The organism is Streptomyces sp. NPDC004051, from assembly GCF_053604275.1.
In genome coordinates, this window is the sequence record NZ_JBSGHG010000009.1 from 1 (window position 1) to 115,343 (window position 115,343).

Sequence of the window (115,343 nt, forward strand, 5' to 3'; positions counted from 1 at the left end):
CCTGCCCACAGCCTGACATCCGCAAGGTCCCCACCCATGACCACACCAACGACCGATCTGGTCAGCAGTCACGCCAAACACCGTTGCAGTACTAGAACTCCGGACAGAACGGGCGCCCGGCCCGTGTGGCCTCCGGGCCGGGGCCCGCTCCCTCAGCACTCGATGATGTTGACCGCCAGCCCGCCCCGGGCCGTCTCCTTGTACTTGACGGACATGTCCGCGCCGGTCTCCTTCATCGTCTTGATGACCTTGTCGAGGGACACCTTGTGCGAGCCGTCGCCGCGCAGGGCCATGCGCGCGGCGGTGACCGCCTTCACCGCGGCCATGCCGTTGCGCTCGATGCACGGGATCTGGACGAGGCCGCCGACCGGGTCGCAGGTCAGGCCGAGGTTGTGCTCCATGCCGATCTCCGCGGCGTTCTCGACCTGTTCCGGCGAGCCGCCCATCACCTCGGCGAGGGCGCCCGCCGCCATCGAGCAGGCGGAGCCGACCTCGCCCTGGCAGCCGACCTCGGCCCCGGAGATGGAGGCGTTCTCCTTGAAGAGCATGCCGATCGCGCCGGCCGCGAGCAGGAAGCGGACCACGCCCTCCTCGTCGGCGCCGGGGACGAAGTTCATGTAGTAGTGCAGGACGGCGGGGATGATGCCGGCCGCGCCGTTGGTCGGGGCGGTGACGACGCGGCCGCCTGCGGCGTTCTCCTCGTTCACGGCCATGGCGTAGAGCGTGATCCACTCCATGGCGAGGGCCTTCGGGTCGCCCTCGGAGCGCAGCTTGCGCGCCGTGTTCGCGGCGCGGCGGCGCACCTTCAGCCCGCCCGGCAGGATGCCCTCGCGGGACATGCCGCGCGCCACGCACGCCTGCATCACCCGCCAGATCTCCAGCAGGTCCCGGCGGACCTCCTCCTCGGTCCGCCAGGAGCACTCGTTCTCCAGCATCAGCGCGGAGATGGACAGACCCGTCTCCCGGGTCAGGCGCAGCAGCTCGTCGCCGGTGCGGAAGGGGTACTTCAGGACCGTGTCGTTGAGCTTGATGCGGTCCGCGCCCACCGCCTCCTCGTCGACGACGAAGCCGCCGCCCACCGAGTAGTACGTCTTCGACAGCACCTCGGCGCCGGCCGCGTCGAAGGCCTGGAGGGTCATGCCGTTCGCGTGGTAGGGGAGTGCCTCGCGGCGGTGCAGCACCAGGTCGTCGTCGAAGGAGAACGCGATCTCGTGCTCGTCGAGCAGCCGCAGGCGGCCCGACTCCCTGATCCTCTCCACCCGCTCGTCGGCCGTCTCCACGTCCACCGTGCGGGGCGAGTCGCCCTCCAGGCCGAGCAGCACCGCCTTGGGGGTGCCGTGGCCGTGGCCGGTGGCCCCCAGCGAGCCGTACAGCTCCGCCCGGACCGAGGCGACCGACTCCAGCAGGTCCTCGTTGACCAGCCGCCGGGCGAACATGCGGGCGGCCCGCATCGGGCCGACCGTGTGCGAGCTGGACGGGCCGATGCCGATCGAGAAGAGGTCGAAGACCGAGAGGGCCACGGGAGGACTCCTAGGGGTTGACGGACGCCGCTGTCCGCCGGCGGGGGTGGTTCGGGAGAGGGCCGCCACGACACGGGGCATCGCGCTCACTTCCCAGTGTGCGCGATGCCCCGTACGGTCGTGCGACGCAAGGCGTGCGAAATTACTTCAGACCGGGGTACAGGGGGTGCTTCCCGGCGAGCGCCGTCACCCGGGCCCGGAGCGCGTCGGCGTCGGCGGCCTCGAAGGGGGAGGACGCCTTCAGCGTCTCGGCGATCACGTCCGCCACCTCGGCGAAGTCCTCGGCCGTGAAGCCGCGGGTGGCCAGGGCGGGCGTGCCGATCCGCAGCCCCGAGGTGACCATCGGAGGACGCGGGTCGTTCGGGATCGCGTTGCGGTTGACGGTGATGCCGACCTCGTGGAGACGGTCCTCGGCCTGCTGCCCGTCGAGCTCGGAGTCGCGCAGGTCGACCAGGACCAGGTGCACGTCCGTGCCGCCGGACAGCACGTCCACGCCCACGGCCTTGACGTCGTCCTCGACCAGGCGCTCGGCCAGGATGCGGGCGCCCTCCAGGGTGCGGCGCTGCCGGTCCCTGAAGTCCTCGGACGCGGCGACCTTGAAGGCGACCGCCTTGGCCGCGATCACGTGCTCCAGCGGGCCGCCCTGCTGGCCGGGGAAGACCGCAGAATTGATCTTCTTGGCCAGCTCGGCCGTGGAGAGGATCACCCCGCCGCGCGGACCGCCGAGGGTCTTGTGCGTGGTCGTGGTGACGACGTGGGCGTGCGGGACCGGGTTCGGGTGCAGGCCCGCCGCGACCAGACCGGCGAAGTGCGCCATGTCGACCATGAGGTACGCGCCGACCTCGTCCGCGATCCGGCGGAACGCGGCGAAGTCCAGCTGACGCGGGTACGCCGACCAGCCGGCGACGATCAGCTTCGGCTTCCTCTCCTTGGCCAGCCGCTCGACCTCGGCCATGTCGACCTGGCCGTCGTCGCCGACGTGGTAGGCGACCACGTCGTAGAGCTTGCCGGAGAAGTTGATCTTCATGCCGTGGGTCAGGTGCCCGCCGTGCGCGAGGTTCAGGCCCATGATCGTGTCGCCGGGCTTGAGCAGCGCGAACATCGCGGCGGCGTTGGCCTGCGCGCCCGAGTGCGGCTGCACGTTGGCGTGCTCGGCGCCGAAGAGTTCCTTGACCCGGTCGATGGCGATCTGCTCGATCACGTCGACGTGCTCGCAGCCGCCGTAGTAGCGGCGGCCGGGGTAGCCCTCGGCGTACTTGTTGGTGAGGACCGTGCCCTGGGCCTCCATGACCGCGACCGGGGCGAAGTTCTCCGAGGCGATCATCTCGAGGGTGGACTGCTGGCGGTGCAGCTCGGCGTCGACCGCCGCCGCGACGGCCGGGTCGAGCTCGTGCAGCGGGATGTTCAGGAGCGACATGGGGTGACGGCCTCCTCAGCCCTGGACGAAGGCGTCGTACTCGGCGGCCGAGAGCAGGTCGGCCGGCTCGTCGCTCACCCGCACCTTGAACAGCCAGCCGCCCTCGAAGGGGGCCGAGTTCACCAGCGACGGGTCGTTCACCACGTCCTCGTTGACCTCGGTGACCTCGCCGGTGACCGGGCAGTACAGGTCGCTGACCGACTTGGTCGACTCCAGCTCGCCGCAGGTCTCGCCCGCGGTCACGGTGTCGCCGACGTCCGGGAGCTGGACGAACACGATGTCGCCGAGCGCGTTGGCCGCGTGCTCCGTGATGCCGATCGTCGACACGCCGTCCTCGGCGGCCGTCAGCCACTCGTGTTCCTTGCTGTAACGCAGCTGCTGGGGGTTGCTCATGATCTGGATCCTCCTGTGTGCGAGGGACCGCCGGGGTCGACGGCGGAGAAAGGGGACGAAAGGGGTGGATGGAGCCGAAGGGAGGGGTGGGGGGGCGGAGGTCACGGCCCCGACCGGCGCGGTCGCGTACGCGGCCCACGTCCTACGGCGGTGTCACTTCTGCCGCTGGTAGAACGGCAGCGCCACGACCTCGTACGGCTCGTGGCTGCCGCGGATGTCCACGCCCACGCCCGGGGTACCCGGCGCCGAGTGCGCCACGTCGACGTACGCCATCGCGATCGGCTTGCCCAGCGTCGGCGCGGGCGCCCCGGAGGTGACCTCGCCGATCACCTCGCCGCCGGCCACCACCGGGTACCCGGCGCGCGGGACCCGGCGGCCCTCGGCGACCAGGCCCACCAGGGCGCGGGGCGGGGTCCGCTCGGCGCGGGCGGCGGCCTCGGTCAGGGCGGCACGGCCCACGAAGTCGCCCTCCTTCTCGAACTTCACGACCCGGCCGAACCCGGCGTCGAACGGCGTCAGCGAGGCGCTCAGCTCATTGCCGTACAGCGGCATGCCGGCCTCCAGGCGCAGCGTGTCCCGGCAGGCCAGCCCGCACGGGGTCACCCCCACGCCCTCGCCCGCCTCGGTCAGCGCCTGCCACACCCCGACCGCGTGCTCCGGCGCGACGAACAGCTCGAAGCCGTCCTCACCGGTGTAGCCGGTCCGGGCGATGAGCGCGGGGACGCCGGCGACCGTGCCGGGCAGGCCGGCGTAGTACTTCAGGCCGTCCAGGTCCGAATCGGTCAGGCTCTTGAGGATGCCGGCGGCCTCGGGGCCCTGCACCGCGATCAGCGCGTAGGCGTCGCGGTCGTCGCGGACCTCGGCGTCGAAGCCCGCCGACCGCTCCACGAGGGCGTCCAGCACCACCTGGGCGTTGGAGGCGTTGGCGACGACCAGGTACTCGGGGGCTTCGACCGCACCGAGCCGGTAGACGATCAGGTCGTCCAGGATGCCGCCGTCCTCGTTGCAGATCATGGTGTAGCGGGCGCGGCCGGGCTTGACGGTCCCGATGTTGCCGATCAGGGCGTAGTCCAGGAACCGCGCCGCCTGCGGGCCGGTGACGGTGATCTCGCCCATGTGCGAGAGGTCGAAGAGGCCCGCCTTCGTGCGCACGGCGTTGTGCTCGTCGCGCTCGGAGCCGTAGCGCAGGGGCATGTCCCAGCCGGCGAAGTCGGTCATCGTGGCGCCGAGCGAACGATGCAGGGCGTCGAGCGCTGTCCGGCGGAGTTCGGTACTGCTCATCGGTCGGTCTCCCAGGGCGATGGGGTCCCCCGTCGGCCGGGGCCGGGCACGGGGAGGGCGAGGACGTTCCTCCCCATCTGTCATCGGAACCTGAGAGGTTCGCCATGACCGTCCGCGCAGGGGACGTCACGGCTTGCACCTTGGGTGGAGCCACCGGAAACTCGCGCGGCGGCCCGCTTTTCAGATGTGCCTGGCCCGCGCGGTAACGGTGCCTGAGAGATTCAAGGGAGGGACTTGCTCCTTCGGCGCCCCGGCGAAACGTGCCAGGGACTCTCCCGCGCGGATTCAAACGGCCGGTATGCAGTTGGCGCGCTCATCATTGCACGCATCGTGAGGCTTCGGCAGGGGGACCTTTCCCTCGTGAGCACAGGGTGCTCAGGTCTGTACGGAGGGCTGTGACAGGTCTGTATCGAGAAACGGACGGAATGAAGAGGCGTCCGCCGTTACCGTCTCTTTACACTCGGCGGGGAGGGTGCTCCGGCACTTGCCCCAGGGGAGGACTCACGGTGAACAGGACCACGGCGTACGCCACGACGGGTGTCGCGCCGCCCGGGCAGCAGGCCCCCTCGTCCGGGGAGGCCCACGGCGCGCGGCCGGCGCCCGTCGTCCGCGACCTGCGCGCGTGCGCCGGCCGCGGTCCGCACGCCCTGGTCTTCGGCCCCCGCGACCTCGTCGTGGTCACCGGACTGCCCGGCAGCGGCAAGTCCACGCTGATGCGGCGCGCGGTGCGCGGCACCCGGATCGACTCCCAGGACACCCGCGACCGCTGGGACCGCCGCATGCCGCGCCTCCTGCCGTACGCGGTGTACCGGCCCCTGGTCCGCCTCGACCACTACGCCGGGCTGCGCCGAGCCCTGCGCACCGGCGAGGGGGTCGTCGTGCACGACTGCGGTACCCACGCCTGGGTGCGCCGCTGGCTGGCCCGCGAGGCCCGCCGCCGGGGCGCGGGGCTGCACCTGCTGCTGCTGGCCGTCCCCCCGGAGCAGGCACTGGACGGTCAGCGTGAGCGCGGCCGCGGTGTCTCCCGGTACGCCTTCCTGCGGCACCGCACCGCCGTCGACCGGCTGCTGCGGTCCGTGGAGCGCGGCGACCTGCCCGCGGGCTGCGGAACGGCGGTCCTGGTCGACCGGGACGCGGCGGACACGCTGCGCCGCATCGACTTCACGGGCTGACGACCGCACGGGCGGGCGTGGCACGGGCGGGCGGGTGCACGGGCGGGCGGGTGCACGGGCTGCCGGCTGCGGAGCGGCAGCGGTTAGCCTTTTCAGCCACAGCAGTGGTTCCAGGCAGGCGGTAGGCAGATGGACTTCCCGGCGGGCTTCTCCGCGGACTTCCCGGCACAGACTCACCCCCATCCGCACGGAGGATGGCCCGGCAACGAGTTGGAGGAGGTGCTCTCCGCCTCCCTCGGCGTCCCCGCGGCGGACGGCCGGATCATCGAGGTACTGGGCAGGAGCCCCGTCTGGGTTCCGCTGCCGAACGGCGGCGGCCCGCACAGCGGCCCGCTGGACCTGCCCACCCTGGAGATCGAGGGGCAGGCGTACGTCCCGGTCTTCAGTTCCGAGGAACAGTTCCGCCAGGTCGTCGGCTCCCACATGTCGTTCACCGTCGCGCCCGCGGTGGAGTTCGCGCGGGGTCTGCCGCCGCAGGCCGGGATCGCGGTGAACCCCGGCGGAGTGGTCGGCGTCCCGCTGCCGCCGCCCGCCGTGGCCGAACTGTGCCGCGCCGGACGCGGCCCGCTGGACGATCCGGCGGGCGGCGGCCGGGTCAAGCTGTTCGAGCCCGACTGGCAGGAGGATCCGGTGGACTTCCTCGCCGCCGCGGGCGCGGAGTTCGAGTCGACCGGTGTCGTCAGCACCGCCCGCCGCTGCCTCGCCGAGATCGAGACCGCGGACCCGGTGCTGTTCATCGGGGTCGAACTCTCCCGGTGGGAGGGCGATCTGCGGAGCCTCCCCGGCGACGCCCTGGGCCGCGCGCTGGGCCTCCGGCCGGTGAAGTGGCCCGTCAACCTGGTTCTGCTGGACGTGGCCCAGGACCCGGTCGGCGAGTGGATGCGCGACCGCGTCCGCCCCTTCTACCAGCGCGAGGGCTGACCCGCCCGGCGGAGCCGCGGGCGGCCGCCCGCCCCTCGGCCCGCCGGCGCCCGCCGGACGGGCGGAGCCCCCGGGCCGCGGGCGGCTTAAGCTAGGTTCATTGGCTGGGGCGAGGGTGTTGTACGGAGGGGCGATACAAAGTGAGCGCTGGCACCGCGGCGGCCGGGCAGGTCGAGCACATGCTGCGCCAGGTGACCCCCGGGCGTTACGACGCCTATGAGGCGTTGCTTCGTGCGCTCGCGACCCCCTCCTCCGGTCATGTCTGGATGCTGCTGTGGCACGGTCAGGCCGGTTCCCCGGACGCCCAGTACGCGAACATGGAGGTCGACGGCTTCGGCTACGCGCCCTGTGTGACCTCCGCCCAGGAGCTGTCCGCCAGCGGCTGGAACCGGTCGTACGAGGTCGTCGACGGCCTCGAGGCGGCCCGCGCCCTCTACCCCGACCACTACGGTCTCTGGCTCAACCCGCACGCCCCCGGCGGCGGCCTCGGCATCCCGTGGCTCGATCTGCGCCGGCTCGCCACCGGCCTCGACCGGCAGCCCGCCGGGCCGCTGCGGCTGTCCGAACCCGCCATCGAGATCCCCCAGTTCTACGCCCTGCTCACGCAGAACGCGCACCGCACGCCCGCGGTCCGCGCGCTGCGCCGCGCCTGGGTGCAGCCGGCGCTGGGCGCGCCGTACCTCGCCATCGGGCTGGACGTGTACGACACCTCGCCGCCGGCCGTCGACGCGGTGCGCGCGATGATGCAGCAGTCCATCGGCGCCGTCCCGGACGGGCTCCCGGTGTCGACCGTCGCGATGACCGACGAGCACGACCCGGTCGCCATGTGGCTGCGGGCCAACGCCCGCCCGTTCTACGACCGTGAGGCCCACGGGGCCCTCCCGCCCCCCGCCGGCTCCGGCTACCCGCCCGCGCACCAGCGCTGACCGGGCCGTATCCGGGAGGGGCCGGGCCGACCGGGGCCGTCGTGCCCGCCGTTCCTGACTCAGCGTGACGATGTCCAGATGGTGGACACCATGGCCGACGGTGGACGTCCGTGCCGCCGACGAGACTGATGTCACGTCAGTTTTCAGGTCATGCGCGCTCAGCTATGGCCGGTTGACCGCCTGTCACCTGCGGTTTCACCCGTTCTTCATGCTGTTCGGCACTTCTCGGGCGGCCGCTGGGGAGGTTCCGGATGTCTCAGGATGGTCACTTCCCGACGGAGGGGCGCCGGAAGCGTCCCTTATGTCAACTGTTCAGATCTCAGGTAGGTATCACCGGTATCCGGACTGTTCTCGACTCGCTGTGAACATCTGTAGTGTTCGGCCGGTCAAGATGCATCCACATAGCGGACCCGGAGTGGCCCCAATATGCGCATAACCAAGTCCCGAGCGGCTCGGGCGATCACGGCCGCGGTGGCGGTCGCTCTGATCGCCACGGGCTGCTCCAGCGACCGGGACAGTGACAACAAGAGCGACGGCAAGAAGGACACCTTCGTCTTCGCCGGCGCCGGTGACCCTGGCTCCCTGGACCCTTCCCTCGCCAGTGACGGTGAAACCTTCCGTGTGACGCGGCAGGCGTTCGAGGCTCTCATCGAGCACGAGTCCGGCGGCAGCGAGATGGTCGGCGGTCTCGCCGAGGACTGGTCCAGCAACGACAAGGGCACCGTCTGGACCTTCAACCTCCGCAAGAACGTGAAGTTCCACGACGGTGAGGCGTTCAACGCCGAGGCCGTCTGCGCCAACTACGACCACTGGTTCAACTGGACGGGCACCTACCAGTCCAGCGCGGTCTCCTACTACTGGCAGACCATCATGGGCGGCTTCGCGAAGAACGAGGACAAGGAGACGCCCGAGGCGAACTACAAGTCCTGCACCGCGAAGGACGAGAACACCGCCGTCATCGAGGTCAAGAAGCCCTCCGCCAACCTCCCCGGCGGCTTCTCCCTCAACGCCCTGGCGATCCACTCGCCGAAGGCGATCGAGGAGTACAAGAAGCAGGACGCCTCCTCCAAGGGCGACGCCATCACGTACCCCAAGTACAGCCAGGAGGCCGGCACGGTCGCCGGTACCGGCCCGTACAAGATCACGAAGTGGAACAAGGGCAACAAGGAAGTCGCCCTCGAGCGCTTCGACGACTACTGGGGTGAGAAGGCCAAGGTCAAGAACCTGGTCTTCCGTACCATCGACACCGAGGAGGGCCGCCGCCAGGCGCTCCAGGCCGGTGACATCGACGGCTACGACCTCGTCGCCCCGGCCGACGTCAAGACCCTCGAGGACCAGGGCTACGTCGTCCCGACCCGTGGCGTCTTCAACCTCTTCTACGTGGGCATGAGCCAGGAGGCCAACCCCGCGCTGAAGAAGAAGGAAGTCCGCCAGGCGATCGCGCAGTCGATCGACAAGGAGAACCTGGTCAAGACCCAGCTGCCCGAGGGCGGCAAGGTCGCCGACCAGTTCATGCCCGACACGATCGAGGGCTACTCCAAGAGCGTCAAGCAGTACCCCTTCGACACGGACGCCGCCAAGAAGCTCCTGAAGAAGGCCGGTCAGGAGAAGCTGAAGGTCGACTTCTGCTACCCGACCGAGGTCACCCGCCCGTACATGCCTGCCCCGCAGGACCTGTTCGAGCTGATGAAGGCCGACCTGGAGAAGTCCGGCATCACCGTCACGCCGAAGGCGATGAAGTGGGCCCCGGACTACCTGGACGCCACCGAGTCGGGCTCCTGCGACCTGCACATGCTCGGCTGGACCGGTGACTTCAACGACGGCTACAACTTCATCGGCACCTGGTTCTCCGGGTACGACAAGCAGTGGGGCTTCAAGGACAAGAAGGTCTTCGACGCCGTGAACGCCGGCTCCAAGCTCGGCAAGCACGACGAGCGCATCGCCGCGTACACGAAGGCCAACGAGGTCGTCATGGACTACCTGCCGGGCGTCCCGATCTCCTCCTCCCCGCCGGCCATCGCCTTCGCCAAGAACGTGAACCCGCCGAACGTCTCCCCGCTGACGCAGGAAGTCTTCTCCGAGGTCTCGTTCAAGTAAGCGAGCAGTAGGCAGGAAACGAAGAAACGAAAAACGGGGGGTCCGCCCGGCCGTCGGAACTCGGCGGCCGGGCGGGTCCATTCATGTAAGACATCACGCAAGAAAGGGGCATGCGGGGTGCTGCGTCTCGTCGTACGAAGACTGCTCCAGCTCATACCCACGCTGCTCGGCCTGTCGGTACTGCTCTTCCTGTGGCTCGACCGGCTGCCCGGCGGACCCGCCTCAGCGATCCTGGGGGAAAAGGCCACCGAGGCCGAAGTAATCCGCATCAACCGCGCGCTCGGGCTGGACCAGCCCGTGTACGTCCAGTACTGGCGCTTCCTCAAGCGCATCGCCGAACTCGACCTGGGCACCAGCACCCAGACCGGACAGCCGGTGTGGGACGAGTTCGTCCTGCGCTTCCCCGCCACCGTGGAGCTGTCCCTCCTCGGGATCATGATCGCCGTGGCCGTCGGCATCCCGCTCGGCTACCTCGCCGCCCGCCACCGCGGCGGCTGGCTCGACGTCACCGCGGTCTCCGGATCGCTCGTCGGCATCTGCATCCCGGTCTTCTTCCTGGCTCTGATCCTCAAGCAGGTCTTCGCCGTCGAGCTCGGGATCTTCCCCAGCTACGGACGCCAGGAAACCGGCATCGACGCCACCAGCGTGACCGGCCTCGCCGTCCTGGACGGCGTCCTCACCGGGGAGTTCGACGCGGCCTGGGACGCGATCATGCACTTGGTCCTGCCCGCCCTCGCCCTGTCCTCCATCCCGCTCGCGGTCATCGTGCGCATGACCCGCGCCAGCGTCCTCGAGGTGCAGGACGAGGACTACGTCCGCACCGCCGAGGCCAAGGGCCTCAAGCGGAGCGTCGTCCGCGGCCGGCACGTGCTGCGCAACGCGATGCTCCCCGTGGTGACCGCGGTCGGCCTGCTCACCGGCTCCCTGCTGTCAGGGGCGGTGCTGACCGAGTCCGTGTTCGCCTTCGGCGGCATCGGCTCCTTCATCCGGCAGGCGATCGACGGTCGTGACTACCCCGTCCTCGTCGGGTTCATCATGTTCATCGCGATGGTGTACGTCCTGATCAACCTGCTGGTGGACGTGGCGTACAGCCTCATCGACCCGAGAGTGCGGGTGCACTGACATGAGTGTCGCCACCAAGACCGAGAAGATCCAGCGGCTCGCGGAACTGACCGCGACCAAGGAGACCAGCACCGGCGCCAGCCTGTGGAAGGAAGCCTTCCGCCGCCTCCGGCACAGCAAGATGGCGATCATCGGCGCGATCATCATCGCCCTGTTCGTCGTCCTCGCGGTCGTCGGCCCCTACCTCGCGCCCTACGGGCCGACCGCCCAGACCTGGCGCGGCGAGGTCTTCCCCAACCGGGGCGAGTTCGTCGGCCCGCGCGGCGGCAACTGGTTCGGGCTCGACAACCTCGGCCGGGACATGTTCTCCCGCATGCTGGTCGGCGCCCGGCAGACGCTGCTCGTCGGTGTCGTCGCCACGCTCATCGGCCTGACCGTCGGCTTCCTGATCGGCGGCGTCTCCGGAGCGGCCGCCACCCTCGGCGGTGACGCCGGAAAGCGCGTCGACTCCGTCATCATGCGCTTCATCGACATGATGCTGGCGATGCCCTCGCTGCTGCTGGCCGTGTCCATCGCGGCCGTGATGGGCCAGTCGCTGACCACCGTGATGATCGCCGTGGGTGTGGTCCAGATCCCGGTCTTCGCCCGGCTGCTGCGCGGCTCCATGCTGGTGCAGGGCGGCACGGAATACGTGCTCGCGGCCCAGTCCCTCGGTGTGCGCAAGCGGCGCATCGTCCTCTCGCAGATCATCCCCAACTCGCTCAGCCCGGTGATCGTGCAGGCCACGCTCTCCCTGGCCACCGCGATCATCGAGGCGGCCGCCCTGTCCTACCTGGGCCTGGGCAACCCCGACCCGGCCGTCCCCGAGTGGGGCGTCATGCTCGCCCAGGCGCAGCGCTTCTTCGACAACGCGCCGATGATGGCGGTCTACCCCGCCGTCGGCATCATCATCACCGCCCTCGGCTTCACCCTCCTCGGTGAGGCCATGCGGGAAGCCCTCGACCCGAAGCTGAGGGGCTGAACCACCATGTCTCTGCTCACTGTCGACGAACTGACCGTCACCTTCAGCGGCCGAGGCCGCAAGGAGTCCCGGGTGGTCGACGGCGTCTCCTTCGAGGTCGACCAGGGCCAGGTCGTGGGCCTGGTCGGTGAGTCCGGCTGCGGGAAGTCCGTCACCTCCCTGGCCCTGATGGGCCTGCTTCCCACCAAGGGCCTCACCATCGGCGGCCGCGCCGAATTCGACGGCACGGACCTGTTCACCATGAACCCGTCCGCCCGTCGCAACCTGCGCGGCAGCGACATGGCGATGATCTTCCAGGACCCGCTGTCCTCGCTCAACCCGGTCGTCCCGGTCGGCGTGCAGGTCACCGAGATCCTGGAGCGCCACCGCGGGATGAAGGGGGAGGCCGCCCGCAAGGAGGCCGCCCACCTGCTGGACCGGGTCGGCATCCCCGACCCGACCCGGCGGCTCAAGGAGTACCCGCACCAGCTCTCCGGCGGTATGCGCCAGCGCGCGCTGATCGCCATGGCGGTGGCCTGCGCCCCGCGCATGCTCATCGCCGACGAGCCCACCACGGCCCTCGACGTGACCATCCAGGCGCAGATCCTGGAACTGCTCAAGGAACTCGTGGACCAGGAGGGCACCGCCCTGCTGATGATCACCCACGACCTCGGAGTGGTCGCCGGCCTCTGCGACCAGGTCAACGTGCTCTACGCGGGCAAGGTCGTGGAGTCCGCCGGGCGCCGCGAGCTGTTCGCCCACCCCACCCACCCCTACGCGCACGGACTGCTGGGCTCCATCCCCCGTCTGGACTCGCCCCGGGGCGAGTCCCTCAAGCCCATCCGCGGCTCCATCAACGACCGCATCGCCTGGGCCGACGGCTGCGCCTTCGCGCCCCGCTGCGACCGGTACGAGATGGGCTGCCTGACCGGCACCCCGCAGCTCACCGAGCCCCGCACCGCCGGTCACCAGGCGCGCTGCGTCAACCCCGTGCTCGACGACGCGAAGGCCGAGGAGGTCCCCGCATGAGCCTGCTCGAACTGGACGGCGTCAAGGTCCACTTCCCCATCAAGAAGGGCGTGCTGTTCGACCGTACGGTCGGCCACGTCTACGCCGTGGACGGGGTGTCCCTGAAGGTCGAGGCCGGCGAGACCTACGGCCTGGTCGGCGAGTCCGGCTGCGGCAAGACCACCCTCGGGCGGTCGGTGCTGCGGCTGGTGGACATCACCGAGGGGTCCGTCGTCCTCGACGGCACCGACCTGGCGAAGCTGCCGAGCGAGGAGATGCGCCGCTTCCGGCGCCGGCTCCAGATGGTCTTCCAGGACCCGCTGGGCTCGCTCAACCCCCGGCAGAACATCGAGTCGATCCTGTCCGAGGGCATGGTCGCCCACGGCATCGGCAAGAACCAGGAGGAGCGCCGGGAGAAGATCAAGTCGATCCTGGACAAGGTCGGCCTGCCCTCCAACGCGCTCGCCCGCTACCCGCACGAGTTCTCCGGCGGTCAGCGCCAGCGCATCGGCATCGCCCGCGCCCTCGTCCTCGAACCCGACGTGATCATCTGCGACGAGCCGGTCTCCGCGCTCGACGTGTCGGTCCAGGCCCAGGTCATCAACCTGCTGGAGGAACTCCAGGAGGAACTCGGCCTGACCTACCTGGTCATCGCCCACGACCTCGCGGTGGTCCGGCACATCTCCGACACGATCGGCGTGATGTACCTGGGTTCGCTGGTCGAGGAGGCGCCGAGCGACACGCTGTACGCCGAGCCCCAGCACCCGTACACCAAGGCCCTGATGTCGGCCGTGCCGGTGCCGGACCCGGAGGTGGAGGACAAGCGCGAGCGCATCCTGCTCACCGGCGACCTGCCCTCCCCGGCCAACCCGCCCAGCGGCTGCCGCTTCCACACCCGCTGCCCCTGGGCGCAGGCCGAGAAGTGCGCCACCGAACGGCCGGAGCTGAAGGACATCGGGGGCGGCCACCGGGTGGCCTGCCACTACACCGCCGAGATCGCGTCGGGAGAGCTGGAGCCGACCCGGCCGACGGGCATCGAGGCCGTCACGGAGACCGAGGCCACCGAGGACGCGGCGGTGGAGCGGACCGAGGGCGCGGCGGAGGTCCCCGCCGCGCTCCTGCCGGCCGACTCGACGACCAAGCCGGACGCCGCGGTGGTCAAGGAGAAGACCCCCGCAGCGGTCGAGGTCCCGAGCGACCCGACGGCCGACGCCATCGCGAAGGACCAGGACGCCGCGGCGCCGGACGCGTCCGGCACGGATCCGGCCAAGACCGACTGACGGACCGCCGCACCCCTCGGATTCCGGGGGCGCCGGACGGAGCTGAACCGTTCGGCGCCCCCGGAACTTCCCGGACCACACGTCTGTGCCACCCCTCGCCTTGCTTTACAAGGCGAGGGGTTCCTGCTGAGTGAGAATGTGAAAGTGCTCCAGCAACTCTTCAGCCCGTCCCTCCTGCACGCGCTCGACCTGATCGGCATCTTCGTCTTCGCGCTCTCGGGTGCCCTGCTGGCCGTCCGCAAGAACCTCGACGTCTTCGGCATGGCGGTCCTCGCGGAAGCCACCGCCCTCGGCGGCGGACTCTTCCGTGACGTGGTCATCGGCGCCGTGCCGCCCGCCGCCTTCACGGACCTGGGCTACTTCGTCACCCCGCTGCTCGCCGTGGTGCTGGTGTTCTTCCTGCACCCGCACGTGGAGCGCATCCAGAACGCCGTCAACTTCTTCGACGCCGCCGGGCTCGGTCTGTTCTGCGTCGTCGGCACCGCCAAGGCGTACGACTACGGGCTCAGCGTGACCTCCTCCGCCTGCCTCGGCCTGGTCACCGCGGTGGGCGGCGGCGTGGTGCGGGACGTGCTCGCCAACGAGGTGCCCTCGCTGCTGCGCTGGGACCGCGATCTCTACGCGGTGCCGGCCATGGTCGGCGCGACCATGGCGGCGCTGTGCATCCGCTTCGACGCGCTGAACGCGTTCACCAGCACCCTCGCCGTGCTCACCGCCTTCACGCTGCGGCTGCTGGCGTTGCGGTACCACTGGCGGGCGCCCCGCGCGTGGCAGCGGCGCTCGACGGCCCGCGAGGAGGAGTAGGGCGGGCTGGGGGATGGGGAGCCGGGAGAGGGAAGGGGAATTCAGCAAAGCTACCGCTTAGTAGCAACTTCTTGTACCCTTCATCCATGCCAGAAGCAGCCTCCGCCCAGGTCGCGACCCGGGCCACCGTCGGCGACAGCGAGTTCGACCGCGACACCGCGGTGACGCTCCGCGCGCCGGGCATCTACGACATCGGCCTCTCCGCCGGCTGGACGATCATCAACGCCGTCAACGGCGGCTATCTGCTGGCCGTCCTGGGCCGTGCCCTCGCCGACACCCTGCCGCACCCGGACCCGTTCACCATCTCCGCGCACTACCTGACCGCCTCCCGGCCGGGTCCGGCGGTCGTCCGCACCGAGACCGTGCGCACCGGGCGCACCCTGTCGACCGGTCAGGCGTCCCTCCTCCAGTACGACGACGAGGGCCGCGAGGTCGAACGCATCCGCGTCCTGGCCTCCTACGGCGACCTGGACACCCTCCCCGACGACGTCCGCACGACGGCCCGCCCGCCCGCGCTGCCGCCCATGGAGCAGTGCTTCGGCCCCGAGGACGGTCCGACCCCCGTCGACGGCAGCTCCGCCATCACCGAGCGGCTGATGCTCAAGCTCGACCCGTCGACCCTCGGCTGGGCCCTCGGGCAGCCCTCCGGCAAGGGGGAGATGCGGGCCTGGTTCGGGCTCGCCGACGGCCGGGACGCCGACCCGTTCTCCCTGCTGCTCGCCGTGGACGCGCTGCCGCCCACCGCCTTCGAGATCGGTCTCACCGGCTGGGTCCCCACGGTCGAGCTGACGGCGCACGTCCGCTCCCGCCCGGCGCCCGGCCCGCTGCGGGTGTCGATCACCACCCGCAACCTCGCCGGCGGCTTCCTGGAGGAGGACGCCGAGGTCTGGGACAGCGCGGACCGGCTGGTGGCCCAGTCCCGCCAGCTCGCCCGGGTGCGGCTGCCCTGAGAGGCCGGCAGGCGCCGTGCCGGGGCCGCTTGTCCTCGATCCGGCCCTCGGCCTCGGCAGCGTGGGACCGCCGGCCCGGCCGGCGTTCCCGCAGGTGAGCGACGCCGTTCGGGGGAGCCTCTGGGCCGGGGCGCTCGAACCGGCGTCGTTTTCCGGCCGACCGCGCCCCCGGGCCCGTTGGACGGGGCCCGTAGAATCGGGCTCACCATGGCATACCTCGACCACGCCGCGACCACCCCGATGCTTCCCGAGGCAGTCGAGGCACTCACCGCGCACCTGGGCGTCACCGGCAACGCCTCCTCCCTGCACGCGGCCGGCCGGCGCGCCCGCCGGAGCGTCGAGGAGGCCCGCGAAACCCTCGCCGAAGCCCTCGGCGCCCGCCCCAGCGAGGTGGTCCTCACCGCAGGCGGGACCGAGGCCGACAACCTCGCGGTGAAGGGCCTGTACTGGGCCCGCCGGGGCGCGGAACCGGCCCGCACCCGGGTCCTCGCGAGCCCCGTCGAGCACCACGCCGTCCTCGACGCCGTGCACTGGCTCGGCGAGCACGAGGGCGCCACCGTCGAGTACCTGCCCGTCGACTCCTACGGCCGGGTCCACCCGGACGCGCTGCGCGAGGCGATCGCCCGCGACCCCGACGACGTGGCCCTGGCCACCGTGATGTGGGCGAACAACGAGATCGGCACACTGCTGCCGGTCCGTGAACTCGCCGAGGTCGCCGCCGAGTTCGGCGTTCCACTGCACTCCGACGCGGTCCAGGCCTTCGGCCAGGTGCCCGTGGACTTCGCCTCCTCGGGGCTCGCCGCGATGACCGTCTCCGGCCACAAGATCGGCGGCCCGTACGGCATCGGGGCGCTGGTGCTGGGCCGCGAGCACACCCCCGTGCCGGTGCTGCACGGCGGCGGCCAGGAACGCCATGTGCGCTCCGGCACGCTCGACGTGCCCGCGGTCGCCTCCTTCGCGGTGGCCGGCCGGCTGGCCGTCGAGCGGCAGGAGTGGTTCGCCCGTGAGATCGGAGCCCTCCGCGACGACCTGGTCGCCGCGGTCCGCGAGGCCGTCCCGGACGCCGTCCTCGGCGGCGACCCCGCGCCCGGGGGGCGGCTTCCGGCCAACGCCCACTTCACGTTCCCCGGCTGCGAGGGCGACTCCCTGCTGCTCCTGCTCGACGCCCAGGGCATCGAGTGCTCCACCGGTTCCGCCTGCACGGCGGGCATCGCCCAGCCCAGTCACGTCCTCCTGGCCACCGGCGCCGATCCGGACCTGGCCCGCGGCACCCTGCGCTTCTCCCTCGGCCACACCTCCACCCGGGCCGACGTCGAAGCCCTGGCCAAGGCCATCGGCCCGGCGGTGGAACGGGCCCGGGTGGCGGGGCTCAGCTAGCACCCGTCCGGGCACGACAACGACCTACGAGGCGGGTTCCCTTCGCCGGTATGACCCGGATCAGGTGACTAGGGGTCGCCTTCCGGTCCAACTGCTACCTTCCGGCCTCTCAGCCCGACCGTCGATGTCGGCACCAGCGGAAGCCGCAACCTCACGCTGAAGTCGGCTACTCCGGTCGAACTCCCTCACTCGTCTCGTAGGCCTGTTCCCAGGCTAGAACGCCCTCACGAGAAGGGGAAGGGGGGTATGGAGGTTTTTGTCCTCTTTTTCGAGGTTTCCGGGCGGCGGGGTCAGGCCGTCGCCGTGCGCGCCTGACGTACGAGCTTCATGTAGCGGTCCCAGTCCCAGTGCGGGCCCGGGTCGGTGTGGTCCGTCCCCGGCACCTCGATGTGGCCGATGATGTGCTTCCGGTCGACGGGTATGTCGTAGCGCGCGCAGATCCGGGCCGTGAGCCGGGCCGAGGCCTCGTACATCTCGTCCGTGAGGTCCTGCGGCCGGTCCACGAACGCCTCGTGCTCGATGCCGATGCTGCGCTCGTTGTAGTCGCGGTTCCCCGCGTGGTACGCCACGTCAAGCTCGCGGATCATCTGGGCGATCCGCCCGTCCTGCCCGACGATGTAGTGCGTGGCCGCCCGGTGCCCGGGGTCCTGGAACGCCCGCACCGCGCTGTCGAAGCTGCCCTGGGTGACATGGACGATCACCATCTCGATGCCGTAGTCGTCGGGCCGGTCCGCGCGCCGCCAGTTGGCGTCCGAGGCCGCGACCCAGCGGGCGTCCGAGAAGTCGACCGCGCCCGGCTCGCGCGGTTTCTCGATCCCGGGCACACGCCACCACAGGCGGCCCAGCTCGTCCCGCGCCAGCACGGCGGTGCCCGCGGCGGCCGCCACCCCGCCGACGATCAGGGCGCGCCGCCCGATGCGCCGGTCGCCGTCCTTGGAAGCTCTTCTCTCCCCCATGCCCACATCAACGGATGTCCGGTGGCTCCGGTTCCCGTGCCCCGTACCCTGGAGGGGTTATGACTGAAATCCCGCAGCCCTCCCGCCCCCGCCCGCTCCGGGTGCTGGCCGCCATGTCCGGCGGAGTCGACTCCGCGGTGGCCGCCGCCCGTGCCGCCGAGGCGGGACACGACGTGACCGGCGTCCACCTCGCGCTCTCCGCGAACCCCCAGTCCTTCCGCACGGGCGCGCGGGGCTGTTGCACCATCGAGGACTCGCGCGACGCCCGCCGCGCCGCCGACGTCATCGGCATCCCGTTCTACGTGTGGGACCTCGCCGACCGCTTCCGCGAGGACGTGGTGGAGGACTTCGTCGCCGAGTACGAGGCGGGCCGCACCCCCAACCCGTGCCTGCGCTGCAACGAGAAGATCAAGTTCGCGGCGCTGCTGGACAAGGCGCTGGCCCTCGGCTTCGATGCCGTGGCCACCGGTCACTACGCGCGCGTGGTCACCCTGGCCGACGGCACGCGCGAGCTGCACCGCGCCTCCGACATGGCCAAGGACCAGTCGTACGTCCTGGGCGTGCTGGACGACCGGCAGCTCGCCCACGCGATGTTCCCGCTCGGCGACACGGTCACCACCAAGGAGGAGATCCGCGCGGAGGCCGAGCGGCGTGGACTCGCGGTCGCCAAGAAGCCCGACTCGCACGACATCTGCTTCATCGCCGACGGCGACACCCAGGGCTTCCTCGCGAACCGCCTGGGCCGGGCCGAGGGCGACATCGTCGACGAGTCCGGCAGCAAGGTCGGCACGCACGAGGGCGCGTACGGCTTCACCATCGGCCAGCGCAAGGGCCTGCGCATCGGCACCCCCGCCCCCGACGGCAAGCCCCGCTACGTCCTCGACATCTCCCCGGTGACCAACACCGTCACCGTCGGCCCCGCGGACGCCCTCGACGTCGGCGCCCTCACCGCGATCAACCCCCGCTGGTGCGGCACCGCCCCGACCGGCCCCGGCACCTACACCGCCCAGCTCCGCGCCCACGGCGACGAGACCGAGGTCACCGCCGAACTCGTCGACGGCACCCTGGAGGTGTCGTTCGCGAGGCCGGTCCGCGGCGTCGCCCCCGGCCAGGCGATCGTCCTGTACGACGGCACCCGCGTGGTCGGCTCGGCGACGATCGCCGCCACGACCCGCGCGGCGAAGACGCACACGGCCGTCTGACCCCGGGCGCGGGTCCCCGCCCGGCGGACGTGACCGTCCGGCGGACGGCTGACGCGCCGACGCCCGCGTGAGCGCCGGTCCGGCCCCACGGACATGAGGCCGGACCCCGTGGCGGTCGTCCCCGCGATCCGTCCGGCGCAGTCCGGCGCCGGCTCCGGCGGTACGGCGACCGGCGCCGTGCGCCCTCCACCCGCGGTTCCTCCACCCGGGTGAACGCTCGGCGCACATCGCCCCGCACCCGTGTCCCGGGCGCCCGCTCCGGCGATCACCGGGTGTGACTCATCGGATCCCCGGCCTCTCGCGCCGCACCCGCACCGTGGCCGCCACCGGCCTCAGTGCCCTGGCACTGCTGTCCTCCCCGACGGTTCTGCCCGCCGCCCACGCCGACCCGCACGCGTCCGCTCCGGCCCGGACGACGGCACCACCGCCACGCCCGGCGACCGCCACCGAGGCGGACACGGCCGCCCGGCTGGACGCGATCCGCGACGACCCGCGCCTGACCGAGGACTTCTTCCGCCGGCTGCCCAAGGGCGGCGACCTGCACAACCACCTCTCCGGCGCGGTCTCCACCGAGTACCTCGTCGAACTGGCCGCCGAGGACGGGCTGTGCGTCGACACCTCGACGCTGACCGCCGTCGCACCGCCGTGCGGCGCGGGCACCCGACCCGCCGCGGACGCCCGCACCGACCGCGCTTTCCACGACGCGATCGTGCGCGCCTGGTCCATGCAGGACTTCCCGGCCGACGGCAACGGCCACGACCACTTCTTCGACACCTTCGGCAAGTTCGGCGAGGTGACGTGGCGCCACCGTGGGAAACTGCTCGCCGAGGTCGCGAACGACGTCGCCGCGCAGAACCAGTTCTACCTGGAGACCATGGTCACCCCGGCCTCCGACGGGGCGAAGGACCTCGCGGCGGAGGTCGGCTGGGACGCGGACCTGGCCCGGCTGCACGAGAAGCTGACGGCCGGGGGCGGGCTGGACCGGCTGGTCACCGAGGCCCGGAAGGAATCCGACGACGCCGACGCCGAGTTCCGTACCGCCGCCGGCTGCGACACCGGCGACCCCCAGCCCGCCTGCCGTCTCCCGGTGCGCTGGATCTCCCAGGTCTCGCGCGGCAGTTCACCGGAGCGGGTCTTCACACAGATGGCCCTCGGCATGCGCCTGGCCGAGCGCGATCCACGGTTCGTCGCGGTCAACCTGGTCCAGCCCGAGGACTCGGAGGGCGCACTGCGTGACTACAGCCTGCAGATGCGCATGGTGCAGTACCTCCGCGGTGTCTACCCCGCAGCGCACGTCACCCTGCACGCGGGTGAGTTGTGGCCCGGCCTGGTCAAGCCCGCCGACCTCGCGTTCCACATCAAGGAGGCCGTGGACGTCGCCCGCGCCGACCGCATCGGCCACGGAGTCGACCTCGTCCACGAGGACGACTGGCAGCGCACCGCACGCACCATGGCCGCCCGCGAGACGGCCGTCGAGGTCCCCTTCACCAGTAACGCCCAGATCCTCGGTGTGCGCGGCGACGACCACCCCTTCGAGACCTACCGCGCCCACGGCGTGCCCGTCGTGCTGGCCACGGACGACCCCGGGGTCAGCCGCATCGACATCAGCCACGAGTACCGGTACGCCGCAGACACCTACGGCCTGTCCTACCCGGAGCTGAAGGACCTCGCCCGCGCCTCCCTGGAGTACGCCTTCCTCCCGGGCGCGAGCCTCTGGCAGGGCAACCCCACCCGTGACGGCTACCGTCCGGTCGCCGCCTGCCAGGACGTCGACCTCGGTGCCGCCGGCCCCGGCGCGGACTGCCGGGACCTGCTGGAGGCCAGCCCGAAGGCCGCCGCGCAGTGGAAGCAGGAAGGGGCCTTCCACCGCTTCGAGTCGAGCTCCCGCACCCACCGCTGATCCCGCGCCCCCTCGTTTTCCCAGGTGCCGTGGAGTTGCGTGAGCACGTCCGCGCTCACGGAACTCCACGGGGCTCCACGGCACGATCGCGGCCGGCAACAGTCGGGGGCTGTGCGGCCGACGGTGCCGGGCCCCGGCCGCCCGGTCCGCCCGTGCTTGCCGCCTGACAGCAGTGCCGTCGACTGTCGTCCGGTACACGCCATGGTGGAGGACCGGAACCAGGTGGGTGGCACGGCTTCGTTCAGGGCCTCAACGGGTGAAGAACTCCGTCAACACCGGGGCCAGGACGTCCGGTTCGACCAGGTGGGTCTGGCCGGCCAGGGTGCGGCAGGTGCCCCGGGGGACGGCGTCCGCGATGGCCCGGGCGGCCTCGCGCATCCAGGCCGGGCTCGCGTCGCCCGCGATGGACAGCACCGGTACGGGGATCGACGCCAGCAGCTTCACGGGGACACCGCCGTCGCCCATGACGGCGTCGTCGTGGGCGAGGCTCGGCGCCATCGACTCCATACCGGCCCACAAGGGGGACTGCCGGGCGCTTTGGATCACCGCCTCGCCGAGCCCGGTGAGGCGGAGGAAGAGCTCCACCGCGTCCCCGCGGCGCCCCTCGGCGAGTGCCTGCGTCAGGTGCTCGGTGTACTGCGCGCGCTCGCGCAGGTCCTCCTCGGACATCGCGTACGGCGTCTCGTACACGGCGACATGGCGCACCGGCAGCCCGCTCGCCGCCGCGCGCAGCGCCAGCGCGCCGCCCGAGGAGACGCCGTACAGCGAGGCCTCCCCGCCCATCGCCGCGATCAGCGCCGCCAGGTCCTCGACCTCGCGTTCCACCGCGTACGGCGGGGTGTTCCCGCTCGCCCCGCGGCCCCGGCGGTCGTAGACGACGACCCGGAACCGCTCCGAGAGCGGCGCGGCCAGCGGCGCCACCGTGGCGCCCGTCGACATCGCGCCGCTGACGAGGACGACCACGGAACCCCGTCCGGCGCTCTCGTGGGCGATGAGGGTGCCGTCACGCGAAACGATGTTCTTGTCCATGTCTCCGCAGACTGCCGCACCGCGGCCCGTTCATGGGTGAGGCGGGCCGCGCGTCCGCCGATCGCAACCCTTCTATCCGATCATCGGACTTCCACGTCGTAGAAACACAGGTGGTCCTTGATCTCGCCGACGGCGGGCTTCGGATCCGGGTAGGCCCAGACGAGATCGGCCGCGTCCGGGCGGGACCAGTAGGACGCGGTGCCCTTGAAGGGGCAGTGGGTGTGGCTCTCGGACGGGGTCAGCAGGTCGAGCCGTACGTCCTCGGGCGGGATGTAGTACCGCGCGGGACAGCCCGTCTCGCGCAGCACCAGCGCCCGGTCGCTCTCGGCCAGGAGCTCCCCGCCGTGCACCACGCGCACGGGCCGCTCGCTCCGCTCGACGGTGATGCGGTGTCCTCGGGGTTCTCGGGGTTCTCGGTGTCCTTGAGGGTCTCGGTGTCCTTGAGGGTCTAGGGGTTCTCGGGTCACGGTCGTTCCTCCTCGGCCTCCCGCCTGTTGCCGGTACAGCGCACACCGGCCCCGGGTTCTTCCCCCCTCCCCGGGGGCTCGGCCGGGGCGCCGGGCCGGGCCCGTACTGTGGGCCCGTGAACATCTGTGTCTTCCTCTCCGCGGCCGACCTCGACGAGCGCTACACGGGCCCCGCGCGGGAGTTCGCCCGACTGCTGGGCAAGGGCGGCCACACCCTGGTGTGGGGCGGTTCCGACGTCGGCCTGATGAAGGTCGTCGCCGACGGGGTGCAGGAGGCGGGCGGGCGGCTCCTCGGCGTCTCGGTGGAGTTCCTGGCGGCGACGGCGCGCCGGGACGCCGACGAGATGGTGATCGCCCCCGACCTGGCGGAGCGCAAACGCCTGCTCCTGGAGAAGGCCGACGCGGTGGTGATCATGGTGGGCGGCACCGGCACCCTGGACGAGGCCACCGAGATCCTGGAGCTGAAGAAGCACGGGCGCACGGACAAACCGGTGGTCCTGCTGAACACCGCGGGCTTCTACGACGGCCTCAAGACGCAGTTCCGGCGGATGGAGGACGAGGGCTTCCTGCCCCGCGCCCTCACCGACCTGGTCTTCTTCGCCGAGGAGCCCGTAGGGGCCCTGGCGTACCTGGAGGAGAGCCAGGGGATCTAGGGCCTGGCTCGGGTTCTCCCGTGGCGTCGCGACGCCCGGCACGCACTCTCGCCGCACCGGCCGTCCTCCGACGTGGCTCCGCCACGACGAAAGCCGTCCGGCACCGAGAGCACGCACCGAACGCCGCTCCCTCCTCCACGGGAGAACCCGAGCCAGGCCCTGAGCCGCCGGTGATGCGAGCATGGCGGCATGGCTACACATGTGATCACCGGAGCGGGCTCCGGCATCGGCGCGGCCGTCGCCCGCAGGCTGCACGCGCGCGGCGACGAACTCGTGCTGCACGCGCGCGAGGCGGGGCGGGCGAAGGAGCTGGCGGCCGCGTTCCCCGGGGCGCGGACCCTCGTCGGCGACCTGGCGGACCCCGAGAGGCTCAGCTGGGCCTTCTCCCACCAGTCGCTCCCGGACCGGGTGGACTCCCTGCTGCACATCGCCGGCGTCGTCGACCTCGGCACGGTCGGCGAGCTGACCCCGAAGACCTGGCGCCACCAGCTCGACGTCAACCTCGTCGCCCCCGCCGAACTCACCCGCCACTTCCTGCCCCAGCTCCGCGCGAGCCGGGGCCACGTGGTCTTCGTCAACTCCGGCGCCGGGCTGAACGCCCACGCCCAGTGGTCCGCCTACGCGGCCTCCAAGCACGGCCTGAAGGCGCTCGCCGACTCGCTGCGCGGGGAGGAGCACGAGAACGGCGTCCGCGTCACCTCGGTCTACCCCGGCCGCACCGCCAGCCCCATGCAGGCCAAGGTCCACCAGCAGGAGGGCAAGGAGTACGACCCCGGCCGGTGGATCGACCCCGAGTCGGTCGCCACGACCGTCCTGATGGCCCTCGACCTGCCGAGGGACGCGGAGGTCAACGACCTGACGGTACGGCCGGGACGCTGACCCCACGGACGTGTCGACCCCACGGACGTGCCGACCCCACGGGCGTACGGACCGGGACGCGGGACGCCCGGACCGTTCCGTACGCTTCTCCGGTGAGCGATAACAGTCAGTTCAGGTTCGGGGCCGCGACCGGGATCGGGTCGATGCCGGGCGGGGACGCCCGCGAGGCCGCCAAGACCGTCACCGGAAGCTTCGAGGACTTCCCGTTCCTGCCCGAACTGCCCGCCCGGGGGCCCGGCGCGGACATGATCGGACGGACCGCCGGGATGCTCGTCGAGCTGTACGCGCGCGTGGAGCCCAGCGGCTGGCGGATCGGGGACCGGCCGGGGCGGGACACCAGGCGGGCCCGCTCCTGGCTCGGCGAGGACCTCGACGCGCTGGAGGAGTTCACCCAGGGGTACCAGGGCCCGCTGAAGGTGCAGGCCGTGGGCCCGTGGACGCTCGCCGCCCAGTTGGAGCTGAGGAACGGGGAGGCCGCCCTCTCCGACCCCGGCGCCTGCCGTGACCTCACCGCCTCGCTCGCCGAGGGACTGCGTCTGCACCTCGACGAGATGCGGCGCCGGGTGCCCGGCGCGCGGCTCGTCCTCCAGCTCGACGAGCCGTCCCTCACCGACGTCCTGCGCGGCCGGGTGCGCAGCGCCAGCGGCTACCGCACCCACCGCGCGGTGGACCGGCAGCTGGTCGAGGCCGCGCTCCGGGACGTGGTCGGGGTGCACCACGAGGGGCCCGTCGTGGTGCACTCGTGCGCGCCGGACGTGCCGTTCGCCCTGCTGCGCCGGGCGGGCGCGCAGGCGATCTCCTTCGACTTCTCGCTCCTCACCGAGCGTGACGACGAGACGATCGGGGAGGCGGTGGAGAGCGGCACCCGGCTGTTCACCGGCGTCGTGCCGGGCACGGACGGCCCGTTGTCAGACCCTGCCGGTAGCGTCATGGGTGTCAGAACGCTGTGGCGCAGGCTGGGGCTGCGGCCGGGCCTCCTCCCGGAGGCGGTCACGGTCACTCCGGCGTGCGGACTCGCGGGGGCCTCCCCGGAGTACGCGCGCAGGGCCTACGCGCACTGCGTCCGGGCGGCGAGATCCCTGGCGGACAACCCAGAGTAACGGGAGGACACACGGTGGCGGGTGACAAGCAGGCGGAGACGACGAACGTGCCGGCCGAGGCACGGGAGCGGCACGCCAAGCTCGCTGAGCAGATCGAGGAGCACCGCTTCCGGTACTACGTGAACGACGCGCCCGTCATCAGCGACGCCGAGTTCGACCGGCTGCTGCGGGAGTTGGAGGAACTGGAGGGGGAGTATCCGGAGCTGCGCACGCCCGACTCGCCGACCCAGAAGGTCGCCGGGGCGTACGAGACGGAGTTCACCTCCGTGCAGCACGTCTCGCGCATGCTCTCCCTCGACAACACCTTCAACGACGACGACCTCGCGGCCTGGGTCGAGCGCATCCACAAGGAGCTGGGCGAGCAGAAGTTCCACTTCCTGTGCGAGCTGAAGGTCGACGGCCTCGCCGTCAACCTCACCTACGAGCGGGGCCGACTGGTCCGCGCGGCGACCCGGGGCGACGGCCGCACCGGCGAGGACATCACGCCCAACGTCCGTACCATCGCCGAGATCCCGGACCGGCTGAAGGGCGACGAGGTGCCCGACCTCGTGGAGATCCGCGGCGAGGTCTTCTTCCCGATGGAGAAGTTCCAGGGGCTCAACGCCCGTCTGGTGGAGGCCGGTGACAAGCCCTTCGCCAACCCCCGCAACGCGGCGGCCGGTTCGCTGCGCCAGAAGGACCCGCGGGTCACCGCCGGCCGCCCGCTGCACATGGTGGTCCACGGCATCGGCGTCCTGGAGGGCTACCAGGGCATGACCCGCCTCTCCCAGGGCTACGACCTGCTGAAGACCTGGGGCCTGCCCACCTCCCCGCACAACAGGGTCGTCGACGACCTCGCCGGCGTACGGGAGTTCATCGCGTACTACGGCGAGAACCGGCACTCCGTGGCGCACGAGATCGACGGAGTGGTGGTCAAGCTCGACGAGATCCCGCTCCAGGGCCGTCTCGGCTCCACCTCGCGCGCCCCGCGCTGGGCCATCGCGTACAAGTACGCGCCCGAGGAGGTCAACACCAAGCTGGTCAACATCCGCGTGGGCGTGGGCCGTACGGGCAGGGTCACGCCGTACGCGCAGGTCGAGCCGGTCACCGTAGCCGGTTCCGAGGTGGAGTTCGCCACGCTGCACAACCAGGACGTGGTCAAGGCCAAGGGCGTCCTCATCGGTGACACGGTGGTGCTGCGCAAGGCCGGTGACGTCATCCCGGAGATCCTCGGCCCGGTCGCCGACCTGCGGGACGGCAGCGAGCGTGAGTTCGTGATGCCGGCCGAGTGCCCGGAGTGCGGCACGCCGCTGCGCGCGATGAAGGAGGGCGACGTCGACCTGCGCTGCCCCAACGCCCGGGCCTGCCCTGCCCAGTTGAGGGAGCGGCTGTTCTACCTCGCGGGCCGCAGGGCGCTGGACATCGAGCACTTCGGCTATGTCGCCGCGGCGGCGCTCACCAGGCCGCTGGAGCCCGAGGACCCGCCGCTGAGGGACGAGGGCGACCTGTTCGACCTCACCGTCGAGCAGTTGCTGCCCATCAAGGCGTACGTCCTCGACCAGGACAGCGGTCTGCCCAAGCGGGACCCGAAGACGGGCGAGGAGAAGATCGCCACGGTCTTCGCCAACCAGGAGGGCGAGCCGAAGAAGAACGCGGTCGCGATGCTGGCGAACATCGAGGCGGCCAAGGAACGCCCGCTCGCACGCGTCCTCACCAGCCTGTCCATCCGGCACGTCGGCCCGGTCGCGGCCGAGGCGCTGGCCCGGGAGTTCCGGTCCATCGACCGGATCGAGCAGGCCACCGAGGAGGAGCTGGCCGCTACCGAGGGCGTCGGCGGCATCATCGCGGCCTCCCTCAAGCAGTGGTTCGCCGAGGACTGGCACCGCGAGATCATCCGCAAGTGGCGGGCGGCCGGTGTCCGCATGGAGGACGAGGGGTCCGGCGAGGACGAGGGCCCGCGTCCACTGGCGGGACTGACGGTCGTGGTGACCGGCACCCTGGAGCAGTACACCCGGGACGGCGCGAAGGAGGCGCTGCAGGCCCGGGGAGCGAAGGTGACCGGTTCGGTCTCGAAGAAGACGTCCTTCGTCGTCGTGGGAGACAACCCCGGGTCGAAACACGACAAGGCGATGCAGCTCAAGGTGCCGGTTCTGAACGAGGAGGGCTTCGCCGTCCTTCTCGAGGAGGGACCGGAAGCAGCCTCCGACATGGCACTTCAGGCCGAGGAGTAGCGGTGGGAGGCCACCCGATCGGTGCATATCAGATGCATACGGGTGGCTGGGGCGCATTCGGGCAACCGTCGGCGACCGGTGCCCCTGGAAGCCTTCTGCGGCCTAGTGTTGGGATGTGCGCCTGCCGTGCCCAGCTGCGGTCGGGGCACACCTGTGTTCATGACGGGGCCGTGGAAGGGCTTTCTGCCACGGAGCCGCTGAGGATGGTCGGGCATCGAGCCGTGTGGCGTGGGCACCGCCGGCTGTGAGAGGGACGGGAATGGAACCCACCGAGAGGGCCGCCCCGGGCTCACGGCTGCGCCTGGGCCTGCGCCGCATGGTGGCCGCAGGGCGACGCAGACGTGGGGACGGGAAGTCCGGGGGGCGCCCGGGCGTCCCGGGGCGCCCGGTGGCGTACACCGTGGACGCGCGCGGCGCCGGACCGCCGGCCGTGGGGCAGCCGGCAGCCGGGCAGCCGGCTGTCGGGCATTCGGCCGTCGGACGGCCCGGGGCCGGACACACCCCCGGGCGGTCCCCGCGCGGTGCGGCACGGTCCCCGCGCGGTCCCCGGGTGTCCTCGCCGGGCACCGGGCTGCCCCCGCACCGCACCGGACTGTCCGGAGCGGAGGCCGAACGCCATCCGTTCCGGCCCGCGTTGCCCACCGTGGTCGTCGCGTCGGCCGCGTTCGTCCTGGGCGTCGGCTTCCTGCGGGCGTTCACCGGCGGTCACGCGCTCTTCCCGTCCGGCCGGGTCGGCTGGTCGCTGGCCGTGCTGACCGGGATCATCGTCGGTCACCTGGTGATGCTGGGCCGCTCTCGCTGGTGGGGCGGCACCGGCTCGGGCAGCGCCCTCACCCTCGCGGTGCTGCTGCTCTACGGCTGGGTCCCGGCCGGCCTGGTCAGCCTCACCGTGGTCGTGCTGGTCGGCATCGCCAGGCGGGGCCGTTGGCGCCAGGGCGTCCTGCACGGCGCGGTGGACCTGCTCGGCATCAGCGCCGGTGCGCTGGTACCGGCCCTCTTCGGGTCCGTACCGTCTGTCGAGTCCCCCTCGACCCCGGACACCTGGGGCCTGCACACCGCCGCCGAGGTGGTGCTGGCCGCCGCCGCGTACCTCGTGGTCACCCGCACCCTCCTGTGGTACCTGCACACCCCGCGCGCCGGACTGCCCACCGCCGCCCGCACCGCCCTGGTCGGACAGGGCCTGGTCGCGGTCGCGCTGCTCGGCATAGCGCCGCTGATCTGCGTGGTCGCGTACGCCCGGCCGATCCTGCTGCCGCTGTTCGCCATCCCGCTGATCGCGCTCGACTCCGCCCTGTGGATAGCCAGGGCCCGGGCGGAGGAGCAGTTGCGCGATCCGCTGACCGGGCTGCCCAACCGCCAGTGGCTGCTGGAACGTATCTGGACCGCCCTGGACGACGCCGAGCGCGGCGGCGCCCGCGCCGCCCTGATGCTGATCGACCTCGACCGTTTCCGATCGGTCAATGACACTCTCGGTCACCTCGCCGGTGACCGGCTGCTGCTGCAGATCGCCGACCGGCTGAGGCTGGCCCTGCCGCGCGGGGCGGAGGCCGCGCGGCTCGGCGGCGACGAGTTCGCCGTGTTACTGCCGGTCGCCGACTCCACGACGTCCGCGACCCGGGTCGCCCGCGGTCTGGTCTCCGCGCTCAGCTCGCCGCTCGACCTGGACGGGCTCACCCTCGTGCTGGAGGCCAGTGCGGGTGTCGCCGTCTTCCCCGACCACGCCCTCGACGCCGAGGGACTGCTGCGGCGGGCGGACGTGGCGATGTACCAGGCCAAACGGGGCCGTACCGGCGTCGAGGTCTACGAGTCCAAACGGGACTCCAACACCCCCGACCGGCTGGGCCTCCTGGGCGACCTGCGCCGGGCCCTGGACGCCCACGAGGTCCAGCTCCACTACCAGCCCAAGGTCCGTTTCGACGGACAGGTGGCGGGCCTGGAGGCACTGGTCCGCTGGGTGCACCCGGAGCGCGGCCGGGTCCCGCCGGACGAGTTCATAGCGATCGCCGAGTCCTCCGGTCTGATGCCGCACCTCACCGAGTACGTGCTGGAGACCGCCCTCGGGCAGGTCGCCCGGTGGCGTTCCCAGGGCCTGTTCGTGCCGGTCGCGGTCAACGTCTCCCCGCGCGACGTCCACAGCCCCGGCTTCGCCGGCTCCGTCGCGGCGCGGCTGGCCCGGCACGGTGTGCCGGCGGGGGCGCTCCAGCTCGAGATCACCGAGCACGTCCTCCTGGAGGACCCGCAGCGCGCCGCCGACACCCTCAACGCGCTGACCGGCCACGGCGTGAAGATGTCCCTGGACGACTTCGGCACCGGCTACTCCTCCCTCGTGCACCTGCGGCGGCTGCCCGTCAGCGAACTGAAGATCGACCGCTCCTTCGTGGCCCGGCTGGCCGTCGACACCGAGGACGCCGAGATCGTCCGCTGCACCGTCGACCTCGCCCACTCGCTCGGCCTGCTCGTCGTCGCCGAGGGCGTCGAGGACGACGAGACCTGGGAACGCCTGCGCGACCTCGGCTGCGACGCCGTCCAGGGCTGGCTGGTCGCGGCCGCGATGCCGCCCGAGGAGACCACGGCCTGGCTGTTCGCCCGCGGCTCCCGGGGCTGGCAGCGCCCGGCGGCGGCCCTCCCGGTGGCGGCCTCCGACGACTCGACCCGCCCGGCCTGACAACCGTCCCGTACCGGCCGTGCGGGTGCGGCCGAGGACGGCGTCGGGGGCGGTGCCGGGGGCGGTCTCGGCCCGGGTTCCGGCGTTCCGGTCACGGCACCGGCGCGCCGTGATCACGGGGGCGCGGGAAACCGTTTCACGGGTACGGGGCGGCGCCCCATAGGATTGGGCCCTGCCGTCATCTTCCCGCCCGCCGCTCCACGCCTGGCCCGGATCGCGACGGCCCTAGCCCCGAACCGCACACTCACCCCAGAGGATCGCTGCATGCCTGGCATTACGCGCGAGGAGGTCGCCCACCTCGCCCGGCTGGCGCGTCTGGAGCTGAAGCCCGAAGAACTCGACCACTTCGCAGGCCAGCTCGACGACATCATCGGCGCGGTGGCCCGCGTCAGCGAGGTCGCCGACCAAGACGTACCACCGACCTCGCACCCGCTGCCGCTGACGAACGTCATGCGTCCGGACGAGGTCCGTCCCTCGCTCACCCCCGAGCAGGCGCTCTCCGGCGCCCCGGCCCAGGAGCAGCAGCGTTTCAAGGTGCCGCAGATCCTGGGGGAGGACTGAAACCCATGACGGACATCATCAAGCTCACGGCCGCCGACACCGCCGCGAAGATCGCCTCCGGCGAGCTCACGGCCGTCCAGGTCACCGAGGCGCACCTGGCCCGGATCGAGGCCGTCGACGAGAAGGTGCACGCCTTCCTGTACGTCGACCGCGAGGGCGCCCTCGCCCAGGCCCGCGCCGTCGACGAGAAGCGCGCCAGGGGAGAGAAGCTCGGCCCGCTGGCCGGCGTGCCCCTCGCGCTCAAGGACATCTTCACCACCGAGGGCATCCCGACCACCGTCGGCTCCAAGCTCCTCGAGGGCTGGATCCCGCCGTACGACGCGACGCTCACCCGGCGGCTCAAGGCCGCCGACGTGGTCATCCTCGGCAAGACCAACATGGACGAGTTCGCCATGGGGTCGTCGACCGAGAACAGCGCCTACGGCCCGACCGGCAACCCCTGGGACCTCACCAAGATCCCCGGTGGCTCCGGCGGCGGCTCGAGCGCCGCGCTCGCCTCCTTCCAGGCCCCCCTGGCCATCGGCACCGACACCGGCGGCTCCATCCGCCAGCCGGCCGCCGTCACCGGGACGGTCGGTGTGAAGCCGACCTACGGCACCGTCTCCCGCTACGGCATGGTGGCGTTCTCCTCCTCCCTCGACCAGGGCGGCCCCTGTGCCCGCACGGTCCTGGACGCGGCCCTGCTGCACGAGGTGATCGCCGGACACGACCCGCTCGACTCCACCTCCATCGACGCCCCGGTCCCGCCGGTCGTCGAGGCCGCCCGCAACGGCTCGGTCCAGGGCATGCGCGTCGGCGTGGTCAAGCAGTTCCGCGGCGAGGGCTACCAGGCCGGCGTCATCCAGCGGTTCGACGAGTCCGTCGAACTGCTCAAGGGACTGGGCGCCGAGATCGTCGAGCTGGACTGCCCGTCCTTCGACCTCGCCCTGTCGGCGTACTACCTGATCGCCCCGTCCGAGTGCTCCTCCAACCTCGCCCGTTTCGACGGCCTGCGCTACGGCCTGCGGACCGGCGACGACGGTACGCACTCCGCCGAGGAGGTCACCTCGCTGACCCGCGAGGCGGGCTTCGGCCCGGAGGTCAAGCGCCGCATCATGCTCGGCACCTACGCCCTGTCGAGCGGCTACTACGACGCGTACTACGGCAGCGCCCAGAAGGTCCGTACGCTCATCAAGCAGGACTTCGACAAGGCGTTCGAGCAGGTCGACGTGATCGTCTCGCCGACGACCCCCACCACCGCCTTCGCGATCGGTGAGCGCGCCGACGACCCGATGGCGATGTACCTGGCCGACCTGTGCACCATCCCGACCAACCTGGCGGGCAACGCGGCCATGTCGCTGCCCTGCGGCCTCGCGCCCGAGGACAACCTGCCGGTGGGACTGCAGATCATCGCCCCGGTCATGAAGGACGACCGCCTCTACAAGGTGGGTGCTGCCGTCGAGGCCGCCTTCGTGGAAAAGTGGGGCCACCCGCTGATCGAGGAGGCTCCGTCGCTGTGAGCGCACTGTCCAAGGCCAAGGGCTTCAAGAAGTCCAAGTCGGGTCTGTACGTCTCGATGGCCACCTCGGCGTTCGGCGCCGTGGGTGTCTACAAGCAGATCAAGAAGGCGCGTGGCGAGGACGACACGCTGCGGCTGGTCGACGCCGTCGTCACCGCCGCCGCGGTCGTCACCAACCTCGCCATCCTCTACCGCGAGCTGAAGCGCCTCGGCGACGACGACGTCCTGCTGGGCTGAGAGGGAAGTTTCACCGTGACCACCACGACCGACCTGGTGTCGTACGAGGACGCGCTGGCGTCGTACGACCCCGTCATGGGCCTCGAGGTCCATGTCGAGCTCGGCACCAGGACCAAGATGTTCTGCGGCTGCTCGACCACCCTGGGCGCCGATCCGAACACCCAGACCTGCCCCACCTGTCTCGGCATGCCGGGCGCGCTCCCCGTCGTCAACGCGACCGGCGTCGAGTCCGCCATCAAGATCGGCCTCGCGCTGAACTGCGAGATCGCCGAGTGGTGCCGCTTCGCCCGGAAGAACTACTTCTATCCGGACATGCCGAAGAACTTCCAGACCTCCCAGTACGACGAGCCGATCGCCTTCGACGGCTACCTCGACGTGCAGCTGGAGGACGGCGAGACCTTCCGCGTGGACATCGAGCGCGCCCACATGGAGGAGGACACCGGCAAGTCGACGCACGTCGGCGGCGCCACCGGCCGCATCCACGGCGCGTCCCACTCCCTGCTCGACTACAACCGCGCCGGCATCCCGCTGATCGAGATCGTCACCAAGCCGATCACCGGCGCCGGGGAGCGTGCCCCCGAGGTCGCGCGCGCCTATGTGCGCGAGCTGCGCGAGCTCATCCGGGCGCTCGGCGTGTCCGAGGCCCGGATGGAGATGGGCCAGATGCGCTGCGACGTCAACCTGTCGCTGCGCCCGCACGGGCGGGAGAAGTTCGGCACCCGCTCGGAGACGAAGAACGTCAACTCGCTGCGGTCGGTGGAGCGCGCCGCGCGCTTCGAGATCCAGCGGCACGCCGCCGTGCTGAACGACGGCGGGACGATCATCCAGGAGACCCGGCACTTCCACGAGGACACGGGGTCGACGACCTCCGGCCGCGTGAAGGAGGAGGCCGAGGACTACCGGTACTTCCCGGAGCCCGACCTGGTCCCGGTGGCGCCGTCCCGCGAGTGGGTCGAGGAGCTGCGCGCCGGGCTGCCCGAGCTGCCGCTGGTGCGCCGCAACCGGCTCCGCGAGGAGTGGGGGATCTCCGGCACCGACATGCAGGCGATCCTCAACGCGGGCGCGCTGGACCTGATCGTCGCCACGATCGACGCCGGCGCGGACGCGGCCTCCGCCCGCAAGTGGTGGATGGGCGAGCTGGCCCGCGCCGCCAACGAGTCCGTCAAGGCGCTCGACGAGCTGGCGATCACGCCGGAGCAGGTCGCCCGGGTCACCGAGCTGGTGAACGCCGGAGACCTCAACGACAAGCTGGCCCGTCAGGTCATCGAGGGCGTGCTCGCCGGTGAGGGAACTCCGGACGAGGTCGTCGACAAGCGCGGTCTGAAGGTCGTCTCCGACGAGGGCGCGCTCACCACGGCCGTGGAGGAGGCCATCGCCGGCAACCCGGCCATCGCGGACAAGATCCGCGGCGGCAAGGTCGCCGCCGTCGGCGCGCTGGTCGGTGCCGTCATGAAGGCCACCCGCGGTCAGGCGGACGCGGCCCGCGTGAAGGAGCTGATCCTTCAGCAGCTGGGCGTCGAGGGCTGATCCCGCACAGCGGTCAGGGGGTGCACCGGTCTCCGGTGCACCCCCTCGGCATGCGGTCGACGGCGGCCGGTCAGACGCGCCGGCCCACCACGCGGGTGAAGCCCAGTGCCCGCCCGCGGTCCGCGCGCACCATCTCCGCCGAGGCCCGTGCCATGTCCGCCATGAAGTCGCTGGAACTCTCCTCGGCGCACACCTCGCTCCACAGCAGCCACTCCCGCCAGCCGTCCGGCTGCCAGTCGGCCGCCTCGACCTCCACCGCCCCGCTGCGGGACCAGTGGCGGTGCCACCAGTCGGGGGAGTGGAAGGACCAGAAGGCGGGCTCCCAGAAGGGCTTCAGATGCTCCGGCGGCTCGGTGCCCCCGAGTTCCTCGCGGGTTGCCGGGACGACGACACCGATCCGCCCACCCGGTTCGAGCAGCCGGGTCAGCGTCGGCAGGTACAGGTCGTCGGTGCCGAAGTAGTGGTACGCGTCGATGGAGACGATCGCGTCGAAGGTCCCCTCCCCGAAGGGCAGGTCGTGCGCCTCGGCGAGAACCGGCAGCACCCGGTCGGCGACGCCCGCCTCGGCGATGCGGCGCGCGTTCTCGTCGGGCTTGATCCACAGGTCGGCGGCGGTGACCTGGACGTCGTACTCCCGGGCCAGGAAGACGGACGTCATCGCCCGTCCGCAGCCCAGGTCGAGCACGCGCGCGCCGGGGCGCAGGGTGTCGAGGCCGAGGGCCGGGGCCAGCCACTCCAGCAGCCACAGCGCGTGCGGGCCCATCTGGTTCTCGATGGTCCAGCGGGCGTCGTAGGCGCTGCTGCGGGGGTAGTGGGGGAGGGACAGGCGGCTGGTGAGGTCGTCGTGCGGGGTGTTCGATGTGATGTCCGACATGGGTGAACGGGCTCCTCGGGTTCGTGCAGGGGCAAAAGACCGTTTCGGAAACCGGGCGGACCGTCATCAAAGCACCTGCTTCGTCCGGCGGCGGGCCGCCGCCGGACGTCGGACCGGCGGATGCCGGCAGGTGGGCGCCGCCCCCGCATCAGGGTTTCCGAGGCCGAGGCGATACGCTCCCGCGGCATGAGTGGACGCGCAGATTCCGACACACCCTCGAAGACCGGGGTGGAGCCGGCCGACGCGCCGCAGGACGCCGATGCCGACGAGGAGACGAGCGCCGCCGGGACCGTCGAGGACGTCGGGACCATCGAGGACGTCGGGACCGCCGGGACCGCCGGGACCGCCGAGGATGAGGACGCCGAGGAAGAGGAAGAGGACGCCGAAGCCGACGAGCGGGAGGCGCGCAGGGCACGGTGGGTCGCGGTCTGCACCGGCGTGGTGCTCGCCCTCGCGGGACTGGCCGCCGCACTGCTCCGGCTCACCGGCTCCGCCCCGCTCCTGGTTCCGGCGGCCTACGCCTGCGGAGCCGGCGGCTGCGCCCTCGCCGCCGTACTGGGCTCACGCGGCCGGACCCGCAGGGCGCTGTGGCTGTTGGTCGCGGGGCTGATGGTGATGGCGCTGGGGGACCAGTTCGATTGATGCGCCTGGTGCGCCTGGTGCGCCTGGTGCGGCTGAATCGCGGGTCAGGACGGGTGGGCGAAGGGTGAGCCGGGTCACGTCCGACGGCAGAGGCGGTGTGTTCGCCCGGTGAGTCGTCCCCCGGCGCTGTGAATAAGGACACGAAAGCGACAATCGATCACTTTTGCCTGTAACAGTTGCATTGCATTGCTCATGCGTTCTTTGCGGGTTGTTTCGGTCATATCGACTGCTCCCGGTCAAAGATCCACACCGTCACCATGGGAGCACGTTTCGTGGCAGCCCTCGCACGCTGGTGTGTCCGACGCCGTCTGATCACGGTCCTGCTGTGGCTCCTCGCCTTCGGCGGGATCGCGGCAGGAGCCCTCGCGACCGGATCCACGTACTCGAACGACTACGACGTGCCCGGCACCGAGTCCGGACACGCCGCCGAACTGCTGCGCGAAGGGTTCCCGGCCCTCGGGGGTGACAGCGACACCCTCGTCTGGCACACCCCGTCCGGCAGCGTCCGGGACACCGGCGTCGAACAGACCATGACCCGCACCCTGGACCGGATCGGGGAACTGCCCGGCGTCACCGCCGTGACCGGCCCGTACGACGCCCAGGGCCCCGGCCGGATCAGTGCCGACGGCCGCACCGCCTACGCCACCGTCACCTTCGACGACCCGGCCAAGGACATCGACCCGGCCGAGGCGGCCGCCGTGCTCGAGGCGGCCCAGGCAGCGGAGAGCGACGGACTCCAGGTCGAGGTGGGCGGCAGCGCCGCCGCACTGACCCAGGCCCCCGAGGGACACCTCGCCGAGGTCGTCGGTGTGGCCGTCGCCGCCGTCGTGCTCTTCCTCGCCTTCGGCTCGCTCGCCGCCTCGCTGCTCCCCATCGCCACCGCGCTGGTCGGGGTCGGCACCGCCTACGCCGGGATCATGCTGCTCGGGCACGTGATGACCGTCGCCGACTTCGCGCCCATGCTCGGCATGCTGATCGGCCTCGGCGTCGGCATCGACTACGCGCTCTTCATCGTGACCCGGCACCGGCGCGGACTGAAGCGAGGGCTGTCCGTCACCGAGGCCGCCACCGAGGCCGTCGCCACCACCGGACGCGCGGTCGTGTTCGCGGGCGCCACCGTGTGCATAGCCCTGCTGGGCATGCTGATCCTCCGGCTGAACTTCCTCAACGGCGTCGCCGTCGCGGCCTCGCTCACCGTCGTACTGACCGTGGCCGCCTCCGTCACCCTGCTGCCCGCTCTGCTCTCGTTCATCGGGACGCGCGCGCTCAACCGCCGCGAGCGGCGCCGACTGGCGGAGGCCGGTCCCCAGCCCGAGCTGCCGACCGGCTTCGCCGCCCGCTGGTCGGCGTTCGTCGAACGCCACCCCAGGCTGCTCGGCGCGCTCGGACTGCTCGTGATGGCGATCCTGGCGCTGCCCACCCTCTCCCTGCACCTCGGCACCTCCGACCAGGGCAACGCGCCCAGGACGTCCACCACCCGCCAGGCCTACGACCTGCTCGCCGACGGCTTCGGGCCCGGGGTCAACGGCCCCCTCACCCTCGTCACCGAGGTCGACGGCGCCGCCGACCGGCTCGCCCTGGACCGGCTCGGCCCCGCGCTGAACGCGACCGAGGGCGTCGCGTCCGTGGGACCGGTGGTCCACAGCTCCGGCGGCGACATCGCGTACCTCACCGTGGTCCCCGAGTCCTCCCCGCAGTCGAAGCAGACCAGCGACCTCGTCGACCGGCTGCGCCAGGACGTGCTGCCGCGCGCCGAGACCGGCACCGCCCTCGATGTACAGGTCGGCGGGGTGACGGCCGGCTACGACGACTTCGCCGAGGTCATCGTCGGCAAGCTGCCCGTGTTCGTGGGCGTCGTCATCGGCCTGGGCACTCTGCCGCTCCTGCTCGCCTTCCGGTCCGTGGCCATCCCGCTCAAGGCCGCCGTGATGAACGTGGCCGCCGTCGCCGCCGCCTTCGGTGTGATCGTGGCGATCTTCCAGTGGGGCTGGGGCAGCGAGCTGCTCGGTCTCGGCAGCGCGGGACCCATCGAACCCTTCCTTCCCGTGATCATGGTGTCGGTCCTCTTCGGACTCTCCATGGACTACCAGGTCTTCCTGATCAGCCGCATGTACGAGGAATGGCTGGAGACCGGTGACAACCGGCGTGCGGTACGGGTCGGCCTCGCCGAGACCAGCAGGGTGATCAACTCCGCGGCCGTCATCATGATCTCGGTCTTCCTCGCCTTCGTCCTGACCGGCGACCGCGTGATCGCCATGTTCGGCATCGCGCTCGCCGTGGCCGTCGCCCTCGACGCCTTCGTGGTGCGGACCCTGCTGGTCCCCGCGCTCATGCATCTGCTCGGCGGGGCCAACTGGTGGCTGCCGCGCTCGCTGGACCGGATCCTGCCGCGCATCAGCATCGAGCCTCCCGAGGCCCGCGCCGCCCATGAAAAGCTGGTCACGGCCACGGCCACGACCACGGACGCCGGGGTGGCGACCGTGCCCGCGCAGCAGGAGGGGCGGAACCGGGATGTACGCGATACGACTGGGTGACGACGGGGCCGAACTGCGCCCCCTGGAGCCCTGGCACGCGGAGGAGTTCCTCGCCCATCTGGAGCGGGGCCGGGAGTTCATCAACCAGTACGTCCCCTTCGGCTCCCGGGCCACCGACGTGCCCACCGCGCGGGAGGCGCTCCAGCGGTACGCCGACCTCCGCGCCGCCGACACGGCCTCGCTGCACGGCCTGTGGCTGGACGGCAGGCTCGTGGGCGGGGTGCTCACCCTCCACTTCGACGCCGAGAACGGCACCTGCGAGGTGGGCTGCTGGCTCGAGCCCGCCGCCACCGGGCGCGGGCTCGTCACCCGCGCCATGCGGGTGCTGATCGACTGGGCGGTCGAGCAGCGCGGCATCCACCGCGTGGAGTGGGTCGCCGCCGCCGGCAACGAGCCCAGCCTCGACACCGCCCGCCGGCTCGGCATGACCCGGGACGGGGTGCGCCGCGAGGCCCATCTCCACCACGGCGTACGGCACGACCTGGAGGTGTGGTCGGTGCTGGCCCCCGAATGGCGGCGCACCCGCGCACGTACGGACCGGTAGCGTCCGTGGTCCGGAGGGGTCCGGTGGTCCGGGATGCACGGCGATCACGGGGCTCTGAGGCCCCTCACCCGTGTCCCGCCGCATGTCTGAGGCCCCGGCGGCGGCCGAAGATGCGGAACTCTTCCGATGTGGCCGGCCCGCCCGGGAGACGAGGGTGGAGGCGTCGCGAAAGGCGACGCCCGACCCCACTCCCCGAGGGACCACGCCATGTACGAGTACGAGATCCACAAGTACCGTTGCGCCGAGCTCATCCGCGAGGCCGAGCAGGAGCACCGGGCCCGTGAGGCCGTCCGCCTCGAGCGCGCCGCCCGCCGCGGAGCCGCGGCACGGGGCGCCGAGCCCGGGAACCGGGGCCGCGGCCCACGCCGGCAGCGGTTCGCCCGAGCCGCATGACCACCGGCGAACGCCGTCCGGCGGCGCTTCCCCCGGTGAAAACCGGTGCCGCGCCGTCGGATCTCCGTGCGATGCTCGGGGCCGTGGAGACCAGGACCGTCAGTCCCGTGTTCGTCGGCCGTACCGGTGAACTCGACGCGTTGAACACCGCGCTCGCCCGCGCCACCGCGGGCACGGGCGAGCCGCAGGCGCTGCTCATCGGGGGAGAGGCCGGCGTCGGGAAGACCCGCCTCGTCGAGGAGTTCGCCGCCGGGGCCCGCCGCCGGGGCGCGGTCGTCGCGCCCGGCGGCTGCGTCGAGATCGGCGCCGACGGACTGCCCTTCGCCCCCTTCTCCACCGCCCTGCGCGGGCTGCGCCGCGAACTGCCCGGCCCACTCGCCGCCGCGGCCGCCGGACAGGAGGAGGAACTGGCCCGCCTGCTGCCCGAACTCGGCACCGTCGCCCCCGAGACCCGGCGCGACGAACAGGGCACGGCCCGCCTCTTCGAACTCACCGCCCGCCTGCTGGAGCGCGTCGCCGCCGAGCACACCGTCGTCCTCGCCCTGGAGGACCTGCACTGGGCGGACGCCTCCACCCGGCATCTGCTCTCCTACCTCTTCCGCACCCTGCGCACCGGCCGCCTCGTCGTCCTCGCCACCTACCGCTCCGACGACATCCACCGCCGTCACCCGCTGCGCCCCCTGCTCGCCGAACTCGACCGGCTCCGCACGGTCCACCGCATCGAACTCCCCCGTTTCGACCGCGAGGAGGTCGGCCGTCAGATCGCCGGCATCCTCGCCCGGGACCCCGAACCGGACCGCGTCGACGAGATCTTCGAACGCTCCGACGGCAACGCCTTCTTCGTCGAGGAGCTCGCCGTCGCCTCCCGTGAGGGACGCCGCACCGGTCTCACCGACTCCCTGCGCGATCTGCTCCTGGTCAGGGTCGAGCGCCTGCCGGAGAGCGCCCAGCAGGTGGTCCGGTTCGTCGCCGAGGGCGGCTCCACCGTCGAGTACCGGCTGCTGGCCGCCGTCGCCCGGCTCACCGAGGACGACCTCCTCGACGCGCTGCGCTCGACGGTGAACGCCGGCATCCTCACGCCCGCGCCCGACCGCGACGGCTACCGCTTCCGCCACTCCCTGGTCCGCGAGGCCGTCAGCGACGACCTGCTGCCCGGCGAACGCTCCCGCCTCAACCGCCGCTACGCCGAGGCCCTGGAGGCCGACCCCACGCCCGTGCCCGCCGACGAGCGGGTGACACGCCTGGCCGGCTACTGGTACCACGCCCACGACGCGGCCAAAGCGCTGCCCGCCGTCCTCGACGCCTCCGTCGAGGCCCGCCGACGCCACGCCTATTCCGAGCAACTGGGCCTGCTGGAACGGGCGATGGAACTCTGGGACGCCGTCCCCGGCGACCTGCGGGCCACCCTGCGCCGCGCCGACCACGCCACGGTCCACCTCCTCCCCCTGTACGAAGGGCGTGGCGGGACCCCCGACGGTAGCGACCCCGGGAACACCCCCCTGTGCTACCTCGACCTGATGGCCGAGGCGGCCGTCGCCGGACGGCTCTGCGGGGAGCGCGAACGCGCCATGAAGATCACCAAGCGGGCCCTGCGCGTCCTCGAGGAGGAACCGGACCCGCTGCGCGCCGCCTGGTTCTGGGTGCAGCGCTCCCGGCTGACGACGTCCCTCTCCCGGGGCGACGGCTGGACCGAACTCGGCTTCGCCCAGGACCTGGTGCGCGGCCTGCCGCCCTCCGAGGTGCACGCCGAGGTGCTGGCCTCCGCCGCCGGCTGGTCCATGCTGCACGAACCGGGCCCCGAGGCCATGGCCGCCGCCGAACGGGCCGTCGAGTACGCGCGCATGGTCGGCGCCCACGACATCGAACTCAACGCCCGGCTCACCCTGGGCGGCCTCATGGTCGACGCCGGCGCCGTCGACGCCGGCCTCGCCGAGATGTACGAGGTCAAGGAGCGGGCGACCGAACTGGGCGTGGACACGGTGGTGGGCCGCAGCCACATCGACCTGCCCTCCGCCCTCGAAGGCATCGGCCGCTCGGAGGAGGCGGCCGGACTCCTGCGCGAAGGCGTGCGGGTCACCCGCAGGCTCGGGCTGCTGGACGCGGAGGGCTGGGTGTGGGGCCACCTCACCGAGTCCCTGCACTCACTCGGCCGCTGGGACGAGGCGGCCGAGGCCGCGGCCGGCGCCCAGCACCTGGAGCAGAGCGCCAAGCCGCGGGCCGGGGCCCGGGTGCGGCTGGCCCGTCTCGCCCTCGACCGGGGCGAGACGACCGCCGCGCACCGTCATCTCGACGCGGCCCGCGCCTCCTTCGGCACCCACGACCCCATGCCGCAGTACTCCCTGCCGATGGCCTGGGCCGCCGTCGGGACGGCCGCCGCCGAGGGCCGTCTCGCCGACGCCCGGACCGAACTGCTCACCGCCCTCGGCGACTTCGACTCCGGTTTCCCACCCGGCACCCAGCGCTACGGCTGGCCGTTGCTGCTCGCCGCCGCGACCGCCGAGGCCGACGCCCACGGCGACCCGGCCGCCGAACCGGACCGCCCGCGGATCCTCGGACACGTCCGCACGGCGGCCAGGACCCTGGCGACCGGCGTACCGCTGTGGCAGGCGTACGAGGTGTGGCTGCGCGCCGAGCTGCTGCGCGCCGAGGGCCGGTCGGCGCCGGGGGAGTGGGCCGCCGCCGTCGCCGCGCTGGAACCGCTGGAGCGGCCCTACGACCTCGCGCGGGCCCGCTTCCGGCTCGCCGAGGCGCTGCTCGCCTCCGGGGCGGACGAGGACGAGCGCGCCCGCGCCAGCGAGCTGCTGCGGCTGTCCGGAGCCGTCGCCGAGCACCTCGGAGCCGCCCCGCTGGCCCGGTCGGCCGCCCTGCTGGCCCGGCGCGCCCGCCTCGCGCCGGCCACCGCCGCCCGGGGGTCCGCCCCGGCGCCCACGGATCCGGCCCGCGCCCTCGGCCTCACCGGCCGGGAACGCGACGTCCTGCGCCTGGTGGCCGCCGGCCACACCAACCGCCGCATCGCCGAGCAGCTGTTCATCTCGCCGAAGACGGCCAGCGTCCACGTCTCCAACATCCTCGCCAAACTGGGCGTCTCCGGCCGGGGCGAGGCGGCGGCACTGGCCCATCGGCTGGACCTCTTCCCGGCCGAGGCCGGGAACGGGAGGAAGCAGGCCGCGGGATGACGGGCGCCACGCCCACGCGGCCCCGGAAAGGGGAAGCCATGTTCAACGCCTTCGAGGAACTGTTCGCACCCGGCCGCACACACCCGCGACGAGCAGAAGCGACTGGAGCTGACCCGGGAGGACATCGGCGACGCCGCCCCCGGACGCGGCCCGATAGACCTCGCGTCCGGAAAGGTCGTCGTCCGCCCGTCACCGCCCCACCCCGAACCGGAACCGGACGAGGGCCCCTAGCTCACCCGCACCTCCAGGATGCGGTCGTCGCCCTCCTTCGGGGTGAGGCGGCCGTCCGTGTTGCTGGTGACCAGCCACAGCTTGTCGCCGCCGGCCGACGCCACCGTGCGCAGCCGGCCGTACTCGCCCTCGAGGAAGGCCTGCGGGTCCGCCGAGACCTCCGTGCCTTCGAGCGGGATCCGCCACAGGCGCTCGCCGCGCAGGCCCGCCATCCAGATCGACCCCTCGGCGTACGCGATGCCGCTGGGGGAGGCCTCGTCCGTCCTCCACTGCGCCACCGGATCGTGGAAGCCGCCGTCGTCGGACGAGCCCTCGGCCTCGGGCCAGCCGTAGTTGTCGCCGGGCTTGATCGCGTTCAGCTCGTCCCAGGTGTTCTGGCCGAACTCCGAGGCGAACAGGCGCTGCTTGCCGTCCCAGGCCAGGCCCTGCACATTGCGGTGGCCGTACGAGTACACCGGGGAGTCGGGGAACGGGTTGCCCGGTGCCGGCTCACCCTCCGGGGTCAGCCGGAGGATCTTGCCGCCCGGGGACTCCTTGTCCTGGGAGAGCCCGGTGTCCCCGCTCTCGCCCGTGCCCACGTACAGCATCTTGTCCGGACCGAACGCGATCCGGCCGCCGTTGTGGACCACCCCCTTGGGGATGCCGCGGAAGACGGTGTCGGGTGCGCCCAACTGCTCGCCCGCGGGCTTCTTCTCGTTGTAGACCATGCGGACGATGCGGTTGTCCGAGGCCGAGGTGAAGTAGGCGTAGATCATGTGGTCCGAGGCGAACCCGGGGGAGAGCGCGATGCCGAGCAGGCCGCCCTCGCCGGCCGGCGCCACCCCCGGCACCTCGCCCACCTCGGACTTCTTGCCCGTCTCCGTGTCGACCCGGGTGATCGTCGCCTCGTCCCGGGAGGACACCAGCAGATCGCCGTCGGCCAGGGGTGCGAGACCCCAGGGGGTGTTCAGGTCCTCGGTGACCGTGCGGAGCACCTTCACCGAGCCCTTCGCCGGCGGTGTCTCCTCGGCGCCGTGCTCCGCGGGCGAGGACTGCCCCGTCGCCCGGCTCGACGGGGTGTCGCCCCCACCCGACCCCCCTCCGTCGTCGGAGGAACACCCGGCCGTCAGCAGAAGCACAGCGGCGGCCAGCACGGCCGTAACGGCTCGATGATGCACGATCTCGTCCCTTCGACGCGGCAGGTCCTACCTGTCATACCCCGCTCGCGCCCCACAGGTTCCCGATCACGCGAGTCCGAACCGTCGATCACCGCGCGAATCGGCCCAGCCCCTGCCCCGGAGCCGTCTCAGTCCCACGAGCCCTGCGCCGCGGGCAGTGCCGCGATCTCCGCCAGGTCGGTCTCCGTCAGGCGCAGCTTTGCCGCTCCGGCGTTCTCGGCGACCCACTGCTCCCGTTTGGCGCCCGGCACCGGGACCACCTGTTCGCCCAGGGACAACACCCAGGCCAGGGCGACCTGCGCCGGGGTGACGTCCGCGCCGTGCCGGCGGGCGATACGGCGCAGGCCGACCACGATCGGCTGGTTCGCGGCCATCATCTCGGCCGTGAAGCGCGGGTGCCGGGCGCGCAGATCGTCCGCCTCGAACCCCTGCCCCGGCGTCAGCGTGCCGGTCAGGAAGCCGTTGCCGAGCGGCATCGCGGCCAGGAAGCCCACGCCGCGTGCTCCGCACCACGGCAGCAGCGCCTCCACCGCCTCCGGCGACCACACCGACAGTTCCGCCTGCACCGTGCTCACCGGGAAGACCTGCTGCACCCGCTCCAGCTGACGGATCGTCGTGTCGTGCAGCCGCGTCCCCGGCCGCCGCGCCGACCGCGCGCCGACCGCGCAGAGCCCCAACGCCCTTACCTTTCCGGCCTGGACGAGTTCGGCCATCGCGCCCCAGGTCTCCTCGACCGGCACCTCCGGGTCCGCGCGGTGCAGCTGGTAGAGATCGATGATGTCCGTCTGGAGCCGCCGCAGGGACGCGTCACAGGCCCTTCTCACGTACCCGGGGCGGCCGTTGGCCACGATGTGCTGATCGCCCACCAGCAGGCCGACCTTCGTCGACACGAAGGCGTCGCCGCGTCGCTCCTTCAACACCCGCCCGAGCAGCAGCTCGTTGGTGAACGGGCCGTACATGTCGGCCGTGTCCAGCAGCGTCGAGCCCAGATCGAGTGCCCGGTGCACCGCCCTGAGCGAGTCCTCGCCGCGCTGCCGCGAGGTGCTGTAGGCCCAGCTCATCGGCATGCACCCGAGTCCGACGGCCCCCACCGCGAGCGCCGTCGCGCCGATCGTCCTGCGCTCCACCTGGTCGTGACCCTCCCTCTCCCGGCAACCAACCTAACCTCTGCCGCCCTACGCCCCTGACATAGCCTCCTGGCCATGACTGCTGACGTATGGCTTCCCCTTCCGCCGGACGAGATCGAGGGCCTTCCCGAGGGGCCCGCGTACCGCTTCTGGGACGGCGACGAGGACTTCCCCGCCGACCCGGCCGACTGCGTGTTCTACGTCGTGCCGTACATGAAGCCCAGCGAGGTCGGGGTGCGCCCGCTGCCGCTGATGAGCTCCGTCCGGGTCGTGCAGACCCTGTCCGCCGGCATCGACCACGTGCAGCCGGGGCTGCGGCACCTGCGCCCCGGTGTGCGGCTGTGCAACGCGCGCGGTGTGCACGAGGCGAGCACGGCGGAGCTGACGCTCGCCCTGATCCTGGCCTCGCTGCGCGGCCTGCCCGATTTCGTGCGGGCGCAGGACAAGGGGGAGTGGCTCGGGGGGTTCCGGCCCGCGCTCGCCGACCGGAGCGTGCTCATCGTGGGGTACGGATCGATCGGCGCGGCGATCGAGGACCGGCTCGCCCCGTTCGAGCTCGCGCGGGTGGCGCGCGTTGCGCGCTCCGCGCGCACCATGGCGCGCGGCCCGGTGCACCCGTTCACCGAACTGCCCTCGCTGCTTCCGGAGGCGGACGTCGTCGTCCTCGCCACCCCGCTGACCGAGTCCACCCGGCACCTCGTGGACGCCGGTTTCCTGGCCCGGATGAAGGACGGGGCCCTGCTCGTGAACATGGCGCGGGGGCCCGTCGTCGACACCTCGGCCCTGCTCACCGAGGTGGAGAGCGGCCGCATCACCGCGGCCCTCGACGTCACCGACCCCGAGCCGCTTCCCGCCGAGCACCCCCTGTGGCGGGCGCCGGGCGTCCTCATCAGCCCGCACGCCGGCGGACCCACCTCCGCCTTCCGGCCGCGTGCCGAGCGGTTGCTGGTGGACCAGTTGAACCGTTTCCTGAACCAGGAGGAGCTCCGGAACGTGATCCTGGTGACGGGGGCGGCAAGCACGTAGTCCGCTTCGAGCACGGTCCGCGACCGTTCGGGCGCGATGGGTGCCCGCACGTCAAGTGATCGTTACGGAGAGTAGAGAAGCTATGTCCCTGAGTGACGAGACTGGTGTATCGTCCCGACAGGGGCTGCGCCGCTGACCGATCGGCGCGGGGGATTGACATTGCGGACTGTGAGGGGGGCGACGGGCGATGCACGGCCTATGGACGAGCGATCCGACGCGACGGAGCAACCGTCGGCGACCCTGGCGCACGACTGCGCGCGGCCGGGGGCGCCGCGGAGCGCGGCCGCCCCGCCCCGAGCCCCGGAACCCGGAGGGTGCGGGGATGTCGCGGTACCCGAGGGACGTGGAGGCAGCGTGGGCCGGGAGGGACCGGTGAGCGCGCCCGCCTCCACGTCCACGCTCGAGGAGGCGGTGCGGACGCAGCCCGCCCCCGGAGTGACACCGGTCCGTCCGGAGGCCGTGGAGCGCCGGGCGGGCCTGGTCCCGCAGCTCGTCCTGGCCTTCGTCTGCGCGGCCTACGCCATCGGGGCCGCGCTCGGCTGGGGGTCGGACCGACTCGCTCTGATCATGGGTGACTTCGGGCTGAGCGTCGCCGCGGCCGCGGCGGCCGTGTCCTGCTTCCTGCACGCGCGCGGCCGCAGCGTCGGCTTCCGGCCCGCCTGGCTGCTGTTCGGCGTCTCCTCCGCCATGGCGTCGCTGGGCAACCTGGTCTGGGGGTGGTACGAGGTCGTTCTCGGGGTGCCCGTTCCCAGCCCCAGCTACGCGGACCTGTTCTTCCTGTGCTTCGCGCCCCCCGCCATCGTCGGGCTGCTGGTGCTCGCCAAACGGCCCGTGACCAAGGCCGGCTGGGTCTGTCTGGGGCTGGACGCCTGGCTGATCGGCGGCTCCCTGCTCACCCTCGCCTGGAGCCTCGCGCTCGCCCAGGCCGCGCAGGCCGGCGGTGAGGACGTGGCGCACACCGCGCTGTCCCTGGCCTATCCGCTGCTCGACATCGCCCTGGTCAGCATGGTGCTCGCCCTGCACTTCCGGCGGTCGGCGGTGAACCGCTCCGCGGTCAACACCGCGATCGGCGCGCTCGCGCTCACCGTGATGTGCGACGCCGTGTTCACCTCTCCGCTGCTGCACGACACCTACCGCTCGGGACAACTGCTCGACGCGGGCTGGTTCGCCGGCTCGCTGCTCCTGGCGTACGCCCCCTGGACCGGGCCGAGGGGCGACCGGTCCGAGGACGAGGGGCACACGCGCGCGGTGCACGAGCACCTGCCCGGGCAGCGCGGCGGCCCCGGTCACCACCGTCTGCCCGGACCCGGCGGTGAACGCGGCCGTTATCCGGTCTCCCGGCCCATCGCCGGCTCCCTCGCCGCGCTCACCCCGTACCTCGCCGCGGCGGTGTGCACCCTGGGCATCCTCTACACCGTCCTCAACGGCCGCAGCGTCGACCGTGTGGTCCTGCTCACCGGTGGCACCGTGGTGCTCGCGCTCGTCGTGCGCCAGGGCATCATGCTGCTCGACAACATCACCCTCACCCAGGAACTGGCGCACAAGGAGAACCACTTCCGCTCCCTGGTGCAGGGCTCCAGCGACGTCATCATGATCGCCGCGCCCAGTGGCATGCTCCGCTACGTCTCCCCGGCCGCCGCCGGGGTGTACGGCCGTCCCGCGGAGGAGCTGGTGGGTACGGAACTGGCCCAGCTCATCCACCCGGAGGACCTGGGCTGCGTCGTGCACGAGGTGCGCCGGTTCCTCGCCGCCGACCCCGCCGAGGAACCCACCACGCGCATCGAGTGCCGTTTCCGCTCCGGCGGCGGAGCGGGAGGCTGGCTGAACGTGGAGTCGACCGTCAACCGGCACCACGGCGGCCTCATCTTCAACAGCCGGGACGTCACCGAGAGAGTGCGCCTGCAGGCGCAGCTCCAGCACAACGCCGAACACGACCCGCTGACCGACCTGCCCAACCGCGCCCTGTTCACCCGGCGCGTCCAGCAGGCCCTGTCCGGCCGCCGCGCCTCCGACCGGGGCGCCGCCCTCAGGGGCACGGCCGTGCTCTTCATCGACCTCGACGGCTTCAAGGCGGTCAACGACACCATCGGCCACCAGGCCGGGGACGAACTGCTCATCCACGCCGCCCGCAGGCTCCGGGACGCGGTCCGCAAGGGCGACACCGCCTCCCGGCTGGGCGGCGACGAGTTCGCCGCCCTGATCGTGGGCGACGGCGCCCGGGACCGGGAGGCCCGCGAGCGGCACATCCTGGAGCTCGCCGACCGTCTCAGAGTGACCCTGTCCCAGCCCTACCTCATCGACGGCAACGATGTCCGGGTCAACGCCTCCATCGGTGTCGCCTTCGCCGAACCGGCCCTCGGCGCGGGTGAACTGCTGCGCAACGCGGACCTCGCCATGTACCGGGCCAAGGCCGGCGGAAAGGGCCGGGTGGAGCTGTACCGGCCGCAGATGCAGCAGGACGTCGTCCGCAGGGCGGAGCTGGCCACCCGGCTGCGCGCCGCGCTGCACGACGGGGAGTTCGCGCTGCTGCACCAGCCGGTGGTGTCCCTGGCGGACGGCAGGATCACCTCGGTCTGCGCGCAGGCACGCTGGCGTTCCGCGCAGGGCGTGCTGTTCACCCCCGCGGAGTTCCTGCGCGTCTCCGAGAACAGCGAGAAGACCGCCGAGCTGGACCGCTGGCTGCTGGAGGAGGCGGTCGAGCAGGCCGCCGAACGGCAGGCGACGGGGGTGTCGGTGCCCGTGGCCGTCCGGCTCGGCGCCCGCCGGCTGCTGGACCGCTCACTGCCGCTCAGCTCGATCGAGGCCCTGCTCACCCGGTACGGACTGCCCTCCGGCTCGCTGGTCGTCGAGGTGGCCGAGACCGACCCGCGGGTCTGCCTGGACGAGCTGGAGCGCCGCCTGACCGCCCTCAGGCGCGTCGGCGTCCGCATCGCCCTGGACGGCTTCGGCGACGGCTACGCGGCGATCACCGCCCTCCGGCGGCTCCCCGTCGACGTGCTCAAACTCGACCGCAGCCTGGTCGAGGGCGTGGTCGAGTCCGCGCGGCTGCACAAGATCACCAGCGGGCTGCTGCGGATCGCCGGCGACCTCGGGATGCAGTCCGTGGCCGAAGGGGTGGACCTGCCCGAGCAGGTCGTCGCCCTCCGCGCGATGGGGTGCACGCACGGGCAGGGCGTGGCCCTCTCCGGACCCCTGGACGAGTACCGGCTGCGCAGGGCGCTCGGCGCCGGCCGCTGTCCGATGCCGCACGGACCGGTCGAACCCGCGTTCGCGGGCGGCGGCTCCGGCGGGTACGCGTCGGGGGTGGCCACCATGCTCAGAAGCGGCACGGTTCTGCGCTCACATGGTGAGACGCCTGTCCCACCCACTTGACAGTCGGTGCACGCCGGGGGGAGGGTCAATGCCATGCGCACCCGAATTCTCGTACTTGGACAGCGCGTCGGCTGACGCTGAGCATCGACTGCTCGGCGCCCCCGCCCGGCGCGCTCCCCTCGCTTGCCTTTTGGCACGAGGGGTTTTTTGTTGCACCAGCACCTGCCGCACCGCTCGCACACACCGCACAAACCTCGCAAGAACCCTCAGCATCGAGAAGAGAAGCCGATGACCGAGCAGGCCACCGGGGCCCATCCGCAGCCGCGACCCCGATCCGGAGGACAGCAGTCCGCCCCCGAGAGCGTCACGGGCGCGCAGTCCCTCATTCGCTCTCTCGAGGAGGTCGGCGCCGACACGGTATTCGGCATCCCCGGCGGTGCGATCCTTCCCGCCTACGACCCGCTGATGGACTCCACCCGGGTGCGTCACGTCCTGGTCCGGCACGAGCAGGGCGCCGGCCACGCGGCCACCGGGTACGCGCAGGCCACCGGCAAGGTGGGCGTCTGCATGGCGACCTCGGGACCCGGCGCCACCAACCTGGTCACCCCGATCGCCGACGCGCACATGGACTCCGTGCCGCTGGTCGCGATCACCGGCCAGGTCGCCTCCAAGGCGATCGGCACGGACGCCTTCCAGGAGGCGGACATCGTCGGCATCACCATGCCGATCACCAAGCACAACTTCCTGGTCACCAAGGCCGAGGACATCCCCCGGGTGATCGCGCAGGCCTTCCACATCGCCTCCACCGGCCGCCCCGGCCCGGTGCTGGTGGACATCGCCAAGGACGCCCTCCAGGCGAGGACCACCTTCTCCTGGCCGCCCACCATGGACCTGCCCGGCTACCGGCCCGTCACCAAGCCGCACGCCAAGCAGATCCGCGAGGCGGCCAAGCTGATCACCTCCGCGAAGCGGCCGGTCCTCTACGTCGGCGGCGGGGTCATCAAGGCCCGCGCCACGGCCGAGCTGAAGGTCCTCGCGGAACTCACCGGAGCTCCCGTCACCACCACCCTGATGGGACTCGGCGCATTCCCCGACAGCCACCCGCTGCACGTGGGAATGCCGGGCATGCACGGTTCGGTCACCGCCGTCACCGCGCTGCAGAAGGCCGACCTGATCGTCGCCCTCGGAGCCCGCTTCGACGACCGCGTCACCGGCAAGCTGGACAGCTTCGCCCCGTACGCCAGGATCGTGCACGCCGACATCGACCCGGCCGAGATCGGCAAGAACCGCGCCGCCGACGTGCCGATCGTCGGTGACGCCCGCGAGGTCCTCGCCGACCTCGTCCAGGCCGTCCAGAAGGAGCACGCCGACGGCCACTGGGGCGAGGCCGCCAGGTCGAAGTACGCGGCCTGGTGGAAGGACCTGAGCCGCTGGCGCGACACCTACCCGCTGGGCTACGACCAGCCCGAGGACGGTTCGCTCTCCCCGCAGCAGGTCATCGAGCGCATCGGACAGCTGGCACCCGAGGACACGATCTTCGCCGCGGGCGTCGGCCAGCACCAGATGTGGGCCGCGCACTTCATCCAGTACGAGAAGCCCGCCACCTGGCTGAACTCCGGCGGCGCCGGAACCATGGGCTACGCCGTCCCGGCGGCCATGGGTGCCAAGGCCGGACAGCCCGGCCGGGCCGTCTGGGCGATCGACGGCGACGGCTGCTTCCAGATGACCAACCAGGAACTCACCACCTGCGCCCTGAACAACATCCCGATCAAGGTCGCCGTGATCAACAACGGCGCTCTCGGGATGGTCCGCCAGTGGCAGACCCTGTTCTACAACCAGCGGTACTCCAACACCGTGCTGGGCTCCGGCCCCGTCGAGGCGGACAACGCCCCCGCCGCTCTGAACAGCGGCTCCGCCGTGGGACCGGCCACACAGCGGAGCGCCGGCACCCGCGTCCCCGACTTCGTCAAGCTGTCGGAGGCCATGGGCTGCCACGCGATCCGCTGCGAGGACCCGGCGGACCTCGACAAGGTCATCGAGGAGGCGAACTCGATCAACGACCGCCCGGTCGTCATCGACTTCATCGTCCACCAGGACGCCATGGTGTGGCCGATGGTCGCCGCCGGCACCTCCAACGACGAGATCCTGGCCGCCCGCGACGTCCGCCCCGACTTCGGCGACAACGAAGACGACTGAGCGAGAGAGACCCAAGAGATCATGTCCAAGCACACGCTCTCCGTCCTGGTGGAGAACACCCCCGGCATCCTGGCCCGGATCGCCGCGCTGTTCTCCCGCCGCGGCTTCAACATCGACTCGCTCGCCGTCGGCGTCACCGAGCACCCCGACATCTCCCGCATCACCATCGTGGTGAGCGTCGAGGAGTTCCCGCTGGAACAGGTGACCAAGCAGCTCAACAAGCTCGTCAACGTCCTGAAGATCGTCGAACTCGAACCGGCCCAGGCCGTCCAGCGCGAACTCGTTCTGGTGAAGGTGCGCGCCGACAACGAGACGCGTTCCCAGATCGTCGAGATCGTCCAGCTGTTCCGCGCCAAGACGGTGGACGTCTCCCCGGAGGCCGTCACCATCGAGGCCACCGGCAGCAGCGACAAGCTGTCCGCCATGCTCAAGATGCTGGAACCGTTCGGCATCAAGGAACTGGTCCAGTCCGGGACGATCGCGATCGGACGCGGTGCCCGTTCGATCACCGACCGGTCGCTGCGCGCGCTCGACCGATCGGCGTAAAACGGAACAGGGGCGGTCGGCGACACACCGGCCGCCCGTATTCCGAGACTCCAAGACTTCCCGTCCCCCCACCGTCATACGGTGGGACGCGACACCCGCACACAAGGAGAGAACCCAAAGTGGCCGAGCTGTTCTACGACGCCGACGCCGACCTGTCCATCATCCAGGGCCGCAAGGTCGCGGTCATCGGTTACGGCAGCCAGGGCCACGCCCACGCCCTGTCGCTCCGTGACTCGGGTGTCGACGTCCGTGTCGGTCTGCACGAGGGCTCCACGTCCAAGGCCAAGGCCGAGGAGCAGGGCCTGCGCGTGGTGACCCCGTCCGAGGCCGCCGCCGAGGCCGACGTCATCATGATCCTCGTCCCGGACCCGATCCAGGCCCAGGTCTACGAGGAGCACATCAAGGACAACCTGAAGGACGGCGACGCCCTGTTCTTCGGTCACGGTCTGAACATCCGCTACGGCTTCATCAAGCCGCCGGCCGGCGTGGACGTCTGCATGGTCGCCCCCAAGGGCCCGGGCCACCTGGTGCGCCGCCAGTACGAGGAGGGCCGCGGCGTCCCCTGCATCGCGGCCGTCGAGCAGGACGCCACGGGCAACGCCTTCGCGCTGGCCCTGTCGTACGCCAAGGGCATCGGCGGCACCCGCGCCGGCGTCATCAAGACCACCTTCACCGAGGAGACCGAGACCGACCTCTTCGGTGAGCAGGCCGTCCTGTGCGGTGGCACCGCGGCGCTGGTCAAGGCGGGCTTCGAGACGCTGACCGAGGCGGGCTACCAGCCGGAGATCGCCTACTTCGAGTGCCTGCACGAGCTGAAGCTGATCGTCGACCTCATGTACGAGGGCGGCCTGGAGAAGATGCGCTGGTCGATCTCCGAGACCGCCGAGTGGGGCGACTACGTCACCGGCCCGCGGATCATCACCGACGCCACCAAGGCCGAGATGAAGAAGGTCCTCGCCGAGATCCAGGACGGTTCCTTCGCCCAGCAGTGGATGGACGAGTACCACGGCGGTCTGAAGAAGTACAACGAGTACAAGAAGCAGGACTCCGAGCACCTCCTGGAGACCACCGGCAAGGAGCTGCGCAAGCTCATGAGCTGGGTCAACGAAGACGCGTGAGCCGAGCCCTCCGCGACGGCGCCGGGCCCGGGCCGGCCCCGGCCCGCCGGGGCCGTCGCGGAGGCTCTGCCCCGTATCTCCAATGCCACAGGGGCTGGATTCTTCGTTGGCGGGCCTGCCCGGCCACTTCCGGATGATCCTTCCGCAGTGACGCAGGACGGCGCCCCGGCGCCACTACACTGCTGAGACATACGCGTCAGGCCCACAGCGTCGTGCGTCTTCCACGCGGCTAAGCGACACCGAGGAATGCAGGCCACCCCGGCGCCGCTCCCCTCCACCGCATGCGGCCGTCGGGACGGCCGTCCTCCCTCGTGGCGCCACCCGTGCACGGGTGGCGGCACCCATGGACATGTGAGGACTCACGTGAGCTCGAAACCCGTCGTACTCATCGCCGAAGAACTGTCGCCCGCGACCGTGGACGCGCTCGGCCCGGACTTCGAGATCCGCCACTGCAACGGCGCGGACCGGGCGGAACTCCTGCCCGCCATCGCCGACGTGGACGCGATCCTGATCCGCTCCGCCACCAAGGTCGACGCCGAGGCCATCGCCGCCGCGAAGAAGCTCAGGGTCGTCGCGCGGGCCGGGGTCGGCCTGGACAACGTCGACGTCTCCGCCGCCACCAAGGCGGGCGTGATGGTGGTCAACGCCCCCACCTCGAACATCGTGACCGCCGCGGAACTCGCCTGCGGTCTGATCGTCGCCACCGCGCGCAACATCCCGCAGGCCAACGCCGCGCTGAAGAACCACGAGTGGAAGCGCAGCAAGTACACGGGCGTCGAGCTCGCCGAGAAGACCCTCGGCGTCGTGGGCCTGGGGCGGATCGGCGCCCTCGTCGCGCAGCGCATGTCCGCCTTCGGCATGAAGATCGTCGCCTACGACCCCTATGTGCAGCCCGCGCGGGCCGCGCAGATGGGTGTGAAGGTGCTGTCGCTGGACGAGCTGCTCGAGGTCTCCGACTTCATCACCGTCCACCTGCCCAAGACCCCCGAGACGCTCGGCCTGATCGGCGAGGAGGCGCTGCGCAAGGTCAAGCCGAGCGTGCGCGTCATCAACGCCGCGCGCGGCGGCATCGTCGACGAGGAGGCGCTGTACTCGGCGCTCAAGGAGGGCCGCGTCGCCGGCGCCGGTCTCGACGTGTACGCCAAGGAGCCGTGCACCGACTCCCCGCTGTTCGAGTTCGACCAGGTCGTCTGCACCCCGCACCTCGGTGCCTCCACCGACGAGGCCCAGGAGAAGGCCGGCATCGCCGTCGCCCGCTCGGTGCGCCTCGCGCTCGCCGGTGAGCTGGTCCCGGACGCGGTGAACGTGCAGGGCGGGGTCATCGCCGAGGACGTCAAGCCGGGCCTGCCGCTCGCCGAGCGCCTCGGCCGGATCTTCACCGCACTCGCCGGCGAGGTCGCGGTCCGTCTCGACGTCGAGGTGTACGGCGAGATCACCCAGCACGACGTGAAGGTGCTGGAGCTCTCCGCGCTCAAGGGCGTCTTCGAGGACGTCGTCGACGAGACGGTCTCCTACGTGAACGCGCCCCTGTTCGCCCAGGAGCGGGGCGTCGAGGTGCGGCTGACCACCAGCTCCGAGTCGGCCGACCACCGCAACGTGGTCACCGTGCGCGGCACCCTCGCCGACGGCGAGGAGATCGCGGTCTCCGGCACGCTGGCCGGTCACAAGAACGTCCAGAAGATCGTCGCGGTCGGCGACTACGACGTGGACCTCGCACTCGCCGACCACATGCTCGTCCTGCGCTACGAGGACCGTCCGGGTGTCGTCGGCACCGTGGGCCGCATCCTGGGCGAGGCGGGCATCAACATCGCCGGCATGCAGGTCGCCCGCGCGACGGTCGGCGGCGAGGCGCTCGCCGTGCTGACGGTCGACGACACGGTCTCCACCGCGGTGCTGGGTGAGGTCTCGGCGGAGATCGGGGCGACGTCGGCCCGATCGGTGAACCTGGTCTGATACCGCTGTTCCCGGGAGCCCCGCTCCCGGGTCCCCGTCCGGACCGGAAGGCGCCGGGCGGCCGAGAACCGTCTCGGCCGCCCGGCGCCTTTCCCATCCTCCCCGCCGGCCGGGCGGTCAGGGCCGCCCCGGCGCGGCTCCCGGTGATCGCAGGCGGTGCGCCTTCAGCGCCATGTGCAGCAGGAGCCGGTCCTCGCCGTCGTCCAGGTCGAGGCCGGTGAGCTGCTCGATGCGGGACAGACGGTAATACAGGGTCTGACGGTGGACGCCCAGCTCGCCGGCCGTGCGGCCGGCCTGGCCCGCGCAGTCGAGATAGGTCTCGGCGGTGCGGGCGAGTTCCCGGTGCGCCGGGGCGAGCAGCGGGCCGACGACGGGGTCGTGGGCGGCCCGTGCGGGCAGTGCGGTCAGGAGCCGGTAGGGGCCGATCGAGGTCCACCGGGCCGCCGGGCCGAACCGGGGCTCGGCCAGGGCGGCGCGGGCCGCCGCCGACGCCTCGCTCCAGGCGACGTCGAGTTCGGCGAGGCCGGCGCGGGGCGCGGCGATCCCGGCGGCCACGGCGGGAGCGGAACGGCCGCCTCGGCCCTCCCGCGCGCCGGCCGCCCCCTCCCGGTGCCCGGCACCGCTCCCGTGCGCCCGTTCCAGGAGCCGGGAGGCGGCCGTGGTCGCCGGGGTCAGCACGTCGGACGCGCGGAGTCGCAGGAGGAGCGCCAGCGACACCTCCGCGGCGCCCCACGGCAGGGTGCACAGCGCCGTCGCGCCCGGCACCGTACGGACCGACGGGGCGTCGTCGGGGTCGGCGGAAGGCCACGGGGCCACACAGACCATGACGTGCGGGCCCTCGGCGCGGCCGCCGAGGGCGGTACGGAGCTCGGCGACCGCCATGTCGCGCCGCCAGTCGCGTTCCGCGCCGAGGACGGCCCGCAGCTCGCGGGTCAGGTCCGCGCCGTGCTGCGCCTCGTCGGCGAGCAGCGCCCCGATCCGGGCCGCCACACCCATGGCCGCGCTCAGCTGCCCCTCGGAGGGCCCCGGGTCGTAGTCCAGCAGCCAGACGTAACCGAGGACGACACCCCGATGGCGTACCGGAAGGCAGATGCGTCCGCGGTGCACCCCCGCCTCCGGGGTGCGCGGGATGCGCACCGGACCGGTCGCGCGGGTGATGCCGAAACCCTCGAACCAGGTGCGGACGGCGGCCGTCGACCGGCGGGTCAGGATCGAGCGGGTGCGCACCGGGTCCAGCGCGGACGGATCGAGATCGCCCTCGCTGTCGTACGCCCCGAACGCGATCAGCTCGAAGTCGCGGTTCTCCAGGGTCGCCGGAGCGCCCAGCAGCTCCGAGATCTCGTCCACCAGCTCCTGGTAGTCGCCCCTGTGTTCCGACGTCACCCCCGCATTGTCCCGCAGAACCACGCGGCCTTCATACAACTGTCTGAGATCGGCGGTACGGATGCGTGACAGCTGTCGATGGCCCACGCTCGAAGGGATCCCTAGGTTTCACGGTGGTTCTCCGTGCCGTACCCGAAACGTCGGGCGACGGCCGTTTCGCAGCTTGTGGAGGTGCCCCGTGCTGGGTCCCGTGATTCTCGCCGCGTCGCGCAGCGACCGGATGCGACGCCTGGTCTCGGCGGCCCCGGTGACCAAGCAGGTCGTCGACCGCTTCATCCCCGGCGAGACCGTCGACGAGGTCCTGCCGATCGTCCGGGAACTCACCGGCAGCGGGCTGGAACTGACCATGGACGTCGTCGGCGAGGACATCACCACTCCCGAGCAGGCCGCCGCCGCACGCGACGCGTACCTGGAGCTGATCGACCGGCTGGGGCCGCTGGGGCTCGGCACCCGCGCCGAGATGTCGGTGAAGCTGTCGATGTTCGGCCAGGCGCTCCCCGGCGGCCACGAACTGGCGCTCGCCAACGTCCGCCCGGTGGTCGAGGCCGCCGCCGCGATCGGCACCACCGTCACCCTCGACGCCGAGGACCACACCACCCTCGACTCGATGTTCGCCATCCACGAGGAGCTGCGGAAGGACTTCCCGCAGACCGGCTGCGTCATCCAGGCCTACCTCTTCCGCACCGAGGCCGACGCGCGCCGGCTCGCCGCCGACGGCAGTCGCGTACGGTTGGTGAAGGGCGCCTACAAGGAGCCCGCCGAGGTCGCCCACCAGCAGAAGCACGAGATCGACAAGGCGTACGTGCGCATCCTGCGGACACTGATGGAGGGCGAGGGCTACCCGATGATCGGGTCCCACGACCCGCGCCTGATCTCCATCACCCAGGAACTCGCCCGCACCGCCGGGCGCAAGCCCGACGAGTACGAGTTCCAGATGCTCTACGGCATCCGCGGCGACGAGCACCTGCGGCTGGCCGCCGAGGGTCACCGCATGCGCGTCTACACGGCCTACGGCACCGACTGGTACGGCTACTTCATGCGCCGTCTGGCGGAGAAGCCGGCGAACCTGCGCTTCTTCCTGCGCTCGATGGTCAGCAAGGGCTGAGCCCGGGCACCACCGCTCACCCCTCACCGCTCAAGTCAAGGAGAGTACGGAACCCATGGACGCTGTGACCCAGGTCCCCACCCCCGTCAACGAGCCGGTGCACGGCTACGCCCCCGGCTCGCCCGAGCGGGCCCGGCTGGAGACCAAGCTCAAGGAGCTGGCCGACAACCCGGTCGACCTGCCCTGCACCATCGGCGGCGAGAAGCGGATGGGCGGCGGCGAGCGCTTCGACGTCGTGCAGCCGCACAACCACAAGGCACGCCTGGGCACCTACGCCAACGCCACCCGGCAGGACGCCCAGGACGCGATCGACGCCGCCCTGGCCGCCGCCCCCGGCTGGCGCGCGATGTCCTTCGACGACCGCGCGGCGATCATCCTGCGCGCCGCCGAACTGCTCTCGGGCCCCTGGCGCGAGACCATCGCCGCCTCCACCATGCTGGGCCAGTCCAAGACCGCCCAGCAGGCCGAGATCGACAGCCCCTGCGAGCTGATCGACTTCTGGCGTTTCAATGTCCACTACGCGCGCGGCATCCTGGCCGAGCAGCCCCCGGCCAACTCGCCGGGCGTGTGGAACCGCATGGACCACCGCCCGCTGGAGGGCTTCGTCTACGCGATCACGCCGTTCAACTTCAGCGCGATCGCCGCCAACCTGCCCACCGCGCCCGCGCTGATGGGCAACGTCGTGGTCTGGAAGCCGTCCCCGACCCAGACCCACGCCGCCGTGCTGCTGATGGAACTGCTGGAGGAGGCCGGACTGCCCAAGGGCGTCATCAACCTCGTCACCGGTGACGGCATCGAGGTCTCCGAGGTCGCGCTCGAGCACCGGGACCTGGCGGGCATCCACTTCACGGGCTCGACCAAGACCTTCCAGCACCTGTGGAAGACGGTCGGCAACAACATCGAGAAGTACCGCACCTACCCGCGGCTGGTCGGTGAGACCGGCGGCAAGGACTTCGTCGTCGCCCATCCCTCGGCCGACCGCGCGATCCTCAAGACGGCGCTGACCCGCGGTGCCTTCGAGTACCAGGGCCAGAAGTGCTCGGCGACCTCCCGCGCGTACATCCCGGCGTCCATCTGGAACTCCGGGTTCAAGGAGGAGTTCGCCGCCGAGGTCGACGGCATCAAGATGGGTGACGTCACCGACCTGTCCAACTTCATCGGCGCCGTCATCGACGAGCGGTCCTTCGCGAAGAACAAGGCCGCGATCGACCGGGCCAAGGAGGACCCGTCCTGCACGATCGTCGCGGGCGGCAGCTACGACGACTCCGTCGGCTACTTCGTCCGTCCGACCGTCGTCGAGTGCGACGACCCGGACAACGAGGTCTTCCGCACCGAGTACTTCGGTCCGTTCCTCGCCGTGCACGTCTACGACGACAGCGCGGCCGACGCCTACGACGAGATGCTGACCCAGATGGAGGCGGTGTCCGACTACGCGCTGACCGGCTCGGTCATCGCGAACGACCGTGCGGCCGCCGCGTACACGATGGAGAAGCTGCGCTACGCGGCCGGCAACTTCTACATCAACGACAAGTCGACCGGTGCCGTCGTCGGCCAGCAGCCCTTCGGCGGCGGTCGCGCCTCCGGCACCAACGACAAGGCCGGCGCCCCGCAGAACCTGATGCGCTGGACCCTGACCCGTGCCATCAAGGAGACGCTGGTCCCGCCGACCGACTACACGTACCCGCACATGGGCTGACGCCCCCCCGGCAGCGGGACCTTCCACCCGCTGCCGCCGCCCACCGCCGGACGGGCCAGGTCGCACGACCTGGCCCGTCCGGCGTTTTCGCAGGTCGCGGCGGTGTGACGCGATCCACCGTCTCAGATAGTAGGAAGTCCGAGTAACTGTGCAGACAGATGCCCCGCGCGCCCTTACTTTTGTAGGAGCCGAACGTCTCGCTCGATCGAGCGAACGGCGGTCGTGAGCCGGGCCCCCGTGCAGGCAATCCCTGCGGCCCCCGCTCCCCGCCCCTCCGGTGACGCGTTCCCCCCACTGCATTCCCGTGGTTCCCGTGGTTTCTGTGGTTCCCGATTCCCGCGGTTCCCGCCGTTCCCGTCGCACCATGCCTGTCGAAGGAGTCGATCCCCATGCCCGAGACCGCTGTCCGCCGCCGCGTCCGCCACGCCTCCCGTACCAGCGAGTCCGACCGCAAGAACGCCGCGGCCGCCCTCCAGCGCGCCCTCGACCGCCGGGACAACGGCGGCTCGACCGGCCACTGAGCCGCTCCGGGCGGTGCCGGCCGAGGGGTTCCCCCACGCGGGTGTCCGCATCCCGGACGGCTCGTGTCAGAGCATGGGACGAGGAGTAGGGTGCCCGCATGTCTCGCAGCATCAATCTCGCAGTGATCCCCGGTGACGGCATCGGCCAGGAGGTCGTGACCGAAGGTCTCAAGGTCCTCTCCGCCGTCCTTCCGCAGGATGTGAAGCTGGAGACCAAGGAGTTCGACTTCGGCGCCCGGCGCTACCACGCCACCGGTGAGACCCTCACCGACGCCGACCTCGACGCGCTGAAGCGGTACGACGCCATCCTGCTCGGGGCCATCGGCGATCCGAGCGTCCCCTCCGGGGTCCTGGAGCGCGGCTTCCTGCTCAAGCTCCGCTTCGCCTTCGACCACCACGTCAACCTGCGGCCGTCGAAGCTCCTGCCCGGTGTGTCCACACCGCTCGCGGGGCAGCCGGAGATCGACTTCGTCGTGGTCCGGGAGGGCACCGAGGGCCCCTACACCGGCAACGGCGGCACCATCCGCAAGGGCACCGAGCACGAGGTCGCCACCGAGGTCTCCGTCAACACGGCCTACGGTGTCGAGCGCGTCGTGCGTGACGCCTTCGCCCGCGCCCAGGCCCGCCCGCGCAAGAAGCTCACGCTGGTCCACAAGAACAACGTGCTGACCTTCGCCGGCCACCTGTGGACGAATGTCTTCCACAAGGTGGCCGCGGAGTTCCCCGAGGTCACCACCGACTACATCCACGTCGACGCCGCGACGATCTACCTGGTCACCGACCCGGCCCGGTTCGACGTCATCGTCACCGACAACCTCTTCGGCGACATCATCACCGACCTCGCCGCGGCCGTCTCCGGCGGCATCGGCGTCGCCGCGAGCGGGAACATCAACCCGTCCGGAGAGTTCCCGTCGATGTTCGAGCCGGTGCACGGTTCGGCCCCGGACATCGCCGGTCAGGGCAAGGCGGACCCGAGCGCCACGGTCCTCTCCGTCGCCCTCCTGCTGCGCCACCTCGGCCACGATGCCGAGGCGACCCGCATCGAGGAGGCCGTCTCCGCCGACCTCGCGGAGCGCGGCGGGCTGCCCGCGCGCAGCACCTCCGAGATCGGCGACGCGCTCGCCGTACGCGTAGCCGGCTGACCGGACGCGCACACTCGACACCACTCGAAGCCGCCGGTCGCAACCGCCCGGCGGCTTCCCCATGTCCCCGCCGGGTGCCACCATCGACCACCACCGGGCCGCGTTCACCCCGTGTTCCCTCCTCCGCCGCCCCCGGGCGATAATCGAACGCGGAGCCGCGGAATGAGGGAATGCTCGGACGTCCTACCACTGGCCACCGGCCGTACGGGCGTGAGCGCGGCCCGTCACTACAACCGGTGAAGGACACCCAACTCATGACGACGCCCACGATCGAGCTCAAGCCCTCCGCCCACCCCCTCTCGGACGCCGAGCGGGAGGCGATCCTGGCCGACCCGGGGTTCGGCCGCCACTTCACCGACCACATGGTGACGATCAAGTGGACCGAGGGCCGCGGCTGGCACGACGGACAGCTCGTCCCCTACGCGCCGATCCCCCTCGACCCGGCGACCCACGTCCTGCACTACGCGCAGGAGATCTTCGAGGGTCTGAAGGCCTACCGCAGGCCCGACGGGTCCGTCGCCACCTTCCGCCCGGAGAAGAACGCCGAACGTTTCCAGCGCTCCGCCCGCCGCCTCGCGATGCCCGAACTGCCGGTCGAGACGTTCATCGAGGCGTGCGACGCGCTGGTCGGGCAGGACAAGGCATGGGTGCCGGCGCACGGTGGTGAGGAATCCCTCTACCTGCGCCCCTTCATGATCGCCACCGAGGTCGGGCTGGGCGTCAAGCCCGCCAACGAGTACCTGTTCCTGGTGATCGCCTCCCCGGCCGGCGCCTACTTCCCCGGCGGCGTGAAGCCGGTCTCCATCTGGGTCTCCGAGGACCGCGTCCGCGCCGTCCCCGGCGGCATGGGCGACGCGAAGACCGGCGGCAACTACGCCGCCTCGCTGCTCGCCCAGGCCGAGGCCGCGGCCAAGGGCTGCGACCAGGTCTGCTACCTCGACGCCGTGGAGCACACCTGGGTCGAGGAGCTCGGCGGCATGAACCTGTACTTCGTGTACGGCGACAAGATCGTCACACCGGCCCTCACCGGCTCCATCCTGGAGGGCGTCACCCGTGACTCCCTGCTGAGCGTCGCCCGCGACCTCGGCTACGAGGCCGTCGAGGAGCGGGTCTCGGTCGACCAGTGGCAGCGCGACTCCGAGAACGGCACCCTCACCGAGGTGTTCGCCTGCGGCACCGCGGCCGTCATCACGCCCGTCGGCACCGTCAAGCGGGCCGGCGGCGAGTGGCGGCAGAGCGGCGGCGAGCCCGGCGAGGTCACCCTGCGCCTGCGGCAGGCCCTGCTCGACATCCAGCGCGGCACGGCCGAGGACAAGCAGGGCTGGATGCACCCCCTGGGCTGACTCCCGTCCGCCCCGCCGGGGCCGCCCGGACCCCACCGTCCGCGGCGGCCCGTCCGGGCGACGCGGGGTGGGCACCCAGCGCCCGCATCCTGAGACGGACGGTGATCGCGGGGCCGGTCTGTGCCACACTGCCCCCGTGCTCTCGTTCGCCACGATTATTGGCAGCAGGCGCGCCGGTCCGCAGTGACCGTCCGTACGACAACGTACGGGCGGACATCGTCGTCCTCGACCCGCGCGCAGACCTCTCGCACCCGCGAGGGGTTTTTCTGTTTCCTGGCCCACCAGAAGCCGGGGAACCGGCGCGAGGGACCATGGGGGGACGGTGGAACCGGTCATTCCGGTAGACCGAGATCCAACATCAGGAGCCTTGAGACCATGACCGCAACCAGCGAGCCCGACGACTCGTTCCACGTCTTCGACACCACCCTGCGCGACGGCGCCCAGCGCGAGGGCATCAACCTCACGGTCGCCGACAAGCTGGCCATCGCGCGGCACCTGGACGACTTCGGTGTGGGCTTCATCGAGGGCGGCTGGCCGGGCGCGAACCCGAGGGACACCGAGTTCTTCGCCCGTGCCCAGCAGGAGATCGAGTTCCGGAACGCCCAGTTGGTCGCCTTCGGCGCCACCCGCCGCGCCGGCACCACCGCCGCCGAGGACCCGCAGGTCCGGGCGCTGCTCGCCTCCGGCGCGCAGGTGATCACACTGGTCGCCAAGTCCCACGACCGCCATGTCGAGCTCGCCCTGCGCACCACCCTGGACGAGAACCTGGAGATGGTCCGCGACACCGTCGCCTTCCTCAGGGCCGAGGGCCGCCGGGTGTTCGTCGACTGCGAGCACTTCTTCGACGGCTACCGAGCCAACCCCGAGTACGCCAAGTCGGTCGTCCGCACGGCCTCGCAGGCCGGCGCCGACGTCGTCGTGCTGTGTGACACCAACGGCGGCATGCTTCCCGCCCAGATCCAGGCCGTGGTCTCGACGGTGCTCGCCGACACCGGCGCCCGGCTCGGCATCCACGCCCAGGACGACACCGGGTGCGCGGTCGCCAACACCCTCGCCGCGGTCGACGCGGGCGCCACCCACGTCCAGTGCACGGCCAACGGCTACGGCGAGCGGGTCGGCAACTCCAACCTGTTCCCGGTGGTGGCGGCGCTGGAGCTCAAGTACGGCAAGAAGGTCCTGCCCGAGGGACGGCTCCGGGAGATGACGCGCATCTCGCACGCCATCGCCGAGGTCGTCAACCTCACCCCCTCCACCCACCAGCCCTACGTGGGCGTCTCCGCCTTCGCCCACAAGGCCGGCCTGCACGCCTCCGCCATCAAGGTCGACCCGGACCTGTACCAGCACATCGACCCCGAGCGGGTCGGCAACACCATGCGGATGCTGGTGTCCGACATGGCCGGGCGCGCCTCCATCGAGCTCAAGGGCAAGGAACTCGGCGTCGACCTGGGAGACGACCGCGAACTGGTCGGCCGGGTCGTGGAGCGGGTGAAGGAACGCGAGCTCAAGGGCTACACCTACGAGGCCGCCGACGCCAGCTTCGAACTGCTGCTGCGCGCGGAGGCCGAGGGCCGGCAGCTGAAGTACTTCGAGGTCGAGTCCTGGCGCGCGATCGTCGAGGACCGCCCCGACGGCACCCACGCCAACGAGGCCACGGTGAAACTGTGGGCCAAGGGCGAGCGCATCGTCGCCACGGCGGAGGGCAACGGCCCGGTCAACGCCCTGGACCGGGCCCTGCGCGTCGCCCTGGAGCGGATCTACCCGCAGCTCGCCAAGCTGGAACTGGTCGACTACAAGGTCCGCATCCTCGAGGGCAAGCACGGCACGCACTCCACCACCCGGGTCCTGATCTCCACGTCCGACGGCGCGGGGGAGTGGTCGACCCTGGGGGTCGGGGACAACGTCATCGCCGCGTCCTGGCAGGCACTGGAGGACGCGTACACCTACGGCCTGCTGCGGGCCGGGGTCGACCCGGCGGCCTGAGCGGCGGGCCCGGCAGGGACCCCGCGCCGTCGCGGAGGAACCCCTGCCGGGCCCGATGCCCGTTTCCACCCCGGTTCGGGTAGCTTCGAACATATGAAGGACGCGCTGACGCGTACCCTCGTACGCCTGCTGATCGTGCCCGTGGCCGCCGCGCTGGCGGTCCTGCTGGCCGGGGCGCCGGGCGCGCACGCGGCCACCGACCTCTCGACCGTGGCCCAGGCCCTGCGCGAGAGCCCCGTCTACGTCGATCCCGAGGCGAGGGGCATCCTGTCCGAGTCGGACGCCGAGGCCCTCGCGAACAAGATCGAGGACGCGGACAAACCCGTCCTGGTGGCGGTCCTCCCGGCCGGCTACCCCACCGAGAACCTCTTCCGGAACCTGCGTACCGAGACCGGCATCACCGGTCTGTACGGCATCCGGCTCGGCGACGAGTTCGACGCGCGTGCCGACAGCAGCGTGCTGAGCCGCCAGGGCGTGCAGAACCTGGTCACGGCCACGCAGGACGCGGGCGACGCCAAGGCCCAGCTGAACGACTTCGTCGACGACGCGCTGCGCAACACCGGCGGGTCGGCGCCGAGTTCCTGGAGCGGCGGGGCCGACGGGGTCTCCGTCGGCGGGCTGATCACCGCCGGCGCCCTGCTGGCCGCCGGCGGCGCGGGCGTGTACGCGGTGTCCCGGCGCAACCGGCGCCGGACCATGGAACACGCTGAGGAGCAGCGGGCCGCGCTGGAGAAGCTGCGGGTGGTGGTCGACGAGGACATCACCGCCTTCGGCGAGGAACTCGACCGGCTCGACTTCCACCCCGGGGAGCCCGGTGCCGACGACGCCATGCGCGCCGACTACGGGCGCGCGCTGGACTCCTACGAGCAGTCCAAGCACCTGATGGACGCGGCCGGCAGGCCGGAGGACGTCCGCGCGGTCACCCAGGCCGTGGAGGACGGCCGCTTCGCGCTGGCTCGGCTCGACGCCCGCCGGGCGGGCCGGCCGCTGCCGGAGCGCAGGCCGCCCTGCTTCTTCGACCCGCGCCACGGCCCCTCGGTCGCCGACGCCCTCTGGCAGCCCCCCGGCGGCACCGAGCGGGAGGTCCCGGTCTGCGCGGCGGACCGGGCCCGCCTGGCCGACGGCCACGAGCCGGTCGTCCGCGAGGTCGACACCGACCTGGGCCGCCGCCCCTACTGGGAGGCGGGCCCGGCCTACGGCCCCTGGGCGGGCGGCTACTTCGGCGGCGGCCTGCTGCCCGGTCTGCTGGTCGGCACGGTGCTCGGCGGCATGATGGCGGGCCCCTCCTACGCGGCCGACTACGGCTCCGGCTACGGAGACTTCGGCGGCTACACGGGCGGAGACGTCTCCGGCGCCGACTTCGACAGCGGGGACTTCGGCGGCGGCTTCGGCGGAGGGGACTTCGGGGGCGGCGGCTTCGGCGGCGGGGACTTCGGCGGAGGGTTCTGAACGCCGGACCGGGGGAGGGAACCGGAGCGGGTTCGCGCCCGTGCCCGCCCCGGGGTCAGGTCCGTCCGGACACGCCGAGCGCCCGCCCTCCCGTACGGGGTGGCGGGGGGCGGGCGCGCTCAGGGGGTGGCTGCGGTCGGGGCCGCGCCGTCGGCGGATCAGGCGTTGCGGATCGCCGAGATGTCGAAGTTCAGCTTGATCTTGTCGGAGACCAGGACGCCGCCCGTCTCCAGCGCCGCGTTCCAGGTCAGGCCCCACTCGGAGCGCAGGATCTCGGCCTTGCCCTCGAAGCCGATGCGCTGGTTGCCGAACGGGTCGGTGGCGGCGCCGTTGAACTCCAGGTCGATGGTGAGCGGCTTGGTGGTGCCGAGGATCGTCAGGTCACCGGTGATGCGGTAGTCGTCCCCGCCGAGGGCCTCGGCCTTGGTGGAGCGGAACGTCATCTTCGGGAACTCGTCGGTCTTGAAGAAGTCCGAGCTCTTCAGGTGACCGTCACGGTCGGCGTTGCCGGTCTCGATGCTCTCCATCACCACGTCGAGGGTGGCGGTGGAGTTGGACGGGTCGGAGCCGTCCAGGTGCAGGGTGCCGGTGAAGTCCTGGAAGCTGCCCTTGACGTTGGTGACCATCGCGTGCCGGGCGACGAAGCCGAGCGTGGTGTGCGCGGGGTCGATCGTGTAGTCGCCGGTCAGGGCGGCCAGCTCGGGGTTCACGGCGGCCGGGGCGGTCGCGGTGGTGGTCTGGTTGCTCTTGCGGCTGAAGATGCCCATGGTGTGTTCCTCCTGGGGACGGGGACCGGATGATCCCGTTGAATATTCAATCACTTTCAACGAGACCCACTGTAGACACATTCCCTTTAAAGTTCAACATCTTTCGGAGGTGTTCTCGAAGGTGCCGGGAACGGGTCCCCTCCGGCCTCGTCCTTCATGCTCCGTACTCGCATGCCCCGTGTCCGTATGTCCCGTGCCCGTCCGGGCTCCCCGGGCCGCTGCTCTCTGCGGGGCGGGTCGACCCGAACGGGTGAACCCGGGAGAACATCCGGGAACGCCCCATTTTTATGGAAACCCTACAAGCTCCAGGCCCTCCAGGCAGTCGGAACGCCTGCATGTTGCCCCGGTTCTGTTCGGTGGTACCAGGAAAACGCCCCGGAGACTGTGAGGAGTCGACGGCCCGCATTCCCGGGTGGGCTTCGTAAGGTCACTACATGACCGTTTTGGATGAGGCGTCGGGTGAGCCGGCCGACGCGCGCGGACGCGTGGCCGAACTGCACGAGATTCGCGCACAGGCCCTGGCCGGCCCGAGCGAGAAGGCCACCCAGGCGCAGCACGCCAAGGGCAAGCTGACCGCGCGGGAGCGCATCGAACTGCTGCTTGACCCGGGCTCCTTCCGCGAGGTCGAGCAGCTGCGTCGGCACCGGGCGACCGGCTTCGGCCTGGAGACCAAGAAGCCGTACTCCGACGGTGTGATCACCGGCTGGGGCACGGTGGAGGACCGTACGGTCTTCGTCTACGCCCATGACTTCCGGATCTTCGGCGGTGCGCTGGGCGAGGCCCATGCCACCAAGATCCACAAGATCATGGACATGGCCATCGCGGCGGGTGCGCCACTGGTCTCCCTCAACGACGGCGCGGGCGCCCGTATCCAGGAGGGCGTCTCGGCGCTCGCCGGCTACGGAGGCATCTTCCAGCGCAACACCAAGGCGTCCGGTGTCATCCCGCAGATCAGCGTGATGCTCGGCCCGTGTGCGGGCGGCGCCGCCTACAGCCCCGCCCTGACGGACTTCGTGTTCATGGTCCGCGAGACCTCGCAGATGTTCATCACCGGCCCGGACGTGGTCAAGGCCGTCACCGGCGAGGAGATCACCCAGAACGGCCTGGGCGGCGCGGACGTGCACGCCGAGACCAGCGGTGTCAGCCACTTCGCCTACGACGACGAGGAGACGTGCATCGCCGAGGTGCGCTACCTCCTCTCGCTGCTCCCGCAGAACAACCGGGAGAACCCCCCACGGGTCGAGAGCACCGACCCCGCGGAGCGCCGCGGCGAGACCCTGCTGGACCTGGTCCCGGCCGACGGCAACCGCCCCTACGACATGGCCAAGGTCATCGAGGAGATCGTCGACGACGGCGAGTACCTCGAGGTCCACGAGCGCTGGGCGCGCAACATCATCTGCGCGCTGGCCCGGATGGACGGCCAGGTCGTCGGCATCGTCGCCAACCAGCCCCAGACGCTGGCGGGCGTGCTCGACATCGAGGCGTCCGAGAAGGCCGCCCGCTTCGTGCAGATGTGCGACGCCTTCAACATCCCGATCCTCACCTTCCTGGACGTCCCCGGCTTCCTCCCGGGCGTCGACCAGGAGCACGGCGGCATCATCCGCCACGGCGCGAAGCTGCTGTACGCGTACTGCAACGCCACCGTGCCGCGCATCTCGCTGATCCTGCGCAAGGCGTACGGCGGCGCGTACATCGTCATGGACAGCCAGTCCATCGGCGCCGACCTCACCTACGCCTGGCCCACCAACGAGATCGCCGTGATGGGCGCGGAGGGCGCGGCCAACGTCATCTTCCGCCGCCAGATCGCCGAGGCCGAGGACCCGGACGCCATGCGGGCGCGCATGGTCAAGGAGTACAAGTCCGAGCTGATGCACCCCTACTACGCGGCCGAACGCGGTCTGGTCGACGACGTCATCGACCCCGCCGAGACCCGCGAGGTGCTGATCCGGTCCCTGGCGATGCTCCAGAACAAGCACGCCGACCTGCCCTCCCGTAAGCACGGCAACCCGCCGCAGTAACCCGGCGGACCCATCGCGGCAACCCCGCGGACCTCTCTCCCAGGGAGACTGACACCCATGAGCACACCTGACATCCGTGTCGAGAAGGGCCACGCGGAGCCCGAGGAAGTCGCCGCCATCACGGCGATCCTCCTGGCCCGTGCGGCCACCCGCCCCGCCTCCGACGCCCGGACCCACCGGGGCCGCGCCAAGGCCGGCTGGCGCCGCCTCGAACGCGAGCCGGGTTTCCGCGCCCCGCACAGCTGGCGCTGACCTCACACGCGAAGGGGCCCCTCCTTGTCCTTGTGACAAGGAGGGGCCCCTTCGCGTGGCACCGCCGGGGCGACCACCCGCGCCCCGGCACACAACAGCCCCCGGCAGCCCGACGGCCGCAGGGGGCAGTGCGCAACCGGCGCGGAGGACTACCGCAGCCGTGCCATCAGCGCGTGCTCGACCAGGGTGATCAGCGCGCTCTTGGCGTCCGAGCGGTGCCGGGCGTCGGTGGTGATGATCGGGGCGTCGGGCCCGATCTGCAGCGCCTCCCGCACCTCGTCCGGGTTGTACGGCTGCTGGCCGTCGAAGCCGTTCAGCGCGATGACGAACGGCAGGCCGCTGTTCTCGAAGTAGTCGACCGCGGGGAAGCAGTCGGCGAGCCTCCGCGTGTCGACCAGGACGATGGCGCCGATGGCGCCGCGGACCAGGTCGTCCCACATGAACCAGAAGCGGTCCTGGCCGGGCGTACCGAAGAGGTACAGGATCAGGTCCTGGTCCAGGGTGATACGGCCGAAGTCCATGGCCACCGTGGTGGTGGTCTTGTCCCCGGTGTGGGTCAGGTCGTCGATACCCGCCGAGGCGGACGTCATGACGGCCTCGGTGCGCAGGGGATTGATCTCCGAGACAGCGCCGACGAACGTGGTCTTGCCCACGCCGAAACCGCCCGCCACCACGATCTTCGCGGAAGTGGTGGAGCGGGAAGGACCGCCGCTAGAGCTTGCGAAGTCCACTGAGCACCCTTTCGAGCAGTGTCACGTCTGGCTGGCCGCCGGCGCTCTCGTCGCCGCCGGGCTGATGGATGGCGACCAGTCCTGCCTCCGCCAAGTCGGCGACGAGAATCCTGGCCACACCGAGAGGGATGGTCAGCAGGGCCGAGATCTCGGCCACCGACTTGATCTCCCGGCAGAGGTGGCAGATCCGCTGATGCTCGGGCAACTGACCCTGCATCTGGTGCGGCTGCGCGGTGGTGTGCACCAGCGCCTCGATGGCGAGCTGGTACCGCGGCCTGGTGCGGCCGCCCGTCATCGCGTACGGGCGCACCAGGGGATTGTTCGACGCCCCGGCGGGCGTCGGTTCGGGGGCACGGCGCTGCGGCTGCACGGGCTGGGTGCGCGGCTGCTCGTACGGCGAAGGGCCGGGGCCCTGCGGCGGGTACGGCTGCCGGTGGTCCGGTGGGGAGGAGTAGCCGTACCGGTTCTGGGAACCGTCGTGACCCTGTGCGGGGTCGTACGACCAGTTGCCCGAAGACGATCCGTCCGGTGGTGTTACCACTTTCTCCTCCTCCGACTGTGCCTGGCACCCATCGTGTGGTAGCCGCGCCCCGAAACCTTATGGCCACGGGACGCCGAACCGCACCGTCCCTTCGTCAGTTGAGCAGGCTTCCCTGGAGCTCCGCACGAAGGTCCGGAGTCAGGACCGTACCGGCTCGGTCGACCAGAAGGGCCATCTCGTACCCGATCAGACCGATGTCCGCATCGGGATGTGCGAGAACCGCGAGGGAGGAACCGTCGGAAATGGACATGATGAACAGGAATCCCCGCTCCATCTCCACAACCGTCTGGTTCACGCTGCCGCCCTCGAAGATCCGGGAGGCGCCTGCCGTCAGCGACGTCAGCCCGGAGGCCACGGCCGCGAGCTGGTCCGCTCGGTCGCGGGGGAATCCTTCGGACATCGCCAGAAGGAGGCCGTCGGCGGAGACCACCACCGTGTGGGACACCCCCGGGGTGTTGTCCACGAAGTTGGTGATCAACCAGTTCAGGTTCTGTGCCGCCTGGCTCATCGGGCTCACACTAACGCTCCTGGTTGTAGGTGCTGTCAGGACCACTGCGGTGATTCCCAGTGGCCTGGCCGTTCGTTTCACTGCCTGCGTCGCGGCCTCGCTGGACGCCGCGCCGCAGGTTGCTCAGCCTGCCCCGGATGTCCTCCGGGGCGCGGGAGACCTGGGGGCCTCCCTGTGGGGTGGTCTCGGCGGCGCCCTCGACCAGGTTGGCCTTGGGGACCCGCCGCGGCAGACCGGATGAGGTCACCCCGCCCGCCTTGGGCTTCCGCAGCGAGGAAGCCTGCTGCCAGCGCTCGTCGTTCGCCGAACGCCAGTTGTCGCCCTCGCCCTGCGGAGCCGGAGCCGGTGCCGCAGCGGAAGCCGGTGCCGGGACCGTCGGCTCCTGGTTCGCCCGCCGTGCTCCGCCGGTGCCGCTCGCGGTGGACCCGCGGCGCGGAAGTCCGGCGTCGGTGAGCTCGTGGGGGGCGGAGGGGGTCGGTCCCGGACGGTTGAAGCCTACGCTGTCCTGCGCGCCCGCGTCAGCGGCCGGAGCGGGCTCCGGTGCCGGGGCGGCCGCGGGGTACTGCGCCGGGTAGCCGTTCCGGTAGCCGTCCTGCTGCGGCCAGTCGTCCTGGGCCGGCTGGGCGTAGGAGGGGTCCGGGTAGCCGCCGTTCGACGAGAAGCCGTCTTCCTGCGGCAGCCCGCCGTTCGGCTGGTAGTACGACTCGTCGTACGCCGGCTGCTGCTGTCCCTCGTACGCGGACTGCTGCCCGTCGCCGTACGCCTGCTGGTCGTATCCGGCGGGCTGCGGCTGGTCCGGGTAACCGGCCGGAGTGCCGTCGAAGTTCTGGCCGTCGCCGCCGTAGCCCTGACCGTCGCCGTAGCCCTGCGGGGCGGCGAACTCGTCGGCGCCGGGCTGCTGTTCCGGTCCGGGCAGCGCGGGCTGCGGGCTCTGCGGGTCCAGGGCCGCCCGCCGCTCCTCGCGCATCCGGGAACGGCCGACCGGGTCCAGGCCGCGGATGTCGTCCGGGACCTCGTAGCGGCTGTCGTCGAAGCCCAGCTCCGCAGCGGTGCGCATCGGCTGCTGCTGCTGGTTGAAGTCCTCACCCGGGTAGTTCTGCTCCGGGATGATCTGGGAGACGGTGAACTCGTCCGGGCCGGTCTGTGCCTCGCCGCCGCCACCGTGGGTGATCGCGTCCGGCAGCATGACCAGCGAGGTCGTACCGGCCTGCTCGCCCGAGGGGCGCAGCTGGACGCGGATGCCGTGCCGGTCGGACAGCCGGCCGACCACGAACAGGCCCATGCGCTGCGAGATCGCGGCGTCCACGGTCGGCGGGTTGGCCAGCTTGTGGTTGATGTCCGCGAAGTCCTCGGCGGTCAGGCCGATGCCCTTGTCGTGGATCTCGATCATCACGCGGCCGTCGGGGAGACGGGTCGCGGTGACACGGACCTTGGTCTGCGGGGAGGAGAACGTGGTGGCGTTCTCCAGCAGTTCGGCCAGCAGGTGCACGAGGTCGGTCACCGCGCGGCCGTGGATCTCGGCCTCGGGGACACCCGACAGCTCGACACGCTCGTACTGCTCCACCTCGGAGGAGGCGGCGCGGATCACGTCGACCAGCGGCACCGGCTGGTCCCAGCGGCGGCCGGGCTCCTCGCCGGCGAGGACGAGGAGGTTCTCGCCGTTGCGGCGCATACGGGTGGCCAGGTGGTCCAGCTTGAAGAGGTTCTCCAGCTGGTCCGGGTCGGCCTCGTTGTTCTCCAGGCCGGTCAGCAGGGTCAGCTGACCCTCGATCAGCGACTGGTTGCGGCGCGAGAGGTTGGTGAAGATCGCGTTGATGTTGCCCCGCAGCAGTGCCTGCTCGGAGGCGAGCCGCACGGCCTCCCGGTGGACCTGGTCGAAGGCGCGGGCGACTTCGCCGATCTCGTCCGTGGAGGTGATCGGGATCGGGGCGACCCGGGTGTCGACCCGGCCGGGGTCGGTGCGGGAGAGCTGGTCGACCAGCGTGGGCAGCCGCTGCTCGGCGATGCCGAAGGCGGCGTGGCGCAGCTTGCGCATGGAGCGGCTCATCTGGCGGGCCACCATGCCGGCCAGGACGAACGCGGCGAGCAGGGCGATCACGACGGCGCTGCCGGTGACGAAGGCGTCGCGCTGCGCGTCGCCGGCGATGGTGGCGGCCTCGTCCACCGCGGCGTCGGCGAGGTCCGACTCGATCTGGCGGTAGCCGTCGAACTTGAGGGTGTTGACCGCCCACCAGTTCTCGACGGTGATGCCGCGGCCGGCTATCTCGGCGCGGGCGGCCGGGTCGGTGGAGCCGATGCGCGCGACCTCGGAGACCATCGTGCGCGGGTCGGAGGGCGGCGGGACGTAGTCCGGGTCCTGGGCCGCCGCCTCCTTGGCCTGCTCCGCCCCGTCGGCCTTGATCTCCTGCTCGAGCTGGTCCAGCTTGCTCACGTCGGCCGCGGTGCCGCCGCCGATGTACTCCTGGACGGCGATGCCCTCGAGGTAGGCGTAGGAGGAGAGTGCGACGCGCTGGCTGGCGAGCTGGCTGTCGGTGGGGCCGGGCTTCACCAGCAGGTGCGTGCCGATGGACCGCTGCAGCGACACCGCCGCCTTGGTCAGCGAGATCGCGTAGACGGTACGGCCGTAGCTGGTGATGTTGCCGGTGCCCAGACCGAGTTCGTTGGCGAACTGCATCAGAGGGTTGGCCACCTCGACGTAGCCCTCTTCGGTCTCCACGCCCTTGAGCTTGGAGGTGTACGCGGCCTCGCGCAGCGCGGTGAGCTTGGGCTCGGACTCGCGCAGCAGGTCCAGACGGCGCTGCAGGCCCGGCTTGGCCGGCACGTTCTGCGCGGCCGCGTCGAACGCGTCGGCCGCCTCGTCCGTGGCGGCACGGGCCTTGACGACGGCCGGGTCGTCCTGGCCCTTGCCCTGCAGCAGCGGGGCCGCGGTGCTGTCCCGTTCCTGGTAGAGGGCGTTGGCGTAGGTGAGGGAGGCCTGCACCAGACGCGCGGTGTTCTCCGCGTCCTCGGCCTCCTGCCAGGTGTCGATCGAGCCCTTCACCTGGAAGCCGCCCATGACCAGGCCGACCAGCACGGGGACGAGCAGGATCGCGTTCAGCCTGGTCGCCACCCGCCAGTTGCGCGGGGAGAAGCGACCGCCGCTCGGGGTGGGCGGGGCTGTCGGTTCCGCGTCGTGCCCGGGGGTGGGCGCCGCTGTGCGCGGCGGCGGGGTGAAGTTGCCCCGGGCCGATGGCTCGGGACTGCTCGTGCTTCGCCTCACTCGACCAACAACCTCTCGGCGGTCGGCACCAACGTTGTGCCGCAGTGTCTCAGAGCCCGGCATGCCAACGACTACTGAGTGTGTCTTTGACCAATGGGCAGTCCAGGCATTCCAGCATGCCGACCAGTGCTCTTCCAAACAGCGGACGGAGAGGTTCCGGCGTGATGTGAACCGCAGATAAAACGGTCAAAGGGGGTGAGCCCCGCCAAAAGGCGGGGCCTTCGTGCGCATAGGGGAACGGTCCGAACGCATCGAGTGTCGGCATGGCGCGATTCCTCTGCCGAAACGTTATGAACGCCGGCGCCGACTGTGTCCTCGGACACGGCCGGCGCCGGCACATCTACAGCAACTGCCTTGTACAGCTATGGCATTGACTACCGCAGCCGTGCCATCAGCGCGTGCTCGACCAGAGTGATCAGCGCGCTCTTGGCGTCCGAACGGTGCCGGGCGTCGGTGGTGATGATCGGGGTGTCGGGCCCGATCTGCAACGCTTCGCGCACTTCCTCCGGCTGGTACGGCTGCTGTCCGTCGAAGCCGTTGAGGGCGACCACGAACGGCAGGCCGCTGTTCTCGAAGTAGTCGACCGCGGGGAAGCAGTCGGCCAGCCGGCGGGTGTCCACCAGCACGACCGCGCCGATGGCGCCGCGGACCAGGTCGTCCCACATGAACCAGAAACGGTCCTGGCCGGGCGTACCGAAGAGGTACAGGATCAGGTCCTGGTCCAGGGTGATACGGCCGAAGTCCATGGCCACCGTGGTGGTGGTCTTGTCCCCGGTGTGGGTCAGGTCGTCGATACCCGCCGAGGCGGACGTCATGACGGCCTCGGTGCGCAGGGGATTGATCTCCGAGACGGCACCGACGAACGTGGTCTTGCCCACGCCGAAACCGCCCGCCACCACGATCTTCGCGGAAGTGGTGGAGCGGCTTTCGGAGACCGCCTCGCCGCTAGAGGTTGCGAAGTCCACTGAGCACCCTTTCGAGCAGTGTCACGTCCGGTGCGCCGGTGTTCTCGTCGCCGCCCGGCTGGTGAACGGCGACGAGACCCGCCTCGGCGAGGTCCGCCACCAGGATCCGGGCCACGCCCAGCGGCATGTTCAAAAGCGCCGACACCTCGGCGACCGACTTCACCTCACGGCACAGATGGCAGATGCGCTGGTGCTCCGGGAGGAGCCCCATGAGCGCTGCCGGATCGGCCGTCGTACTGATCAGTGCCTCGATGGCCAGCTGATAGCGGGGCCTGGTCCGGCCACCGGTCATCGCATACGGACGTACCAGTGGCTGGTCGTCCTCGTCCTCGTACGGCTCCGCATACGGATCATGAGAGGCGGTGGGCGGGGTCATGGGTCCTCCGGACGGGACAGCAAGTCGGTCAGTCAAGCCGTCTGACGGGGCCGGTGGGGGGATTGTGGCGGCCGGACGGTGATGTGGTGAGACGGGTGGTGCCGGGGCCGGTCAGTGGAGCAGACTTCCCTGTAGCTCGGCGCGCAGGTCCGGGGTGAGGACCGCTCCCGCACGGTCGACCAGGAGTGCCATCTCGTAGCCGACGAGGCCGATGTCGCACTCGGGGTGAGCGAGGACGGCCAGCGACGATCCGTCGGAGACGGACATCAGGAAGAGGAAGCCCCGCTCCATCTCGACGACCGTCTGGGCGACCTTGCCGCCTTCGAAGATGCGGGAGGCGCCGGCCGTCAGGGAGGTCAGTCCCGAGGCCACGGCCGCGAGCTGGTCCGCGCGGTCGCGCGGGAAGCCCTCGGAGAGCGCCAGGAGGAGGCCGTCGGCGGACACGACGACGGTGTGGGACACCCCGGGGGTGTTGTCCACGAAGTTGGTGATCAACCAGTTGAGGTTCTGTGCCGCCTGGCTCATCGGGCTCAACTAACGCTCCTGCTGGTGAGTGGGTCGAGGGAAGCTACCGGTCTGGTTGGACCCGGCCTGACGACCCTGTGCGATACCCCGACGGAGATTGGTCAGTCGTCCACGCACGTCGTCGGGCGCGCGCGAGACCTGCGGACCGCTCTGGTGGGTCTGCTCCTGAGCCGTGCCCGGGACGAGGTTCGCCTTGGGCACCCGGCGCGGAAGGCCGGAGGTGGTGACGCCGCCCGCGGCCGGCTTCCGGACGCGTTCGGCCTGCCGGACCAGCTCGTCGTTGGGCGAGCTGCGCCAGGTGGAGGTGACGGCCGGCTGGGGGCCGGTGGGCCCCTGCGGCTGCTGAGGTTGCTGCTGCGGCTGCGACGGCTGCTGCTGTTGCGGCTGCTGGGCCGGAGCGGGGGGATTGCCCTGCTCCTGTTCCCGGGCACCGTGGAACCAGTTGGTCTCCAGGGTGTCGTAGAGGGGGGTGCGCCCGTCACCGGGGCCGGACGCCGGCGGCAGCGCCCAGGCGTCGCTCGGCGCGCGGCCGTTGTGGGGCTGCTGCGGCGCGGGCTGCTGCGGCGCGGGACCGTGGCCCGGCTGCTGCTGCGGAGCCGCGGGACGCCGGTCGCCGAAGTCGGCATCCGTCCTTCCCCGCGGTCCGTTCGGCTGCGGACGCTCGAACTGGCCGGTGGAGGCCGGGTCCGCGAGGTTCGGGCGCTCCGGAAGGGCGTGCCGCGCGGGAGCGCCGCCGTTCTGCTCCGGAGCCGGGTACCGGTCGGCGGAGCCGCTGCCGTAGCCCTGCTGCGGAGCGGCGAACTGGCCGGTGTCGGACGGGTTCTGCCCGTTGTACTGGTTCGGGGGCGTGCCGTAGACGTCGCCGCGGGCGAACTGGGCGCTGTTCGCGTCGGGCCGGGCGTACTGGCCGGTGTTCTGCGGAACTCCGGGGCCGGGGGCGCCGTAGCCGGTGGGCGAGCCGGGGTTCTGCCGGTCGTCGAAGCGGGGCATCTCGGCCGTCGCGTCGGGAGCCTGGTGGTTGTCGAACCGCGGCATGGGGCTGGTGCGGGAGACGTCCGGCTCCTCGTGGCCGCGCGGGGCGTCCAGCGGGGCCCGGGGCGCCGGCGGCTGGGCGTTCTCGTCGCTCCAGCTGGGCACCCGCGGCTGCTGCTGGTCGCCGCCGGGCAGCTCGGCGCGCGGACCACCGCGCGGCGGCAGCTGCGGACGACGGCCGCGCTCGGCGTTGCCGTTGCCCCGCTGCGGCGGCACGGAGCCCCGGCCGCCGAACAGGTCCTGGCCCTGCGCTCCGCCCTGGCCCGGGGCCTGCATCCCCTGCGGGGCGCCCGGAGCCTGACCGCCGTAGCCGGCACCCGCGGGGGCCGGACGGCCCTGGCCCTGCGCGGAGGGAGAGCCGCCCTGTTCGAACAGCGATGGCCCCGAAGACCTGCCCGGCTGACCCTGCGGGCCACGTGCCCCGCCCGGGGCGCCCGGCCGGCCCTGGCCGTCCCGTCCGGGCAGCGCGGCCCGCGGACCCTGGCCGGCGGCGAGCCTGCCGCCACCGGGCGCACCGCCACCGAGGGCACCGGCGCCGGACTGACCGCCACCGGCGGACCGCCGTGCCGCCGCGGCACCGGCCGCGGCCTGGGCGGCGGCGGGACCGCCGACACCCGGCTGACCGGGCTTGCCCTGGGGCTTCTTGCCGCCCTGGGCGACGTCGACGGGCAGCATGACCAGCGCGGTGGTGCCACCGGAGTCGGACGGGCGCAGCTGGATGCGGATGCCGTGCCGCTGCGACAGCCGGCCGACCACGAACAGACCCATGCGGCGGGAGACGGAGACGTCCACGGTGGGCGGCGAGGCGAGCCGCTCGTTGATCGCCGCCAGGTCCTCCGGCGACAGACCGATACCGGTGTCGTGGATCTCGATCAGCACCCGGCCGTCGGGCAGCGCGTGACCGGTGACCTTGACCTTGGTCTGCGGGGAGGAGAACGAGGTCGCGTTCTCCAGCAGCTCGGCCAGCAGGTGCACGAGGTCGTTGACGACCCGGCCGGCCACTTCGGTGGTCGGCACGGCGGTCAGCTCGATGCGCTCGTACTGCTCCACCTCGGACGCGGCGGCACGGAGCACGTCGACCAGCGGGACCGGGCGGGTCCACCGTCGGCCGGGCTCCTCACCCGCGAGGACGAGGAGGTTCTCACCGTTACGGCGCATGCGGGTGGCGAGGTGGTCGAGCTTGAACAGCGAGGACAGCTGGTCCGGGTCGGCCTCGCGGGACTCCAGTTCGGAGATCAGCGACAGCTGGCGCTGGATCAGACCCTGGGAGCGGCGCGAGAGGTTGGTGAACATCGCGTTGACGTTGCCCCGCAGCAGGGCCTGCTCGGCGGCGAGGCGGACCGCCTCGCGGTGCACGTCGTCGAAGGCCGCGGCCACTCGGCCGATCTCGTCCCGGGAGTGCACACCGACCGACTCCACGGACGTGTCGACGTCCTGCGGGTCGGACTCGGACAGCTGCTTGACCAGCTCGGGCAGGCGTTCCTGGGCGACCTTGGTCGCGGTGTCCTCGAGCCGGCGCAGCGAGCGGATCATGGAGCGGGCCACGACGAAGGCGCCGACCAGCGACACACCGAGCACGAGCAGGATCAGCGCACCGGAGATGATCGCGTCGCGCTCGGTGGCGCTGCGCAGCTCACGGGCCTTCTGTTCCATCTCCTCGAGCAGCGTGTGCTCGACGTTCTTCATCTGCTGGATCTTGGTGGAGCTGTCGTCCAGCCAGTCCCGGTAGGACCGCTTGGCCATCGACTCCAGGCCGTCGGCCGACACCAGGGCGCGGTTCGCGTACTTGTCGGTGGCCTTGATGGTGGCGTTGCCGTCCTCGATGGGCAGCAGCAGCTCGGTGGCCTTGTCCTCGCCGTAGATGCTCTTGAAGCTGCGCAGCTCGGACTTCTGGCTCTCCAGCGCCGACTCGGCGTAGAGCCGGTCGTTCTCGGAGAGTTTGCCGAAGGTGTCGTTGCCGGCGGGCAGCGCCGCCGCGAGGACCGCGCGCTGGATCGACGCGTACTCCTTGGCGGAGGAGAAGGAGGCCAGGGCGCGGGTGCGCTGGATCATCTCGGGGTTGCTGGTCGCCTCGGCCATGTCCTGGGAGAGGTCGATCAGGTTCTCGATCAGACGGTGGTAGCCCTCGACGGTCTGGGTGGAGTTCTCCCCCGACACATAGGCCGTGTTGCGGATCTTCTCGAGGTCGCCCAGGTTGCCGGCGAGCTGGACCAGGTTGTCCCGGATGCCCTTGAGGTCGCCGTCCCGGCTGGCGTTGTTGATCTCCTCGGAGCTGTCGAGGAAGTTCTTCCGCGCGCGGTCGGTCTTCTCACGGTGGCCCTTGACCCCGAAGTCGGTGGCCTTGCCGCCGTGCGCCAGCGGGCCGGCCGACTGGTCGCGCTCCTCCTGGAGCGCGTGGGCCAGTTCGGTGGCCTGCTGGGTGATGTCCGTCAGCAGCTTCATGTTGTCGAGCTGCTGGATGTCGTCCATCGACTGGTTGATACGCAGGCCGCCCAGCGAGGTGGCCGCGACCACCGGGAGCGCGAGCAGCGACACCAGACGGGTGGAGATACGCCAGTTGCGCAGGGCCATGCGCGACCCCGGGCCCTCGGACTCCTTCGGCTGCGGGGACGGAACCGGGGGCGTGTCCGCCAGCCCTCCGGGTGCGGTTCCGGGGCGGCCGGGTCGTTCGCCGTCACCGTTCGCGGCCGGGTTCTGGTTCTGGGCGTGCTGGGGCGAGGAGCCGACGGCCCTGGGGCCAGTCCCGCCGTGCTGCTCCGGCTCAGCCGGAGCGCTGCCATCCCTCTTGAAACGTCCCTGCACTAGCGTCGCAACCTCTGGACCAGGCGCCCCTCCGCGCGAACGGCGGGACACGGTGTCGGCGTGAGTAGGGGCGCCCTGAATACGCCCCCGTGGTGGTCGTGAGTGACCGGCGTGGGTTCCCCCTTGCTCACCGCCACGATGGCGCGTTTGTGCGCCCCCTGTGCGCCGGATCGATAACTGCGGCGGTCCGGGGAATTCCAGCACAGTGCGGGATGCCCCAACAAGGCCCGAGGGTTATGCCGTGACTTACATGACGCCGAGTGTCCGAATCGTCACCCGGCGTGGAGGTCCGCCTCAGGCAAAGGGGGTGAATGGGGTTGATTCGAGGGGGCTCGAGGGGTGCCCCAGTCGCGATGATCAGGAGCGGAATGATCCATTCAGGTGGTCAATGTCCGTTTCGGCGGGATGGCATGCCGGTCCGGTTTGTCTTGTTTGGCTGTCGATTCGTGAGCAAACTCACACGGTGATCGTGGCCCATCGCGGCGATCGGCGGGGAATCAGATGTTTAGCCTGACGCTTTACAGGGATGGCGAAACAGACAACCCGCGTCCGACGGACGGTCCCCGGACCCCGTCGGACGCCCCATGAACAGGACAGGTTCGAGTAAACAGTGAAGACGACGACGATGTTCCACAAGATCGCCAACCCGCGACGCACGACGCTGGCGCACCTCGACGGCGCCGCCGAACTGCAGACGCCGGTCCACCCGGAGCACACCGTCGAACTCCCGGCCCAGACTGCCAACCCACGGCGCACCGTCCTCATGGAGATCCCGGTCGCGGCCACCGCCGCGAACTAGCGCCTTCCCCAGTCCTTCCCGGCACCAGTACCGACCAGTACGCGCGCCGGCCCCGAAACGCTCAAGGCGCTCGGGCCCGGCCGGTCCTGTGCCGGTCCCGCCCTCACAGGCGGCGCCCCCTCTTCCAGGGGGGCGCCGCCTGTCATGCGTGAGGTGTGCGCGCCCTGCCGCGTTAGCCTGGAGCGTCAGACTCCAGCCAGCTCAGTCAAGGTCAAGGGGCCAAGAATCCCGTGCGCATCGCCAGATTCTCCATCGACGGGAACGTCGCCTTCGGCGCGGTCGAGGGCGACCAGCAGGACGAGCTCGTCCTGGACATCATCAAGGGCATCCCGTTCACGGACTTCGAACTCTCCGGCACCAGGGTCCCGGTGAGCAAGGTCAGGCTCCTGCCCCCGGTGCTCCCCAACAAGGTGGTGGCCTTCGGCCGCAACTACGCCGAACACGCGAAGGAGATGGGCAACGAGGTGCCCGACGCCCCGTTCGCCTTCTTCAAGCCCGCCACCTCGGTGATCGGCCCCGGCGACGACATCCAGTACCCCTCCTTCTCCCAGGAGGTGCACCACGAGGCCGAACTGGCCGTGGTGATCGGCAGGATGTGCCGTGAGGTCCCGCGCGACCGGGTCAAGGACGTGATCTTCGGCTACACCTGCGCCAACGACGTCACCGCCCGCGACGTCCAGCGGCGGGAGACGCAGTGGGCGCGGGCCAAGGGCTTCGACACCTCCTGCCCCCTCGGCCCCTGGGTGGAGACGGACCTGGACCTCGCCGCGGCCGGCGACCTCACCGTCCAGCTCACGGTCAACGGCGAGCAGCGCCAACTCGGCCGTACCAGCGAGATGATCCACTCCATCGAGGACCTGATCGTCAACATCTCCGAGGCGATGACGCTGCTCCCCGGCGACGTGATCCTCACGGGCACCCCGGCCGGCGTCGGCCCCCTCAACGTCGGCGACGAGGTCGCCGTCACCATCGAAGGCATCGGCACTCTCACCAACAAGGTTGTCAAGCGTGGCTAGCGCAGCAGGTTCTCCAGTACGCGTCCGTTTCTGTCCGTCGCCCACCGGCAACCCCCATGTGGGCCTGGTCCGCACCGCCCTGTTCAACTGGGCGTTCGCCAAGCACCACCAGGGCACGCTGGTCTTCCGCATCGAGGACACCGACGCGGCCCGCGACTCCGAGGAGTCCTACACCCAGCTCCTCGACTCGATGCGCTGGCTCGGCTTCGACTGGGACGAGGGCCCCGAGATCGGCGGCCCGCACGCGCCCTACCGCCAGTCGCAGCGCATGGACATCTACGCCGACGTCGCCGCCAAGCTCCTCGACGCCGGCCACGCCTACCGCTGCTACTGCTCCCAGGAGGAGCTGGACACCCGCCGCGAGGCCGCCCGCGCCGCCGGCAAGCCCTCCGGCTACGACGGCCACTGCCGCGAGCTCACCGACGCGCAGGTCGAGGAGTACGAGGCCCAGGGCCGCGAGCCGATCGTCCGCTTCCGCATGCCCGACGAGACGATCACCTTCACCGACCTGGTCCGCGGCGAGCTGACCTTCACCCCGGAGAACGTCCCGGACTACGGCATCGTCCGCGCCAACGGCGCCCCGCTGTACACGCTGGTCAACCCGGTCGACGACGCCCTGATGGAGATCACCCACATCCTGCGCGGCGAGGACCTGCTCTCCTCCACCCCGCGCCAGATCGCCCTGTACAAGGCGCTGATCGAACTCGGCATCGCGAAGCAGATTCCGGCCTTCGGCCACCTGCCCTACGTCATGGGCGAGGGCAACAAGAAGCTTTCCAAGCGAGACCCCCAGTCCTCGCTCAACCTCTACCGCGAGCGCGGCTTCCTCCCCGAGGGCCTGCTCAACTACCTCTCCCTGCTGGGCTGGTCGCTCTCCGCCGACCAGGACATCTTCACCATGGACGAGATGGTCGCCGCCTTCGACGTCGCCGACGTGCAGCCGAACCCGGCCCGCTTCGACCTGAAGAAGTGCGAGGCGATCAACGCCGACCACATCCGCCTGCTGGAGGTGAAGGACTTCACCGAGCGCTGCCGCCCCTGGCTGAAGGCGCCTGTGGCCCCCTGGGCCCCGGAGGCCTTCGACGAGGCCAAGTGGCAGGCCATCGCCCCGCACGCGCAGACCCGCCTGAAGGTGCTGTCGGAGATCACCGACAACGTCGACTTCCTGTTCCTCCCGGAGCCGGTCTTCGACGAGGCCTCCTGGAACAAGGCCATGAAGGAAGGCAGCGACGCCCTCCTCCGCACCGCCCGCGAGAAGCTGGAAGCGGCCGACTGGACCTCCCCCGACTCCCTGAAGGAGGCCGTCCTGGCCGCCGGTGAGGCCCACGGCCTCAAGCTCGGCAAGGCCCAGGCCCCGGTCCGCGTCGCCGTCACCGGCCGCACGGTCGGCCTGCCCCTCTTCGAGTCCCTCGAGGTCCTGGGCAAGGAGCAGACCCTGGCCCGTATCGACGCGGCCCTGACGAAGCTCGCTGGGTAGTTCTTCTCGTACACCGGACAGGGGGCAGCAGCCGAATCGGCTGCTGCCCCCTGTTTTTGGCTTCCTGCTCGCGTGTTGAGGTCAGGGCGCTGACGGCAGGCCTTCACCTGCGCCCGCCCCGGGCAGTACGTGACCGTGCCGCGTGCCCGGCTGGCCGGGGATGAGCCTCGGAGGAACGGCGGGGGCCTTGAGGGGACCGAACATCAGGTTCGACGGCTGCTGCGTCCGCCGGTCGGACACGACGATCCCGCCCCGCCACTTCCCCACGGGGTCCTGGTACCGGAACTGCAGCTTCTTCAGCCGCCGCCCGAACTGCTCCCGCAGTGGCTGATAAGCGTCGTCACAGTGCACGTTCCACGTCACGTCGCTCAGGTAGGCGTGGCACGCGATGGGGAACAGCAGGGAGGACACCACGAGATCGGCGAGCTGGAGGAGCGTGTGAGTGTCGCTGTGACCGAAGACCGGCGACTCGATGACTCCGCGGAGGCTGTCACCGCCCGTGCGGTACTTGCGAGTGGTCACGCAGTGCACATTGGGCGCGTTCTTCACCTTCGTGCGGCTGTCGAGGACCATCATCCCGCGCGAGTGCTCGTGGGCGAGCTGAGCCTGGAAGGTCTCGTTCAGCGCGGCGACGGAGGCCGGGTACACCCCGGACTCGTCGAACGCCAGTCCCTCCTCCTTGACCCACACGCGGGCGAGGACACGGGTGTCGTGGGCCTCCAGTATGTCGAGCAGCGAAGCCACCAGCTCCATGGCCGCACGTCGCCAGCCGTGGTTGCCGGCGCGGAGGTTCTTGCGGACGTCCGCGCCCTTGATCTCGTGCTGGATCACCTCGGAGAGCTGCTCCGCGTTCCGTAACTGGGGCCGGTAGTGCTTCTTGACGTCGAGGAAGGCCCAGGTGAGGGACTTGACCTGGGCTCGGGGCACGGTGAATCCGCCGACGACGAGGACCGGAGGGGCGTCAGGTCTCACGGGATCGAGCGTCTGCCCGTTGCCCGCCTCGTCGATGTAGCACAGGTGCACCGAACCTCCCGAAACACGTCTGTGGCCGCCCCCGAAGGGACGGCCACAGGGTCTGCGCAGCCATATGCGCGGTTTTTTGCTTGCTGACTCCGATCCTGCCGAGAACGGCTACGGTCGGTCAAGCCGAGCGCACGTTAGGTGGATACGGTTTCGGTCAATCTTGACGGGCGAGGCCGAGAAACGCCGTCCAGGTGTCCGGGGCGACGGCGAAGCCGCCCTGCCCGGTGTCCTTGGAGTCGCGGATGTGGATGGCGGCGAGGGTGGAGGCGATCTCGATGCACTCGCCGCCTTCGCCGCCGCTGTGACTGCTCTTGAACCACTGGAGTGCTTGGCCTTCGGACTGCTCGGTGTTCATAGCTCTCCTTGCAGCAACTTCTCGATGTGGCGCAGGGATTCGACAGGAGACAGCGCCTGAGCCCGCAGGATTCCATACCGAACGGCGAATCCACGTACGGTTTCCCGGTCAGAGATCACCCGTCCGTTGCCCTGGCTCTCCACATACGCGACCTGTTCCCCTCCATGGGGTGTCATCAACGTGAAGGGTCCGTCCGCTCCCGCGTGATCCATGGTCCGGGTCGGCATCACCTGGATCTCAAGGTTGGGGTTCTCGCCCATCAGGCGTAGGTGCTCAAGTTGGCCACGGAGTACGTCGGTGCTTCCGTACGGCCGTTCCAGCACAGATTCCTCGATCATGAAGCTGAGCGTCGGAGCGGGAGCGCGATCGAAGATCTTGTGCCGAGCCATCCGAGCAGCCGCCATTTGTTCGATCTCGGGTTCGCTCCGCCGTGGGCGTCGCACTGTGAACATGGTCTTCGCATACGCCTCGGTTTGCAGAAGACCTGGGACCGCGAGGACAGCGTAGGCGTGGAACTCGACGGCTTCCTCCTCGATCCGCGCTGCGTCACGGAAGAAGGCGGGGTACCGGGTGAGCGCCACGGGCCGCTTCATGGCAAGCAGCATGCCTTCGGCTTCCAGCAGCTGATCGAGCTTGTCGATGGTGTCGGGCCGCGGGATGCGCCGCCCTTGCTCGATGGCCGCGACCTGCGCCTCGCTGTACCCGAGAAGCTGCCCCAGGGCGGCTTGGGTGTGTCCGGCGCGTTGCCGGAGGATCTTGATCTGCCTGCCGAACGACCGCAACAGCTCGTCAGCCGGGTCCGCACTCCGCTGTGCAACGGCCTGCCCCAGAACCTGTGTCATCGCTTTTCCCTTCGCACCTGACTCACCACCAACCCCGACAGGGCACCCACCGCAGCCATACGGCCACACGGTGTAAGGGTGTCGTCGCTGGTGACGGTACGCGCGCCGGACCAGGCTCGTGCCCATGGCGACAGAAACACACTCTTCCGGGGACATCTGCCGACTTCCGCAGTCGACGCAGGAGTTCCGCATGTCGTTCACGTCGACCCCGCGCGGCGCCCGGCTGGCCCGCAGACTCGCCTCCCACCGCCTCGACGCCTGGGGTTACCCGTACGAGTCCGACACGAACACCACGGTGACCCTGATCGTTGCCGAGCTCACCTCGAACGCGGTGACGCATGGCCGCGTCCCCGGCCGGGACTTCAGGCTCCACCTGTCACTGGACCCGGCCGCAGGACTCGTACGCGTGGAGGTCACCGACACACGGGACGACCGTATGCCGCCGGTGCCGCCCTTGGCGCCACCCGAGCCGGACGCGGAGTCGGGCCGTGGCCTGTGCCTGGTCTCAGCCCTGGCGAGCCGCTGGGCGGTGGTGCAGCGTGCGGATGGAGGGCCGGGTAAGACGATGTACGCGGAGGTCGACGTCTGAGGCGCAAGGTGGTGGAGCCTTGGGCTTGTCAAGTCTGGATGGTGTGGGGTTCGGGGGCCGTAGGATCCTCTGTGTGATTACGGGCGAACTGAAGAGCAAGGTGGGGCGCGTCTGGGACGCGTTCTGGTCGGGCGGCATCTCCAATCCACTGGAGGTGATGGAGCAGATCACGTACCTGCTCTTCATCAAGCGACTGGACGAGATCCAGACCCGCAAGGACCGCAAGGCGACCGTAACGGGCAAGCCCGACCCGGACCCCTTCTTCTCGGACGACCAGCAGGATCTGCGCTGGCAGAACTTCAAGGTCAAGGACCCCGAGATCATGTACGGGCTCGTCGCCGACGGCGTCTTCCCGTACCTGCGCCGCATGGGCGGGGACGAATCGACGTACTCCCACCACATGAAGGACGCCCGGTTCACGATTCCGGGGCCCAACCTTCTGGCGAAGGTCGTCGATCTGCTCGACGACATCCCCATGGACAGCAGCGACACCAAGGGCGACATCTACGAGTACCTGCTCGCGAAGATCGCCACGGCCGGCCAGAATGGCCAGTTCCGCACGCCGCGCCACATCATCGACCTCATGGTCGAGATGACCCGGCCGGGGCCCCGCGACGAGATCTGTGACCCGGCGTGCGGCACGGCCGGCTTCCTGGTGCAGGCTGCGTCGTACATGCAGCGGGTGCACCGCGACACGCTGCTGGGTACCGAGCAGCGCAAGCGCTTCAACGAGAAGACGTTCCACGGCTTCGACTTCGACAACACGATGCTCCGCATCGGTTCGATGAACATGCTGCTCCACGGTGTGGAGAACCCGGACATCCAGTACCGCGACTCGCTCGCGGAGAGCGCGGCCGGCGAGGCCGAGCGCTACTCCCTGATCCTTGCGAACCCGCCTTTCGCGGGAAGCCTGGACTACGAGTCCACGGCGGTGGACCTTCAGCGCATCGTCAAGACGAAGAAGACGGAACTGCTGTTCCTGGCTCTTTTCTTGCGGCTCCTGAAACCCGGTGGCCGGGCCGCAGTCATCGTCCCGGATGGCGTGCTGTTCGGCTCGACGAAGGCGCACAAGGAACTGCGCCGGATCCTGGTGGAGGACCAGCAGCTCCAAGCGGTGGTCAAGCTCCCGAGCGGGGTGTTCAAGCCGTACGCCGGTGTCTCGACGGCGATCCTGTTCTTCACGAAGACGGACTCGGGCGGCACGGACCACGTCTGGTTCTATGACGTGAAGGCGGACGGCCTGAGCCTGGACGACAAGCGCAACCCGCTGCTTCCGGAGGAGCGCCTGGGCGTCCGCCCGCAGGGCGACCCGCTGACGCCGGACGAACTCCTCAAGAACAACCTCCCGGACATCCTGGCCCGCTGGCAGGAGCGGGACGGTGCTGAGAGGGGCCGCGCGAGGACCGAGCAGAGCTTCTGCGTACCCAAGGCGGACATCGCGGCTCAGGGCTACGACCTCTCCCTGAACCGCTACAAGGAGATTTTCCACGAGGAAATTGTGACGCGGGCGCCATTGGAAATTCTCGCGGACTTGGAGCTCCTAAATGAGGAGATTGCCAAGGGTGCGGAGGAGCTGAAGGGGATGCTGGCGTGATTCCTCCCTTCCCTGTGCCAGAAAAATGGCAGTGGGTACCATTCGGGTCCATCGCCTCGGTCGTCAGCAATCTTGTAGATCCATCAAGGTTTCCGGATTCTATTCACGTTGCCCCGAATAACATCGAAGCAGGCACCGGCAATCTGCTGCCATGCGCTAAAGTCTCCGAGGATGGCGTCGAAAGCCCCAAACATTCCTTTTCTGCAGGACAGATTCTCTATAGTAAAATCCGACCGTATTTGGCCAAGGTTACGATTCCCGAATTCTCCGGATTGTGTAGCGCTGATATTTACCCGATTGAGACTTCTATTGACAGTCGGTATCTCTGGCGGTGGATGCTCAGTGAGGATTTCACCAAGGCTGTCAGTAAGCACGAAGGTCGCGGGGTGCTACCGAAGATCAACAAGAGTGCACTTGCAACGCTTCCTGTGCCCCTGCCGCCCCGCGCGGAACAAGAGCGTATCGCTGCTGTACTCGACCAGGTGGATTCCCTTCGCGCCAAGCGCCGTGAGGCCATCGCCCTCCTCGATGACCTCGTCCGGTCCATCTTCCTTGACATGTTTGGCGGCAGCAGTTCGTGGCCGGTGGTCGACCTCAAGTCGGTGGCGGCGCTAATTACAAAAGGCACGACGCCGACCAGTGTCGGACTGCGGTTCACGGACAGCGGCGTGCAATTTCTGAGGGTGCAGAACATTGCACACGGAGGCGTGGATTTTTCTACCGGAGTTCTGTACATTGACGAGGAAAGTCATGGGGTTCTGGGAAGGTCGCGCGTTCTTCCCGGAGACGTTCTGGTGTCGATTGCTGGCACCATCGGGCGTTCTGGCCTGGTCCCACCCGACGCGGGCGAGATGAATTGCAACCAAGCGGTTGCCATCGTCAGGCTCCTCGAAAGCGTTGACCGGAGATACGTGCTTGAGTGGCTCAATTCTGCTGGGGCGCGCCGGCAGATCGCCGCGTCTAGTGTCACAGGGACAATCTCTAATCTAAGCCTGGGACAGCTCGGAGGGCTGAAACTCCCGCTTCCGCCGCTTGAACGGCAACAGGAGTTCGCGCGACGGCTGAGCTCAGTTGACCGGATGAGAGCGGCACACGGCACCCACCTAGCCACCCTTGACGAACTCTTCACCTCCCTCCAACACCGTGCTTTCTCCGGCACCCTCTGGGATCATGAAGCCCCCGGCGAGGCCGCGTAAGCCGCTCCCGCCGTACCCGGTGCGCAGCACCGACCGCACCACCAGCACCACACGCCGCCCGTGCGGCCGGGCAGGGGAGCCCGGCCCCCGGGTAGTTCTGCCGTAGGAGACGGACAGACACGTCGGCCTCGTGCGGGCCGGGACGCCGACCCCGGTCCCGCACGGCAGGGCCGCGACAAGGGGAGAGGGACACCGCACCGCCATGGGTAGCGACCAGAACGGTCAGAGCAGCCAGAACAGCGACAGCCAGGGCCAAGGCCAGGCCAACCACGGCAAAAGCGCCCGCGATCGCGCCGCCGCCGATAGCGTCGGCCGTACCGCAAGCGGCAACTTCACCTTCCTCCGCGCCGAGTGGCCCGCCCTCTACGACGAGGCGATCCGTGCCGAGCGGCTGATCCACCACGACCCCCGTGCCGCCTGCTTCTACGCCCGCCGCGCCATCGAGATCACGGCCCGCTGGATGTACGACAAGGACAGCAGCCTCAGCGAGCCCTACAAGAAGGACCTCGCGGCGATGCTCCACGAGCCGAGCTTCCGGCAACTCGTCGGGCCGACGGTCAACGCCAAGATGGACCTCGTCCGTCGGCACGGCAACAACGCCGTGCACAAGGCCGCCCCGGTCCCGAAGACCGTCGCCGAGGCCAGCGTCAAGGAGTTGTTCCACTCCCTCTACTGGTTCGCCCGGACCTACACCCGCCAGGCCGCCGCGCTGCCGCCCGCCGGACTGGAGTTCGACACCAGTGCCGTACCGCGCCCCCTTTCTCCTCAGGCCCGCGCACTGAAGCAGGCCGAACTCAAGGCCAAGGAGGCGGAGGACGCCGCACGCTTCAAGGAGCAGGCCGAGCAGTTGGCGGCCGAGCGTGCCCAGAACGCGGACCTCGCCCGGCAGCTCGAAGAGCTCAAGAAGCAGATCGCCGCCGCCAAGGCCGCCAACCAGGCCGTGCAGGACACCCACGACTACGACGAGAAGGCGACCCGGGACGCCTTCATCGACCTGCTCCTCAAGGAAGCGGGCTGGGACCTCCTCACCCCGGGCAAGGACACCGAGTACCCGATAGCGACCGGGATGCCCACCAAGACGGGCAAGGGGTACGTCGACTACGTGCTCTGGGGCGACGACGGCAAGCCCCTCGCCGTCGTCGAGGCCAAGAAGACCCAGCGTGACGCCCGTGACGGGCAGCAGCAGGCGAAGCTGTACGCCGACGCGCTCGAAGCACAGTTCAACCGCCGCCCAGTGATCTTCTACACCAACGGGTACGAGACCTACCTCTGGGACGACGGCCTCGGCTATCCGCCCCGCCAGGTGCAGGGCTTCTTCACCAAGGACGAACTGTTCTGGCACATCCGCCAGCGCGCCGGACGCCTCTCCCTCACCGCCACGCCGGTGAACGAGAAGATCGCCGACCGCCCCTACCAGCTCCGCGCGATCAAGCGGGTGGGCGAGACCTTCGAACGGGACCGGGGCCGTCAGGCGCTGCTCGTCATGGCGACCGGCACCGGCAAGACCCGTACCACCGTGGCCCTCGTGGACCAGTTGATGAAGGCGGGCTGGGCACAGCGGGTGCTGTTCCTCGCCGACCGGCAGGCGCTGGTCACCCAGGCGATGAAGGCGTTCAAGGAGAACCTGCCGAACACCCCAGCGGCCAGTCTGCTCGACGACAAGGCTGCCTCGGCCCGCGTCTACCTCTCCACGTACCAGACGATGATGAAGCAGATCGACGTCGTCGACGGAGCGGGCCGCCGCCGCTTCGGGCCGGGCCACTTCGACCTGATCGTCATCGACGAGGCGCACCGCTCCGTGTACGCGAAGTACGGCGAGCTGTTCCGCTACTTCGACTCGCTGCTGCTCGGCCTGACCGCCACGCCCAAGGACGAGATCGACCACAACACGTACAAGCTGTTCGCCATGGAGGACGGGGTCCCGACCGACTCCTACGACCTCCACGAAGCCGCTGCCGAGGGCTACCTCGTCCTCCCCAAGGCGGTGAAGGTGCCGCTGAAGTTCATGGAGCAGGGCATCCGCTACGACGACCTCTCGGAGGAGGAGAAGGCGGAGTGGGACGCCAAGGAGTGGACCGAGGACGGTGACATCCCGGACGCGGTGGGCCGCCACGACATGAACAAGTTCCTCTTCAACGAGGACACCGTGGACAAGATGCTGGAAACGCTGATGACGCGCGGTCACCGCGTCGAGGGCGGCGACCGGCTCGGCAAGACGATCATCTTCGCGAAGAACAACGACCACGCCCGGTACATAGAGGAGCGCTACAACGCGAACTACCCGCAGGGCGCCGGCCACGCGGCGAGGGTGATCACGTACAAGGAGACGTACGCGCAGTCCCTCATCGACGACTTCTCCAACCCGAAGAACCCGCCGAACGCCCCGGACATCGCCATCTCCGTCGACATGCTCGACACCGGCATCGACGTGCCCGAGGTGGTGAATCTGGTCTTCGCCAAGCCCGTCTTCTCCAAGACCAAGTTCTGGCAGATGATCGGCCGCGGCACCCGCCTGCGCCCCGCTCTCTACGGCCCCGACCCCGACAACCCCGACCACGCCAAGCGGAACTTCTACGTCTTCGACTTCTGCGGCAACATCGACTTCTTCAACAGCCAACTGGACCGGTCAGAGGGGCGCAGGGCCGTCACCCTCACCGAAAAGCTCCTCCAGCGCCAGCTCGACCTGGTCCGGGTCCTGGACAAGCGGCAGCAGCCCGACCCGGCGCGGGACGCCGGCCCCGACGCGATCGGCACCGAGGCGGAGATCCGCTGGTCGCTGGCGCACCGGCTGCACCACACCGTCACCGGCATGAACCTGGACAACTTCCTGGTCCGCCCGCACCGCCGTGAGGTCGAGGTCTTCAGCGACTTCGGCAGCTGGCACCGGGTGGACGACGACGCGGACACCGCGATCCGCGACCATCTGCTCGGCCTGCCCAGCGAGTTCCGGCCGGACGACGAGGAGACGGGTGAGGAGGCCAAGCGGTTCGACCTGATGGCGTACGGCCTCCAGCTCGCCGCGCTGGAAGGCGGCAAGGAATTCACCAAGCTGCGCACGAAGATCCAGGACATCGCGTCCAACCTGCTCACCAAGACCAACATCCCGGCGGTCGGCGAACAGGCAGAACTCCTGGAAGCGGTGGCGGACGAAGAGTGGTGGAACGACGTCACGCTCCCGCTGCTGGAGGACATGCGACGCCGTATGCGTCGGCTGGCGCGGCTCACCGACCCCAAGGTCAAGCGGAACGTCGTCTACACCGACTTCACCGACGAATTCGGCGACATCACCGAGGCCGAGATCCAGGGGATGCCCCAGGGCACGGACGAGCAGCGCTTCAAACAGAAAGCCCGCGCCTATCTCCTCCGCCACGAGGACCAGCCGGTGGTGCGCAAACTGCGACTCAACGAGCAGATCACCGAGCCCGATCTCGTGAGCCTGGAAGAGATCTTCCTCACAGAAGCCATCGCCTCGTCCGAAGACCTCGACGAGGTGCGGTCCTCCGGTGGCCTCGGTCTGTTCGTGCGCGGGCTGTGCGGTCTGGACCGGCAGGCCGCGCAGAAGGCGTTCGAAGCCTTCATCGCGGGCAAGCAGCTCAGCTCCCGCCAGCTCGACTTCCTGACGCTGGTCATCGACACGGTCGTCAGGCGCGGAATCCTGAGCCTGGGGGACCTCTACGAGGACTCGTTCGCCGATCTCGCCCCCGGCGGCCCGGACGACCTGTTCACGGGTGACGAACTCGAACACCTCAAGGTCATCTTCAAGGAACTGGAGCGGACGGCCCGGCCCACGACTCTCGCGGCCTGACGCGCAGCGCACCGGCGATCGAACCGTGCACGTGAGGGGCGGCACCCGGAGCATTCGGGCGCCGTCCCTCGCCGTTCTTGGGTACGGTCGGTCCCATGGCGATCCGAGCCGTCGTCTGGGACGTGGACGACACCCTCTTCGACTACACCTCCGCCGACCGCGAGGGGATGCGGGCGCACCTGCTGGCCGAGGAGCTGCTGGCCGGGTACGCCTCCGTGGAGGAGGCGCTGGTGCGGTGGCGGGAGGTGACCGACCTCCAGTGGGCCCGGTTCGCCGCCGGCGAGGTCGACTTCGAGACGCAGCGGCGCGACCGCACCCGGGTCTTCCTGGGGCGCGAGCTGACCGACGACGAGGCCGACGACTGGTTCCGGCGCTACGTCGTGCACTACGAGGCGGCCTGGTCGCTGTTCCCGGACGTCCTGCCGGTCCTCGACGCGCTCGCCGCCAGCCACCGGCACGCGGTGCTGTCCAACTCCAGCCTCCACGTCCAGGACCGCAAGCTGCGCGTCCTCGGCGTTCACGACCGCTTCGAGGCCATCCTGTGCGCCGCCGAGCTGGGCGTCTCCAAACCCGAGGCCGGCGCCTTCCTGGCGGCCTGCGAGGCCCTGGCGCTCCCTCCCGCCCAGGTCGCGTACGTGGGCGACCACCCGGAGATCGACGGCCGGGGCGCCGCGGAGGCCGGTCTGCTGTCGGTGTGGATCGACCGGGGCGGTGCGTACGCGACCCTGGAGCCGCCCGTCGGGCCGCGCAGGATCGCCTCCCTCGGCGAACTTCCCGCGATCCTCTGCACGGATACCCGTTTTGGAGCCGGGTCCGGCATCGGGTAATGTTCTTCCTGCGCCGCGGGGGACCGGGCCGGAAGGCCACCAACCTCAAGCGCACTGCTAGAACAATGACCCTTCGGGGCTTGCGTTCCAGTGGCCTATGGTGTAATTGGCAGCACGACTGATTCTGGTTCAGTTAGTCTTGGTTCGAGTCCAGGTAGGCCAGCTCGCAGAGCTCATCTGCACCTGTGGATCTCATCCGCAGAGCCCCCGTTGTGTAGCGGCCTAGCACGCTGCCCTCTCAAGGCAGTAGCGCCGGTTCGAATCCGGTCGGGGGTACAGATCCATCCCGCGAGGGCGGCCGGGTAGCTCCCACTGTCCTCACGGTGAAACCATCCGGCTCCGGCCGGGTGAGGATCGCCAGGGCCCCCGTTGTGTAGCGGCCTAGCACGCCGCCCTCTCAAGGCGGTAGCGCCGGTTCGAATCCGGTCGGGGGTACTGAACTGGTCTAAACCATCATTGGTCTATGGTGTAATTGGCAGCACGACTGATTCTGGTTCAGTTAGTCTTGGTTCGAGTCCAGGTAGACCAGCTCGGACCTGCGGAAACGCAGGGTCCACGCCCCCGTTGTGTAGCGGCCTAGCACGCCGCCCTCTCAAGGCGGTAGCGCCGGTTCGAATCCGGTCGGGGGTACACAGGCAGGAAGAAGGAAGCCCTCCACCTCGGTGGGGGGCTTCTTCGTGTCCCCGTACCGGGGCACGGGGACAGCAGCCCGGGGGAGGGCCTGCCGCGGCGTTGAGGCGGGCCCGGTCCCGAGGGGCGGGTGGGGTCAGGAGCGGCGCAGCGCCTCGGAGAGGCGGGCCGCGGAGTCGATGACGGCCTGGGCGTGCATACGGCCCGGGTGGCGGCTCAGACGCTCGATGGGCCCCGACACCGACACGGCGGCCACCACGCGGTTCGAGGGGCCGCGCACCGGCGCGGAGACGGAGGCGACGCCGGGCTCGCGCTCCCCGATCGACTGCGCCCAGCCGCGGCGCCTGACACCCGACAGGGCCGTCGCCGTGAAACGGGCGCCCTGCAGACCGCGGTGCAGCCGCTCCGGCTCCTCCCAGGCCATCAGGATCTGCGCGGAGGAGCCGGCCTTCATCGTGAGCGTGGAGCCCACCGGAACCGTGTCCCGCAGGCCCGACAGGCGCTCCGCCGCGGCGACGCAGATGCGCATGTCGCCCTGCCGGCGATAGAGCTGGGCGCTCTCGCCGGTCACGTCGCGGAGATGGGTGAGCACCGGGCCCGCCGTGGCGAGCAGCCGGTCCTCGCCCGCCGCCGCGGCCAGTTCGGCCATGCGCGGGCCGAGGATGAACCGGCCCTGCATGTCGCGCGCCACCAGGCGGTGGTGTTCCAGTGCCACGGCCAGGCGGTGGGCCGTGGGTCGTGCCAGTCCGGTCGCACCGACCAACCCCGCGAGGGTGGCCGGGCCGGACTCCAGAGCGCTCAGGACGAGGGCCGCCTTGTCCAGAACGCCGACGCCGCTACTGTTGTCCATGCAACGATACTTGCGTCTCACTCTGTGAAACGCAAGTTCAATTTTCGGTGGAACGCGCCACCCTGGTGGGGACACGGCCCGTAATCCACGGGGCCGGGACAGATGCCCGAGAACAGCGGTGAGCGAGCCGGAGGGCCGCCCCGGAGGCGAGCGCACCAAAAAAGGGGAAAGCGATGGGTAGGACACTCGCGGAGAAGGTCTGGGACGACCATGTCGTCCGGCGCGCCGAGGGCGAGCCCGACCTCCTCTTCATCGATCTGCACCTGCTGCACGAGGTGACCAGCCCGCAGGCCTTCGACGGTCTGCGCAAGAGCGGCCGCGCAGTGCGCCGGCTCGACCTGACCATCGCGACCGAGGACCACAACACCCCGACCCTGGACATCGACAAGCCCATCGCCGACCCGGTCTCCCGCGTCCAGCTGGAGACGCTGCGGGCGAACTGCGCGGAGTTCGGCGTCCGGCTGCACTCGCTGGGCGACGTCGAGCAGGGCGTCGTGCACGTGGTGGGGCCGCAGCTGGGGCTGACCCAGCCCGGCATGACCGTGGTCTGCGGCGACTCGCACACCTCCACGCACGGCGCGTTCGGCGGCCTGGCCTTCGGCATCGGCACCTCCCAGGTCGAGCACGTGCTGGCCACCCAGACCCTGCCGATGACCCGCCCCAGGACCATGGCGATCACCGTCGAGGGCGAACTGCCCGACGGCGTCACGGCCAAGGACCTGATCCTGGCGGTCATCGCGAAGATCGGCACCGGCGGCGGCCAGGGCTACGTCCTGGAGTACCGCGGCGAGGCCATCGAGAAGCTCTCGATGGAGGCCCGGATGACCATCTGCAACATGTCGATCGAGGCCGGCGCCCGCGCGGGCATGATCGCCCCCGACGAGACCACGTTCGCCTACCTCCAGGGCCGCCCGCACGCCCCGCGGGGCGAGGACTGGGACGCGGCCGTGGCCTACTGGAGGACGCTGCGCACCGACGAGGACGCCGAGTTCGACGCCGAGGTCGTCATCGACGCCGCCGCGCTGTCGCCGTTCGTCACCTGGGGCACCAACCCCGGCCAGGGCGCGCCGCTGTCGGCCGCCGTGCCCGACCCCGCCTCGTACGAAGACGCCTCGGAGCGCCTGGCCGCCGAAAAGGCCCTGGAATACATGGGGTTGACGGCCGGCCAGCCGCTGCGCTCCATCGGTGTGGACACCGTCTTCGTAGGCTCCTGCACCAACGGCCGGATCGAGGACCTGCGCGCCGCCGCCGACATCGTCAGGGGCCGCAAAGTCGCCGACGGCGTACGGATGCTGGTCGTCCCCGGCTCCGCCCGGGTGGGCCTGCAGGCCGTCTCCGAGGGGCTGGACGTGGTCTTCAAGGAGGCGGGCGCCGAGTGGCGGCACGCGGGCTGCTCCATGTGTCTGGGCATGAACCCCGACCAGCTCGCCCCCGGTGAGCGCTCCGCCTCCACCTCCAACCGCAACTTCGAGGGCCGGCAGGGCAAGGGCGGCCGTACCCACCTGGTCTCCCCCCAGGTCGCCGCCGCCACCGCGGTCCTCGGCCACCTGGCCTCCCCCGCCGACCTCGCCGCCGACACCCCCGCGCCCGCTGGAGTCTGATCAGTCATGGAAGCATTCACCACCCACACCGGCCGGGCCGTCCCGCTGCGCCGCAGCAACGTCGACACCGACCAGATCATCCCCGCCCACTGGCTCAAGAAGGTGACCCGGGACGGGTTCGAGGACGGGCTGTTCGAGGCCTGGCGCAAGGATCCCGAGTTCGTCCTCAACCGCCCCGAGCGCCAGGGCGCCACCGTGCTGGTCGCCGGCCCCGACTTCGGCACCGGCTCCTCCCGCGAGCACGCCGTCTGGGCCCTGCAGAACTACGGCTTCAAAACCGTGCTCTCCTCCCGCTTCGCCGACATCTTCCGCGGCAATTCGCTGAAGAACGGCCTGCTCACCGTGGTCCTCGACCAGCGGACGGTGGACGCGCTGTGGGAGCTCACCGAGGCCGACCCCACCGCCGAGATCACCGTCGACCTCCAGGCCCGCGAGGTGCGCGCCGGGAACATCACCGCCGCCTTCGAGCTCGACGAGAACTCCCGCTGGCGGCTGCTGAACGGGCTCGACGACATCTCCATCACGCTGCAGAACGAGGCGGACATCGCCGCCTACGAGGCCAAGCGCCCGTCGTACAAGCCACAGACGATCCCGGCCCCGGCCGCCTGACGCGAAGTCCTCGCGGCAGGTCGACTTTCGGCCACCCCGCCCCCCCTTCCGTACCCCCGATCGGACCGATCGGGGGTACGGCCGTCTCTGCACCCGTTCGGCTCTGCGAGTCCTCTTGAGGCCTTGCAACTTCCCACGTTATGAAGGTGGTTGCCGGGGTACACGTGTCACGTGCGCGTGATCTCCGAATGTGCTCGGACTGCCGTCCGAGGCGGCAGTTGCCCCCTGCGCAGGCGACAACTCGCCCCAGATGGCACAATCTGTGCATGGAACGCGACGGCCAACTCGAGCTCTACACGCTGGTCGCGGCCCGGCTCAAAAAAGCGCATGCAGAAGTGCGCGCACTGCAAGTACCGGAGGGCGTACGGATGGCGCTGACCCGGAAGCTGCTGGTCATTACGGCCGCGGCCAAGCACGATCTCGCCAACGCGGCAAGGCGGCTGGAGCTGTTCATCACGGATCTCGACGAGGGGCGATTCCCCGACGAGGAACGCTGAATCGGCCAAGGCAGCCGAGTTCATTGCGGCACAAGGGTGATAAGCCCGTTTCGTGTTTGATTTGCGGTATATATCTGCCTAACGTGCGAAAACGCTTGAACGGATTCGTTCGGGCGATGTCTCCGAAGGGGAAGACGTGAACAAGGCGCAGCTCGTAGAAGCGATTGCCGACAAGATGGGCGGCCGACAGCAGGCCGCCGACGCCGTCGACGCGGTCCTCGACGCCATCGTCCGCGCCGTGGTCGCGGGGGACCGGGTCTCCGTCACCGGTTTCGGTTCGTTCGAGAAGGTCGACCGTCCGGCCCGCTACGCCCGCAACCCCCAGACCGGCGAGCGGGTCCGGGTCAAGAAGACGTCGGTGCCGCGCTTCCGTGCGGGACAGGGGTTCAAGGACCTGGTGAGCGGTTCGAAGAAGCTGCCGCGCGGGGGCGAGGTCGCCGTCAAGAAGGCGCCCAAGGGCAGCCTGTCCGGCGGGGCTTCGGCGACGGTGAAGAAGGCCGCCGCCAAGAAGACCGCGAAGACGGCCGCCGCGAAGAAGGCCACCACCAAGAAGACGACGGCGAAGAAGACCACCGCCAAGACCACCCCGGCGAAGAAGACCACCGCCAAGCAGGCCGCGCCGGCCGCCAAGACCGCCGCGGCGAAGAAGACCACCGCCAAGAAGGCCCCGGCGAAGAAGGCCACGGCCACCAAGGCGCCCGCCAAGAAGTCGACCGCACGCAAGACCACCGCCAAGAAGACCACCGCCCGCAAGAAGTAACGGCGGCCGAGCGGTACTCACGCGCCGGGCCGGACTCCGTCACGGAGCCCGGCCCGCGGTGTGTCCGGCGCCCCCGCCGTACGCCGCGGCGGATCGGGACGTGTGCGGCGGCGGGTCAGAACGTGTGCAGCGTCACCAGCGTGATCCGCCGGGCCTCGCCCTCGCCCTGGGTCTCGACGCGCACCCGCTGCCCGGGGCGCAGCAGCCTGAGGCCCCCGGCGTCGAAGGCCCGCGCGTCGAAGGGCACCGGTGTGCCGTCGTCCAGCAGCACCTGGCCGCTGCGGCTTTCGGGGTCGTAGGTGTACGCGGTCGCCTGCATGTCGGCAGCCTACTGCTCCGCGATCAGCAGCCGCGCGGCGGCGGCCGCCGTGCGGGGCCCCACGCCCAGCGCCAGCGCCGCCCGCAGATCGTCGCCCGTGTCCACGTCCTGCCGTACGGAATCCACCGCGTCGAGGTGGAGTTCGACGGCTCCGAACACCCGGTGCCGGGCCCGGGAGCCGGGCCCGAAGGAAGGGCGCAATTCCTCGTCCGGTGCCGCGGAGAGCAGCGTGGTGCCGACGGCCGCGGCGTCGGGGAGGAATGCGCGCGGGAATACCGCGGCCCGGTCGAGGACGCGGGCCAATTCGGCCGGGCGCAGCGCCGGGAGATCGGCGTTGAGGGCCGCCACGGGCCCCGCGCCCCCGAAGGCCCGTACGGCGGCGGCCGCGTGCGCGAGCGCCGCGTTCAGGCCGCCCCCCGGTTCGTCGGGGACGATGCGGGCTCCGAGCGCGGCCAGCTCACGGCCGGCCAGGGCGTCCCCCGTGACGACCACCACGTCGCGCACGGCGCGACAGGCCAGCGCGGCCGCGACCGTGTCCTGCGCGAAGGCCAGGGCCAGCCCCGGACGCACCGCGTCGTCCGCGGTGTCCGCGAGCCTGCTCTTGGCCTCGGCCAGTGGTTTCAGGGGCACCACCAGGGTCCACTGCACGCGTGTTACGTCCCTCTCTTGTCGTCGCCATTGTCCCCCGTGACACCCGGTGGCCAGGGGGGCGGGGCGTACGGTGTTCTCGACAGACCGGCGGCCCGGGGCGACACTTGTGCGGCCCGCCTGGCTCCCGGGTCCAGGACTTAGAGGAAGGTGTCCCTGTGCCGCGCCGCAGAATCGGCTTTTGGTACCGCTTCGCCGCGGTTCTCTGTAAACCACCGCTGGTGGTTCTGCTCAAACGGGACTGGCGCGGAATGGAGAACATTCCGGCCGAGGGTGGATTTATCACCGCGGTGAACCACAATTCGCACATCGACCCCTTTGCCTATGCGCACTTCCAGTACAACACCGGGCGCGTTCCGCGATTCCTGGCGAAGAGCGGCCTTTTCAAGAAGGGATTCGTCGGTGCCGCGATGCGGGGTACCGGGCAGATTCCCGTCTACCGGGAAAGCACGGACGCGCTCAGCGCCTTCCGGGCCGCGATCGACGCCGTGGAACGCGGCGAGTGCGTCGCCTTCTACCCCGAGGGCACCCTTACCCGCGACCCGCACGGCTGGCCCATGACCGGCAAGACCGGTGCCGCGCGAGTGGCCCTGCAGACCAGGTGCCCCGTCATCCCGGTCGCGCAGTGGGGAGCCAACGAGGTGCTCCCGCCGTACGCCACCAGGCCCAGCTTCTTCCCGCGCAAGACCCACCGGGTGCTGGCCGGGCCGCCCGTGGACCTGGACCGCTTCTACGACCGGGAGATGACCCCGGAACTGCTCAAGGAGGCGACCGAGGCCATCATGGCGGCGGTGACCCGGCTGCTGGAGGAGATCCGCGGGGAGAAGGCCCCCGAGGTGCCCTACGACCCGCGCCGCGAGCGCTCGGAGCAGGGCCGCAGGACCCGGGCCCAGATCCGGCCGAGGCGGCGGGAGGGGGCGTCCGGACACGGACCGTCCGAACACGGATCGCCGGAGCACGGATCGTCCGGGCACGGGGCGCCGGAGGGCCGGCGGCAGGAGGAGCGCGGAACCGGCGAGCGGGCGGCCGCGCGGGAAGAGGGGCTGGGCAAGTGAGCAAACCGGTCAAGGCAGCCGTCTTCGGCACCGGATCGTGGGGCACGGCCTTCGGCATGGTGCTCGCCGACGCGGGATGCGACGTCGTGCTGTGGGCACGGCGCCCCGAACTCGTGGAAGCGGTCAACTCCACCCGCACCAACCCCGACTACCTGCCCGGAGTCGAACTCCCGGAGAACCTGCGGGCCACCACCGACGCCGCCGACGCCGCGCGCGACGCCGACTTCACCGTCCTCGCGATCCCCTCGCAGACGCTGCGCGACAACCTCGCCGGGTGGAAACCGCTGCTCGCCCCGGACACGGTCCTGGTGTCGCTGATGAAGGGCGTCGAACTCGGCTCCACCATGCGGATGAGCGAGGTGATCGAGGACGTCGCCGGAGCCGGCGCCGACCGGATCGCCGTGGTCACCGGACCCAACCTCGCCCGGGAGATCGCCGCCCGGCTGCCCGCCGCCGCAGTGGTCGCCTGCACCGACGAGGCCGTGGCCCGACGGCTCCAGGCCGCCTGCCACACGCCGTACTTCCGCCCGTACACCAACACCGACGTCGTCGGCTGCGAACTGGGCGGTGCGGTGAAGAACGTGATCGGGCTGGCGGTCGGCATCGCGGACGGCATGGGGCTCGGCGACAACGCCAAGGGCTCGCTCATCACCCGCGGGCTCGCCGAGACCACCCGACTCGGCGCGGCGCTCGGCGCGGACCCGCTGACCTTCGCCGGACTCGCCGGCCTGGGCGACCTGGTGGCCACCTGTTCCTCACCGCTCTCGCGCAACCACACCTTCGGTACCAACCTCGGCAAGGGCATGACCCTGGCGGAGACCGTCGCGGTCACCAGGCAGACCGCCGAGGGCGTCAAGTCCTGCGAGTCGGTGCTGGACCTGGCCCGCCGGCACGGCGTCGACATGCCGCTCACCGAGACGGTTGTCCGCATCGTGCACGAGGGCAAGTCGCCGGTGACCGCCGTCAAGGAGCTGATGTCGCGCAGCGCGAAACCCGAGCGACGCTGAGCGATGTGGGGCGACCACGGGCGGCGTCCGTGCGACCACGGCGCGGCGGCAGCGCGGGCACCCCTCCGTTTGCCGCGTTGCGGGCGCTTCAACGTGGCTGTACCACCGGGTACTCTCATCGCCATATGAGCACCGAGAACCTTCCCCAGAGCCCCGAGCAGCCGCCGCGCAAGCCGCGTGTGGCCGTTGTGTTCGGCGGGCGCAGCTCCGAGCACGGGATCTCCGTGGTCACCGCCGGCGCCGTCCTCAAGGCCATCGACCGGACCAAGTACGAGGTCCTGCCGATCGGCATCACCCAGGACGGCAGGTGGGCGCTCACCGCCGACGAGCCGGACCGCATGGCCATCGTCGACCGCCGGCAGCCCAGCGTGGACCAGCTTGCCGACTCGGCCGAGGGCGCTGTGGTGCTCCCCCTCGACCCCGGCAACCGTGAAGTCGTCTACAGCGAGCCCGGTTCGGTGCCCAAGGCGCTCGGCGAGGTCGACGTCGTCTTCCCGGTGTTGCACGGCCCCTACGGGGAGGACGGCACCCTGCAGGGCCTCCTGGAGCTCTCCGGCGTCCCCTACGTGGGCTCCGGGGTGCTGGCCTCGGCCGTCGGCCAGGACAAGGAGTACATGAAGCGGGTGTTCGCCTCCTTCGGGCTGAAGGTCGGCCCGTACGCGGTGATCCGGCCGCGCGAATGGGAGCGCGACGAGTCCGCCGCCCGCAAGAAGATCGTCGACTTCGCCGGTGAGCACGGCTGGCCGCTGTTCGTGAAGCCCGCGCGGGCGGGCTCCTCGATCGGCATCACCAAGGTCGACGACCTCTCCGGCCTGGACGAGGCGATCGCCGAGGCCCAGCGGCACGACCCGAAGATCCTGGTGGAGGCGGCCCTGCGCGGCCGTGAGATCGAGTGCGGTGTGCTGGAGTTCGAGGACGGCCCGCGCGCCTCGGTCCCCGCCGAGATCCCGCCGCCCGACGCGCACGCCTACTACGACTTCGAGGCCAAGTACATCGACTCCACGCCCGGTCTGGTGCCCGCGCCGCTGACCGACGGGGAGACGGCCGAGGTGCGCAGGCTGGCGGTGGAGGCGTTCGAGGCGGCCGGCTGCGAGGGGCTGGTGCGCGCGGACTTCTTCCTCACCGAGGACGGCGAGTTCGTGATCAACGAGATCAACACGATGCCCGGCTTCACGCCCATCTCTATGTACCCGAAGATGTGGCAGGCCACCGGCGTCGAGTACCCGGAGCTGGTGGACCTGCTGGTGCAGGCGGCGCTCCGCCGCTCGACCGGACTGCGCTGAACCCCGGCCGGCGCCGGGGAGGCGACGGCAGGCTCTAGGAGGCGATCCCCTCGGGGATCGCCTTCTTGACGGCCGGGGCGAGATCGATCAGTACGCCCGTGCTGTCCCGTCCGTCGGTCACCCGCACCTCGACATAGGCTTCACGGCCGGCGGTCGTGAAGCGGTGCGTCCCGTCGTCCTGCTGTTCCATCAGCCAGTCGACACCGTCGACGCCCCCCGCCAGCGCGTCCGGGTCGTTGCCGTTGGCCACCTTGGGGTCGATCATCTTCGGCGGCTGCCCGACACCGCACCGCAGTATGATCGCCACGCCGCCCCAGCCCGCGGTCAGTTCGGACGCGGGTTCGGGATCGTCGCGATCCTCACCGTCCACCGTCGCCGGCAGGGCCTCGTCCAGGTTCCGGCACAGCTCGGTGACCTTCGCGCCCGGACTGGGAACCGACGCCGACGCCCTGCCGTCTGCCGGAGAACAGCCCGCGACGGTGACCAGCACGGTGGCGGCGAGTGCGGGCAGAAGTGCGTGACGGTGACGGAAGAAGCTCACCGACACAGGGTAGACGGGGGCTACAGATGGACGACCGGGCAGGTCAGGGTGCGGGTGATGCCGTCCACCTGCTGGACTTTCGCGACCACCATGCGTCCCAGGTCGTCGACGGTGTCGGCCTGGGCGCGCACGATGACGTCGTAGGGTCCGGTCACGTCCTCGGCTTGGACGACTCCGGGGATCCTGCCGATCAGATCGGCGACGGTCGACGCCTTGCCGACCTCCGTCTGGATCAGGATGTACGCCTGTACCACGAAACCTCCAGAGCGGCCACGAGGATCATGTGGGGAAAAGGAACGCCACGGTATCGCGTCGCCGCTCCTCGCGGGGAGACCTGCGGGACCCGGACCCCGCGCGCCGGGGCCCGGACCGGACGGAAACCGAACAGAGGGTGACGGTCACTTCGACCGTGGCGAGGGCACGGACGACCCGCGACCGGGAACGGAACCGGGACCGGTACCGGTCCCGGACAGGGAAAGAAGGGGAGCTGGGGACATGAAGGGCACTGTTGGTGAGCTCGGGGAGTTCGGGCTCATCAGGGAGCTCACCTCCCGTCTCACCACCACACCGGCGGTCCGGGTCGGCCCCGGCGACGACGCCGCGGTGGTCGCCGCACCCGACCGCAGGGTCGTGGCCAGCACCGACATCCTGCTGGAAGGCCGGCACTTCCGCCGCGACTGGTCCACGGCCTACGACGTCGGCCGCAAGGCCGCCGCCCAGAACCTCGCCGACATCGCCGCCATGGGCGCCGTACCGACCGCGTTGCTGCTCGGCCTGGTCGTCCCCGCGGAACTGCCGGTGACCTGGCCCTCGGAGCTGATGGACGGCTTGCGCGACGAGTGCCAGGTCGCGGGCGCCGCGGTGGTCGGCGGAGACGTCGTCCGCGGCGACACGATCACGGTCTCGATCACCGCGCTCGGTGACCTGCGCAACCAGGAGGCGGTGACCCGGGGCGGCGCACGGCCCGGCGACCTCGTCGCGGTGACCGGCTGGCTCGGCTGGTCCGCGGCCGGGCACGCGGTGCTCTCGCGCGGCTTCCGCTCGCCGCGCGCCTTCGTCGAGGCGCACCGCCGCCCCGAACCGCCGTACCATGCGGGCCCGGCGGCCGCGGGGCTGGGCGCGACGGCGATGTGCGACGTGAGCGACGGACTGATCGCCGACCTCGGGCACATCGCCGAGGCCAGCAAGGTACGCATCGACATCCGTTCCGGGGCGATCGACATTCCCTCCCAGATGAACGACATCGGGCAGGCCGTCGGTGTCGACCCCATGCAGTGGGTGCTGACCGGGGGAGAGGACCACGCGATCGTGGCCACCTTCCCGCCGGACGTGAAACTGCCCGCCCGCTGGAAGGTGATAGGCGAGGTGCTCAACCTCTCGGCGCTGCCCCAGGTGACGGTCGACGGGGCCCCCTGGACCGCTCAGGCCGGCTGGGACCACTTCGGGGGGATCGAGTCATGAGCGCAGGGACGGCTCCGCCGAGGGTGCTGACCGTGGCCGGCTCGGACTCCGGCGGAGGCGCGGGGATCCAGGCCGACCTGAAGACGATGCTCGCGCTGGGCACGCACGGCATGAGCGTGGTCACCGCGGTGACCGCGCAGAACTCCCTGGGCGTGCAGGGCGCCTGGCCGCTGCCGGTGGAGGCGGTACGGGCCCAGTACCGCAGCGTCGTCGACGACATCGGCGTCCAGGCGGTCAAGACCGGCATGCTGGCCTCCGCCGAACTCGTCGAGACGGTGGCCGAGCTGATCTCCGGGACCCGGGCGCCGGTGGTCGTCGACCCGGTCGGAGTCTCCAAGCACGGGGACGCGCTGCTGGCGCCCTCCGCGCTGGACTCCGTACGGACGAAGCTGCTGCCGGTCGCCACCGTGGCCACGCCGAACCTGGATGAAGTGGCGCAACTCACCGGTGTGCGCGTGGAGTCGGAGCAGGACTTCCGCCGGGCCGCGGAGGCGCTGCTGGAGTTCGGGCCGCAGTGGGTCGTGATCAAGGGCGGTCACCTCGCCGGGGACACGGGCGAGGCCGTCGACCTGCTGACGGACGGTGCGCAGGAGCACTGGCTGCGCGCCCCGAGGTACGACAACCGGCACACCCACGGCACGGGCTGCACCCTCGCCTCGGCGATCGCCGCCCATCTGGCGAAGGGCAGGACGGTGCCGGCGGCGGTGACGGCCGCCAAGGAGTACGTCACGGGGGCGCTCGCGGCCGGATTCGCGCTGGGCGGCGGAATCGGACCGGTGGATCACGGCTGGGCGCTGACGCGGTCCGACGGGGTCTGAGCGCCCCCGCCGTGGCGCCGGCCGTACGGGCACGGCAAAAAGCCGGTCCACTTTCGGGTGGACCGGCTCAATGCGGTGGACCAGCTGTGGCCGCGCGCTCGGTGAGAGCGTCAGCGCGAGACCTTGCCGGCCTTGATGCACGAGGTGCAAGCGTTCACGCGCTTCGGCGTCCCGCCCACCACGGTACGCACACGCTGGATGTTCGGGTTCCAGCGACGGGGCGTACGGCGGTGCGAGTGCGAGATGTTGTTGCCGAAGCCCGGCCCCTTGCCGCAGACGTCGCAGTTGGCAGCCACGGGTCACTCCAAAGACTTCAGATGCACTTACGGTTGATCCCGGCACGGCCGGGATCAGGATGCCGGAGCTCCAGGAGCCCTTGGGAATCTGAGTGGCTTTGCCAGGGAGAGGCCCGATTCGGATCGGGCAACCGGAGCAGCATACAACGGCTGCACCAGTAGAACGAAACTACCATGGCAGCTCAGAGGGCCGTCCCGGCCCGCTTCCGCCGCCCGGCGCCCCAAGGTCTACGCTGCGAGCCACGGCCGGCAGCTCAGGGAGGCGCAGGTGGCGCAGGTGCCGCAGACATTCTTCGATGCTCTCGCGGTGCGTGCCTGGTGCGGACTCGCGCTTGACGCCCTCGGCCGGGCGCGTGAGGAGATCGACGCGATCAACGTCTACCCCGTGGCGGACGGCGACACCGGTACGAATCTCTACCTGACGGTCGAGTCCGCCGCCACGGCGGTCGAGGCGGTGTTCGCGGGACACGAGGCCGAGCGGACCGACAGGGCTCACGACGGTGCGGGCCCCGACGGGACCCGGGGGCCCACGCTGGCCGACGCGGCGCGGGCGATGGCCCACGGCGCGTTGATCGGCGCCCGCGGGAACTCCGGGACGATCCTGGCGCAGCTGCTGCGGGGGATGGCACAGGTGCTGGCCGGGTACGGGACGCAGGCCCCCGTCGACGGCCGGGGACTGCGGCAGGCCCTGCGCACCGCGGCCGACTCCGCGCGGCAGGCCGTGGCCCACCCCGTCGAGGGCACCGTGCTCACCGTCGCCTCGGCCGCCGCCGACGCGGCCGGCGGCGCGGAGGGCGACTGCGGGGCGGTCGCGCGGGCGGCCTACGAGGGGGCCGGCGCGGCCCTCGCCGCGACACCGGGCCAGCTCGCCGTGCTCCGGCGGGCGGGAGTGGTGGACGCGGGCGGCCGGGGACTGGTGGCGGTGCTCGGGGCGCTGGTGGAGACGTTCACGGGGGAGACGCCGAGAAGCCCGGCGCCCGGCCCCGTGCTCCCCGCGCGCGGGGAGCACGGCCCGCCCGCCGGGTCCGCGGAGTGCGCCGAGGACGAGGGCGCGACGGGGCTCACCGGGCCCGCCTTCGAGGTGATCTACCTCCTGGAGGCCTCGGACGCGGCCGTGGAGCGGTTGCGGCAGCGACTCGACGGTCTCGGGGACTCGCTCGTCGTGGTCGGCGGCGACGGGCTGTGGAACGTCCACGTCCATGTCGACGACGCCGGCGCCGCCGTGGAGGCGGGGGTCGAGGCCGGGCGCCCGCACCGTATCCGGATCACGCACTTCGGCGCCGGCGACCCCCACGCCCCTGGCGCCGGGCGTCCGCTCCAGGAACGTGCCCGGCGGGCCGTGGTGGCCGTGGTGCCCGGAGAAGGGCTGGCCGGCCTGTACACCGAGGCCGGGGCGACCACGGTGCTCGCCCGGCCCGGCGAGCCGCCGGCCAGCGGTGAGCTCGTCGAGGCCGTGCGGCGGGCGCACGCGCGTGAGGTGGTGCTGCTGCCCAACGACGAGGAACTGCGCCACACCGCCGCCGCGGCGGCCGAACAGGCCCGCGCCGAAGGGCTCCGGGTGGCGCTCATCCCGACCCGCTCCGCGGTCCAGGGCATCGCGGCGCTCGCGGTGCACGAGCCGGAGCGCCGCTTCGACGAGGACGTGGTGGCGATGACCTCGGCGGCCGGCGCGACCCGCTACGCCGAGGTCACCGTCGCCGAACGGCAGTCCTGGACCATGGCCGGCATCTGCCAGGCCGGCGACGTCCTCGGCCTCATCGAGGGTGATGTGGCCGTGATCGGCGACGACGTCACGGCCACCGCCGAGGCCGTCCTGGACCGGATGCTCGCCGCGGGCGGGGAGATGGTCACCCTGGTCCTCGGCGACGAGACCCCCCACACCCTCGCCGCCCACCTGGAGGCCCGGGTCCGGGAGAACCACCTGGCCGTCGACACGGTGCTCTACCACGGCGGCAGACAGGGCGCCCTGCTCCTCATCGGCGTGGAGTGAACACCGGGCCCCTCCCGGCTCCCGCGTTCCCGCTTTGTCAGTGCCTTGGTGTGCAATGGATCTCGTGCCCGCACTGAGAGAACCACTGGAACAGCCGCTGAAGTCGGTGCTCGGCCCTCCCACCGCGAAGGTGATGGCCGAGCACCTCGGCCTGCACACGGTCGGCGACCTCCTCCATCACTATCCCCGCAGGTACGAGGAGCGCGGCCAGCTCACACACCTCGCCGACCTCCCCATGGACGAGCACGTCACCGTGGTCGCCCAGGTCGCCGACGCCCGTCTGCACACCTTCGCCTCCTCCAAGGCCCCGCGCGGCAAGGGCCAGCGCCTGGAGGTCACCATCACGGACGGCAGCGGCCGGCTCCGTCTGGTCTTCTTCGGCAACGGCGTCCACAAACCGCACAAGGAACTCCTGCCGGGCACCCGCGCGATGTTCGCCGGCAAGGTCTCCGTCTTCAACCGCCGTCTCCAACTCGCCCACCCGGCTTATGAGTTGCTGCGCGGTGATGGGGAGGAGAGCGTGGAGACCTGGGCCGGCGCGCTGATCCCGATCTACCCCGCCACCGCCAAGCTGGAGTCCTGGAAGATCGGCAAGGCGCTCCAGACCGTCCTGCCCGGCGCCCGGGACGCCGTGGACCCCCTGCCCGGCGCCCTGCGCGAGGGGCGCGGCATGATCCCGCTGCCCGAGGCCCTGCTGAAGATCCACCGCCCGCAGACCAGGGCCGACATCGAGGACGCCCGCGCCCGCCTCAAATGGGACGAGGCCTTCGTCCTCCAGGTCGCCCTCGCCCGCCGCCGCCACGCCGACGCCCTGCTTCCCGCCGTCGCCCGCAGACCGAGGCCGGACGGCCTGCTCGCGGCCTTCGACGACCGCCTCCCCTTCACGCTCACCGAGGGCCAGCAGAAGGTCTCGGAGGAGATCTTCGACGACCTGGCGACGGAACACCCGATGCACCGGCTGCTCCAGGGCGAGGTGGGCAGCGGAAAGACCCTGGTCGCCCTGCGCGCCATGCTCGCCGTCGTCGACGCCGGGGGACAGGCGGCCATGCTCGCGCCCACCGAGGTGCTCGCCCAGCAGCACCACCGGTCGGTCACCGAGATGATGGGCGAGCTGGCCGAGGGAGGAATGCTCGGCGGGGCGGAGAACGCCACCAAGGTGGTGCTGCTCACCGGTTCCATGGGCGCGGCGGCCCGCCGCCAGGCCCTGCTCGACCTGGCCACCGGTGAGGCCGGCGTGGTGATCGGCACCCATGCGCTGATCGAGGACAAGGTCCGGTTCCACGACCTGGGCCTGGTCGTCGTCGACGAGCAGCACCGGTTCGGCGTGGAACAGCGCGACGCCCTGCGCGGCAAGGGCAAGCAGCCCCCGCACCTGCTCGTCATGACCGCCACCCCCATCCCGCGCACGGTCGCGATGACCGTCTTCGGCGATCTGGAGACCTCCGTCCTCGACCAGCTCCCGGCCGGCCGCTCGCCCATCGCCAGCCATGTGGTCCCCGCCGCCGACAAGCCCCACTTCCTGGCCCGCGCCTGGGAGCGGGTGCGCGAGGAGGTCGAGGGCGGCCACCAGGCGTACGTGGTCTGCCCGCGCATCGGTGACGAGGAGGACGATCCGGGGGCCGGGAAGAAGAAGCCGCCGGAGGCCGCGGGGGAGGCCGATGCCGAGAAGCGTCCGCCGCTCGCCGTCCTCGACGTCGCCGAGCACCTGGCTAAGGGACCGTTGCGGGGCCTTCGCGTGGAGGTCCTGCACGGCAGGATGCAGCCCGACGACAAGGACGCCGTCATGCGCCGCTTCGCCGCGGGTGAGACCGACGTCCTGGTCGCCACCACCGTCATCGAGGTCGGGGTCAACGTCCCCAACGCGACCGCGATGGTGATCATGGACGCGGACCGCTTCGGCGTCTCCCAGCTCCACCAGCTGCGCGGCCGGGTCGGACGCGGCTCGGCCCCCGGCCTGTGCCTGCTGGTCACCGAGATGCCCGAGGCGAGCCCGGCCCGGCAGCGGCTGGGTGCGGTCGCCGCCACCCTGGACGGCTTCGAGCTATCCCGCATCGATCTCGAGCAGCGCCGCGAGGGCGACGTCCTGGGCCAGGCCCAGTCCGGCACCCGCTCCAGCCTGCGCATGCTCGCCGTCATCGACGACGAGGAGATCATCGCCGAGGCCCGTGAGGAGGCGGCCGCGGTCGTCGCCGCCGACCCCGAGCTGGAGCGTCTGCCCGGGCTGCGCACGGCCCTGGCCGCCCTGCTGGACGACGAGCGGGAGCAGTACCTGGAGAAGGGCTGACAGACTGGAGCCACCTTCGGGTACCCGGCACCCGGCCACGGACGGGGACGCGCCCCGAACGCACCGACAACGCCGACGAGACCGGCAACGCCGACAACGCTGATAACGCCGACAACGCTGATAACGCCGACAACGCCGATAGCGCCGACAAGGCCGACAAGGACAAGGACCAGGACATGACCCGCGTGATCGCCGGCCGGGCCGGCGGGCGCCGCCTGGGCGTACCGCCGGGCAACGGCACCCGACCCACTTCCGACCGGGCGCGCGAAGGTTTGTTCTCCACCTGGCAGGCCCTCCTCGGCGGCCCGCTGGAGGGCGAGCGCGTCCTCGACCTGTACGCCGGCTCCGGCGCCGTGGGCCTGGAGGCCCTGTCCCGGGGAGCGGGGCACGCCCTCCTCGTCGAGGCCGACGCCAGGGCCGTCCGCACGGTCCGGGAGAACATCAGGGCACTGGGACTGCCCGGCGCCGACATCAGACCGGGCAAGGCGGAACAGGTCATCCGCACGCCCCCGCCGGCGACCGGGCCGTACGACCTCGTCTTCCTCGACCCCCCGTACAGCGTCTCCGACGACGATCTTCGCGAGATCCTGCTCACACTCCGCTCCGGGGGGTGGCTCGCCGAGGAGGCCGTCGTCACCGTGGAGCGCAGCACCAGAGGCGGAGAGTTCGGGTGGCCGCCCGGTTTCGACGCGATCCGGGCCCGTCGCTACGGCGAGGGAACGTTTTGGTACGGTCGCGCCGCCTCTACGTGCGAAGACGCACGATGACCGGACCGGAGAGCGAGGGATCACAAGTGCGCCGCGCCGTATGCCCCGGGTCGTTCGACCCGATCACCAATGGACACCTCGACATCATCGGCCGCGCCTCCAGCCTCTACGACGAGGTCTACGTCGCGGTGATGATCAACCAGTCCAAGAAGGGCCTGTTCGAGGTCGAGGAACGGATCGACCTGATCAGCCGGGTCACCGCCGAGTACGGGAACGTACGGGTCGAAGCCTTCCACGGCCTCCTCGTCGACTTCTGCAAGCAGCGCGAGATCCCCGCGATCGTCAAGGGCCTGCGCGCGGTCAGCGACTTCGACTACGAGCTGCAGATGGCCCAGATGAACAACGGCCTCTCGGGTGTGGAGACCCTGTTCATCCCCACCAATCCCACCTACAGCTTCCTGTCGTCCTCCCTGGTCAAAGAGGTCGCCACCTGGGGCGGCGACGTCTCGCACCTGGTGCCCCCGGAAGTCCTCTCCGCGCTCTCCGAGCGGCTGCGCAGGGACTGAGCGCCGCCGGGGCGGCCGCCCGGGGGCGGTGGGATCCCGGCGATCCGACGGCCGGTGTTCCCCGCCCGGCCCGGGGCCGTACAGTCGTTGCGTCCGTCTCCAACACAGCTGTAGAGAGTGGCGAGCACACGGTGGACGTGCAGAAGAAGCTGGACGAGATCGTCGCCGCGGTCTCCGGTGCCCGGTCGATGCCCATGTCGGCCTCGTGCGTGATCAACCGCGCAGAGCTGCTCTCGATGCTCGAAGAGGTGCGCGCGGCGCTGCCCGACTCCCTGGCCCAGGCCCAGGAACTCATCGGCGACCGCGAGCAGATGGTCGAGCAGGCCCGCAAGGAGGCCGAGCGGATCATCGAGGGCGCGCACGCCGAGCGCGGCTCCCTGATCTCGGGCACGGAGGTCGCCCGCCGCTCCCAGTCCGAGGCCGACCGGATCCTCGCCGAGGCCCGCAAGGAGGCCGAGGAGGTCCGCGCGGAGGCCGACGACTACGTCGACTCCAAGCTCGCCAACTTCGAGGTCGTCCTCACCAAGACGCTCGGCTCGGTCGGCCGGGGCCGCGAGAAGCTGCTCGGCACCGGGCCCGGTCTGGACGAGCAGGGCTATGAGGATGACGACGCCCCCGAGCGCAGTCACGACCCGGAGACCCTGCGCCGCAGCGCCGACGAGTACGTCGATGTCAAGCTCGGCGCCTTCGAGGCGGTCCTCGCCAAGACCCTGGAGGCGGTGGGCCGGGGCCGTCAGACCCTGCACGGCCGGATCGCCACCGACGACCTCGGCGCCCTCGCCGAGGACCCCACCACGATCCAGCACTCCAGCGACGCCGACTACCTCGCCGACCTCGCGGCCATGCCGGACCTCCCGGCCCAGCGGGCCCCGCAGCCGCCGCAGGAGGCTCCGCAGGTCCCCCGGCAGGACCCGCAGCAGCAGGAGTACGCCCAGCAGGAGGCGTACGGCTACCAGCAGCCCGACCCGTACGGCGGCTACCAGCAGCAGTACGGCGGCGAGCAGGACCAGTACGGAGGCGAGCAGGACCCGTACGGCTACCAGCAGCAGGCCGTCCAGCAGGACCCGTACGCCGCCTACCAGGGCTACGAGACCCCGCAGCAGCCGGCGTACGACCCCGGCCAGGCCCAGCAGGGCTACGTCCCGCAGCAGCAACAGACCCCGGGCGTCCTGGACGAGACCAGCCTCTTCGACACCAGCATGATCAGTCCCGAACAGCTGCGGGCCTACGAACAGGGCCGCGGCAACGGCTGACCGGGCTCGTCACCGGCCGCCGCGGAACCGGATTGGGCGGAGAGCCGAAGGTCCAGTATCCTGGCTCCTCGGTCGTGTGCACATCCGCGATCCACGCTGCCCGCGAACTCCACGGGTCGGCGTTCCCCAAGCTCGAAGACCGAAAGCAGGAATGGCCCTGAACGCCCGCCTCGACCACCGCAATCCCCTCGTGTTCGACACGCACGAGCTGGGACGGAGGCCGGGCGCGCTGCAGCGGCTGACCCGCTCGGTCGAGGCACCCAGGGACTTCGGTGTCCAGGGAGTCGTCGGAGTGCCGGAAGGCGCCCCGGTGGAGCTTGAGCTCCGGCTCGAGTCGGTCATGGAAGGGGTGCTCGTCACGGGCACCGCCCGTGCGACGGCCGAGGGGGAGTGCGTAAGGTGTCTGGAGCCGCTCGAGCTGGAGCTCGTGGCGGATTTCCAGGAGATGTTCTCGTACCCTGACGCCGACGACCGGGGCCGTGTGATCGCGGAGCCGGGCGACGACGCCGAGGACGACGAGGACAGGCTCTTCCTCGAGGACGGCATGCTCGACCTCGAGACCGTGCTGCGTGACGCGGTGGTGCTCGCACTGCCGATGCAGCCGGTGTGCCAGGACGACTGCCCCGGCCTGTGTTCCGAATGCGGAGCCCGGCTCGCGGACGACCCGGACCACCACCACGACGCCGTCGACATCCGTTGGGCGGCACTGCAGGGACTCGCCGGTTCACTCGAAGACGGCGAGAAGGACGAGATGAGCGGCGACGGTCCAGGATCCGCGGACGCCGCCGAGAAGCAGGAGAAGTAGCCGTGGCTGTTCCGAAGCGGAAGATGTCGCGCAGCAACACGCGCCACCGCCGGTCGCAGTGGAAGGCTGCGGTCCCCACCCTGGTTGCGTGCGAGCGCTGCCACGAGCCCAAGCAGCAGCACATCGCGTGCCCGTCTTGCGGCACCTACAACAAGCGCCAGGTCCTCGAGGTCTGAGCGGCTGGTGAGAGGCACTGTGTCCACGCCCAAGAAGCAGTCGTCCCGCGTGAGCGGGAGCGGACCGGCGGACAACAACCAGGCCTCGTCCCACACGCTTCTGGAAGGGCGGCTCGGCTATCAGCTCGAGTCCGCCCTTCTGGTGCGTGCGCTGACCCACCGTTCCTACGCGTACGAGAACGGCGGCCTGCCGACGAACGAGCGGCTGGAGTTCCTCGGGGACTCCGTGCTCGGCCTCGTCGTCACGGACACGCTGTACCGCACCCACCCCGACCTGCCCGAGGGCCAGCTGGCCAAGTTGCGGGCCGCGGTGGTCAACTCGCGTGCGCTGGCGGAGGTGGGCCGCGGGCTCGATCTCGGTTCCTTCATCCGGCTCGGCCGCGGTGAAGAGGGCACAGGCGGCCGGGACAAGGCGTCCATCCTCGCCGACACCCTCGAAGCGGTGATCGGCGCGGTCTATCTCGACCAGGGCCTCGACGCGGCCTCCGAACTGGTGCACCGCCTGTTCGACCCGCTGATCGAGAAGTCCTCGAACCTCGGCGCCGGCCTGGACTGGAAGACCAGCCTCCAGGAGCTCACCGCGACCGAAGGGCTCGGCGTGCCCGAGTACCTGGTCACGGAGACCGGACCCGACCACGAGAAGACCTTCACTGCTGCCGCCCGCGTCGGAGGCGTCTCGTACGGCACCGGCACCGGCCGCAGCAAGAAGGAAGCGGAGCAGCAGGCCGCCGAGGCCGCCTGGCGGTCCATCCGGACCGCGGCCGACGAGCGAGCCGCTGCGGCCGAGGCCGCCGCGGACGAGCCGGCTGCCGAAGTCGCCGTCGACGCGGGTGCCGAACCGGCCGCCGGCGCACCGTCGGCCTCCGCCTGACGCCACACACGCCGAGTGCGACCCGAGCGTCCGCCCCGCCGGGGCGGACGCTCGGGTCGCACTCGTGGACCGATCCTCGGAAGGGGGAACGATGCCCGAGCTGCCCGAGGTCGAGGTCGTACGGCGGGGACTGGAGCGGTGGGTCGCCCACCGGACCGTCGCCGAGGCCGAGGTGCTGCACCCGCGTGCGGTACGCCGCCACCTCGCCGGTGCCGAGGACTTCACACACCGTCTGAAGGGCCGTCGTGTCGGTGTCCCGAGCCGCCGCGGCAAGTACCTGTGGCTGCCCCTGGAGGGCACGGACCAGTCCGTGCTGGCCCACCTCGGCATGAGCGGCCAGCTGCTGGTCCAGCCGCACACGGCGGTGGACGAGAAGCACCTGCGGGTCCGGGTCCGCTTCACGGACGCCCTGGACACCGAGCTCCGCTTCGTCGACCAACGCACCTTCGGCGGGCTGTCGTTGCACGAGAACACCCCCGAGGGCCTGCCCGACGTCATCGCGCACATCGCCCGCGACCCGCTCGACCCGCTCTTCGACGACGACGCCTTCCACCGGGCACTGCGCCGCAAGCGCACCACCGTCAAGCGGGCCCTGCTGGACCAGTCGCTGATCAGCGGCGTCGGCAACATCTACGCGGACGAGGCGCTGTGGCGGGCCCGCATCCACTACGAGCGCCCGACGGAGACCTTCACCCGCCCGCGCTCCCAGCTCCTCCTGGACCATGTGCGGGACGTGATGAACGCCGCCCTCGCGGTGGGCGGCACCAGCTTCGACAGCCTCTACGTCGACGTCAACGGCGAGTCGGGCTACTTCGACCGGTCCCTGGACGCCTACGGGCGGGAGGACCTGCCCTGCCGCCGCTGCGGCACGCCGATACGCCGGCGGCCCTGGATGAACCGGTCCAGTTACTTCTGCCCGAGGTGTCAGCGGGCTCCGCGCGCGTCGTAACTCTCCCGCGCCAGCAGGACGTCGTCCATGCTGTCCTCCAGGAAGTGGATGAGGGACAGCACGCGCCGCGCGGCCTCGTGGCCCAGCGGGGTGAGTTCGTAGTCCACCCGGGGCGGGTTGGTCGGCTGTGCCTCGCGGTGCACCAGGCCGTCCCGTTCCAGCGCGTGCAGCGTCTGGGACAGCATCTTCTCGCTCACCCCGTCGACGCGGCGGCGCAGCTCGTTGAAGCGCAGCGAGCCCCCGGACAGCGCCCCGAGCGTCAGCGCGCCCCAGCGTCCCGTCACATGCTCCAGCGTGCCGCGTGAGGGGCACTCCTTGGCGAACGCGTTGTAGGGAAGCCCCGGATCCCCGGGCTCGCCCGAGTACCGCCGCGTGGTCGTCATGCGATCAGCGTACTTCAGCGCAGCGCTTACCAGCAGAACGCACTAACCGGAAGTCAGTGCCGGTAGGTGCCGAGGAACGCCGAGAAACACGGAGGGCGGCCCGGGAAGCCCCGGACCGCCGTCCACGTCAGTGCGGTGCGTACTC

The 115,343-nt window shown here is 70.9% G+C and carries 98 protein-coding genes, 5 tRNA genes, 1 pseudogene and 2 riboswitches; of the genes and pseudogenes, 74 read left to right on the forward strand and 30 right to left on the reverse strand.

What is annotated here, in order from left to right:
• Positions 1–152: 152 nt before the first annotated feature.
• The 4 genes from ACWEQO_RS12505 to gcvT all read right to left on the reverse strand — a co-directional run bounded on the left by ACWEQO_RS12505 (position 153) and on the right by gcvT (position 4,611).
• On the reverse strand, positions 153–1,520 hold the full coding sequence (locus ACWEQO_RS12505) for an L-serine ammonia-lyase (RefSeq protein ID WP_452981970.1): 1,368 nt from the start codon (positions 1,518–1,520) through the stop codon (positions 153–155).
• A 142-nt stretch (positions 1,521–1,662) separates the two neighbouring features.
• The gene (glyA, locus tag ACWEQO_RS12510) at positions 1,663–2,937 is read right to left on the reverse strand and encodes a serine hydroxymethyltransferase (RefSeq protein ID WP_452981973.1); all 1,275 of its coding nucleotides are present in this window, start codon (positions 2,935–2,937) and stop codon (positions 1,663–1,665) included.
• Between the two features lie 15 nt (positions 2,938–2,952).
• Positions 2,953–3,330: a glycine cleavage system protein GcvH gene (gcvH, locus tag ACWEQO_RS12515; protein WP_361461980.1), complete on the reverse strand. Its 378-nt coding sequence runs from the start codon at positions 3,328–3,330 to the stop codon at positions 2,953–2,955.
• 153 nt (positions 3,331–3,483) lie between these two features.
• The gene (gene gcvT / locus ACWEQO_RS12520) at positions 3,484–4,611 is read right to left on the reverse strand and encodes a glycine cleavage system aminomethyltransferase GcvT (protein ID WP_452981976.1); all 1,128 of its coding nucleotides are present in this window, start codon (positions 4,609–4,611) and stop codon (positions 3,484–3,486) included.
• Positions 4,612–4,678: 67 nt separating this feature from the next.
• A riboswitch (glycine riboswitch) is annotated at positions 4,679–4,801 on the reverse strand.
• Positions 4,802–4,899, reverse strand: a riboswitch (glycine riboswitch). It abuts the riboswitch before it with no gap.
• 218 nt (positions 4,900–5,117) lie between these two features.
• Between gcvT and ACWEQO_RS12525 the strand changes: the two genes are divergently transcribed.
• The 11 genes from ACWEQO_RS12525 (at position 5,118) to ACWEQO_RS12575 (ending at position 17,208) form a co-directional block, all read left to right on the forward strand.
• On the forward strand, positions 5,118–5,783 hold the full coding sequence (locus ACWEQO_RS12525) for an AAA family ATPase (protein ID WP_452981979.1): 666 nt from the start codon (positions 5,118–5,120) through the stop codon (positions 5,781–5,783).
• Positions 5,784–5,912: 129 nt separating this feature from the next.
• Complete coding sequence (locus ACWEQO_RS12530) at positions 5,913–6,704, forward strand: enhanced serine sensitivity protein SseB (protein WP_361452775.1); 792 nt, start codon at positions 5,913–5,915, stop codon at positions 6,702–6,704.
• A gap of 140 nt (positions 6,705–6,844) precedes the next feature.
• Positions 6,845–7,630 (forward strand): enhanced serine sensitivity protein SseB C-terminal domain-containing protein, encoded by a 786-nt coding sequence (locus tag ACWEQO_RS12535; RefSeq protein ID WP_361452778.1) that lies wholly within the window; start codon positions 6,845–6,847, stop codon positions 7,628–7,630.
• Between the two features lie 426 nt (positions 7,631–8,056).
• Complete coding sequence (locus tag ACWEQO_RS12540; protein WP_361452781.1) at positions 8,057–9,727, forward strand: ABC transporter substrate-binding protein; 1,671 nt, start codon at positions 8,057–8,059, stop codon at positions 9,725–9,727.
• A gap of 117 nt (positions 9,728–9,844) precedes the next feature.
• Positions 9,845–10,849: an ABC transporter permease gene (locus ACWEQO_RS12545; RefSeq protein WP_361452784.1), complete on the forward strand. Its 1,005-nt coding sequence runs from the start codon at positions 9,845–9,847 to the stop codon at positions 10,847–10,849.
• Between the two features lies 1 nt (position 10,850).
• Positions 10,851–11,810, forward strand: coding sequence for an ABC transporter permease (locus tag ACWEQO_RS12550; RefSeq protein ID WP_361452787.1), 960 nt, complete (start codon positions 10,851–10,853; stop codon positions 11,808–11,810).
• A 6-nt stretch (positions 11,811–11,816) separates the two neighbouring features.
• Complete coding sequence (locus tag ACWEQO_RS12555; RefSeq protein ID WP_361452789.1) at positions 11,817–12,818, forward strand: ABC transporter ATP-binding protein; 1,002 nt, start codon at positions 11,817–11,819, stop codon at positions 12,816–12,818.
• Positions 12,815–14,077, forward strand: coding sequence for an ABC transporter ATP-binding protein (locus ACWEQO_RS12560; protein ID WP_452981985.1), 1,263 nt, complete (start codon positions 12,815–12,817; stop codon positions 14,075–14,077). The genes ACWEQO_RS12555 and ACWEQO_RS12560 overlap by 4 nt, the downstream gene beginning before the upstream one ends.
• A 144-nt stretch (positions 14,078–14,221) precedes the next feature.
• Positions 14,222–14,881: a trimeric intracellular cation channel family protein gene (locus ACWEQO_RS12565; protein ID WP_452981988.1), complete on the forward strand. Its 660-nt coding sequence runs from the start codon at positions 14,222–14,224 to the stop codon at positions 14,879–14,881.
• Between the two features lie 86 nt (positions 14,882–14,967).
• A complete protein-coding gene (locus ACWEQO_RS12570) occupies positions 14,968–15,831 on the forward strand; it encodes a thioesterase family protein (protein ID WP_452981991.1) in 864 nt (287 codons plus the stop codon).
• A gap of 207 nt (positions 15,832–16,038) precedes the next feature.
• Positions 16,039–17,208, forward strand: coding sequence for a cysteine desulfurase family protein (locus tag ACWEQO_RS12575; protein ID WP_452981994.1), 1,170 nt, complete (start codon positions 16,039–16,041; stop codon positions 17,206–17,208).
• A 290-nt stretch (positions 17,209–17,498) separates the two neighbouring features.
• On the opposite strand, the gene ACWEQO_RS12580 is transcribed toward ACWEQO_RS12575, so the two are convergent.
• A complete protein-coding gene (locus ACWEQO_RS12580; protein ID WP_361452804.1) occupies positions 17,499–18,164 on the reverse strand; it encodes an N-acetylmuramoyl-L-alanine amidase in 666 nt (221 codons plus the stop codon).
• A gap of 59 nt (positions 18,165–18,223) precedes the next feature.
• Here ACWEQO_RS12580 and mnmA point away from each other — a divergent pair, with 59 nt between their 5' ends.
• Together mnmA and ACWEQO_RS12590 are read left to right on the forward strand one after the other, a co-directional pair.
• Positions 18,224–19,366: a tRNA 2-thiouridine(34) synthase MnmA gene (mnmA, locus tag ACWEQO_RS12585; protein ID WP_452981998.1), complete on the forward strand. Its 1,143-nt coding sequence runs from the start codon at positions 18,224–18,226 to the stop codon at positions 19,364–19,366.
• A 274-nt stretch (positions 19,367–19,640) separates the two neighbouring features.
• A complete protein-coding gene (locus ACWEQO_RS12590; RefSeq protein ID WP_452982001.1) occupies positions 19,641–21,266 on the forward strand; it encodes an adenosine deaminase family protein in 1,626 nt (541 codons plus the stop codon).
• Between the two features lie 249 nt (positions 21,267–21,515).
• On the opposite strand, the gene ACWEQO_RS12595 is transcribed toward ACWEQO_RS12590, so the two are convergent.
• Both ACWEQO_RS12595 and ACWEQO_RS12600 read right to left on the reverse strand, forming a co-directional pair.
• Complete coding sequence (locus ACWEQO_RS12595; protein ID WP_452982004.1) at positions 21,516–22,295, reverse strand: alpha/beta fold hydrolase; 780 nt, start codon at positions 22,293–22,295, stop codon at positions 21,516–21,518.
• Between the two features lie 80 nt (positions 22,296–22,375).
• Positions 22,376–22,654, reverse strand: a complete 279-nt coding sequence (locus ACWEQO_RS12600) for a DUF427 domain-containing protein (protein WP_452982007.1) — start codon at positions 22,652–22,654, stop codon at positions 22,376–22,378.
• A 224-nt stretch (positions 22,655–22,878) separates the two neighbouring features.
• Between ACWEQO_RS12600 and ACWEQO_RS12605 the strand changes: the two genes are divergently transcribed.
• The 9 genes from ACWEQO_RS12605 to gatB all read left to right on the forward strand — a co-directional run bounded on the left by ACWEQO_RS12605 (position 22,879) and on the right by gatB (position 34,092).
• Complete coding sequence (locus ACWEQO_RS12605) at positions 22,879–23,415, forward strand: LOG family protein (protein WP_361452819.1); 537 nt, start codon at positions 22,879–22,881, stop codon at positions 23,413–23,415.
• 189 nt (positions 23,416–23,604) lie between these two features.
• Positions 23,605–24,294 (forward strand): SDR family oxidoreductase, encoded by a 690-nt coding sequence (locus ACWEQO_RS12610; RefSeq protein WP_361452822.1) that lies wholly within the window; start codon positions 23,605–23,607, stop codon positions 24,292–24,294.
• Between the two features lie 92 nt (positions 24,295–24,386).
• Entirely contained in the window at positions 24,387–25,394 is a 1,008-nt protein-coding gene (locus ACWEQO_RS12615; RefSeq protein WP_452982011.1) for a methionine synthase, read from the forward strand.
• 14 nt (positions 25,395–25,408) lie between these two features.
• Complete coding sequence (ligA, locus tag ACWEQO_RS12620) at positions 25,409–27,604, forward strand: NAD-dependent DNA ligase LigA (protein ID WP_452982014.1); 2,196 nt, start codon at positions 25,409–25,411, stop codon at positions 27,602–27,604.
• 259 nt (positions 27,605–27,863) lie between these two features.
• Positions 27,864–30,269 carry an EAL domain-containing protein gene (locus ACWEQO_RS12625; protein WP_452982017.1) on the forward strand — a complete coding sequence of 802 codons (2,406 nt, stop codon included), beginning with the start codon at positions 27,864–27,866 and terminating at the stop codon, positions 30,267–30,269.
• Between the two features lie 264 nt (positions 30,270–30,533).
• Positions 30,534–30,830: an Asp-tRNA(Asn)/Glu-tRNA(Gln) amidotransferase subunit GatC gene (gatC, locus tag ACWEQO_RS12630; protein WP_031117542.1), complete on the forward strand. Its 297-nt coding sequence runs from the start codon at positions 30,534–30,536 to the stop codon at positions 30,828–30,830.
• Positions 30,831–30,835: 5 nt separating this feature from the next.
• The gene (gene gatA / locus ACWEQO_RS12635; RefSeq protein WP_452982021.1) at positions 30,836–32,329 is read left to right on the forward strand and encodes an Asp-tRNA(Asn)/Glu-tRNA(Gln) amidotransferase subunit GatA; all 1,494 of its coding nucleotides are present in this window, start codon (positions 30,836–30,838) and stop codon (positions 32,327–32,329) included.
• Positions 32,326–32,565: a hypothetical protein gene (locus ACWEQO_RS12640; protein ID WP_452982024.1), complete on the forward strand. Its 240-nt coding sequence runs from the start codon at positions 32,326–32,328 to the stop codon at positions 32,563–32,565. The genes gatA and ACWEQO_RS12640 overlap by 4 nt, the downstream gene beginning before the upstream one ends.
• Positions 32,566–32,580: 15 nt before the next feature.
• Complete coding sequence (gene gatB, locus ACWEQO_RS12645; RefSeq protein WP_452982027.1) at positions 32,581–34,092, forward strand: Asp-tRNA(Asn)/Glu-tRNA(Gln) amidotransferase subunit GatB; 1,512 nt, start codon at positions 32,581–32,583, stop codon at positions 34,090–34,092.
• Positions 34,093–34,162: 70 nt separating this feature from the next.
• Here gatB and ACWEQO_RS12650 read toward each other — a convergent pair whose 3' ends face one another.
• Positions 34,163–34,966, reverse strand: a complete 804-nt coding sequence (locus ACWEQO_RS12650; protein ID WP_452982030.1) for an SAM-dependent methyltransferase — start codon at positions 34,964–34,966, stop codon at positions 34,163–34,165.
• A 186-nt stretch (positions 34,967–35,152) separates the two neighbouring features.
• Here ACWEQO_RS12650 and ACWEQO_RS12655 point away from each other — a divergent pair, with 186 nt between their 5' ends.
• From ACWEQO_RS12655 to ACWEQO_RS12680, 6 genes and pseudogenes are all read left to right on the forward strand, one after another.
• Positions 35,153–35,608, forward strand: coding sequence for a hypothetical protein (locus tag ACWEQO_RS12655; RefSeq protein ID WP_452982033.1), 456 nt, complete (start codon positions 35,153–35,155; stop codon positions 35,606–35,608).
• Positions 35,609–35,880: 272 nt separating this feature from the next.
• Complete coding sequence (locus ACWEQO_RS12660; protein ID WP_452982036.1) at positions 35,881–38,142, forward strand: MMPL family transporter; 2,262 nt, start codon at positions 35,881–35,883, stop codon at positions 38,140–38,142.
• Positions 38,120–38,686, forward strand: a complete 567-nt coding sequence (locus ACWEQO_RS12665; protein ID WP_361452852.1) for a GNAT family N-acetyltransferase — start codon at positions 38,120–38,122, stop codon at positions 38,684–38,686. The genes ACWEQO_RS12660 and ACWEQO_RS12665 overlap by 23 nt, the downstream gene beginning before the upstream one ends.
• Before the next feature lie 207 nt (positions 38,687–38,893).
• Positions 38,894–39,079 (forward strand): hypothetical protein, encoded by a 186-nt coding sequence (locus ACWEQO_RS12670; RefSeq protein WP_361452855.1) that lies wholly within the window; start codon positions 38,894–38,896, stop codon positions 39,077–39,079.
• 71 nt (positions 39,080–39,150) lie between these two features.
• Entirely contained in the window at positions 39,151–42,255 is a 3,105-nt protein-coding gene (locus ACWEQO_RS12675) for a helix-turn-helix transcriptional regulator (protein WP_452982291.1), read from the forward strand.
• A gap of 38 nt (positions 42,256–42,293) precedes the next feature.
• Positions 42,294–42,486 (forward strand): annotated as a pseudogene (locus ACWEQO_RS12680) (DUF6191 domain-containing protein).
• Here ACWEQO_RS12680 and ACWEQO_RS12685 read toward each other — a convergent pair.
• Together ACWEQO_RS12685 and ACWEQO_RS12690 are read right to left on the reverse strand one after the other, a co-directional pair.
• On the reverse strand, positions 42,483–43,643 hold the full coding sequence (locus ACWEQO_RS12685; RefSeq protein WP_452982041.1) for a PQQ-dependent sugar dehydrogenase: 1,161 nt from the start codon (positions 43,641–43,643) through the stop codon (positions 42,483–42,485). The pseudogene ACWEQO_RS12680 and the gene ACWEQO_RS12685 overlap by 4 nt on opposite strands.
• Positions 43,644–43,771: 128 nt before the next feature.
• The gene (locus ACWEQO_RS12690; RefSeq protein WP_452982044.1) at positions 43,772–44,770 is read right to left on the reverse strand and encodes an aldo/keto reductase; all 999 of its coding nucleotides are present in this window, start codon (positions 44,768–44,770) and stop codon (positions 43,772–43,774) included.
• A gap of 75 nt (positions 44,771–44,845) precedes the next feature.
• Here ACWEQO_RS12690 and ACWEQO_RS12695 point away from each other — a divergent pair, with 75 nt between their 5' ends.
• The 6 genes from ACWEQO_RS12695 (at position 44,846) to serA (ending at position 54,921) form a co-directional block, all read left to right on the forward strand.
• Complete coding sequence (locus ACWEQO_RS12695; RefSeq protein ID WP_452982047.1) at positions 44,846–45,796, forward strand: 2-hydroxyacid dehydrogenase; 951 nt, start codon at positions 44,846–44,848, stop codon at positions 45,794–45,796.
• A 372-nt stretch (positions 45,797–46,168) separates the two neighbouring features.
• Complete coding sequence (locus ACWEQO_RS12700) at positions 46,169–49,168, forward strand: putative bifunctional diguanylate cyclase/phosphodiesterase (RefSeq protein ID WP_452982050.1); 3,000 nt, start codon at positions 46,169–46,171, stop codon at positions 49,166–49,168.
• 228 nt (positions 49,169–49,396) lie between these two features.
• The gene (locus ACWEQO_RS12705) at positions 49,397–51,304 is read left to right on the forward strand and encodes an acetolactate synthase large subunit (RefSeq protein ID WP_452982053.1); all 1,908 of its coding nucleotides are present in this window, start codon (positions 49,397–49,399) and stop codon (positions 51,302–51,304) included.
• 21 nt (positions 51,305–51,325) lie between these two features.
• Positions 51,326–51,850 (forward strand): acetolactate synthase small subunit, encoded by a 525-nt coding sequence (gene ilvN, locus ACWEQO_RS12710; RefSeq protein ID WP_279333725.1) that lies wholly within the window; start codon positions 51,326–51,328, stop codon positions 51,848–51,850.
• Positions 51,851–51,969: 119 nt separating this feature from the next.
• The gene (ilvC, locus tag ACWEQO_RS12715; RefSeq protein ID WP_361452877.1) at positions 51,970–52,968 is read left to right on the forward strand and encodes a ketol-acid reductoisomerase; all 999 of its coding nucleotides are present in this window, start codon (positions 51,970–51,972) and stop codon (positions 52,966–52,968) included.
• Between the two features lie 363 nt (positions 52,969–53,331).
• Positions 53,332–54,921, forward strand: coding sequence for a phosphoglycerate dehydrogenase (serA, locus tag ACWEQO_RS12720; protein WP_361452880.1), 1,590 nt, complete (start codon positions 53,332–53,334; stop codon positions 54,919–54,921).
• Positions 54,922–55,038: 117 nt separating this feature from the next.
• Here serA and ACWEQO_RS12725 read toward each other — a convergent pair whose 3' ends face one another.
• On the reverse strand, positions 55,039–56,304 hold the full coding sequence (locus ACWEQO_RS12725) for a helix-turn-helix domain-containing protein (RefSeq protein ID WP_361452883.1): 1,266 nt from the start codon (positions 56,302–56,304) through the stop codon (positions 55,039–55,041).
• A gap of 178 nt (positions 56,305–56,482) precedes the next feature.
• Here ACWEQO_RS12725 and ACWEQO_RS12730 point away from each other — a divergent pair, with 178 nt between their 5' ends.
• From ACWEQO_RS12730 to ACWEQO_RS12760, 7 genes are all read left to right on the forward strand, one after another.
• The gene (locus ACWEQO_RS12730; RefSeq protein ID WP_452982058.1) at positions 56,483–57,409 is read left to right on the forward strand and encodes a proline dehydrogenase family protein; all 927 of its coding nucleotides are present in this window, start codon (positions 56,483–56,485) and stop codon (positions 57,407–57,409) included.
• A 55-nt stretch (positions 57,410–57,464) separates the two neighbouring features.
• On the forward strand, positions 57,465–59,105 hold the full coding sequence (gene pruA, locus ACWEQO_RS12735; RefSeq protein WP_361452889.1) for an L-glutamate gamma-semialdehyde dehydrogenase: 1,641 nt from the start codon (positions 57,465–57,467) through the stop codon (positions 59,103–59,105).
• A 389-nt stretch (positions 59,106–59,494) separates the two neighbouring features.
• Positions 59,495–59,626 carry a hypothetical protein gene (locus ACWEQO_RS12740; RefSeq protein WP_272932900.1) on the forward strand — a complete coding sequence of 44 codons (132 nt, stop codon included), beginning with the start codon at positions 59,495–59,497 and terminating at the stop codon, positions 59,624–59,626.
• A 98-nt stretch (positions 59,627–59,724) separates the two neighbouring features.
• Positions 59,725–60,768, forward strand: a complete 1,044-nt coding sequence (locus tag ACWEQO_RS12745) for a 3-isopropylmalate dehydrogenase (RefSeq protein ID WP_452982063.1) — start codon at positions 59,725–59,727, stop codon at positions 60,766–60,768.
• 254 nt (positions 60,769–61,022) lie between these two features.
• Positions 61,023–62,111: a branched-chain amino acid aminotransferase gene (locus tag ACWEQO_RS12750; RefSeq protein ID WP_361452895.1), complete on the forward strand. Its 1,089-nt coding sequence runs from the start codon at positions 61,023–61,025 to the stop codon at positions 62,109–62,111.
• 375 nt (positions 62,112–62,486) lie between these two features.
• Positions 62,487–64,091 (forward strand): citramalate synthase, encoded by a 1,605-nt coding sequence (gene cimA / locus ACWEQO_RS12755; RefSeq protein ID WP_452982066.1) that lies wholly within the window; start codon positions 62,487–62,489, stop codon positions 64,089–64,091.
• Positions 64,092–64,184: 93 nt separating this feature from the next.
• Complete coding sequence (locus ACWEQO_RS12760; protein WP_452982069.1) at positions 64,185–65,540, forward strand: hypothetical protein; 1,356 nt, start codon at positions 64,185–64,187, stop codon at positions 65,538–65,540.
• A 158-nt stretch (positions 65,541–65,698) separates the two neighbouring features.
• On the opposite strand, the gene ACWEQO_RS12765 is transcribed toward ACWEQO_RS12760, so the two are convergent.
• Entirely contained in the window at positions 65,699–66,307 is a 609-nt protein-coding gene (locus ACWEQO_RS12765) for a YceI family protein (RefSeq protein WP_361452904.1), read from the reverse strand.
• Positions 66,308–66,741: 434 nt separating this feature from the next.
• On the opposite strand from ACWEQO_RS12765, the gene ACWEQO_RS12770 reads away from it, so the two are divergent.
• Both ACWEQO_RS12770 and ACWEQO_RS12775 read left to right on the forward strand, forming a co-directional pair.
• A complete protein-coding gene (locus ACWEQO_RS12770) occupies positions 66,742–68,325 on the forward strand; it encodes an acyl-CoA carboxylase subunit beta (protein WP_361452907.1) in 1,584 nt (527 codons plus the stop codon).
• 57 nt (positions 68,326–68,382) lie between these two features.
• Entirely contained in the window at positions 68,383–68,577 is a 195-nt protein-coding gene (locus ACWEQO_RS12775) for an acyl-CoA carboxylase subunit epsilon (protein WP_452982072.1), read from the forward strand.
• Positions 68,578–68,726: 149 nt separating this feature from the next.
• Here ACWEQO_RS12775 and ACWEQO_RS12780 read toward each other — a convergent pair whose 3' ends face one another.
• The 8 genes from ACWEQO_RS12780 to ACWEQO_RS12815 all read right to left on the reverse strand — a co-directional run bounded on the left by ACWEQO_RS12780 (position 68,727) and on the right by ACWEQO_RS12815 (position 79,316).
• Positions 68,727–69,308 carry a GTP-binding protein gene (locus tag ACWEQO_RS12780; protein WP_266073984.1) on the reverse strand — a complete coding sequence of 194 codons (582 nt, stop codon included), beginning with the start codon at positions 69,306–69,308 and terminating at the stop codon, positions 68,727–68,729.
• On the reverse strand, positions 69,289–69,849 hold the full coding sequence (locus ACWEQO_RS12785; RefSeq protein ID WP_361452913.1) for a DUF742 domain-containing protein: 561 nt from the start codon (positions 69,847–69,849) through the stop codon (positions 69,289–69,291). The genes ACWEQO_RS12780 and ACWEQO_RS12785 overlap by 20 nt, the downstream gene beginning before the upstream one ends.
• Positions 69,850–69,943: 94 nt before the next feature.
• The gene (locus ACWEQO_RS12790; RefSeq protein ID WP_055493648.1) at positions 69,944–70,357 is read right to left on the reverse strand and encodes a roadblock/LC7 domain-containing protein; all 414 of its coding nucleotides are present in this window, start codon (positions 70,355–70,357) and stop codon (positions 69,944–69,946) included.
• Positions 70,358–70,367: 10 nt separating this feature from the next.
• Entirely contained in the window at positions 70,368–73,616 is a 3,249-nt protein-coding gene (locus ACWEQO_RS12795; protein WP_452982077.1) for a nitrate- and nitrite sensing domain-containing protein, read from the reverse strand.
• A 374-nt stretch (positions 73,617–73,990) separates the two neighbouring features.
• On the reverse strand, positions 73,991–74,581 hold the full coding sequence (locus tag ACWEQO_RS12800; protein ID WP_452982080.1) for a GTP-binding protein: 591 nt from the start codon (positions 74,579–74,581) through the stop codon (positions 73,991–73,993).
• Positions 74,562–74,957 (reverse strand): DUF742 domain-containing protein, encoded by a 396-nt coding sequence (locus ACWEQO_RS12805; RefSeq protein ID WP_452982083.1) that lies wholly within the window; start codon positions 74,955–74,957, stop codon positions 74,562–74,564. The genes ACWEQO_RS12800 and ACWEQO_RS12805 overlap by 20 nt, the downstream gene beginning before the upstream one ends.
• Before the next feature lie 111 nt (positions 74,958–75,068).
• Positions 75,069–75,482: a roadblock/LC7 domain-containing protein gene (locus ACWEQO_RS12810; protein WP_361453153.1), complete on the reverse strand. Its 414-nt coding sequence runs from the start codon at positions 75,480–75,482 to the stop codon at positions 75,069–75,071.
• Positions 75,483–75,491: 9 nt separating this feature from the next.
• Positions 75,492–79,316 carry a nitrate- and nitrite sensing domain-containing protein gene (locus tag ACWEQO_RS12815; protein WP_452982086.1) on the reverse strand — a complete coding sequence of 1,275 codons (3,825 nt, stop codon included), beginning with the start codon at positions 79,314–79,316 and terminating at the stop codon, positions 75,492–75,494.
• Between the two features lie 610 nt (positions 79,317–79,926).
• On the opposite strand from ACWEQO_RS12815, the gene ACWEQO_RS12820 reads away from it, so the two are divergent.
• From ACWEQO_RS12820 to gltX, 3 genes are all read left to right on the forward strand, one after another.
• Positions 79,927–80,115 (forward strand): hypothetical protein, encoded by a 189-nt coding sequence (locus ACWEQO_RS12820; RefSeq protein ID WP_361453165.1) that lies wholly within the window; start codon positions 79,927–79,929, stop codon positions 80,113–80,115.
• Between the two features lie 230 nt (positions 80,116–80,345).
• A complete protein-coding gene (locus ACWEQO_RS12825) occupies positions 80,346–81,131 on the forward strand; it encodes a fumarylacetoacetate hydrolase family protein (RefSeq protein ID WP_361452925.1) in 786 nt (261 codons plus the stop codon).
• Complete coding sequence (gene gltX, locus ACWEQO_RS12830) at positions 81,124–82,608, forward strand: glutamate--tRNA ligase (protein WP_452982090.1); 1,485 nt, start codon at positions 81,124–81,126, stop codon at positions 82,606–82,608. Before ACWEQO_RS12825 ends, gltX begins: the two co-directional genes overlap by 8 nt.
• Before the next feature lie 81 nt (positions 82,609–82,689).
• On the opposite strand, the gene ACWEQO_RS12835 is transcribed toward gltX, so the two are convergent.
• The 3 genes from ACWEQO_RS12835 to ACWEQO_RS12845 form a co-directional block, all read right to left on the reverse strand.
• A complete protein-coding gene (locus ACWEQO_RS12835; protein ID WP_452982093.1) occupies positions 82,690–83,631 on the reverse strand; it encodes a DUF3800 domain-containing protein in 942 nt (313 codons plus the stop codon).
• A 154-nt stretch (positions 83,632–83,785) separates the two neighbouring features.
• Positions 83,786–83,986, reverse strand: coding sequence for a DUF397 domain-containing protein (locus ACWEQO_RS12840; protein ID WP_452982096.1), 201 nt, complete (start codon positions 83,984–83,986; stop codon positions 83,786–83,788).
• A complete protein-coding gene (locus ACWEQO_RS12845; RefSeq protein ID WP_452982099.1) occupies positions 83,983–84,828 on the reverse strand; it encodes a helix-turn-helix domain-containing protein in 846 nt (281 codons plus the stop codon). The genes ACWEQO_RS12840 and ACWEQO_RS12845 overlap by 4 nt, the downstream gene beginning before the upstream one ends.
• A gap of 190 nt (positions 84,829–85,018) precedes the next feature.
• On the opposite strand from ACWEQO_RS12845, the gene ACWEQO_RS12850 reads away from it, so the two are divergent.
• From ACWEQO_RS12850 to ACWEQO_RS12895, 10 genes are all read left to right on the forward strand, one after another.
• Positions 85,019–85,417, forward strand: coding sequence for an ATP-binding protein (locus ACWEQO_RS12850; protein ID WP_452982102.1), 399 nt, complete (start codon positions 85,019–85,021; stop codon positions 85,415–85,417).
• Between the two features lie 73 nt (positions 85,418–85,490).
• Positions 85,491–87,011 carry a type I restriction-modification system subunit M gene (locus tag ACWEQO_RS12855; protein WP_452982105.1) on the forward strand — a complete coding sequence of 507 codons (1,521 nt, stop codon included), beginning with the start codon at positions 85,491–85,493 and terminating at the stop codon, positions 87,009–87,011.
• A complete protein-coding gene (locus ACWEQO_RS12860) occupies positions 87,008–88,207 on the forward strand; it encodes a restriction endonuclease subunit S (RefSeq protein ID WP_452982108.1) in 1,200 nt (399 codons plus the stop codon). The genes ACWEQO_RS12855 and ACWEQO_RS12860 overlap by 4 nt, the downstream gene beginning before the upstream one ends.
• Positions 88,208–88,409: 202 nt before the next feature.
• Positions 88,410–92,012: a DEAD/DEAH box helicase family protein gene (locus tag ACWEQO_RS12865; RefSeq protein ID WP_452982111.1), complete on the forward strand. Its 3,603-nt coding sequence runs from the start codon at positions 88,410–88,412 to the stop codon at positions 92,010–92,012.
• A gap of 95 nt (positions 92,013–92,107) precedes the next feature.
• Positions 92,108–92,839 (forward strand): HAD family hydrolase, encoded by a 732-nt coding sequence (locus ACWEQO_RS12870; protein ID WP_361452931.1) that lies wholly within the window; start codon positions 92,108–92,110, stop codon positions 92,837–92,839.
• A 91-nt stretch (positions 92,840–92,930) separates the two neighbouring features.
• Positions 92,931–93,002 (forward strand) — tRNA-Gln (locus tag ACWEQO_RS12875).
• A gap of 40 nt (positions 93,003–93,042) precedes the next feature.
• A tRNA-Glu gene (locus ACWEQO_RS12880) sits at positions 93,043–93,115 on the forward strand.
• Positions 93,116–93,201: 86 nt separating this feature from the next.
• Positions 93,202–93,274 (forward strand) — tRNA-Glu (locus tag ACWEQO_RS12885).
• Between the two features lie 22 nt (positions 93,275–93,296).
• Positions 93,297–93,368, forward strand: a tRNA-Gln gene (locus ACWEQO_RS12890).
• A 28-nt stretch (positions 93,369–93,396) separates the two neighbouring features.
• Positions 93,397–93,469, forward strand: a tRNA-Glu gene (locus ACWEQO_RS12895).
• Positions 93,470–93,605: 136 nt separating this feature from the next.
• Here ACWEQO_RS12895 and ndgR read toward each other — a convergent pair.
• Positions 93,606–94,319: an IclR family transcriptional regulator NdgR gene (gene ndgR, locus ACWEQO_RS12900; protein WP_279333701.1), complete on the reverse strand. Its 714-nt coding sequence runs from the start codon at positions 94,317–94,319 to the stop codon at positions 93,606–93,608.
• A gap of 173 nt (positions 94,320–94,492) precedes the next feature.
• Here ndgR and leuC point away from each other — a divergent pair, with 173 nt between their 5' ends.
• From leuC to ACWEQO_RS12920, 4 genes are all read left to right on the forward strand, one after another.
• Positions 94,493–95,920, forward strand: coding sequence for a 3-isopropylmalate dehydratase large subunit (gene leuC, locus ACWEQO_RS12905; protein ID WP_452982115.1), 1,428 nt, complete (start codon positions 94,493–94,495; stop codon positions 95,918–95,920).
• Positions 95,921–95,926: 6 nt separating this feature from the next.
• A complete protein-coding gene (gene leuD, locus ACWEQO_RS12910) occupies positions 95,927–96,529 on the forward strand; it encodes a 3-isopropylmalate dehydratase small subunit (RefSeq protein WP_452982118.1) in 603 nt (200 codons plus the stop codon).
• A 266-nt stretch (positions 96,530–96,795) separates the two neighbouring features.
• Complete coding sequence (locus ACWEQO_RS12915; protein ID WP_361452940.1) at positions 96,796–97,026, forward strand: SCO5555 family protein; 231 nt, start codon at positions 96,796–96,798, stop codon at positions 97,024–97,026.
• A 136-nt stretch (positions 97,027–97,162) separates the two neighbouring features.
• On the forward strand, positions 97,163–97,786 hold the full coding sequence (locus ACWEQO_RS12920; RefSeq protein WP_361452943.1) for an HU family DNA-binding protein: 624 nt from the start codon (positions 97,163–97,165) through the stop codon (positions 97,784–97,786).
• 115 nt (positions 97,787–97,901) lie between these two features.
• Here the strand turns inward: ACWEQO_RS12920 and ACWEQO_RS12925 are convergent, their stop codons facing one another.
• Both ACWEQO_RS12925 and cofC read right to left on the reverse strand, forming a co-directional pair.
• Entirely contained in the window at positions 97,902–98,105 is a 204-nt protein-coding gene (locus ACWEQO_RS12925; RefSeq protein ID WP_202276163.1) for a hypothetical protein, read from the reverse strand.
• Between the two features lie 9 nt (positions 98,106–98,114).
• Positions 98,115–98,753, reverse strand: coding sequence for a 2-phospho-L-lactate guanylyltransferase (cofC, locus tag ACWEQO_RS12930; protein WP_452982123.1), 639 nt, complete (start codon positions 98,751–98,753; stop codon positions 98,115–98,117).
• Between the two features lie 158 nt (positions 98,754–98,911).
• Here cofC and ACWEQO_RS12935 point away from each other — a divergent pair, with 158 nt between their 5' ends.
• The 3 genes from ACWEQO_RS12935 to ACWEQO_RS12945 all read left to right on the forward strand — a co-directional run bounded on the left by ACWEQO_RS12935 (position 98,912) and on the right by ACWEQO_RS12945 (position 102,098).
• On the forward strand, positions 98,912–99,808 hold the full coding sequence (locus ACWEQO_RS12935; protein ID WP_361452949.1) for a lysophospholipid acyltransferase family protein: 897 nt from the start codon (positions 98,912–98,914) through the stop codon (positions 99,806–99,808).
• Entirely contained in the window at positions 99,805–100,815 is a 1,011-nt protein-coding gene (locus ACWEQO_RS12940) for an NAD(P)H-dependent glycerol-3-phosphate dehydrogenase (protein ID WP_361452952.1), read from the forward strand. Before ACWEQO_RS12935 ends, ACWEQO_RS12940 begins: the two co-directional genes overlap by 4 nt.
• A 125-nt stretch (positions 100,816–100,940) precedes the next feature.
• Positions 100,941–102,098 carry a D-alanine--D-alanine ligase family protein gene (locus ACWEQO_RS12945; protein ID WP_452982127.1) on the forward strand — a complete coding sequence of 386 codons (1,158 nt, stop codon included), beginning with the start codon at positions 100,941–100,943 and terminating at the stop codon, positions 102,096–102,098.
• Positions 102,099–102,132: 34 nt separating this feature from the next.
• Here the strand turns inward: ACWEQO_RS12945 and ACWEQO_RS12950 are convergent, their stop codons facing one another.
• Positions 102,133–102,639 (reverse strand): DUF3515 domain-containing protein, encoded by a 507-nt coding sequence (locus tag ACWEQO_RS12950; RefSeq protein WP_452982130.1) that lies wholly within the window; start codon positions 102,637–102,639, stop codon positions 102,133–102,135.
• 20 nt (positions 102,640–102,659) lie between these two features.
• On the reverse strand, positions 102,660–102,893 hold the full coding sequence (locus ACWEQO_RS12955; RefSeq protein WP_361452961.1) for an Lrp/AsnC family transcriptional regulator: 234 nt from the start codon (positions 102,891–102,893) through the stop codon (positions 102,660–102,662).
• A gap of 241 nt (positions 102,894–103,134) precedes the next feature.
• Between ACWEQO_RS12955 and ACWEQO_RS12960 the strand changes: the two genes are divergently transcribed.
• The gene (locus tag ACWEQO_RS12960; RefSeq protein ID WP_361452964.1) at positions 103,135–104,100 is read left to right on the forward strand and encodes a thiamine-phosphate kinase; all 966 of its coding nucleotides are present in this window, start codon (positions 103,135–103,137) and stop codon (positions 104,098–104,100) included.
• Complete coding sequence (thiD, locus tag ACWEQO_RS12965) at positions 104,097–104,918, forward strand: bifunctional hydroxymethylpyrimidine kinase/phosphomethylpyrimidine kinase (protein WP_452982134.1); 822 nt, start codon at positions 104,097–104,099, stop codon at positions 104,916–104,918. Before ACWEQO_RS12960 ends, thiD begins: the two co-directional genes overlap by 4 nt.
• 110 nt (positions 104,919–105,028) lie before the next feature.
• On the opposite strand, the gene rpmB is transcribed toward thiD, so the two are convergent.
• Positions 105,029–105,214 carry a 50S ribosomal protein L28 gene (rpmB, locus tag ACWEQO_RS12970; RefSeq protein WP_004924906.1) on the reverse strand — a complete coding sequence of 62 codons (186 nt, stop codon included), beginning with the start codon at positions 105,212–105,214 and terminating at the stop codon, positions 105,029–105,031.
• A 268-nt stretch (positions 105,215–105,482) separates the two neighbouring features.
• On the opposite strand from rpmB, the gene ACWEQO_RS12975 reads away from it, so the two are divergent.
• The 9 genes from ACWEQO_RS12975 to mutM all read left to right on the forward strand — a co-directional run bounded on the left by ACWEQO_RS12975 (position 105,483) and on the right by mutM (position 114,815).
• Positions 105,483–107,204, forward strand: a complete 1,722-nt coding sequence (locus tag ACWEQO_RS12975; protein WP_452982137.1) for a DAK2 domain-containing protein — start codon at positions 105,483–105,485, stop codon at positions 107,202–107,204.
• 55 nt (positions 107,205–107,259) lie between these two features.
• The gene (gene recG / locus ACWEQO_RS12980; RefSeq protein WP_452982140.1) at positions 107,260–109,488 is read left to right on the forward strand and encodes an ATP-dependent DNA helicase RecG; all 2,229 of its coding nucleotides are present in this window, start codon (positions 107,260–107,262) and stop codon (positions 109,486–109,488) included.
• A 176-nt stretch (positions 109,489–109,664) separates the two neighbouring features.
• Positions 109,665–110,255 (forward strand): 16S rRNA (guanine(966)-N(2))-methyltransferase RsmD, encoded by a 591-nt coding sequence (gene rsmD, locus ACWEQO_RS12985; RefSeq protein WP_361452976.1) that lies wholly within the window; start codon positions 109,665–109,667, stop codon positions 110,253–110,255.
• 26 nt (positions 110,256–110,281) lie between these two features.
• Complete coding sequence (gene coaD, locus ACWEQO_RS12990) at positions 110,282–110,761, forward strand: pantetheine-phosphate adenylyltransferase (protein WP_361452979.1); 480 nt, start codon at positions 110,282–110,284, stop codon at positions 110,759–110,761.
• A gap of 131 nt (positions 110,762–110,892) precedes the next feature.
• Positions 110,893–112,014: a cell division initiation protein gene (locus tag ACWEQO_RS12995; protein WP_452982145.1), complete on the forward strand. Its 1,122-nt coding sequence runs from the start codon at positions 110,893–110,895 to the stop codon at positions 112,012–112,014.
• 151 nt (positions 112,015–112,165) lie between these two features.
• Positions 112,166–112,819 (forward strand): YceD family protein, encoded by a 654-nt coding sequence (locus tag ACWEQO_RS13000; RefSeq protein WP_361452985.1) that lies wholly within the window; start codon positions 112,166–112,168, stop codon positions 112,817–112,819.
• 2 nt (positions 112,820–112,821) lie between these two features.
• Positions 112,822–112,995, forward strand: a complete 174-nt coding sequence (gene rpmF, locus ACWEQO_RS13005) for a 50S ribosomal protein L32 (RefSeq protein ID WP_003951102.1) — start codon at positions 112,822–112,824, stop codon at positions 112,993–112,995.
• A gap of 7 nt (positions 112,996–113,002) precedes the next feature.
• Positions 113,003–113,866 (forward strand): ribonuclease III, encoded by an 864-nt coding sequence (gene rnc / locus ACWEQO_RS13010; RefSeq protein ID WP_452982148.1) that lies wholly within the window; start codon positions 113,003–113,005, stop codon positions 113,864–113,866.
• 91 nt (positions 113,867–113,957) lie between these two features.
• Complete coding sequence (mutM, locus tag ACWEQO_RS13015; RefSeq protein ID WP_361452988.1) at positions 113,958–114,815, forward strand: bifunctional DNA-formamidopyrimidine glycosylase/DNA-(apurinic or apyrimidinic site) lyase; 858 nt, start codon at positions 113,958–113,960, stop codon at positions 114,813–114,815.
• Here mutM and ACWEQO_RS13020 read toward each other — a convergent pair.
• A complete protein-coding gene (locus ACWEQO_RS13020; protein WP_361452991.1) occupies positions 114,791–115,198 on the reverse strand; it encodes a winged helix-turn-helix transcriptional regulator in 408 nt (135 codons plus the stop codon). The genes mutM and ACWEQO_RS13020 overlap by 25 nt on opposite strands.
• Between the last annotated feature and the right edge of the window lie 145 nt (positions 115,199–115,343).

Coding starts and splice junctions, on each gene's coding strand:
- rsmD (WP_361452976.1), top strand. CDS start 109,665: ATGACCCGCGTGATCGCCGGCCGGGCCGGCGGGCGCCGCCTGGGCGTA.
- ACWEQO_RS12845 (WP_452982099.1), bottom strand. CDS start 84,828: ATGACACAGGTTCTGGGGCAGGCCGTTGCACAGCGGAGTGCGGACCCG.
- ACWEQO_RS12580 (WP_361452804.1), bottom strand. CDS start 18,164: ATGGGGGAGAGAAGAGCTTCCAAGGACGGCGACCGGCGCATCGGGCGG.
- ACWEQO_RS12765 (WP_361452904.1), bottom strand. CDS start 66,307: ATGGGCATCTTCAGCCGCAAGAGCAACCAGACCACCACCGCGACCGCC.
- ACWEQO_RS12870 (WP_361452931.1), top strand. CDS start 92,108: ATGGCGATCCGAGCCGTCGTCTGGGACGTGGACGACACCCTCTTCGAC.
- ACWEQO_RS13000 (WP_361452985.1), top strand. CDS start 112,166: ATGGCCCTGAACGCCCGCCTCGACCACCGCAATCCCCTCGTGTTCGAC.
- ACWEQO_RS12705 (WP_452982053.1), top strand. CDS start 49,397: ATGACCGAGCAGGCCACCGGGGCCCATCCGCAGCCGCGACCCCGATCC.
- ACWEQO_RS12775 (WP_452982072.1), top strand. CDS start 68,383: ATGAGCACACCTGACATCCGTGTCGAGAAGGGCCACGCGGAGCCCGAG.
- ACWEQO_RS12810 (WP_361453153.1), bottom strand. CDS start 75,482: ATGAGCCAGGCGGCACAGAACCTCAACTGGTTGATCACCAACTTCGTG.
- ACWEQO_RS12915 (WP_361452940.1), top strand. CDS start 96,796: ATGGAACGCGACGGCCAACTCGAGCTCTACACGCTGGTCGCGGCCCGG.
- gatA (WP_452982021.1), top strand. CDS start 30,836: ATGACGGACATCATCAAGCTCACGGCCGCCGACACCGCCGCGAAGATC.
- ACWEQO_RS12540 (WP_361452781.1), top strand. CDS start 8,057: ATGCGCATAACCAAGTCCCGAGCGGCTCGGGCGATCACGGCCGCGGTG.
- ACWEQO_RS12570 (WP_452981991.1), top strand. CDS start 14,968: ATGCCAGAAGCAGCCTCCGCCCAGGTCGCGACCCGGGCCACCGTCGGC.
- ACWEQO_RS12960 (WP_361452964.1), top strand. CDS start 103,135: ATGAAGGGCACTGTTGGTGAGCTCGGGGAGTTCGGGCTCATCAGGGAG.
- ACWEQO_RS12695 (WP_452982047.1), top strand. CDS start 44,846: ATGACTGCTGACGTATGGCTTCCCCTTCCGCCGGACGAGATCGAGGGC.
- glyA (WP_452981973.1), bottom strand. CDS start 2,937: ATGTCGCTCCTGAACATCCCGCTGCACGAGCTCGACCCGGCCGTCGCG.
- ACWEQO_RS12665 (WP_361452852.1), top strand. CDS start 38,120: ATGTACGCGATACGACTGGGTGACGACGGGGCCGAACTGCGCCCCCTG.
- ACWEQO_RS12945 (WP_452982127.1), top strand. CDS start 100,941: ATGAGCACCGAGAACCTTCCCCAGAGCCCCGAGCAGCCGCCGCGCAAG.
- cimA (WP_452982066.1), top strand. CDS start 62,487: ATGACCGCAACCAGCGAGCCCGACGACTCGTTCCACGTCTTCGACACC.
- ACWEQO_RS12670 (WP_361452855.1), top strand. CDS start 38,894: ATGTACGAGTACGAGATCCACAAGTACCGTTGCGCCGAGCTCATCCGC.
- ACWEQO_RS12675 (WP_452982291.1), top strand. CDS start 39,151: ATGCTCGGGGCCGTGGAGACCAGGACCGTCAGTCCCGTGTTCGTCGGC.
- ACWEQO_RS12805 (WP_452982083.1), bottom strand. CDS start 74,957: ATGACCCCGCCCACCGCCTCTCATGATCCGTATGCGGAGCCGTACGAG.
- ACWEQO_RS12610 (WP_361452822.1), top strand. CDS start 23,605: ATGGCTACACATGTGATCACCGGAGCGGGCTCCGGCATCGGCGCGGCC.
- ACWEQO_RS12925 (WP_202276163.1), bottom strand. CDS start 98,105: ATGCAGGCGACCGCGTACACCTACGACCCCGAAAGCCGCAGCGGCCAG.
- ACWEQO_RS12745 (WP_452982063.1), top strand. CDS start 59,725: ATGTCTCGCAGCATCAATCTCGCAGTGATCCCCGGTGACGGCATCGGC.
- ndgR (WP_279333701.1), bottom strand. CDS start 94,319: ATGGACAACAGTAGCGGCGTCGGCGTTCTGGACAAGGCGGCCCTCGTC.
- ACWEQO_RS12740 (WP_272932900.1), top strand. CDS start 59,495: ATGCCCGAGACCGCTGTCCGCCGCCGCGTCCGCCACGCCTCCCGTACC.
- ACWEQO_RS12750 (WP_361452895.1), top strand. CDS start 61,023: ATGACGACGCCCACGATCGAGCTCAAGCCCTCCGCCCACCCCCTCTCG.
- ACWEQO_RS12790 (WP_055493648.1), bottom strand. CDS start 70,357: ATGAGCCAGGCGGCACAGAACCTGAACTGGTTGATCACCAACTTCGTG.
- gatC (WP_031117542.1), top strand. CDS start 30,534: ATGCCTGGCATTACGCGCGAGGAGGTCGCCCACCTCGCCCGGCTGGCG.
- ACWEQO_RS12625 (WP_452982017.1), top strand. CDS start 27,864: ATGGAACCCACCGAGAGGGCCGCCCCGGGCTCACGGCTGCGCCTGGGC.
- ACWEQO_RS12865 (WP_452982111.1), top strand. CDS start 88,410: ATGGGTAGCGACCAGAACGGTCAGAGCAGCCAGAACAGCGACAGCCAG.
- ACWEQO_RS12850 (WP_452982102.1), top strand. CDS start 85,019: ATGTCGTTCACGTCGACCCCGCGCGGCGCCCGGCTGGCCCGCAGACTC.
- ACWEQO_RS13020 (WP_361452991.1), bottom strand. CDS start 115,198: ATGACGACCACGCGGCGGTACTCGGGCGAGCCCGGGGATCCGGGGCTT.
- ACWEQO_RS12655 (WP_452982033.1), top strand. CDS start 35,153: ATGAGTGGACGCGCAGATTCCGACACACCCTCGAAGACCGGGGTGGAG.
- ACWEQO_RS12770 (WP_361452907.1), top strand. CDS start 66,742: ATGACCGTTTTGGATGAGGCGTCGGGTGAGCCGGCCGACGCGCGCGGA.
- ilvN (WP_279333725.1), top strand. CDS start 51,326: ATGTCCAAGCACACGCTCTCCGTCCTGGTGGAGAACACCCCCGGCATC.
- thiD (WP_452982134.1), top strand. CDS start 104,097: ATGAGCGCAGGGACGGCTCCGCCGAGGGTGCTGACCGTGGCCGGCTCG.
- mutM (WP_361452988.1), top strand. CDS start 113,958: ATGCCCGAGCTGCCCGAGGTCGAGGTCGTACGGCGGGGACTGGAGCGG.
- recG (WP_452982140.1), top strand. CDS start 107,260: ATGGATCTCGTGCCCGCACTGAGAGAACCACTGGAACAGCCGCTGAAG.
- ACWEQO_RS12560 (WP_452981985.1), top strand. CDS start 12,815: ATGAGCCTGCTCGAACTGGACGGCGTCAAGGTCCACTTCCCCATCAAG.
- ACWEQO_RS12550 (WP_361452787.1), top strand. CDS start 10,851: ATGAGTGTCGCCACCAAGACCGAGAAGATCCAGCGGCTCGCGGAACTG.
- ACWEQO_RS12575 (WP_452981994.1), top strand. CDS start 16,039: ATGGCATACCTCGACCACGCCGCGACCACCCCGATGCTTCCCGAGGCA.
- ACWEQO_RS12650 (WP_452982030.1), bottom strand. CDS start 34,966: ATGTCGGACATCACATCGAACACCCCGCACGACGACCTCACCAGCCGC.
- leuD (WP_452982118.1), top strand. CDS start 95,927: ATGGAAGCATTCACCACCCACACCGGCCGGGCCGTCCCGCTGCGCCGC.
- gcvH (WP_361461980.1), bottom strand. CDS start 3,330: ATGAGCAACCCCCAGCAGCTGCGTTACAGCAAGGAACACGAGTGGCTG.
- ACWEQO_RS12760 (WP_452982069.1), top strand. CDS start 64,185: ATGAAGGACGCGCTGACGCGTACCCTCGTACGCCTGCTGATCGTGCCC.
- ACWEQO_RS12595 (WP_452982004.1), bottom strand. CDS start 22,295: ATGGACAAGAACATCGTTTCGCGTGACGGCACCCTCATCGCCCACGAG.
- ACWEQO_RS12840 (WP_452982096.1), bottom strand. CDS start 83,986: ATGAACACCGAGCAGTCCGAAGGCCAAGCACTCCAGTGGTTCAAGAGC.
- ACWEQO_RS12555 (WP_361452789.1), top strand. CDS start 11,817: ATGTCTCTGCTCACTGTCGACGAACTGACCGTCACCTTCAGCGGCCGA.
- mnmA (WP_452981998.1), top strand. CDS start 18,224: ATGACTGAAATCCCGCAGCCCTCCCGCCCCCGCCCGCTCCGGGTGCTG.
- ACWEQO_RS12530 (WP_361452775.1), top strand. CDS start 5,913: ATGGACTTCCCGGCGGGCTTCTCCGCGGACTTCCCGGCACAGACTCAC.
- gcvT (WP_452981976.1), bottom strand. CDS start 4,611: ATGAGCAGTACCGAACTCCGCCGGACAGCGCTCGACGCCCTGCATCGT.
- pruA (WP_361452889.1), top strand. CDS start 57,465: ATGGACGCTGTGACCCAGGTCCCCACCCCCGTCAACGAGCCGGTGCAC.
- leuC (WP_452982115.1), top strand. CDS start 94,493: ATGGGTAGGACACTCGCGGAGAAGGTCTGGGACGACCATGTCGTCCGG.